Origin of the sequence: Mycobacterium sp. 1274761.0, assembly GCF_001668615.1 — a bacterium.
GTDB lineage: Bacteria > Actinomycetota > Actinomycetes > Mycobacteriales > Mycobacteriaceae > Mycobacterium.
The window spans coordinates 1-97111 of sequence record NZ_LZMC01000021.1; the positions used below are offsets into that span (position 1 = coordinate 1).

General features: G+C 67.1%; 89 protein-coding genes and 4 pseudogenes. 32 read left to right on the forward strand and 61 right to left on the reverse strand.

Translation table 11 applies throughout. The features are described 5' to 3' along the window. From A5651_RS03540 to A5651_RS03550, 3 genes are all read right to left on the reverse strand, one after another. On the reverse strand, nucleotides 1-1855 hold a 1855-nt coding region (locus A5651_RS03540; protein WP_066975640.1), incomplete at its 3' end, for a DUF2207 domain-containing protein. A 38-nt stretch (nucleotides 1856-1893) separates the two neighbouring features. Then, nucleotides 1894-3840, reverse strand: a complete 1947-nt coding sequence (locus A5651_RS03545; RefSeq protein ID WP_082943576.1) for a primosomal protein N' — start codon at nucleotides 3838-3840, stop codon at nucleotides 1894-1896. A 95-nt stretch (nucleotides 3841-3935) separates the two neighbouring features. Further along, nucleotides 3936-4691, reverse strand: a complete 756-nt coding sequence (locus A5651_RS03550; protein WP_066975644.1) for a lysoplasmalogenase — start codon at nucleotides 4689-4691, stop codon at nucleotides 3936-3938. 25 nt (nucleotides 4692-4716) lie between these two features. Between A5651_RS03550 and A5651_RS03555 the strand changes: the two genes are divergently transcribed. Beyond that, complete coding sequence (locus A5651_RS03555) at nucleotides 4717-6198, forward strand: NAD(P)/FAD-dependent oxidoreductase (protein ID WP_066975646.1); 1482 nt, start codon at nucleotides 4717-4719, stop codon at nucleotides 6196-6198. Between the two features lie 154 nt (nucleotides 6199-6352). Here A5651_RS03555 and metK read toward each other — a convergent pair whose 3' ends face one another. The 5 genes from metK to mihF form a co-directional block, all read right to left on the reverse strand. After that, nucleotides 6353-7561 carry a methionine adenosyltransferase gene (gene metK, locus A5651_RS03560; protein ID WP_066975647.1) on the reverse strand — a complete coding sequence of 403 codons (1209 nt, stop codon included), beginning with the start codon at nucleotides 7559-7561 and terminating at the stop codon, nucleotides 6353-6355. A gap of 102 nt (nucleotides 7562-7663) precedes the next feature. Then, on the reverse strand, nucleotides 7664-8902 hold the full coding sequence (gene coaBC, locus A5651_RS03565; protein WP_066975649.1) for a bifunctional phosphopantothenoylcysteine decarboxylase/phosphopantothenate--cysteine ligase CoaBC: 1239 nt from the start codon (nucleotides 8900-8902) through the stop codon (nucleotides 7664-7666). Between the two features lie 12 nt (nucleotides 8903-8914). Further along, nucleotides 8915-9229 (reverse strand): DNA-directed RNA polymerase subunit omega, encoded by a 315-nt coding sequence (gene rpoZ, locus A5651_RS03570; RefSeq protein ID WP_066975651.1) that lies wholly within the window; start codon nucleotides 9227-9229, stop codon nucleotides 8915-8917. A gap of 53 nt (nucleotides 9230-9282) precedes the next feature. Next, nucleotides 9283-9867 (reverse strand): guanylate kinase, encoded by a 585-nt coding sequence (gene gmk, locus A5651_RS03575; protein WP_066975653.1) that lies wholly within the window; start codon nucleotides 9865-9867, stop codon nucleotides 9283-9285. Nucleotides 9868-9876: 9 nt separating this feature from the next. Then, the gene (gene mihF, locus A5651_RS03580) at nucleotides 9877-10194 is read right to left on the reverse strand and encodes an integration host factor, actinobacterial type (protein ID WP_003932123.1); all 318 of its coding nucleotides are present in this window, start codon (nucleotides 10192-10194) and stop codon (nucleotides 9877-9879) included. Nucleotides 10195-10728: 534 nt separating this feature from the next. Between mihF and A5651_RS03585 the strand changes: the two genes are divergently transcribed. Next, on the forward strand, nucleotides 10729-11640 hold the full coding sequence (locus A5651_RS03585; protein ID WP_231988542.1) for a DUF2330 domain-containing protein: 912 nt from the start codon (nucleotides 10729-10731) through the stop codon (nucleotides 11638-11640). A 146-nt stretch (nucleotides 11641-11786) separates the two neighbouring features. Then, the gene (locus tag A5651_RS03590; RefSeq protein ID WP_066975655.1) at nucleotides 11787-12119 is read left to right on the forward strand and encodes a hypothetical protein; all 333 of its coding nucleotides are present in this window, start codon (nucleotides 11787-11789) and stop codon (nucleotides 12117-12119) included. A gap of 16 nt (nucleotides 12120-12135) precedes the next feature. Here the strand turns inward: A5651_RS03590 and pyrF are convergent, their stop codons facing one another. The 7 genes from pyrF to pyrR form a co-directional block, all read right to left on the reverse strand. After that, nucleotides 12136-12951: an orotidine-5'-phosphate decarboxylase gene (gene pyrF, locus A5651_RS03595; protein ID WP_066975657.1), complete on the reverse strand. Its 816-nt coding sequence runs from the start codon at nucleotides 12949-12951 to the stop codon at nucleotides 12136-12138. Between the two features lie 2 nt (nucleotides 12952-12953). Next, complete coding sequence (gene carB, locus A5651_RS03600) at nucleotides 12954-16292, reverse strand: carbamoyl-phosphate synthase large subunit (RefSeq protein ID WP_066975659.1); 3339 nt, start codon at nucleotides 16290-16292, stop codon at nucleotides 12954-12956. A gap of 96 nt (nucleotides 16293-16388) precedes the next feature. Next, on the reverse strand, nucleotides 16389-17507 hold the full coding sequence (carA, locus tag A5651_RS03605) for a glutamine-hydrolyzing carbamoyl-phosphate synthase small subunit (protein WP_197496529.1): 1119 nt from the start codon (nucleotides 17505-17507) through the stop codon (nucleotides 16389-16391). Beyond that, the gene (locus tag A5651_RS03610; RefSeq protein WP_066975662.1) at nucleotides 17504-18010 is read right to left on the reverse strand and encodes a transporter; all 507 of its coding nucleotides are present in this window, start codon (nucleotides 18008-18010) and stop codon (nucleotides 17504-17506) included. Before A5651_RS03610 ends, carA begins: the two co-directional genes overlap by 4 nt. A gap of 31 nt (nucleotides 18011-18041) precedes the next feature. Continuing rightward, the gene (locus A5651_RS03615; RefSeq protein ID WP_066975664.1) at nucleotides 18042-19334 is read right to left on the reverse strand and encodes a dihydroorotase; all 1293 of its coding nucleotides are present in this window, start codon (nucleotides 19332-19334) and stop codon (nucleotides 18042-18044) included. Next, the gene (locus A5651_RS03620; RefSeq protein ID WP_066975666.1) at nucleotides 19331-20278 is read right to left on the reverse strand and encodes an aspartate carbamoyltransferase catalytic subunit; all 948 of its coding nucleotides are present in this window, start codon (nucleotides 20276-20278) and stop codon (nucleotides 19331-19333) included. The genes A5651_RS03615 and A5651_RS03620 overlap by 4 nt, the downstream gene beginning before the upstream one ends. 52 nt (nucleotides 20279-20330) lie before the next feature. Then, nucleotides 20331-20912 carry a bifunctional pyr operon transcriptional regulator/uracil phosphoribosyltransferase PyrR gene (gene pyrR / locus A5651_RS03625; RefSeq protein WP_066975669.1) on the reverse strand — a complete coding sequence of 194 codons (582 nt, stop codon included), beginning with the start codon at nucleotides 20910-20912 and terminating at the stop codon, nucleotides 20331-20333. An 86-nt stretch (nucleotides 20913-20998) separates the two neighbouring features. Here pyrR and A5651_RS03630 point away from each other — a divergent pair, with 86 nt between their 5' ends. Then, nucleotides 20999-22204 (forward strand): serine hydrolase, encoded by a 1206-nt coding sequence (locus tag A5651_RS03630; protein WP_066975671.1) that lies wholly within the window; start codon nucleotides 20999-21001, stop codon nucleotides 22202-22204. Nucleotides 22205-22214: 10 nt separating this feature from the next. Further along, the gene (locus A5651_RS03635; RefSeq protein ID WP_066975792.1) at nucleotides 22215-23447 is read left to right on the forward strand and encodes an FAD-dependent monooxygenase; all 1233 of its coding nucleotides are present in this window, start codon (nucleotides 22215-22217) and stop codon (nucleotides 23445-23447) included. Here A5651_RS03635 and nusB read toward each other — a convergent pair. From nusB to A5651_RS03650, 3 genes are all read right to left on the reverse strand, one after another. Next, entirely contained in the window at nucleotides 23423-23902 is a 480-nt protein-coding gene (nusB, locus tag A5651_RS03640) for a transcription antitermination factor NusB (RefSeq protein ID WP_066975672.1), read from the reverse strand. The genes A5651_RS03635 and nusB overlap by 25 nt on opposite strands. 8 nt (nucleotides 23903-23910) lie before the next feature. Then, nucleotides 23911-24471, reverse strand: a complete 561-nt coding sequence (gene efp, locus A5651_RS03645) for an elongation factor P (protein WP_066975674.1) — start codon at nucleotides 24469-24471, stop codon at nucleotides 23911-23913. Between the two features lie 69 nt (nucleotides 24472-24540). Further along, nucleotides 24541-25626: a Xaa-Pro peptidase family protein gene (locus A5651_RS03650; RefSeq protein ID WP_066975676.1), complete on the reverse strand. Its 1086-nt coding sequence runs from the start codon at nucleotides 25624-25626 to the stop codon at nucleotides 24541-24543. 33 nt (nucleotides 25627-25659) lie between these two features. Between A5651_RS03650 and A5651_RS03655 the strand changes: the two genes are divergently transcribed. Next, nucleotides 25660-26220: a B-4DMT family transporter gene (locus A5651_RS03655; RefSeq protein WP_066975678.1), complete on the forward strand. Its 561-nt coding sequence runs from the start codon at nucleotides 25660-25662 to the stop codon at nucleotides 26218-26220. 25 nt (nucleotides 26221-26245) lie between these two features. After that, the gene (locus A5651_RS03660; protein ID WP_066975680.1) at nucleotides 26246-27103 is read left to right on the forward strand and encodes a hypothetical protein; all 858 of its coding nucleotides are present in this window, start codon (nucleotides 26246-26248) and stop codon (nucleotides 27101-27103) included. Here A5651_RS03660 and aroQ read toward each other — a convergent pair. From aroQ to A5651_RS03710, 10 genes and pseudogenes are all read right to left on the reverse strand, one after another. Beyond that, complete coding sequence (gene aroQ / locus A5651_RS03665; RefSeq protein ID WP_066975682.1) at nucleotides 27100-27540, reverse strand: type II 3-dehydroquinate dehydratase; 441 nt, start codon at nucleotides 27538-27540, stop codon at nucleotides 27100-27102. The two genes, A5651_RS03660 and aroQ, sit on opposite strands and share 4 nt — an antisense overlap. Next, nucleotides 27537-28625, reverse strand: a complete 1089-nt coding sequence (gene aroB, locus A5651_RS03670) for a 3-dehydroquinate synthase (RefSeq protein WP_197496530.1) — start codon at nucleotides 28623-28625, stop codon at nucleotides 27537-27539. Before aroB ends, aroQ begins: the two co-directional genes overlap by 4 nt. A gap of 142 nt (nucleotides 28626-28767) precedes the next feature. Then, a pseudogene (locus A5651_RS03675) lies at nucleotides 28768-29292 on the reverse strand (shikimate kinase); the annotation flags it as partial. Then, nucleotides 29292-30500, reverse strand: coding sequence for a chorismate synthase (gene aroC, locus A5651_RS03680; protein ID WP_066975796.1), 1209 nt, complete (start codon nucleotides 30498-30500; stop codon nucleotides 29292-29294). The gene aroC and the pseudogene A5651_RS03675, both read right to left, overlap by 1 nt. A 122-nt stretch (nucleotides 30501-30622) precedes the next feature. Further along, nucleotides 30623-31054: a prepilin peptidase gene (locus tag A5651_RS03685; RefSeq protein WP_066975686.1), complete on the reverse strand. Its 432-nt coding sequence runs from the start codon at nucleotides 31052-31054 to the stop codon at nucleotides 30623-30625. 9 nt (nucleotides 31055-31063) lie between these two features. After that, nucleotides 31064-31882 (reverse strand): shikimate dehydrogenase, encoded by an 819-nt coding sequence (locus A5651_RS03690; RefSeq protein ID WP_066975687.1) that lies wholly within the window; start codon nucleotides 31880-31882, stop codon nucleotides 31064-31066. Beyond that, complete coding sequence (gene mltG, locus A5651_RS03695; protein WP_066975689.1) at nucleotides 31860-33110, reverse strand: endolytic transglycosylase MltG; 1251 nt, start codon at nucleotides 33108-33110, stop codon at nucleotides 31860-31862. The genes A5651_RS03690 and mltG overlap by 23 nt, the downstream gene beginning before the upstream one ends. Further along, on the reverse strand, nucleotides 33103-33600 hold the full coding sequence (ruvX, locus tag A5651_RS03700; RefSeq protein ID WP_066975691.1) for a Holliday junction resolvase RuvX: 498 nt from the start codon (nucleotides 33598-33600) through the stop codon (nucleotides 33103-33105). Before ruvX ends, mltG begins: the two co-directional genes overlap by 8 nt. Nucleotides 33601-33604: 4 nt before the next feature. Then, nucleotides 33605-36295 (reverse strand): alanine--tRNA ligase, encoded by a 2691-nt coding sequence (alaS, locus tag A5651_RS03705; RefSeq protein ID WP_066975693.1) that lies wholly within the window; start codon nucleotides 36293-36295, stop codon nucleotides 33605-33607. Nucleotides 36296-36401: 106 nt separating this feature from the next. After that, the gene (locus A5651_RS03710; protein WP_066975695.1) at nucleotides 36402-36803 is read right to left on the reverse strand and encodes a secondary thiamine-phosphate synthase enzyme YjbQ; all 402 of its coding nucleotides are present in this window, start codon (nucleotides 36801-36803) and stop codon (nucleotides 36402-36404) included. Nucleotides 36804-36906: 103 nt separating this feature from the next. Between A5651_RS03710 and A5651_RS03715 the strand changes: the two genes are divergently transcribed. Further along, nucleotides 36907-37527 (forward strand): putative quinol monooxygenase, encoded by a 621-nt coding sequence (locus A5651_RS03715; protein WP_066975696.1) that lies wholly within the window; start codon nucleotides 36907-36909, stop codon nucleotides 37525-37527. 90 nt (nucleotides 37528-37617) lie between these two features. Continuing rightward, nucleotides 37618-37926: a GlsB/YeaQ/YmgE family stress response membrane protein gene (locus A5651_RS03720; protein WP_066975698.1), complete on the forward strand. Its 309-nt coding sequence runs from the start codon at nucleotides 37618-37620 to the stop codon at nucleotides 37924-37926. A 66-nt stretch (nucleotides 37927-37992) separates the two neighbouring features. Here the strand turns inward: A5651_RS03720 and A5651_RS03725 are convergent, their stop codons facing one another. The 9 genes from A5651_RS03725 to A5651_RS03765 all read right to left on the reverse strand — a co-directional run bounded on the left by A5651_RS03725 (nucleotide 37993) and on the right by A5651_RS03765 (nucleotide 48242). Continuing rightward, the gene (locus tag A5651_RS03725) at nucleotides 37993-38466 is read right to left on the reverse strand and encodes an SRPBCC family protein (RefSeq protein ID WP_066975700.1); all 474 of its coding nucleotides are present in this window, start codon (nucleotides 38464-38466) and stop codon (nucleotides 37993-37995) included. Nucleotides 38467-38500: 34 nt separating this feature from the next. Continuing rightward, nucleotides 38501-38800 (reverse strand): helix-turn-helix transcriptional regulator, encoded by a 300-nt coding sequence (locus A5651_RS03730; protein ID WP_066975798.1) that lies wholly within the window; start codon nucleotides 38798-38800, stop codon nucleotides 38501-38503. Between the two features lie 106 nt (nucleotides 38801-38906). Further along, nucleotides 38907-40244, reverse strand: a complete 1338-nt coding sequence (locus tag A5651_RS03735; RefSeq protein ID WP_066975702.1) for a replication-associated recombination protein A — start codon at nucleotides 40242-40244, stop codon at nucleotides 38907-38909. A gap of 29 nt (nucleotides 40245-40273) precedes the next feature. Further along, nucleotides 40274-41743, reverse strand: coding sequence for a DUF4118 domain-containing protein (locus A5651_RS03740; protein WP_082943570.1), 1470 nt, complete (start codon nucleotides 41741-41743; stop codon nucleotides 40274-40276). Nucleotides 41744-41907: 164 nt separating this feature from the next. Next, complete coding sequence (locus A5651_RS03745) at nucleotides 41908-42732, reverse strand: DUF3097 domain-containing protein (RefSeq protein ID WP_066975707.1); 825 nt, start codon at nucleotides 42730-42732, stop codon at nucleotides 41908-41910. Between the two features lie 36 nt (nucleotides 42733-42768). Then, the gene (locus A5651_RS03750; protein ID WP_066975709.1) at nucleotides 42769-43797 is read right to left on the reverse strand and encodes a putative zinc-binding metallopeptidase; all 1029 of its coding nucleotides are present in this window, start codon (nucleotides 43795-43797) and stop codon (nucleotides 42769-42771) included. Continuing rightward, on the reverse strand, nucleotides 43790-44689 hold the full coding sequence (locus tag A5651_RS03755) for a transglutaminase family protein (RefSeq protein ID WP_066975800.1): 900 nt from the start codon (nucleotides 44687-44689) through the stop codon (nucleotides 43790-43792). Before A5651_RS03755 ends, A5651_RS03750 begins: the two co-directional genes overlap by 8 nt. Beyond that, nucleotides 44686-47310, reverse strand: a complete 2625-nt coding sequence (locus tag A5651_RS03760; protein ID WP_066975711.1) for a circularly permuted type 2 ATP-grasp protein — start codon at nucleotides 47308-47310, stop codon at nucleotides 44686-44688. Before A5651_RS03760 ends, A5651_RS03755 begins: the two co-directional genes overlap by 4 nt. Beyond that, on the reverse strand, nucleotides 47310-48242 hold the full coding sequence (locus tag A5651_RS03765) for a DUF389 domain-containing protein (protein WP_066975713.1): 933 nt from the start codon (nucleotides 48240-48242) through the stop codon (nucleotides 47310-47312). The genes A5651_RS03760 and A5651_RS03765 overlap by 1 nt, the downstream gene beginning before the upstream one ends. A 42-nt stretch (nucleotides 48243-48284) precedes the next feature. Between A5651_RS03765 and A5651_RS03770 the strand changes: the two genes are divergently transcribed. Next, the gene (locus A5651_RS03770) at nucleotides 48285-48704 is read left to right on the forward strand and encodes a lipoprotein LpqH (protein WP_066975715.1); all 420 of its coding nucleotides are present in this window, start codon (nucleotides 48285-48287) and stop codon (nucleotides 48702-48704) included. A gap of 75 nt (nucleotides 48705-48779) precedes the next feature. Here the strand turns inward: A5651_RS03770 and A5651_RS03775 are convergent, their stop codons facing one another. Further along, a complete protein-coding gene (locus A5651_RS03775) occupies nucleotides 48780-49259 on the reverse strand; it encodes a helix-turn-helix domain-containing protein (RefSeq protein WP_066975718.1) in 480 nt (159 codons plus the stop codon). A gap of 89 nt (nucleotides 49260-49348) precedes the next feature. On the opposite strand from A5651_RS03775, the gene A5651_RS03780 reads away from it, so the two are divergent. Both A5651_RS03780 and A5651_RS03785 read left to right on the forward strand, forming a co-directional pair. Then, nucleotides 49349-50530: an acetyl-CoA C-acyltransferase gene (locus A5651_RS03780; RefSeq protein WP_066975720.1), complete on the forward strand. Its 1182-nt coding sequence runs from the start codon at nucleotides 49349-49351 to the stop codon at nucleotides 50528-50530. 8 nt (nucleotides 50531-50538) lie between these two features. After that, the gene (locus tag A5651_RS03785; protein ID WP_066975722.1) at nucleotides 50539-51627 is read left to right on the forward strand and encodes an NmrA family NAD(P)-binding protein; all 1089 of its coding nucleotides are present in this window, start codon (nucleotides 50539-50541) and stop codon (nucleotides 51625-51627) included. Between the two features lie 8 nt (nucleotides 51628-51635). On the opposite strand, the pseudogene A5651_RS03790 reads toward A5651_RS03785, so the two are convergent. Further along, nucleotides 51636-52060, reverse strand: a pseudogene (locus A5651_RS03790) (nitroreductase family deazaflavin-dependent oxidoreductase). Further along, nucleotides 52057-53832 carry an aspartate--tRNA ligase gene (gene aspS / locus A5651_RS03795; RefSeq protein WP_066975724.1) on the reverse strand — a complete coding sequence of 592 codons (1776 nt, stop codon included), beginning with the start codon at nucleotides 53830-53832 and terminating at the stop codon, nucleotides 52057-52059. The pseudogene A5651_RS03790 and the gene aspS overlap by 4 nt, the downstream one beginning before the upstream one ends. A 76-nt stretch (nucleotides 53833-53908) precedes the next feature. Between aspS and A5651_RS03800 the strand changes: the two genes are divergently transcribed. Both A5651_RS03800 and A5651_RS03805 read left to right on the forward strand, forming a co-directional pair. Beyond that, nucleotides 53909-54796 (forward strand): oxidoreductase, encoded by an 888-nt coding sequence (locus A5651_RS03800; protein WP_082943571.1) that lies wholly within the window; start codon nucleotides 53909-53911, stop codon nucleotides 54794-54796. Nucleotides 54797-54815: 19 nt separating this feature from the next. Further along, nucleotides 54816-55325, forward strand: coding sequence for an SRPBCC family protein (locus A5651_RS03805; RefSeq protein ID WP_066975727.1), 510 nt, complete (start codon nucleotides 54816-54818; stop codon nucleotides 55323-55325). Nucleotides 55326-55415: 90 nt separating this feature from the next. On the opposite strand, the gene A5651_RS03810 is transcribed toward A5651_RS03805, so the two are convergent. Beyond that, nucleotides 55416-56921: a carboxylesterase/lipase family protein gene (locus A5651_RS03810; RefSeq protein ID WP_066975729.1), complete on the reverse strand. Its 1506-nt coding sequence runs from the start codon at nucleotides 56919-56921 to the stop codon at nucleotides 55416-55418. A gap of 33 nt (nucleotides 56922-56954) precedes the next feature. Here A5651_RS03810 and A5651_RS03815 point away from each other — a divergent pair, with 33 nt between their 5' ends. The 4 genes from A5651_RS03815 to A5651_RS03830 are packed head-to-tail and all read left to right on the forward strand — an operon-like array spanning nucleotide 56955 to nucleotide 61019. Further along, nucleotides 56955-57854, forward strand: a complete 900-nt coding sequence (locus tag A5651_RS03815) for a neutral zinc metallopeptidase (protein WP_066975731.1) — start codon at nucleotides 56955-56957, stop codon at nucleotides 57852-57854. After that, nucleotides 57847-59493 (forward strand): DUF885 domain-containing protein, encoded by a 1647-nt coding sequence (locus A5651_RS03820; protein ID WP_066975733.1) that lies wholly within the window; start codon nucleotides 57847-57849, stop codon nucleotides 59491-59493. The genes A5651_RS03815 and A5651_RS03820 overlap by 8 nt, the downstream gene beginning before the upstream one ends. A 22-nt stretch (nucleotides 59494-59515) precedes the next feature. Further along, nucleotides 59516-60202 (forward strand): MBL fold metallo-hydrolase, encoded by a 687-nt coding sequence (locus A5651_RS03825; protein WP_082943572.1) that lies wholly within the window; start codon nucleotides 59516-59518, stop codon nucleotides 60200-60202. Then, on the forward strand, nucleotides 60186-61019 hold the full coding sequence (locus A5651_RS03830; RefSeq protein WP_156662567.1) for a mycofactocin-coupled SDR family oxidoreductase: 834 nt from the start codon (nucleotides 60186-60188) through the stop codon (nucleotides 61017-61019). Before A5651_RS03825 ends, A5651_RS03830 begins: the two co-directional genes overlap by 17 nt. Here A5651_RS03830 and A5651_RS03835 read toward each other — a convergent pair. Together A5651_RS03835 and A5651_RS03840 are read right to left on the reverse strand one after the other, a co-directional pair. Further along, nucleotides 61009-61566, reverse strand: coding sequence for a hypothetical protein (locus A5651_RS03835; RefSeq protein ID WP_156662569.1), 558 nt, complete (start codon nucleotides 61564-61566; stop codon nucleotides 61009-61011). The two genes, A5651_RS03830 and A5651_RS03835, sit on opposite strands and share 11 nt — an antisense overlap. Nucleotides 61567-61618: 52 nt before the next feature. Beyond that, nucleotides 61619-62503 carry an acyl-CoA thioesterase II gene (locus A5651_RS03840; protein WP_066975738.1) on the reverse strand — a complete coding sequence of 295 codons (885 nt, stop codon included), beginning with the start codon at nucleotides 62501-62503 and terminating at the stop codon, nucleotides 61619-61621. Nucleotides 62504-62666: 163 nt separating this feature from the next. Between A5651_RS03840 and A5651_RS03845 the strand changes: the two genes are divergently transcribed. From A5651_RS03845 to A5651_RS03860, 4 genes are all read left to right on the forward strand, one after another. Next, a complete protein-coding gene (locus A5651_RS03845) occupies nucleotides 62667-63290 on the forward strand; it encodes a TetR/AcrR family transcriptional regulator (RefSeq protein WP_066975739.1) in 624 nt (207 codons plus the stop codon). Nucleotides 63291-63389: 99 nt separating this feature from the next. Then, entirely contained in the window at nucleotides 63390-64616 is a 1227-nt protein-coding gene (locus A5651_RS03850) for an amidohydrolase family protein (RefSeq protein ID WP_066975741.1), read from the forward strand. After that, a complete protein-coding gene (locus A5651_RS03855) occupies nucleotides 64617-65747 on the forward strand; it encodes an acyl-CoA dehydrogenase family protein (protein WP_066975743.1) in 1131 nt (376 codons plus the stop codon). It abuts the gene before it with no gap. A 1-nt stretch (nucleotide 65748) separates the two neighbouring features. Next, on the forward strand, nucleotides 65749-67002 hold the full coding sequence (locus A5651_RS03860) for an acyl-CoA dehydrogenase family protein (RefSeq protein ID WP_066975744.1): 1254 nt from the start codon (nucleotides 65749-65751) through the stop codon (nucleotides 67000-67002). 7 nt (nucleotides 67003-67009) lie between these two features. Here A5651_RS03860 and A5651_RS03865 read toward each other — a convergent pair. Both A5651_RS03865 and A5651_RS03870 read right to left on the reverse strand, forming a co-directional pair. After that, a pseudogene (locus A5651_RS03865) lies at nucleotides 67010-68026 on the reverse strand (Rv2578c family radical SAM protein). Between the two features lie 31 nt (nucleotides 68027-68057). Further along, the gene (locus A5651_RS03870) at nucleotides 68058-69083 is read right to left on the reverse strand and encodes an NAD(P)-dependent alcohol dehydrogenase (protein WP_066975746.1); all 1026 of its coding nucleotides are present in this window, start codon (nucleotides 69081-69083) and stop codon (nucleotides 68058-68060) included. Between the two features lie 225 nt (nucleotides 69084-69308). Between A5651_RS03870 and A5651_RS03875 the strand changes: the two genes are divergently transcribed. Beyond that, on the forward strand, nucleotides 69309-70049 hold the full coding sequence (locus A5651_RS03875; protein ID WP_066975748.1) for a hypothetical protein: 741 nt from the start codon (nucleotides 69309-69311) through the stop codon (nucleotides 70047-70049). Nucleotides 70050-70053: 4 nt separating this feature from the next. Continuing rightward, nucleotides 70054-70902: a hypothetical protein gene (locus tag A5651_RS03880; RefSeq protein ID WP_066975750.1), complete on the forward strand. Its 849-nt coding sequence runs from the start codon at nucleotides 70054-70056 to the stop codon at nucleotides 70900-70902. 5 nt (nucleotides 70903-70907) lie between these two features. Here the strand turns inward: A5651_RS03880 and A5651_RS03885 are convergent, their stop codons facing one another. Then, nucleotides 70908-71315 (reverse strand): hypothetical protein, encoded by a 408-nt coding sequence (locus A5651_RS03885; RefSeq protein ID WP_156662571.1) that lies wholly within the window; start codon nucleotides 71313-71315, stop codon nucleotides 70908-70910. A 59-nt stretch (nucleotides 71316-71374) separates the two neighbouring features. On the opposite strand from A5651_RS03885, the gene A5651_RS25635 reads away from it, so the two are divergent. Next, the gene (locus A5651_RS25635; protein WP_197496531.1) at nucleotides 71375-71902 is read left to right on the forward strand and encodes a hypothetical protein; all 528 of its coding nucleotides are present in this window, start codon (nucleotides 71375-71377) and stop codon (nucleotides 71900-71902) included. Nucleotides 71903-71989: 87 nt separating this feature from the next. Here the strand turns inward: A5651_RS25635 and A5651_RS03895 are convergent, their stop codons facing one another. Then, complete coding sequence (locus tag A5651_RS03895; protein ID WP_066975752.1) at nucleotides 71990-73141, reverse strand: LLM class flavin-dependent oxidoreductase; 1152 nt, start codon at nucleotides 73139-73141, stop codon at nucleotides 71990-71992. A gap of 45 nt (nucleotides 73142-73186) precedes the next feature. Here A5651_RS03895 and A5651_RS03900 point away from each other — a divergent pair, with 45 nt between their 5' ends. From A5651_RS03900 to A5651_RS03915, 4 genes are all read left to right on the forward strand, one after another. Then, the gene (locus tag A5651_RS03900; RefSeq protein WP_156662573.1) at nucleotides 73187-73969 is read left to right on the forward strand and encodes an enoyl-CoA hydratase/isomerase family protein; all 783 of its coding nucleotides are present in this window, start codon (nucleotides 73187-73189) and stop codon (nucleotides 73967-73969) included. Between the two features lie 204 nt (nucleotides 73970-74173). Beyond that, nucleotides 74174-74731, forward strand: a complete 558-nt coding sequence (locus A5651_RS03905) for a TetR/AcrR family transcriptional regulator (RefSeq protein WP_255361785.1) — start codon at nucleotides 74174-74176, stop codon at nucleotides 74729-74731. Between the two features lie 9 nt (nucleotides 74732-74740). Beyond that, entirely contained in the window at nucleotides 74741-75382 is a 642-nt protein-coding gene (locus tag A5651_RS03910; protein WP_066975758.1) for a carboxymuconolactone decarboxylase family protein, read from the forward strand. Between the two features lie 6 nt (nucleotides 75383-75388). After that, nucleotides 75389-76177, forward strand: coding sequence for an SDR family NAD(P)-dependent oxidoreductase (locus tag A5651_RS03915; RefSeq protein WP_066975760.1), 789 nt, complete (start codon nucleotides 75389-75391; stop codon nucleotides 76175-76177). Here the strand turns inward: A5651_RS03915 and A5651_RS03920 are convergent. From A5651_RS03920 to A5651_RS03945, 6 genes are read right to left on the reverse strand one after another with little or no spacing between them, the layout of a single operon-like run. Next, nucleotides 76174-77058: an LLM class flavin-dependent oxidoreductase gene (locus A5651_RS03920; RefSeq protein ID WP_066975762.1), complete on the reverse strand. Its 885-nt coding sequence runs from the start codon at nucleotides 77056-77058 to the stop codon at nucleotides 76174-76176. The two genes, A5651_RS03915 and A5651_RS03920, sit on opposite strands and share 4 nt — an antisense overlap. Further along, nucleotides 77055-78242, reverse strand: coding sequence for an LLM class flavin-dependent oxidoreductase (locus A5651_RS03925; RefSeq protein WP_066975764.1), 1188 nt, complete (start codon nucleotides 78240-78242; stop codon nucleotides 77055-77057). Before A5651_RS03925 ends, A5651_RS03920 begins: the two co-directional genes overlap by 4 nt. A 27-nt stretch (nucleotides 78243-78269) precedes the next feature. Further along, nucleotides 78270-79640 carry a 4-hydroxyphenylacetate 3-hydroxylase N-terminal domain-containing protein gene (locus A5651_RS03930; protein ID WP_066975766.1) on the reverse strand — a complete coding sequence of 457 codons (1371 nt, stop codon included), beginning with the start codon at nucleotides 79638-79640 and terminating at the stop codon, nucleotides 78270-78272. A gap of 3 nt (nucleotides 79641-79643) precedes the next feature. Next, the gene (locus tag A5651_RS03935; protein ID WP_082943575.1) at nucleotides 79644-81941 is read right to left on the reverse strand and encodes an acyl-CoA dehydrogenase; all 2298 of its coding nucleotides are present in this window, start codon (nucleotides 81939-81941) and stop codon (nucleotides 79644-79646) included. Between the two features lie 44 nt (nucleotides 81942-81985). After that, nucleotides 81986-83254: a histidine--tRNA ligase gene (hisS, locus tag A5651_RS03940; protein ID WP_066975768.1), complete on the reverse strand. Its 1269-nt coding sequence runs from the start codon at nucleotides 83252-83254 to the stop codon at nucleotides 81986-81988. Beyond that, nucleotides 83251-83937 (reverse strand): MBL fold metallo-hydrolase, encoded by a 687-nt coding sequence (locus A5651_RS03945; RefSeq protein ID WP_066975770.1) that lies wholly within the window; start codon nucleotides 83935-83937, stop codon nucleotides 83251-83253. Before A5651_RS03945 ends, hisS begins: the two co-directional genes overlap by 4 nt. Nucleotides 83938-84043: 106 nt before the next feature. Between A5651_RS03945 and A5651_RS03950 the strand changes: the two genes are divergently transcribed. Together A5651_RS03950 and A5651_RS03955 are read left to right on the forward strand one after the other, a co-directional pair. Beyond that, nucleotides 84044-84922, forward strand: coding sequence for a peptidylprolyl isomerase (locus A5651_RS03950; protein ID WP_066975810.1), 879 nt, complete (start codon nucleotides 84044-84046; stop codon nucleotides 84920-84922). Nucleotides 84923-84938: 16 nt separating this feature from the next. Continuing rightward, nucleotides 84939-85913: a peptidylprolyl isomerase gene (locus A5651_RS03955; RefSeq protein WP_066975773.1), complete on the forward strand. Its 975-nt coding sequence runs from the start codon at nucleotides 84939-84941 to the stop codon at nucleotides 85911-85913. 86 nt (nucleotides 85914-85999) lie between these two features. Here the strand turns inward: A5651_RS03955 and A5651_RS03960 are convergent, their stop codons facing one another. The 6 genes from A5651_RS03960 to yajC all read right to left on the reverse strand — a co-directional run bounded on the left by A5651_RS03960 (nucleotide 86000) and on the right by yajC (nucleotide 94015). Further along, nucleotides 86000-88357 (reverse strand): bifunctional (p)ppGpp synthetase/guanosine-3',5'-bis(diphosphate) 3'-pyrophosphohydrolase, encoded by a 2358-nt coding sequence (locus A5651_RS03960; protein WP_066975775.1) that lies wholly within the window; start codon nucleotides 88355-88357, stop codon nucleotides 86000-86002. A 37-nt stretch (nucleotides 88358-88394) separates the two neighbouring features. Continuing rightward, the gene (locus A5651_RS03965) at nucleotides 88395-88925 is read right to left on the reverse strand and encodes an adenine phosphoribosyltransferase (RefSeq protein ID WP_066975777.1); all 531 of its coding nucleotides are present in this window, start codon (nucleotides 88923-88925) and stop codon (nucleotides 88395-88397) included. Continuing rightward, nucleotides 88922-90562, reverse strand: coding sequence for an ABC transporter substrate-binding protein (locus A5651_RS03970; protein WP_066975779.1), 1641 nt, complete (start codon nucleotides 90560-90562; stop codon nucleotides 88922-88924). The genes A5651_RS03965 and A5651_RS03970 overlap by 4 nt, the downstream gene beginning before the upstream one ends. An 8-nt stretch (nucleotides 90563-90570) precedes the next feature. After that, the gene (secF, locus tag A5651_RS03975; RefSeq protein ID WP_066975781.1) at nucleotides 90571-91884 is read right to left on the reverse strand and encodes a protein translocase subunit SecF; all 1314 of its coding nucleotides are present in this window, start codon (nucleotides 91882-91884) and stop codon (nucleotides 90571-90573) included. 3 nt (nucleotides 91885-91887) lie between these two features. Next, nucleotides 91888-93597 (reverse strand): protein translocase subunit SecD, encoded by a 1710-nt coding sequence (gene secD, locus A5651_RS03980; RefSeq protein ID WP_066975783.1) that lies wholly within the window; start codon nucleotides 93595-93597, stop codon nucleotides 91888-91890. Nucleotides 93598-93670: 73 nt separating this feature from the next. After that, entirely contained in the window at nucleotides 93671-94015 is a 345-nt protein-coding gene (gene yajC / locus A5651_RS03985) for a preprotein translocase subunit YajC (protein ID WP_066975785.1), read from the reverse strand. A 141-nt stretch (nucleotides 94016-94156) separates the two neighbouring features. Here yajC and gabT point away from each other — a divergent pair, with 141 nt between their 5' ends. Beyond that, entirely contained in the window at nucleotides 94157-95497 is a 1341-nt protein-coding gene (gene gabT / locus A5651_RS03990; protein WP_066975787.1) for a 4-aminobutyrate--2-oxoglutarate transaminase, read from the forward strand. Nucleotides 95498-95500: 3 nt separating this feature from the next. Here gabT and A5651_RS03995 read toward each other — a convergent pair whose 3' ends face one another. Next, nucleotides 95501-96808, reverse strand: coding sequence for a sensor histidine kinase KdpD (locus A5651_RS03995; RefSeq protein WP_082943578.1), 1308 nt, complete (start codon nucleotides 96806-96808; stop codon nucleotides 95501-95503). Between the two features lie 78 nt (nucleotides 96809-96886). Next, nucleotides 96887-97111, reverse strand: a pseudogene (locus A5651_RS04000) (hypothetical protein); the annotation flags it as partial.

Sequence of the window (97111 nt, forward strand, 5' to 3'; positions counted from 1 at the left end):
GTTCGACTTCGCCGCGCGCAAGGATCTCTATACCGCCTACGTCCCCTTCGCCGTCGCCACCACCGCCACCGCCGCTGAAACCCCCGCTGCTGCTGCTGCCGCCGGACGACGACGATGCCTGCGATGCGGTGTAGGCGCCGATCGATGACGTCAGGGCCGACTCGAAACTGTCGAAGTTCACGCCGCCACCACCGCCACCGTCACCGCTGAAACCGGAGCTCGACGATGTGGACGACGATGGGTCATACCAACCCGGTTGGGGGGCGGGCGTACCCGTGGCGGTCTGGTACTTCTTGGCCCAGAGCGCGGCGGCCCCCGCCGCGACGGCGAAGGGGACGTAGGCGGTATAGAGATCCTTGCGCGCGGCGAAGTCGAACCGCGACTCGGCCGAATCGGTCACCAGCATGCGATGGAAACCGCCTGCCTGTGACCATAATTCGCGGCCCGCGGCGGTGCGGCGGGTTCCGACGCCGGCGCGCCACGACCGCACGGTGAACAAGAAGAATGCGGCGAACGGCAGGCCGAACGCGGTGATCGGGATGCCGAACCACAGCAGAAAACAGCACGCCGCCACGAGCAACGCGATCACGTTGACGGCTCGCAGCCACAGCTCCCTTCTGCGCTTGACCATCAGGCCACCGTCGAACGCCCACGCCTCGACGGCCTTGGCAATATCGGCCTTGGCCTTGTTGAGCTTCTCTCCAGACTTGACGGTTTTCTTCGCGTCGAACTCGCTGGGCCGGTCCACCTTCAGCACCGACCCGACCTTGCGGCTGACCGGATCGACCTGTTCCCAGTCGGCCTTCTCGGCGAGGCCGGTGATCCGCCAGTGCTGGTCATTGACCTGCGTCAGCTTGATCAACTGGCGCTCGGCGAGATAGAACAGCGTCGCGGTGAGCGCGGCCTTCGGTACGGCCTCGGTGCGGATGTACTCGGTCTGCACCGGTCCGAGACCCGACGGCGGAGCGTATTGCAGCGGAAATCCCGGTGATGACTCGACCGTGGTGCGGTACCAGAGGAAGCCGCCGAGGCCGAACGCCACTGTCAGGCCGAGGATCCCGGCCATGTCGCTCAACGAGGTACCGAAGATCCGGTCCCAGGTGTAGGGCCAGAGCAGTTCATCACGCGTCGGGGTCGGCACGTCGACACCCGCGCGCACCGTCACCGGCGTCCGGGCACCGAGGTAGTTGGCCGACAGCCGCACCGTTTTTCCGGTGACCGCGAAGTCGCTACATGGCGCGCCGACGCCGAACCCGAGCGCACACTGAGCACCGGTCACGTTGTCGGGCAAGGTCACCGAGACATCGACGTGGTGCATCCGGTTGTTCCACGAGCCCCCGACAACGTTCCAGAAGAACACCGACTGCGCTGGGCTCCGCTCCCCTGCCGAGCTGGCGAATCGCCTGTCGCTACCGGTGGTCCCGGGATCGAGCACACCGGGCACGGTGTAGCGGATCTCGAACACGTGGACGCCGACGCTGAGGTAGTCACCGGGATCGCCCATCTTGGCGATCCGGAACCGTTTCCCGTGGCTCCATCCCATGACGTACGGCGCGGGTGCACCGTCGACCGTCACCGACGTGACCTCAGGCACCTGCCGGACATACGGGTGGTTCGGGTTGGCGGTATCCCACCATTGGAACAGGCCGTGGCGTCCGCTGGGGAATTCGGCGGTGATGGTTTCCACGGCGTTCAGGCGTCCGTCGGCGTCGATGCGGAAGTCCGCCTTGAAATTGCTGAACACCACGGGGTCGTCGGGAGGTGACACTTCGTCGCTGCCAGTGAACAGCAGCGGCCATAGAAGCCCAAACACGATGAGCAGCAACGGAATCGACCAGCCGATGATCCGTCGCATGCCACCTCCACGATTCGCTCCGCTGCCGGATTCTCGCACTACCCTATGTGCAGCGGGTCCATTTGCACGCGAACCGGTTGCTGATCGTGGCGCGCAGTGAGCACCCCGGCGGCGCGTCGCAGCGCCGCGGCCAGCGCCAGCCCTTCGCTGCGGGGCGCCCGGACCAGCATCCGGGTGACGGGGCCCGCCGCGGGTGTGCCCGGCGGCCGCCGCGCCCCAGGCGGCAGATCCACGGGGCCCAGAAGCAACGCGGAGTCGGGCAGTTCGGCGATTTCCAGCAGGGCCGCCACGGCGTGCGGTGCGCCGTCGACGGCCGCCATGTGCGCCCCTGGCGGCAGGCCCACGTCGTCGCGGGCGTCGAGTTCGGCCTCGGCGTGCCCGACCGGATCCCAGCGGATCAGGGCCTGCACCGTCGACACCGCCGACTCGGCGACCACCGCGACCACCCCACCGTTCTCGCGGCTGCGGACCAGCGTGGCGGCCGCCATCCAGCGGCGCAGCGTGTCCTCTGCGGCGCGCAGATCCTGCCGGCCCAGCAGCGCCCAGACGTCGAGCAGCAGCGCGGCGCCGTAGCCGCCGTCGGCCACCGGCTCGGCGCCCGGTGTGGCGATGACAAGCGCCGGATCGCCGGATACGGCCGCAACCACGCTGTCGCCCCCGGAGGTGACGACGGTGACGCCGGGGAATGCCCGCCCCAGTTCCTCAGCGGTGCGGCGGGCTCCGACGACAACGGCGCGGACGCTGTCGGAGCCGCATCGGCTGCAGCGCAGCCCGGGTTCCTCGCGACCACACCAGCGGCACACCGCGCCGCTGGCGTCCCGGTCGGGCAGCGATAGTGGGCCGGTGCAGTGCCTGCAACGGGCCACGGTGCGGCAGCGGCCGCAGGCCAGCGCGGGCACGTAGCCCCGGCGGGGTACCTGCACGAGGACCGGGCGGCCGGCGTGGAGCGCCGAGCGCGCCGCCTGCAGCGCCATCGACGGCAGCCGGGCACTGAGCGCGGCCGGGTCGCGTTCCTGGGCGTAGCCGCTGTCTTCGAGGGCGATCACCCGCGGCGCCCTCGACCGCACCACCGGCCGCGGCGCCACCAGGTCGTGCGCCCACCCGCTGCGCACCATCGCCTGCGCCTCGGCGGTGCGCGAAAAACCGCCGATCATTGCGGCGCAACGTAATTGGTGTGCGCGTAGCATGCCGACCTCGCGGGCGTGCGGATAGGGTGCCCGCGGTTCGGCGAGGGTGTCGTCGCCGTCATCCCAGATGAGCACCAGCCCGAGATCGGCGACCGGGGCGAACACAGCGCTGCGCGTGCCGATCACCAACCGCGCCGACCCGCGTAGCACCGACAGCCAGCGCCGGTACCGCTGCGCGGGGCCGAGTCCCGCAGACAGCGCGACCACCCGGTCGTCGTCGACGAGCCTGGCGCAGGCGTCGCGCAGCACGTCGACGTCGCGTTGGTCGGGCACGATGGCGAGCACGCCGCGGCCCGCTGCCACGGTCGCGGCGGCGACCTCGGCCAGCCGGTCGGCCCACCGCTCGCCGGGCAACGCCTGCCAGACGGCCCTGGCGGCGCGCCCGTCGCGGAGCGCGGCGAAAAACTGTTCGCCCGTGCCGTATTCGGCCCATGCGGCCGTGTCGACGGGCTCGATGGTGACCGGCGGGGATTCGGGTGGCGCCTCCTTTTCCACATTGGCGTGCCGCGGCGGGATCGCCAGGCGCAGCACGTCGGCGCGGGTGCCCGCATAGCGCGCCGCGACGGCGTCGACCAACCTACGCACATCGGGGGTCAGCACGCGCTCGGCGGAGACCACCCGATCCAGCCAGCCCAGCTTTCCGACATGGTCTGTCTCCGAACGCCGTTCGAGAATGAACGCATCGACCAGGCGGCCGTGGAAGCGCACGCGGACCCGCACGCCGGGTTGTGCGTCATCCGATTGCTCGGCTGCGACCAGATAGTCGAAATCTCGATCGAGGTGCGGCACCGTGAGCATGGGCAGCACCCGGGCGATGGGTTCGTGCTCTGCCCGATTCTTTATGCTCCTCGCGTCCGCCCGGCCTTTCTTGCTCCTCGCCTGCGCCGGTTTGCTCACACCAACCGTCTAACAGAGGGGTCGGACGTACGGCCGAAAAAGAAGCCGGCGGTGATCAACACCAACGATGTGGCGTACACCCACCAGATCGGCACCGCCAGCGCTTCGGATCCCAACACGAACTTGTTGATGCCGATCATGGCGTCCGACACCGCGAAGCACACCGCGCCCACGGCCGTCCACGGTGTCGGCAGCCGGGCGAGCAGCGCCGCGCAGACCATGGCGCCTAGCACGGCGATGTAGACCGTCACCGGGACCACCATGTTCTCGGCGATGAGCTTTGGCCAGAACCAGACGAGCAGTGCGATGCACGCCGCCACCACAGCGGCGGCCGCCATCGACCTCGGCGTCGACCGCCCGCGCAGCGGTAGCAGCGCGGCCAGGAAGCACAGATGCGCAACGAGGAAGGCGGCAAGTCCGAGCACGAACGACGGCTGCCACCACGGGATCGCCAGCAGGAAGTCACCCGCGGCAGAGCCCGTCAGGGCAGGCACGAGCCAGCGACGCTCCCTGCCGATGGGATGGGTGACCGCAGCGGCCGCGAGCAGGACGGCCGGGGCGGCCTTGACCGCCGGCTGCAACCAGAACTGTCCGGCGAGCTCGGAACCGGCGGGCAACCGGAACGCCGTGACGATCAGGAACACGCCGTAGCATGCGGCGACGGCCACGGCTGTCTGCCAGAGAAGACGTGTTCGTCGCTGGGGGTTCGTTACCGAGGAGAAGCCGGCCTTCCCGGCATCGGTGGACGCCATTCTGGTGAAGGTACACAGTGGAGGGATGGAGACAGTGCCCGACCACGACACCGTCATCGTCGGTGCCGGATTCTCCGGTATCGGCACCGCCGTCCTGCTCGACAAGGCGGGCATGGGCGACTACCTGGTGATCGAGGCCGCCGACGGTCCCGGCGGCACGTGGTACTGGAACACCTATCCCGGTATCGCCGTCGACATTCCCTCGTTCTCGTACCAGTTCTCCTTCGAGCAGAACCCCGACTGGACGCGTACCTACGCGCCGGGCCGTGAGCTCAAGGCGTATGCCGAACACTGCGTTGACAAGTACGGGCTGGCAAGCCGGATCCGGTTCGGCACCAAGGTGCTCAGCGCGGTGTTCGACGAACGGACCGACCTGTGGCACATCGAGACCGAACCAGGTGGCCGCGTCACGGCGCGGTTCCTGGTCAATGCGGGCGGTGTGCTGACCACCCCCAAGCTGCCCGATATAGATGGCGTGGACTCGTTTGCGGGCGTGACCATGCATACCGCTCGGTGGGACCACAGCCAGGATCTGGCAGGCAAGCGCGTCGCGATCATCGGCACCGGAGCGTCTGCGGTTCAAGTGATCCCGGAGATCGCGCCAATTGTCGAGCACCTCACCGTTTTTCAGCGCACCCCGATCTGGTGCTTCCCGAAGGCCGACGTCCCGCTGCCGCCCGCAGCCCGGTGGGCGATGCGACTTCCCGGCGGTAAGGCGCTGCAGCGCATGCTCAGCCAGGCCTATGTCGAGTTGACGTTTCCGCTTGCGGCGCAATACTTCACGATGAACCCGATGGCCCAGCGGGCACCGCGGCTCGGGAAGGCTTATCTCCGCAGGGAGGTCAAGGACCCCGTCGTGCGGGACAAGCTGACGCCGCGATACGCGGTGGGCTGCAAGCGGCCCGGGTTTCACAACACCTACCTGTCGACGTTCAACCGCGACAACGTCACCCTGGTCACCGAGCCGATCGAGAAGATCACCGGCTCGGGTGTCGCCACCGCCGACGGCGACACCCATGAGGTCGACGTGCTCATCCTCGCGACGGGTTTCAAAGTGATGGACCCCGATGACGTGCTGACCTACTCGGTCGCCGGGCGCGACGGCCGCATGCTGAGCCAGTACTGGAGCGACCACCGGCTGCAGGCCTATGAGGGTGTGAGCATTCCGGGATTTCCGAACTTCTTCACGGTGTTCGGGCCGTACGGCTACGTCGGCTCGTCGTATTTCGCGCTGATCGAGACGCAGAGCCACCACATTGTGCGCTGCCTCGAGCACGCGAAGCGTCGCGGGGCCACCCGCGTCGAGGTGACGCAGGAGGCCAACGACCGCTACTTCGACGAGATGATGCGCAAGCGGCATCGTCAGATCTTCTGGCAGGACAGCTGCGCGCTGGCCAATAGCTATTATTTCGACCGCAACGGCGATGTACCGCTGCGGCCGGCCAGCACGGTGGAGGCGTACTGGCGCAGCCGCCGCTTCCCGCTGCGCGACTACGCGTTCACCTGATAGCGCCCCAACCGACAAATGGGCGCAAAGTGCGAGTAGAACGCAGCTTTTCGCCGATCTCGGCGGGACTAGACGGCGCTCGTCGCATCCGACTCTCCCCCGCAAGCGGGAGGTGCCCCCACAACGCGGCTCGTACCTCGCCGCTTGATCGTCGTCAGACGGAGGCCTTCAGGTCGTCGACCTTGTTCAGCTGCTCCCACGGCAGCTCCACATCCGTGCGGCCGAAGTGGCCGTAGGCGGCGGTCTGCGCGTAGATGGGCCGCAACAGGTCCAGGTCACGGACGATCGCGCCGGGACGCAGGTCGAACACCGACGAGATGGCCTTCTCGATGCGGGCCGGGTCGACGGTCTCGGTGCCGAAGGTCTCGACGAACAGCCCGACCGGGGCCGCCTTGCCGATGGCGTAGGCCACCTGCACCTCGATGCGCTCCGCAAGGCCGGCTGCGACCACGTTCTTTGCCACCCAGCGCATCGCGTACGCCGCCGACCGGTCCACTTTGGAGGGATCCTTGCCGGAGAACGCGCCGCCGCCGTGACGGGCCCAGCCGCCGTAGGTGTCGACGATGATCTTGCGGCCGGTCAGACCCGCGTCTCCCATCGGACCGCCGAGCACGAACTTGCCCGTCGGGTTGACCAGCAGCCGGAAGTCGGAGGTGTCCAGCGTGTCGTGGTTCAGGTCGGCCAGCACGGTGTTGACGACCTTCTCCCGGATGTCCGGGGTCAGGGTGCCGTCGAGGTCGATGCCCGCGGCGTGCTGGGTAGACAGTACGACGGTGTCCAGCCGAACCGGGGTGGTGCCGTCGTACTGGACGGTGACCTGGGTCTTGCCGTCGGGACGCAGGTAGTCGAGCACGCCGTTCTTGCGAACCTCGGTCAGCCGACGCGACAGGCGGTGCGCCAGCGCGATCGGCAGCGGCATGAATTCCGGAGTGTCCTTGATGGCGTAGCCGAACATCAGACCCTGATCGCCGGCGCCCTGGGCGTCCAGCGGGTCGCCGGCACCCTCCACGCGGGCCTCGTGGGCGGTGTCGACGCCCTGAGCGATGTCGGGCGACTGGCGGCCGATGCCGATGTTGACGCCGCAGGTTTCCCCGTCGAAGCCCTTATCCGACGAGTCGTAACCGATTTCCAGGATGCGGTCGCGCACGGTCTGGTTGATGTCGGCGAACGCTTCCTTGGCCGAGGTGGTCACCTCGCCGATGACATGCACCTGGCCGGTGGTAACAGCGGTCTCGACCGCGACCCGAGACTTCGGATCGTCGGCCAGCAGCGCGTCGAGTACCGAGTCGCTGATCGCGTCGCAGATCTTGTCGGGGTGTCCTTCCGTCACCGACTCACTGGTGAACAGCCGACCTTCGCTCACGGTTCATTCCTCTCGCTGCACTCTCTGATTAGAAAGTTAGTTGACCAAATTATATGTGCGCCCAGTTGCACCCAAGCGTGTGCCCCCGGCGCGCGCAACCCCTTAGATCCTGTTGTGCAAAAAAGCCGCGATCGCGTCCACGATACGGCTGGCCATTAGAGTCTTCGAACCGTGCTCCAGCGCCGACTCGGTGCCGTCGGATGCCAGCAGCCAGCCGTCGTTGCTGTCCACCTCGAATGCCCGGTTCTCCCCGACGGCGTTGACCACGAGCAAGTCACATCCTTTGCGGGCCAGCTTGGCACGGGCATGGAACAGCACGTCACCGTTCGCGTCGCCGGTCTCGGCGGCGAACCCGACTATCGCGCGCATGTTGGGCAGCTGGCCGTCCGCGCGGGCCCGCACCGCACCGGCCAGCACGTCGTCGGTGCGCGTCAGTTCGATGGAGGTGGGCTCGGACGCGCCCTTCTTGATCTTGTTGGTCTCCACGTGCGCGGGCCGGAAATCGGCGACGGCCGCCGCCATCACCAGGACGTGTGCGTCGGGCGCGTGCTTGGACACGGCGTCCTTGAGCTGGGCGGCCGATCCGATGTGGACGACGTCGACGTCGGCCGGGTCGACCAACCCGGCAGTGTTGCCCGCGATCAGCGTCACGTCGGCGCCGCGCTGCGCGGCCACCCGCGCCACCGCGTAGCCCTGCTTGCCCGAGGAGCGATTGCCGACGAAACGGACGGGGTCGATCGGTTCGCGGGTGCCGCCCGCGGACACCAGCACCTTGACGCCGGCGAGGTCGTAGGGCAGCGCGTCCGCGCGCTCGAGAAGAAGCTGGGCCAGCGTGGTGATCTCTTCGGCCTCAGGCAGCCGTCCAGCGCCGCTGTCGGCCCCGGTGAGCCTGCCTGAAGCCGGTTCGAGGACGACGGCTCCGCGGCGGCGCAGCGTGGCCACGTTGTCGACTGTGGCGGGGTGGAACCACATCTCGGTATGCATCGCAGGCGCGAATAGCACCGGACATCGCGCGGTCAGCAGGGTGGCGGTCAGCAAGTCGTCGGCCCGGCCGGCGACAGCACGGGCGAGCAGGTCCGCGGTGGCCGGGGCGACGACGACGAGGTCGGCCTCTTGCCCGATGCGGACATGCGGCACTTCGTGGACATCGTCCCAGACGCCGGTGTGGACGGGGTTGCCCGACAGCGCCTCAAAGGTCGCGGCGCCGACGAATCGCAGAGCGGATTCGGTCGGGACGACACGCACGGAGTGCCCGGCCTCGGTGAGCTGGCGAACCACCGTGCAGGCCTTGTAGGCCGCGATACCCCCGGATACGCCGACGATGATCCGCTTGCGGTCCATGGGGTCGCCCGGCTACTCGCCCTCGGTGTGCTCGAGCAGGTCTTCGTGGATCTCGCGCAGCGCGATCGACAACGGCTTCTCCTGCAGGCCGGGTTCGACCAGCGGACCGACGTATTCGAGGATGCCGTCGCCGAGCTGGTTGTAGTAGTCGTTGATCTGGCGGGCGCGCTTGGCGGCGTAGATCACCAACGCGTACTTGCTCGACGCGCGGTCAAGCAGCTCATCGATGGGCGGGTTGGTGATGCCCAGCGGTGTGTCGTAGCCGCTGTGGGACGTATCGAGATCCTCGACGGCGGCCAACGGCGCGTCGGCGTGCGGGGTGCTCACGAAAAAATTCTCCTGGCGTTTTGGTGAAAGCTCAAAATGGCTTGCGGGCCGGCTTACCTGCGGGCCACCAGCAAGGATACCAATTCGGCGCAGGCTGACTCCAATTGGCTGTTCACGACAACCCGGTCGAAGTCGTCCTGAGCGGCCAGTTCGGCACGGGCCGTCGCGAGCCTGCGGGTCATCACGTCGGCGGTTTCGGTGCCGCGCCCGGTAAGCCGGCTTTCCAGCACCTCCCAACTGGGCGGCGCGAGAAACACCGTCAGGGCTTCGGGCATGGCCTGTTTGACGGCGCGGGCACCGGCCAGGTCGACCTCGATGAGCACCGGGCGGCCGGCCGCAGTTGCCTCTCGTATCGGCTGGGCGGGCGTCCCCGAGCGGTGCAGCCCGCCATGGATTTCGGCCCACTCGAGAAGTGCGCCGTCGTCGATCAACTGCTGAAAACGTTCCGGCGTGACAAACGAGTAATCGACACCGTCGACCTCACCAGGTCGTGGATCCCTGGTGGTTACGGACACGCTGAAATGCAGGTCGGGAATGCGTTCGCGTAGGCACCGCACGACCGTCGACTTCCCGACGGCAGACGGGCCGGACAGCACCACCACCGGGGCCTTGCTATCCGGCCCTCCGCCTTCGCTCACCGACCTCCCTTACGAGAAGTCGAACTTTTCCAGCAGCGCCTTCCGCTGACGATCGCCGAGGCCACGCAGCCTGCGGGTGGGGGCGATCTCGAGCTCGGTCATGATTTCCTGCGCCTTGACCTTGCCGACCTTGGGCAACGCCTCCAGGAGCGCAGAAACCTTCATCTTGCCCAAGACCTCGTCGGTCTCGGCGTCCTTCAGCACCTGCTTGAGGTTGGTGCCGCCGCGCTTGAGCCGATCCTTGAGTTCGGCTCGTGCTCGACGTGCGGCAGCAGCCTTCTCCAACGCTGCCGCGCGCTGTTCGTCGGTCAACTGGGGAAGGGCCACGGGTTCCTCCGTCTCGTCACCATCACTGTTTTGTCTCGACTGATTCACTACACCAGCCAGCAGCGACGACCGTACCCACGCATCCTGACGAAAGCGAACCCCACCCCCGGGTTCTGGCCCCAAAAGCCCTGCGTGCTCACCGGGGCCGCAACCGGCCGCGGGAACGTGTGGGAACACTGTGATTGGCGGGATTTCCGAAGAAATGCCTGCATAGAGCAGGTTTTTGAGCTTTTTATCCATCCTGAGGGCCGCTGGGACCGCCTCTTTTACCCGCTCGGCATGTCTTTGACCCGGGCGAAAAAGAAAATTCTGCCTGGTCATCGAGTTTCGGGCGTGTCGTAGGGTCTGGGCGTCACAGTGCGCACATAGCTTCGTGGGTGTGTTCGGGGTGTGCCTGCGAGCCTGCGGGGTCGTCGCGCTGCTGTTGGGCGGCCTGGCGGCGGCCCTCTCCGCACCAGCGCGGGCGTGCGGCTGTGGCGCCTACATCCCCAGCCAGCGGGGCGCTGCGGTGGTCGACGAGCGGGCGCTGGTGGCGTGGGAGGCACGCGTGAGGACATTCTCATGGCGTTGCGCGTCAGCGGGAGCTCCGAGAGCGCCGCGTGGGTGATGCCGGTGCCCTCGGCCGCCGAGGTGTCGCTCGGTGACGCGGGGGTGTTCGCCGAACTCGGCAGGCTCACCGCGCCCCGCATCGAGACCCGCGACTCGTGGTGGCCGACGTTCGACTGGCTGACCGCATCGGACCCGTCCGGTGGCGAGACGGCGGGCGCGCGGCCGGGTGCCGGCGTCGACGTGCTGGGGCACCAGCCGATCGGGCCGTTCGATGTCACCCGGCTTGCCGCGCGTGACGCGGCGGCGCTGGCCGGGTGGCTGACCGACAACGGCTTCGACCACCCCAATGGTCTCGAAAGCAACCTCGCGGCCTACGTCGCCGATCGGTGGGAGATCGTCGCGGTCAAACTCATCCCCGCTACCCACGGTGAATCGCTGACCGGCGACCTGCAGCCGCTGCGGCTGTCCTTCGTCTCCGATGAGGTCGTCTATCCCATGCGCCTGTCCCGCTCGGCCACGACTCCCCAGACCGTCGACCTCTACGTGATGGCCGACCACCGCATGGATCCGACGTCGGTTCCGGTGGCGAACAATGCACCGACTCTCGAATTCGCCGGCCGGATCGAGCGGGCCGACGTCTCCCAGGCGCTGGCCGACTTCGTCGGCGAAGGCACGTTTCTGACCCGATGGAACGACGCCATCGCTGTGCCCACCGCCATCGGCGGCGACTACATATTCCACGCCGCCAACGCCGACACGGCGTATCAACAGGTCATCTACCGCGAACGCAACCGCGGCGACCTCACCGGGTTGGCGTTACTGGCCCTGATCGGGCTGACTGTGATGATCGTCGTCGTCGCGCTGGCCCGGGGTAAGCGCAGCCGAAGCACACCGTAATCCCGTTGCTCCCGAGGGGTTTTCGGATCGTTATTCGGTCCACAGCGTGTGCCTAACCGCGACACAGTGCGGGCTCACAAGGCGTCCCTAGCGTCGTCGAGGTGAGGCGAACACGCGCCCACACGTGAACAAGTGGAGTGAGATCTATGACCTTCAAACGGGCCGCTGCGGCATCGACGCTTGTCGCAGGAGTTGCGCTAGCCGGATTGTTCGGCGCCGGGCTCGGCACGGCGTCGGCGGACTCCGGTCACCCGTGCAACGCGCCGGGCGCACCCGCATGCCAGGATCAGCACCGCGACGATCGCGGCCGAAACGACGACCGAGGGCCGGCCCCGGTGGACTGGCAGCACCGCGGCATCGATCAAGCCCGCAACGACCACCAGCCGTTCAACTGGAACGGTCAGCAGGTCACGCCGATGCCGGCAGGAAACGGCGCGGGCTGGGGCTTCTGGTTCCTCGGCACCTGGATTCCGCTGTAGCAGTCAAGCGGTGGTGTCACGCCAGATAGGCCACCGCGTCGCGCATCTGCTCAGCTGCTGCCCGCAGCGCCTCGGCGTCGGGGCCCGCACGCAGGATTTCCCGGGAGACCGCGGGCAGCAGCTGGCCGGGCCGCGCTCCGCCGAAGCCGCGCAGCGCATCGGGCCGGCCGCCCTGCGCGCCGACGCCGGGCACCAACACGGGGCCGTTGAGCGAGCCGACGTCCGGAGGCGACGCCAGCGTCGCGCCGACGACCACACCCACCGAGCCGGGCCCGGGCGAGGCGGCGTTGACGGCAGCGGCGGCACCGACGATCGACTGCGCGACGGTGCTGTCGTCGGTGCGGGCGTTCTGCACCGACGCGCCTTCGGGGTTGGACGTGGCCGCCAGAACGAATACGCCGCGGCCGTTGTCCGCGGCGAGGTCCAGAAGGGGTTGCAGCGCACCGAATCCGAGGTAGGGCGACGCCGTGACGGCGTCGGCCGACAGCGCGGAGTCGCCCACCCACGCCTGCGCGTACGCGGCCATCGTCGAGCCGATGTCTCCGCGCTTGGCGTCGGCGAGCACCAGCACACCCTCGGCGCGCAACGCGGCGATCGTGCCTTCCAGCACGGTGAAACCGGCGGCGCCGCACGCCTCGAAGAACGCGACCTGCGGCTTGACGATCGCAAACCCTGCAAACGCGGCGACGCAGGCGTCGCTGAACCGTTGGAGACCGTCGGCGTCGGCGGTCAGTCCCCATGCGCGCAGCAGTTCGGGATGCGGATCGATCCCCGGGCACAGCGGCCCCCGCGCGGCGAGGGCGTCGGCGAGCCGCGCGCCGAATCCGCCCATCGTCAGTGCTCCAGCGTGCTGTGCAGTTCCTGAAGCGACATGACGCCGATGTCGCCGCGAATGCCTGCCTCGATTCCCTGCACGGCGGCCGAGGCGCCCTGCACCGTCGTGACGCAGGGAATGTTCATCGCCACTGCGGCCGAGCGGATCTCGTAGCCGTCGATGCGCGGGCCGGAGTTGCCGTAAGGGGTGTTGATCACCATGTCGACATCGCCGGCCTTGATGGCGTCGACCGCCGACACCTCCGGCCTTCCCTCGCCTGGCGACTCGAAATGCTTGCGGACCTCATCGCACGGGATGCCATTGCGGCGCAGCATTTCTGCGGTTCCTCCGGTGGCCAGCACGCGGAAGCCGAGGTCGGCGAGCCGCTTGACCGGGAACACCAGCGAGCGTTTGTCGCGGTTGGCCACCGAGACGAACACCGTGCCCCGGGCGGGTAGCGATCCGTAGGCGGCGGTCTGGCTCTTGGCGAAGGCGCTGCCGAAGTCGTGGTCGATGCCCATCACTTCACCGGTCGACTTCATCTCCGGTCCGAGCAGCGAGTCGATGTTGGAGCCGTCGGCCTTGCGGAAGCGGTGGAACGGCAGCACGGCTTCTTTCACCGCCACCGGGGCATTGCGCGGGGTGGTGGCCCCGTCGCCGGACGCCGCGAGCAGTCCTTCGTCGCGCAGCTGCGCGATGCTGGCGCCGAGCATGACGCGCGCGCACGCTTTGGCCAGCGGCACCGCCGTCGCCTTCGACACGAACGGCACCGTTCGGCTGGCGCGGGGATTGGCTTCCAGCACGTAGAGCACGTCGTCTTTCAGCGCGTACTGCACGTTGAGCAGGCCGACAACGCCGATGCCGTGGGCGATCGCCTCGGTGGCCTTGCGCACATTCTCAATGTCGCTGCGGCCCAATGTGACTGGTGGGAGCGCACATGCGGAGTCGCCGGAGTGGATGCCGGCCTCCTCGATGTGCTCCATGATTCCGCCGATGTAGACCTCGGTGCCGTCGCACAGCGCGTCGACGTCGATCTCGATGGCGTCTTCGAGGAAGCGATCGACGAGCACCGGGTGTTCGGGCGACAGTTCGGTGGCGCGGGTGATGTAACCATGCAAGGTTTCGTCGTCGTAGACGATCTCCATGCCGCGCCCGCCCAGCACGTATGACGGACGCACCAGCACCGGGTACCCGATGTCGGCGGCGATGCGGCGGGCCTGGTCGAAGCTGGTCGCGGTGCCGAACCGCGGCGCGGGCAGGCCTGCGGTGCGCAGCACCTCGCCGAAGGCGCCGCGGTCCTCGGCCAGATCGATCGCCTTCGGGCTGGTGCCCACGATCGGCACACCGGCCTGCTCCAGGCGCTCCGCTAGGCCAAGCGGGGTCTGGCCGCCGAGCTGGACGATGACGCCTGCGACGCCGGGACCGCCAGCGCCGGAGGCTGATTCGGCGTAGAACACCTCGAGGACGTCTTCGAAGGTCAGCGGCTCGAAATACAACCGGTCGGCGGTGTCGTAGTCGGTGGACACCGTCTCGGGGTTGCAGTTGACCATCACGGTCTCGAATCCGGCCTCCGACAGCGTGGTTGCGGCGTGCACGCAGCTGTAGTCGAACTCAATGCCTTGGCCGATGCGGTTGGGTCCCGATCCGAGAATGAGCACCTTGGGCTTGTCGGTCTGGGGCGCCACTTCGGTTTCTGCGGCGGGGTCGAGCTCATAGCTGCTGTAGTGGTAGGGCGTCTTGGCCTCGAACTCGGCGGCGCAGGTGTCGACGGTCTTGTACACCGGGTGGATGCCGAGCCGTTGGCGCAGTGCCCGGACACCGACCTCGCCGGCGAGTTCCGGTCGCAACGCGGCGATTTGGCGGTCGGATAGGCCGCTGTGCTTGCTGCGCCGCAGCAGCTGTGCGTCTAGCACCGGGGCGTCGAGCAGCTCGGCCCGCAGCGCGACGAGCCCGTTGATCTGCTCGACGAACCAGAGGTCGACGCCCGAGGCCGCCGCCACCTCTTCGACGCTGGCACCGAGCCGCAGCGCGAGCTCGATGTCGTAGAGCCTGCCGTCGGTAGGAGTCTTGAGCCGCGCCAGCACTTCGGCGACGTCACCGTCTGGATCGGGTCCGGTCCAGAAGCCCGCGCGGCCCGTCTCCAGCGACCGCATCACCTTGCCGAGCGCCTCGATGAAGTTGCGGCCCAACGACATCGCTTCGCCGACGGACTTCATCGTAGTGGTCAGCGTCGGGTCGGCGCCCGGAAACTTCTCGAACGCGAACCGCGGCGCCTTGACGACGACGTAGTCCAGCGTGGGCTCGAAACAGGCCGGGGTTTCCTTGGTGATGTCGTTGAGGATCTCGTCGAGCGTGTACCCGATCGCCAGCTTTGCTGCGATCTTGGCGATCGGAAAGCCCGTCGCCTTCGATGCCAGCGCCGAGGACCGCGACACCCGCGGGTTCATCTCGATGACGATCAGCCGGCCGTCGGACGGGTTGATCGCGAATTGGATGTTGCAGCCGCCGGTGTCGACGCCGACCTCGCGCAGGACGGCGATGCCGAGATCACGCATGCGCTGGTATTCGCGGTCGGTCAGCGTCATGGCGGGGGCCACGGTTACCGAGTCGCCGGTGTGCACGCCCATCGGGTCGAAGTTCTCGATCGAGCACACGACCACCACGTTGTCGTGGCCGTCGCGCATCAGCTCGAGCTCGAACTCCTTCCACCCGTAGATGGATTCCTCGATCAGCACGTTGGCCGACGGGGACGCAGCCAGTCCGTCGCCGGCCATCCGCTCGACGTCCTCGGCCGAGTACGCCATGCCCGAGCCGAGCCCGCCCATGGTGAAGCTGGGCCGCACGACGACGGGAAGGCCGAGTTCGGAGACGGTCTCGCGGACTTCGTCCATGGTGAAACACACTCGCGAGCGGGCCGATTCGCCGCCCACCTTGGCGACGATGTCCTTGAACCGCTGCCGGTCCTCGCCGCGCTGGATCGCCTCGAAGTCGGCGCCGATCAGTTCGACGCCGTAGCGGTCGAGGGCACCGTTCTCGTACAGGGAGACGGCGGTGTTCAGCGCCGTCTGTCCGCCGAGGGTGGCCAGCAGGGCGTCGATCTTGTTGCCGCGCTCGGCCTGTTGTCTGATGACCCGTTCGACGAATGCCGGGGTGATCGGCTCGACGTAGGTGTGGTCGGCGAACTCCGGATCGGTCATGATCGTGGCCGGGTTGGAGTTGATCAGCGTCACCTGCAAACCCTCGGCGCGCAGCACGCGGCACGCCTGCGTGCCCGAGTAGTCGAACTCGGCGGCCTGCCCGATGAGGATCGGCCCCGACCCGATCACCAGGATGTGGTTGAGGTCTGTCCGCTTAGGCACTCACGCACCCCCTCCCAGGTCGCGGGGTCACCGGCGCGAGCACGCAATCTTGTACGCAGAAAGCCCCCAAATCAGTACCAGGATGTGCGGTCGCGGTCATCGCTCACCTGCGATCAGGTCGATGAACTGGTCGAAGAGGTAGTTGGCGTCGTGCGGGCCTGCCGCGGCCTCGGGGTGGTACTGCACCGAGAATGCCCGGCCGTCAACGAGTTTCACACCTTCGACGACGCCGTCGTTGGCGCAGGTGTGGCTGACCTCGGCGGTCCCGAACGGGGTGTCGAACTTCTCCCCCGCCTCGCCCTCCAGCGCGAAGCCGTGGTTCTGTGCGGTGATGGCGACCCGTCCGGTGGCGTGCTCGATGACCGGCACGTTGATGCCGCGATGGCCGAACACCATCTTGTACGTCGAAAGGCCCAGCGCGCGACCGAGGATCTGGTTGCCGAAGCAGATGCCGAACAAGGGGATGCCGGCACCGAGCACACCGCGGGTGACGCCGACGATGTGGTCGGCGGTGGCCGGGTCGCCGGGTCCGTTGGACAAGAACACACCGTCGGGTTTGAGGTCGGCAATCTGCTCGAAGGTCGCCGAGGACGGCAGCACATGGCTGCGGATACCGCGTTGCGCGAAGTTGCGGGGCGTATTCGTTTTGATGCCGAGGTCGACCGCAACCACCGTGAACCGTTGCGGCCCTTCGGATTCCACGACATAGCCGTCGCCGGTGCTGACCTGGCCGGCCAGGTCGGCGCCGAGCATCGACGGCTGGCTGCGCACCCGTTCCAGCAGCTCCTCCGGCTCGGCCAGGGCGGGCCCGCTGAATATCCCGGCCTTCATCGACCCGAAGTTGCGGAGGTGCCGCACCACCGCGCGGGTGTCGATGCCCGCGATGCCGACGATGCCTTGGCGGACGAGTTCGTCCTCGAGGGTCCCGCTGGCCCGCCAGTTCGACGCCCGAGGCGAGGGGTCACGCACCGCATAGCCGGCCACCCAGATCTTGTCGCCGCGGCTCTCGGCATCCTCGGTATTCCAACCGGTGTTGCCGATCTGCGGCGCGGTGGCGATCACAATCTGGCGGTGGTAGCTGGGGTCGGTCAGCGTCTCCTGATAGCCCGACATGCCGGTGGAAAACACCGCCTCGCCGAGCGTCTCTCCGACCGCCCCGAACGCGGTGCCGGTGAAGATGCGCCCGTCGTCGAGGACGAGCAGGGCCTTACTCAAGCGGCTTCCTCCTCCCCGAGCCATTGCGCGTATTGCGCTCGGTCATTCCCGCGAAAACCGGTGTCGATCTCTGTTCCCGACGGTAACCGCCACCGGATCGCCAGGATCCCGTGGTGCGTCAGGGCTTTGCCTGCGATGCCACGCTCGGTGCGGATCCCGATGATCGACTCGTCGGGGATCCAGATCGGGTGGCCGCCGCTGCGCTGCAGCATGATGCCTTCGGGGTAGCGAGTCAGCACGCCCTTCGTGCGGTACCCGAGGTCGCCGACCGCGATGCGGTCTTGCCAGCTGGGCGCCAGCGTACTGCCGACGTAGAGGCCTTTGGTCGGCGCGACGATGGCCGGCCCGACGGTGTCCGGGATCGGCGGCAGGGTCCCGATCAGCTCGGCCTGGCGTTCCGCTCGGTGTCGCCAGCCGCGCACCATCGCCTGAACAGCAAACCCGATCGCCACCGCGATCGCGGCCGCGATGACCAGCGAGCCGATTAACGTGCCGGTGTTCATGCGCGATCCGCCCGCGCTACTCGCTGAAGGTTCATGCTGGCGATTTTCCGTCCCGCGCCGTGACTTTGCCACGAAGCAACGTCAACGTCACGACGCCGGGCAGTGTCATCGCCTCGTAGGGGGTGTTGTCCGACCGGCTGGCCAGCTCGGTGCCGGCGACCGTCCACGTCGCATCCGGATCCACGACGGTCAGGTTCGCGGGCTCGCCGACCTCGAGCGGCCTGCCATGATCGGGCAGCCCCACGATGGCGGCCGGCTTCTCGCTCATCACGCGCGCGACATCGCGCCAGGTGAGCAGCCCGGGCCGCACCATGGTTTCGACCACCACCGACAGCGCCGTCTGCAAGCCCAGCATGCCGGGCCGGGCGTTGGCGAACTCACACATCTTCTCGTGCTCGGCGTGCGGGGCGTGATCGGTGGCCACGCAGTCGATGACGCCGTCGACCAGCGCCTGCCGCAGGGCCTGCGCGTCGCTGGCCTCGCGCAGCGGCGGGTTGACGCGATTGCGCCCGTCGTAGCTGGCCAGCCGGTTGTCATCGAGCAGCAGGTGGTGCGGCGTCACCTCGGCGGTGATCGAAATGCCTTGCGCCTTAGCCCATCTGATGATTTCGACCGTGCCGGCGGTCGAGGCGTGGCAGATGTGCACCCTCGCCCCCGCGTCACGGGCCAGCAACGCATCGCGGGCCACGATCGACTCCTCGGCGGCGCGCGGCCAGCCGGCCAGCCCCAGCCGCGCGGCGTTGGGGCCTTCATGCGCCACGGCGCCGACGGTCAGCCGCGGTTCCTCGGCGTGCTGGGCGATCAGCACACCAAGACCGGTGGCGTATTCGAGGGCGCGGCGCATCACCAACGGGTCGTGCACGCAGATGCCGTCGTCGGAAAACATCCGGACCTGGCCTGCGCCGGCGGCCATCATCCCCATCTCGGTCAACTGCGTGCCGGCGAGGCCCATGGTGACCGCGCCGACCGGGTGCACGTCAACCAGCCCGACCTGCTGGCCGCGGTGCCACACATGGTCGGTGACGACCGGGCTATCGGCCACCGGATTGGTGTTAGCCATCGCGAACACCGCGGTGTAGCCGCCCAAAGCCGCCGCCGCCGAACCGGTTTCGATGTCTTCGGCGTACTCGCGGCCCGGCTCCCGCAGGTGGGTGTGCAGGTCGACGAAGCCAGGCAGCACCACGTGGTCGGTGGCGTCGACGACATCGGCGTCGTCGGGCAGCGGGAGCTTCGTCCCGATGTCGGCGATCTGACCGTCGTCGACCAGCACGTCGACACGGTCCCCTTCGCCGTAGAGCCGCACCCCCCGAATGACGACGCTCATGCGTTGACCTCCGACTCGGCGCCAACCAGCAGGTGGAACAGCACCGCCATCCTGATGTGCACACCGTTGGAAACCTGTTGCAGCACAGCCGATTGCGTCGAGTCGGCAACCGACGACGAGATCTCCATCCCCCGGAGCATCGGCCCGGGGTGCAGCACGACGGCGTTGCCGGGCAGCATCGCCTGCCGCTTTTCCGACAGACCGTAGAGCGTCGAGTACTCCCGCGCCGAGGGGAAGAACCCGCCGGTCATCCGTTCGGCCTGCACCCGCAGCATCAACACCGCGTCGGCGACGGGCAGCTCGGCGTCGAGGTCATGCGAAACGGTCACCGGCCAGCCCGCTACACCGACGGGCAGCAGTGTCGGCGGCGCCACGAGCACCACCTCGGCGCCGAGCGTGTGCAGCAGCAGCACGTTGGAGCGGGCCACCCGGCTGTGCAGCACGTCGCCGACGATCACGATCCGCTTGCCCTCGATGTCGCCGAGGCGCTGGCGGATGGTCAGCGCGTCAAGCAGCGCCTGCGTCGGATGCTCGTGGGTGCCGTCGCCGGCGTTGATCACCGACGGGCCGCCGTCGTCGGTGGCCGTCCACTCGGCGAGCTGCTGAGCCGCACCCGATGCGGAGTGCCGGATGATCAACGCGTCGGCGCCCGCTGCGCGCAGTGTCAACGCGGTGTCGCGCAGCGACTCACCCTTGGCAACCGACGATCCCGATGAGCTGACGTTGATGACGTCGGCGCTCATCCACTTGCCGGCCACCTCGAACGACACCCGGGTGCGGGTCGAGTTTTCGTAGAACATCGTGATGACCGTGCGCCCGCGCAGGGTCGGCAGCTTCTTGACCTCGCGGCCCAACAGCGAGTCGCGGAACCGGTCGGCGTCATCGAGGATCGCGATCGCCTGATCGCGGGTGAGGTCGGCCGCTGACAGCAGATGACGAGTCATCGGTGCCTCCCGTCCCCTGCTCTTCGAGCGTGGCCCCACTTTGCGCAAACGCTCATCGCACAGGACCTCCGTGGGACGCGATCCGCACGCCGTCGTGGCCGTCGTGCTCGGTCAGCCGCACCTTGATGTTGTCGTTGCGCGAGGTCGGCACGTTCTTGCCGACGTAGTCGGCGCGCAGCGGGAACTCGCGGTGGCCGCGGTCGACGAAGACGGCCAGCTGCACCGCGCGCGGCCGCCCGATGTCGCGCAAGGCGTCGAGCGCCGCGCGGACCGTGCGTCCGGAGTACAAGACGTCGTCGACCAGCACCACGATCGTGCCGTCGATGCCGTCGTCGGGAATCGAGGTGTCCTCCAGCGGCCGAGGCGGTTTGGTGTTGAGGTCGTCGCGGTAGAGCGTGATGTCCAGAGCGCCGTGCGGGACGTCGACGCCGGCGAACTCACGAATCTTCTCCGCCAGCCGGGCCGCGAGCGCGACGCCGCGGGTCGGGATGCCGAGAAGGACGACGCGGGGCGCGTCGGGCCCGTCGAGTGCAGTCTTCTCGATGATTTCGTGGGCGATGCGGGAAATGGTCCGACCGACGTCCGCCGCGGTCATCAATTCCCGGTCGGTGTCTAAAGGGTCGGTGGCGCCCAAGCGGCCGTGACCTCCTTCTCCGCCTCTCGGGACGGATCGTTAAAGGACGTCGAACTGTCGGGCAGCTTACCAGTACCCTGGCGCCGATGAATCTCGACGGCAACCGTGCGTCCGTATCCGAAGCGATCGATGCGGGCCTGCTCGCTGGGGCCGTCACGTTGGTGTGGCAGGCCGGCGAGGTCCGGCAGGTCAACGAACTCGGCTACCGCGACGTCGAAGCCCGCCTGCCGATGCGACGCGACACCATGTTCCGGATCGCCTCGATGACCAAACCGATCACGGTGGCCGCGGCGATGTCGCTGGTCGACGAGGGCAGGCTCGGGTTGACCGATCCGGTCACCAAATGGCTCCCGGAGTTTTCGGCGCTTCGCGTGATGAAGGACACCGACGGCCCGCTCGACGACACCGTGCCCGCCGAGCGGCCGATCACGATCGACGACCTGATGACCCACCGCAGCGGGCTGGCGTACGTCTTCTCGGTGGTCGGCCCGCTGGCCCGCGCGTACGGGAAGCTGTCGCACCGGCAGGACCAGGACGGCTGGCTGGCAGACCTCGCCGCGCTGCCGCTGGCCCACCAGCCCGGCGCCCGGCTGACCTACAGCGTGTCCACCGATGTGCTCGGCATCGTGTTGTCGCGCGTCGAGGGCAAGCCGCTCGCAGAGGTGCTGGCCGAGCGCATCTTCGGCCCGCTCGGCATGCGCGACACCGGGTTCAGCGTCGGCCCCAGCGGTCGGCAGCGTGCGGCGACGATGTACCAACTCGGGCCCGACAACACATTGCGCCACGACTCGATGGGCCCGGCGCGCATCACCGATCCCCCGCTGTGCAGCGGCGGGGCAGGTCTGTGGTCGACGGCCGACGACTACCTGCGCTTCGCCCGGATGCTGCTGGCGGGCGGGACGTTGGACGGCACGCGCGTGCTGTCCGAGGAGTCCGTCCGGTTGATGCGCACCGACCAGTTGACCGAGCAGCAGCGGCAGTACCCGTTTCTCGGCATGCCGTACTGGATCGGCCGCGGCTTCGGCCTGAACCTCGCGGTGATCACCGACCCCGCCAAGTCGCGGCAGTTGTTCGGACCCGGCGGCAAGGGCGCGTTCACGTGGCCGGGTGCCTACGGAACGTGGTGGCAGGCCGACCCGTCAGCGGACCTCATCCTCATCTACCTGATCCAGAATCAGCCCGACATGTCGGGTGATTCGGCCGCCGCGGTGTCAGGAAACACCTCGCTGGCCAAACTCCAAGGCGTGCAACCGAAATTCGTTCGCCGGACGTACCAAGCACTCGGCCTCTAGTCTGGTGCCCGTGGCACAACCGACCGTCGTCATCAGCGGCGCTGGTATCGCCGGATCCTCTCTCGCCTTCTGGCTCGCCAGGTCGGGCTACCGCGTGATCGTCATCGAGATCGCCGACGGCATACGTCCAGGCGGCCAGACCGTCGATCTGCGCGGCGCCGGCGGAGACGTCGTCGAACGCATGGGTCTGATGCCCCAAATGCGCGCCCGCGCCGTCAAACAACGTGGCGTGGCGTGGGTGGCGTCCGACGGCAGCCACCGCGCCGAGATGCCGGTGACCGCCTTCAACGGCAACGGGCTGGTCTCGAAGCTGGAAATGCTGCGCGGTGATCTCGCCGAGGTGCTCTACGACGCCAGCAAAGACGCGGTCGAATACCGGTTCGACACACGGATTTCCGCGTTGCATCAGGACGACGACGGCGTCGAAGTCACCTTGGCCGACGGCACACAGCTGCGCGCCGACCTCGTCGTCGGGGCCGACGGCCCGCACTCGGCGGTACGCGGCATGGTGTTCGGGCCCGAGGACGAATTCGTCAAGCCGCTCGGCGGGTACAACGCATGGTTCACCGCGCCCGACCACGTCGGCGTGGACGGCTGGTTTCTGATGTACCAGGCCCCCGGTGGTCTCAACGCATCCATGCGACCCACCCATGACCCCGCAATGGCCAAGGCGGGCCTGGCTTTTGCCTCGGAACCCATCAGCTACGACCGGCACAACGTCGACGAGCAGCGGCAGCTGCTGATCGAGCGGTTCGCCGGCGCGGGATGGCAGTGCGATGCGCTGCTGTCAGCCGCCCAGGACGCCGACGACTTCTACTTCGACGCGTTCCTTCAGGTGCACATGCCGTCGTGGACGTCGGGTCGAGTGGCGCTCGTTGGTGACGCGGGATACTGCGCATCGCCGCTCAGCGGCATGGGCACCAGTCTGGCGTTGGTCGGCGCATACATCCTCGCCGGTGAACTCGGCTCCGCCGATTCCTTTGACGAGCAATCGATTCCGGACGCGTTCGACCGCTACCAGAAGACCATGCGCCCCTACGTCGACAAATGCCAGGACCTGCCCAACAGCCTGGACCGCTACGCCCCGCACACCGCGTCGGACATCGCGATCAACATCGCGGTGATGAAGTGGATGCAGCGCTGGCCGTTTCGGCCCATCGCGGCCAAATTGTGGTTCACCACAGCGGATTCCGTCGACCTGCCCGACTACGCAACGAGTCAGGCGTCGTCGGATCCGGCCTGAAGAGCCGCCGACGCGGCGCGAATCTGGGGCGTCACCAACATGACCTGACCGAGAACACCGTTGACGAACCCCGGCGAGTCGTCAGTGGACAGGTGCTTGGCCAGCTCGACGGCCTCGTCGACGGCGACGGGCTCGGGAACGTCGTCGGCGTGCAGCAGTTCCCAGACCGCCACGCGCAGGATCGCCCGGTCCACAGCCGGCAATCGGTCCAGCGTCCAGCCCTGCAGATGCGCGGAAATCAGGTCGTCGATGTGGGCGGCGTGCTGTGTGACGCCGTTGGCCACCGTCACCGTGTATGGGTTCAGCGGCGAAATGTCGGATTGGCTCTGCGCCAACGCTTCTCGCGCTTCAGCGGCTTCGGCAGGGGTGATGCCGCGGGCCTCCGCCTCGAACAACAAGTCGACGGCCCGCTTACGGGCCTGGTGCCTGCCCCGGTCGGGCTTGGGCTTGGTCAATTCAGGTGTCAATTCACTCGGCCCAGATAACTGCCGTCGCGAGAATCGACCTTGAGCTTGTCGCCCGTGTTGATGAACAGCGGCACCTGAATCTCGGCGCCGGTCTCGACTGTCGCCGGCTTGGTGCCCGCACTGGACCGGTCGCCTTGCAAACCGGGCTCGGTATGGGTGACCACGAGCTCGATGGTGACCGGCAGCTCGATGTAGAGCGCCGTGCCGTTGTGGAACGCAACCTGCACGGGCAGGCCCTCGAGCAGGAAGCGCGCGTTGTCTCCGACCAGCGACTCCGGCAGATGGTGCTGCTCGTAATCCTCGCTGTCCATGAACACGAAGTCCGTGCCGTCCTTGTACAGGTAGGTGGTGTCGCGGCGGTCCACCGTTGCGGTCTCGACCTTGACCCCGGCATTGAACGTCTTGTCGACGACCTTGCCGGAGAGCACGTTCTTCAGCTTGGTACGCACGAACGCGGGGCCCTTGCCCGGCTTGACGTGCTGGAACTCGACTATGGACCACAGCTGGCCATCAATGTTCAGAACGAGCCCGTTCTTGAAGTCGGCAGTCGATGCCACGGCGGTATTACTCCTCGTCTCTCAATGTCTCTCAACGTCTCAACGTCTCTCAATGTCTCTCGATGTCTCTCAGTCGAGAATGGTCAGTTCCTTGGGGAACTGGGTAAGCAATTCGGACGTCGCCTCGCACACGACCAAGGTGTCCTCGATGCGGACACCGCCGCGATCGGGCAGATAGACACCGGGCTCCACGGTCACCGCGGAGCCAGCAAGGAGTGTACCGGCGGCTGAGGCGTTGATTCCCGGCGCTTCGTGGATCTCCAGCCCGACGCCGTGGCCGAGGCCGTGGGTGAAGTTGTCGGCGTAGTCGGCTTCGGCGATCACCCGACGGGACGCGGCGTCGACGTCTTTGAGCGCGACGTCGGGTGCGACGGCCTCCCGACCGGCCTGCTGGGCCGCGGCCACCAGTTGATAGAGGTCGAGCTGCCATTGCGCAGCAGGCCCCAACACGAACGTGCGCGTCATGTCGGAGTGGTAGCCGCACACCAGCGCGCCGAAGTCGATCTTGACGAAGTCACCCGCGGTGAGCACGGCGTCGGTCGGCCGATGGTGCGGGATCGCGGAGTTGGCACCGGTCGCCACGATCGTCTCGAACGACACACCGTCGGCGCCGTGGTCGAGCATCAACGATTCCAGCTCGCGGCCGACCGCCTTCTCCGTCCGGCCCGGACGCAGGCCGCCCCGCTCCACCAGGTCGGCCAGCGCAGCGTCGGCCGCTTCGCAGGCCAGCCGCAGCAGGGCGATTTCACCGGCGTCCTTGACCTCGCGCAGCGACTCGACGATGCCTGCCGCACGCACCAGCTCCGTTTCCGCGGCCTGCTTGGCCAACGCGTCGAATCCCTCGACCGTGACGACGTGGCTTTCGAAGCCGAGTCGACGCACGCCGACCTCAGCGGCCCGACCGGCGAGAAACGGCCCGCACGCCCGCTCGATGACGATTTCGGCGTCGGGGGCCTGCTGAGCAGCCTGGGTGCGGTACCGACCGTCGGTGGCCAGCACCGGGGTGTCGTCTTCGGAGCGAATCAGCAGGGCCGCGTTGGAGCCGGTGAATCCCGACAGATAACGCACGTTGACCAGGCGCGTTACCAGCAGCGCGTCCAGCCCCTCCGAGGAGAGTCGCTGCCGCAGCCGATCTCGACGCTGGGATATAGTCACAGGTCTTGACGCTACTCGCTAAGGTGATGCCCCATGAGTAAGTGGTTGCTGCGCGGACTGGTGTTCGCGGCCCTGATGGTATTCATCCGCCTGGTGCAGGGCGCGGCGATCAACGCGTGGGAAACCAAGGCCGCCTTGATCAGCATCACCCTCGTCGTCATCTACTCCGTCCTCGTATTCATCTGGGGACTCGCCGACGGCCGCTCCGACGCACGCGCCAATCGCGACCCCGACCGTCGCCAGGACCTGTCGATGACCTGGCTGCTCGCCGGCCTGTTCGCGGGCATCGTCAGCGGTGCCGTGGCCTGGCTGATCTCGCTGTTCTACAAGAGCCTCTATGTCGGTGGGCTGATCAACGAGCTCACCACCTTCGCGGCGTTCACCGCGCTGTTGACGTTCGTCTTCGCGATCGCCGGCGTGGCGCTCGGACACTGGCTGGTCGACCGCAAGACGCCGGACGAGCCGCGCAAGCGTCACGGCGACGCCGCCGACGACGATGAAGAGCGCGCCGACACCGACGTGTTCGCCGCGGTTCGGCACCCGGGTGAGTCGTCCGACGAGGCGCCGACCGAGCGCCACCCGGAACGGGGCTGACCTTCCGTCGCGCCGGCTCACGGCGATGAACCCGGACGCGCTCTGCACGTCCGACAGCTGGAGCCCGTTCACCGCCGCATCCGCGTATTCGCAACTCGCCGGTGTTCTCGGCGGATTCCTCATCACCGCAATCGCATTGCTGTTCGACCGCAACGGCCGCGAGGCCGTGCACACCTTGGCGTTGTTCTCCTCGGCCGTGCTGATCCTGATGCTGAACAGCTTCGTGTTCAGCATGATGACCGGCAATCAGGTGCCCGCCGAAGGAGACCGCAGCGGCATCTGCGCGATCGCCTGGACCCAGAACGCGCTGTCCATCGGGATGCTGGCGGCGGGCGCGGTGGGGCTGTTCGGCGGTCTGGGGTGGATGCTGTCGACGCACGCGGTCAACAAGTTGGCCGACCTGGACGCCGACGAGGTGCGGCCGTACAGCTTTCTGTCCAACCTCGGCAGCTGGCTGACGTTCGCGGCGGCGATGGCGGCGACGCTGATCCTGTCGGAGACGGCGATCGACTACCTGCATTTCATGTTCGGTCGCAGGCCCGATTTCGGCTGGGTTGCACTGATCACCGTCAGCGCAGCGGTCATGGTCGTCATCGATTTCGCGCTCATCTACCTGCGCACCAGAACATTGCGCCGATCGCTGGCCGACCCCGAACAGCCGACGCTGCTGGCGACGCGTTCGATCAAGGTGGCGACGGTGGGCATCGTCGCGCTGGCCATCGTTGCGTCGTGGCTGGCGGTGAGCCTCAACCGTTTTCCGAAGTCCTGGCTGACGGCCCCCAATATCGCGGTGGTCGTGGCCGTGTTGTTTCTCAGCTTTGTGGTGCCGGCGGTGGTATCGATCGCCATCTGCGATTCGGCGGCCAGCACCGAGAAGAGCTAGTCGAGGCTCGCGAGGTAGCGCAGTGCAAGCAGATACCCCTGCACGCCGAGTCCGACGATCACGCCGGTGGCGATCGCGCTCAGATAGGAGTGGTGCCGAAAAGCTTCTCGCGCATGCACATTGGAGATGTGCACTTCGATCAGCGGGGCGCGCAGTTCGGCGCACGCGTCACGCAGCGCGATCGACGTGTGGGTGAACGCGCCGGCGTTGAGTACCACGGGTTCGCCGGCGTCGGCGGCACGGTGAATCCAGTCCAACAGCTCGGCCTCGCTGTCGGATTGCCGGACAACCGCTTTCAAACCCAGCTCGTCGGCCTCGCGTTCGACCATCGCGACGAGGTCCTCGTAGGTGGTGTTGCCGTAGACCTGTGTCTCACGGCGACCGAGCCGACCGAGGTTGGGGCCGTTGATGACGTTCACCACCAAGAACCCGGTCATGACTGTGCCACCTCCGCGTACGCCGCCGCCAACAACGACGGGTCAGGGCCTTCCAGCCGGCCCGGTTTCGCCAGCCCGTCGAGGACGACGAAGCGCAGCACTCCCGATCGGGTCTTCTTGTCTCCGGCCATGAACTCGATCAGCTGCGGCAGCGCGTCGGCGTCGTAGCTCACGGGAAGGCCCAGCGAGGTCAGGATCGCACGATGCCTGGCCGCGGTGGCGTCGTCGAGTCGTCCGGCCAACCTGCCCAATTCGGCGGCGAAGACCAATCCCACCGATACGGCGGCGCCGTGGCGCCACTGGTAACGCTCGCGGCGCTCGATGGCGTGGGCCAGCGTGTGGCCGTAGTTCAGGATCTCGCGCAGTTGCGCTTCCTTCTCGTCGGCGGCGACCACCTCGGCCTTGACGGCGATCGCCCGCCGGATCAGCTCGGGCAGCACGGTGCCCGAGGGATTCAGCGCGGCCTCGGCATCGGCCTCGATGAGATCGAGGATCACGGGGTCGGCGATGAAGCCCGCCTTCACGATCTCGGCCATCCCGGCGACGATCTCGTTGCGCGGCAACGTTTCCAGCGTCGCGAGGTCGACGAGCACCGCGGCTGGCTGATGAAACGCCCCGACGAGGTTCTTGCCTGCATCCGTGTTGATGCCCGTCTTCCCGCCGACGGCGGCGTCGACCATACCCAGCAATGTGGTGGGCACGTGCACGATGTCGATCCCGCGGAGCCAGGTGGCGGCTGCGAACCCGGCGACATCGGTCGCCGCTCCCCCGCCGAGGCTGACGATGGCGTCCTTGCGGCCCACGCCGATCCGGCCGAGCACCTCCCAGATGAAGCCGACGACAGGCAGGTCCTTACCGGCCTCGGCGTCGGGGATCTCGATGCGGTGTGCGTCGACGCCCTTGTCCTCTAGGTGATTTCGGATCGCCTCGGCTGTCTGCGCCAGTACCGGCTGGTGCAGAATCGCCACTTTGTGCCTGCCCTCGAGGAGAGCGCCCAACTCGCCCATCAGCCCGGTGCCGATGATCACGGGATACGGCGGGTCGGTCTTCACCTCGACGGTAACGGGCGTGGTCAGTTCAGTCATGGCGGGCCTCCGCCCGACGGGCCAGTTCCGCAGGACTGGCCGGGGTGGTGGGCTCGGATGTGGTTGGCGCCAACGACACCGGTGTGCGGCGCCACGACGGGCGGCGACGCCGACGCGGTTTCGGCTTTGGCGGCGCCTGTCCTGCTTGTGGTTCTGCTTGGGGATTCTCCAGCCGCGAGGCGATGTAGCGTACGACCGCACCGGGATTGCGCCGGTTGGTGTTGACGCGGATCGTGGCGGCCTTGCGGTACAGCGGAACCCGCTGGGACATCAACGCTTTGAACTTCTCGGCCCGGTCGTCACCGGCGAGCAGCGGCCGCACCGTGGTACCGCCCGTGCGGCGGATTCCTTCGGCGGCGCTGATCTCGAGGTAGACCACGGTGTGTCCGGAAAGGGCTTCGCGCACACCGGCGGTCGTGATCGCGCCGCCGCCCAGCGAGAGCACACCGTCGTGGAATTCCAGCGCGTCGCGGATGACTTCCTCCTCGATCCGGCGGAACTCCGCTTCACCGTCGTTGGCGAAGATGTCGGCGATGGTGCGGCCAGTGGTCTTCTCGATAGCCGCGTCGGTGTCCAGCAGGGCGACGCCGAGTGCCTTGGCCAGCCGCCGTCCGATCGTGGACTTGCCCGAACCGGGCAGTCCGATCAGCACGGCCTTGGGCGCCATCAGCCCGACGCCTGCGCGCGCTGCGCCGGTTCGCGGGCGGTGATGCTCGCGCGGTAGTTATCGATGTTGGCCCGGGTCTCGGCGAGTGAGTCGCCGCCGAATTTCTGCAGCGCCGCGCGGGCCAGGACGAGTGCCACCATGGTTTCGACGACGACGCCCGCGGCGGGCACCGCGCACACGTCGGAGCGCTGATGGATGGCGACGGCCTCGTCACCGGTGGCCATGTCGACGGTGGCCAGCGCGCGCGGCACTGTCGAGATCGGCTTCATCGCGGCCCGAACGCGCAGCGGTTGGCCGTTGGTCATGCCGCCTTCCAGCCCCCCGGCGCGGTTCGTCGACCGCAGCACACCGCCGGGACCGGGGTACATCTCGTCGTGCGCGACGCTGCCGCGGCGGCGGGCGGTTTCGAAACCGTCACCGATCTCGACGCCTTTGATCGCCTGGATGCCCATGACGGCGCCGGCAAGCTGGCTGTCGAGGCGGTTGTCGCCGCTGGTGAACGACCCGAGCCCGATCGGCAGGCCGTTGGCGACGACTTCGACGACGCCGCCCAGCGTGTCGCCGTCGGCCTTGGCGGCCTCGATCTCGGCAATCATCCGGGCCTCGGCGTCGTTGTCGAAGGCGCGCACGGGGCTGGCGTCGATGGCCGCCAGGTCGCAGGCCTGCGGCGGCGGACCGTCGTAGGGCGCCGAGGCGCCGATCGAGATGACGTGCGAAAGCACCTCGACGCCGAGCGCCTGCTTGAGAAAGGCGCGCGCGATCGTGCCGGCCGCGACGCGGGCCGCGGTTTCGCGGGCGCTGGCGCGTTCGAGCACCGGGCGGGCGTCGTCGAACCCGTACTTGAGCATGCCCGCGTAGTCGGCGTGGCCTGGTCGCGGCCGGGTGAGCGGCTCGTTGCGGGCGACGTTCTCGAGCTCGGCGGGGTCGACGGGATCGGGCGCCATCACCGTTTCCCACTTCGGCCATTCGGTGTTGCCGATCTCGATGGCGACCGGGCCGCCCAGCGTGACGCCGTGGCGGACACCGGCGAGCATGGTGACCTGGTCCTGCTCGAATTTCATCCGGGCGCCGCGGCCATAGCCCAGCCTGCGGCGGGCCAGCTGGCCTGCGATGTCGTCCGACGTAACCTGGACGCCGGCGACCATGCCCTCGACCACGGCCACCAACGCGCGGCCGTGTGATTCACCAGCTGTGGTCCATCGCAACACGCGTCCCATCTTCCCACGCGCACTCTGCCTGCGGAAATCCGCGCGCGGGGCCGTCATTTGTGAGTCTGACGACGGAAAAACGCGAGAATCGTCGTCAGATTCACAAACGAGGGGTGCAACGCCTAGACAACGACGAGCGTCAGCGCGGCCAGCGTCGCGACACACATCGACGGGCCGTGCGGTACAGCGCGTTCGGCCCGGCGCACCAGCGCGACGCAGGCCACGCCAGCGGTCAGCAGCGGCGCGGTCACCGCTGCCAGCAGCCAGACGTCGTACCCGAATGCACCCGCCAGTCCCCCGACGCCCGCGGCGAGCTTCACATCGCCGGCACCCATCGCCGACGGCGCGAGCAGGTGCACGACGAGGTAGAGACCCGCCAGAGCAACCGCACCCGCCAGTGCAGGCACGCCGCGGCCCGCCGCCGCGGCGACCGCAAGGACCACCACACCGCCCGGCACCGTCAACCAGTTGGGCAGCCGCCGTTGGCGAAGGTCATAGACGCTCAACGCCGCAAGCCACGCCAACACACCGAACCCGGCAAGCGCCGCCCCCATGTAGTGAGGCTAAACGCCGCGAAGTGCTTCTCGCATCGCCTCTTTCGGCGCAGGCAGACCCGTGAACTGCTCGACCTGGGCATACGCCTGATTCAGCAGCATCTCCAGCCCGCTGATGACTCGTCCGCCCGCTGCCTCCACCGCGGCGGCCAGCGGCGTGGGCCACGGGTCATAGATCGCATCCAGCAAGACGGGGATCCCCGACAGGGCGCGCGCATAACGGGAAGCGGCATCCGCCGGAATCGTGTTCACCACCACCGACACATCGCTGATGGCAGCAGCCACGTCGGCTCCTTCGAGGTCGAGCCATTCGGCCTCAGCACCCACGCGGACGGCCAGATCCACCACGGGCGCGGCCTTCTCGCGGTTGCGCGCGGCCACGGTGATCCGCTGGACGCCCAGCTCGGCCAGCCCGACGATCACCGCCGGCGCAGTCCCGCCCGAACCCACCACCAGGGCGTGACCGGACACCTCACCAACAGCGCCGATCACCCCGTCCACGTCGGTGTTGTCAGCCCGCCAGCCCGCCGCTGTGTGCACCAAGGTGTTCGCCGCGCCGACCAACTCCGCACGCGCAGAGCGCTCGCCCGCGAAGCGCAACGCCGCGAACTTGCCTGGCATCGTCACCGACAGACCGACCCACTCGGGGCCGAACCCGTCGACGACGGCCGGTAACTCATCTGCTGTGCACTCAATGCGGTCATAGGTCCAGTCATGAAGACCCAGGGCGCGGTAGGCCGCCAGATGCAATTGCGGTGAGCGCGAATGAGCGATGGGTGAACCCAGCACCGCAGCCTTGCGTACGCTACCGCGCGCTGTCGAGGACACCGTTGCGCTTCGCGAGCTCGATGTTCGCCAGGTGCTGCGGGTAGTCGCGGGTGAACAATGTCGTGCCCTGCAGGTCGACCGTCACGAAGTACAGCCAATCCCCGTTCGCGGGACGCTCGGCGGCGGTCAGCGCCTCGGTCCCCGGCGAACAGATCGGAGTGGCCGGAAGCCCTTCGCGCACATAGGTATTCCACGGAGTGGTCTTCGCGCGATCGGCATCGGTGGTCGCCACCTCCTGCCGGTCCAGCGAGTAGTTCACCGTCGAGTCGAACTCAAGCCTGCGGTGATCCGGCACGACCAGGCGGTTGTAGATGACGCGGGCGACCTTGTCGAAGTCCTGCGGCTTTGATTCCCGCTGCACCAGCGAAGCCACCGTCAGGATCTGATACGGCGACATGTTCAACGACTTGGCGGTGTCCAGAAGACCGCTCTGCGTGTACTGGATGGCGCTGGCGTTGATGAGCGTGGACAGAATGTCGATGGCCGAGGCGGACGGGTCCACATCCCATGACCCGGGCGCGATCAGGCCCTCGAGCCTGCGGTGATCGTCGCCCATCGCTTGCACGGGCTGAGTGGCCCATTCGGGCACTGACAGCGCGGCCAGCGGCGCCGAGCCGGCCGCTTCGCGAAGAAGGTCGGCCGACATGCAGCGACGATCGCCGTCGAGGTCTACACACGTCGCGTTCGATATCAGGCTGAAGATGCCCTCGGTGACATTGTTGGTCTTGACGTCGCGGATGTCGTCGAGCTGGCGGCCCTCGGGGATGACGAGCTTGCCCACCCGGTTGTGTGCATCGGTAAGCCGCGCAACGGCATCCGCGGCGGGTATCTCGGTGCGCATCCTGTAGAAGCCCGGCTGGATGGACTGGATCCCCGAGTCGCCCTCCGCCGCGTTGATGAACGCCCGCGACGTCGCGACCACGTGGTGTTCTTCGAGTGTCTGGCCGATGGCCGTCGTCGAATCGCCGTCATGGATCTGAATGACGATGTCCGCCTTGCCATCCCCCGAATAGTCGCCGCCGCCGTTGAACACGCTGTGCCACATCCGCGAGCCCAGAAACACCGCGGCGATGACCACCATGATGAACGCGCTCAGCGTGACACCGCGCACCAGGCGGCGCCTGCGGCGGCGACGCGACTCGCGGATGCGCGCCGCACGGCTCATGCGATGTCGTGGCGGACCCACCGCAACCGGCTGTTGCCGTTCCCGCTCCCAGCCGTCAGGCATTGCCGACCTCATTGAGCGTCGCCCGCCGCTGGTCCAGCCAGCTCTGCAGTATCCCGACCGCGGCGGCCTGGTCGATCATCGCCTTCTGACCCCGTGCCCGCACGCCGGCTTCCCGCAGGGAGCGTTGAGCGGTGACGGTCGTTAGCCGTTCATCGGCCAGCCGCACCGGTATCGGAGCGATGCGGCGCGACAGCTCCTGGGCCACCGCGATGGCATCCTGCGCGGACGGCCCGGTGCGGTCTGCGAGCGTGCGCGGCAGCCCGACCACCACCTCCACGGCATCCAATTCGGTGACGAGCTGAGTCAGCCGTCGCATATGGCGGTCCGTTCTGTCACGGCGGACGGTCTCTACCGGCGTGGCGAGAATGCAGTCCGGGTCGCTCGACGCGACGCCGATCCGAACACTTCCCACGTCGATCCCCAACCGGCGGCCCCGCCCGGGATCGTCGCCCCCTGGCCGATCCGGCAGACGATGTTCTGGTGTCGGCACGTGGCTAGCTCCGGCCTATCTCCGCACGTAGGGCTGCCAGCGCGGCGTCGATGCGCGCCGCGCCCTTACCGGAGCCCTGCGCCATGTCCGGCTTGCCGCCCCCGCGGCCGTTCACCGGTGACGCCAACTCCTTGATCAACTCGTTGGCCTTCAGACCGAGATCCTGCGCGGCCGGGTTGACGGCGACCACGAACGGCACGGCGTCGTCGTCGCCTTCGGCAATGAGTGCGATCACGGCCGGATCCGAACCGATCTTGCCGCGGATGTCGCCGACGAGGCTGCGCAGGTCGGCGGCCGACGTCCCCCCAGCCATCCGCTGCGCCACGACACGGACCTTACCGATCTGTTCGGCGCCTGCCGCGGCATTTGCTGCGGCCGCGCGCGCGTTGGCCAGCCGCATCTTGTCGAGTTCCTTCTCGGCGGTCTTCAACCGGTCCACCAGCTGCGCCACCCGCGCGGGCACCTCTTCCGAGGGCACCTTCAGCGACGACGCCAGGCCGGCCATCAGCGCACGTTCCTTGGCCAGGTGGCGGAAAGAGTCGAGGCCGACGTAGGCCTCCACGCGCCGCACCCCGGAGCCGACGGAGGATTCGCCGAGGATGGTGACGGGCCCGATCTGGGCGGAGCTGCGCACGTGCGTGCCGCCGCACAACTCTAGCGAGAACGGTCCGCCGATTTCGACGACGCGCACCTGCTCGGGATAGGCCTCGCCGAACAGCGCCATCGCCCCCATCGCCTTGGCCTTTTCCAGTTCAGTGGTGAAGCTGTGCACCTCGTAGTCGGCCTCGACGGCCTCGTTGGTGACCTCTTCGATCTGGCTGCGCTGGTCCTCAGACAACGCGCCCTGCCAGTTGAAGTCGAACCTCAGATAACCGGGACGGTTCAATGAACCGGCCTGAACAGCGTTGGGGCCCAGCACCTGCCGCAACGCGGCATGGACCATGTGGGTTCCGGAGTGGCCCTGCGTGGCGCCGTGGCGCCACCGCGGATCCACCGCCGCGACGACGGTGTCACCTTCGACGAATTCACCCGATTCGACGTTGATGCGGTGCGCCCAAAGGGTTTTCGCGATCTTCTGCACGTCGGTGACGGCGGCCCGTGACGTGCCAGAGGTGCCGGTGCCTTGGACGGTGCCTTCATCGGCGATCTGTCCGCCGGACTCGGCGTAGAACGGCGTGCGATCGAGGATCAGTTCGACGCGCTCAGCCTGCTGGCCGTCGTGCGTGACCACCGGCACCCGTTTGCCGTCGACGAAGATGCCGAGAATCCTTGCTTCGGAAGATAATTCGTCGAAGCCGGTGAACTCGGTGGGACCCGCGTCGACCAGCTCGCGGTAGGCCGACAGATCGGTGTGCGCCTGCTTGCGGGCGGCGGCGTCGGCCTTGGCGCGCTGCCGTTGCTCGGCCATCAGGCCGCGGAAGCCCTCCTCGTCGACGCTCAGGCCGGCCTCGGCGGCCATCTCGAGGGTGAGCTCGAGCGGGAAGCCGTAGGTGTCGTGCAACGTGAAGGCGTCCGATCCGGACAACACGGTGGACCCTGACTGCTTGGTCGCGCGGGCGGCGTCGTCGAACAGCCGCGAACCCGATGCGAGCGTGCGGTTGAAGGCGGTTTCCTCGGCCACCGCGATGCGCTGGATCCGGTCGAAGTCGGTGACCAACTCCGGATAGGACGGGCCCATCGCGACGCGCACCGTGGCCATGATGTCGCCGACGATCGGCTGGGTGATGCCCAGCAGCTTCGCCGACCTGATCATTCGGCGCAGCAGACGGCGCAGCACGTAGCCCCGGCCGTCGTTGCCGGGGCTCACCCCGTCGGCGATGATGATCGCCGCGGTGCGGCTGTGGTCGGCGATGATCCGGTAGCGGACGTCGTCGTGGTGGTCGCCCTGGCCGTAGCCGCGCGGCGCCAGGCCGGCGACCAGATCGATGACCGGGCGCAGCAGATCCGTCTCGTAGACGTTGTCGACACCCTGCAGCAGACAGGCAACGCGTTCGATGCCCATGCCGGTGTCGATGTTCTTGCGCGGCAACGGCCCGAGGATCTCGAAGTTCTCCTTCGAGGTGCCTTCACCGCGCTCGTTCTGCATGAACACCAGGTTCCAGATCTCGATGTAGCGGTCCTCGTTGGCCACCGGGCCACCCTCGACGCCGTAGTGGGGACCGCGGTCGTAGTAGATCTCCGACGACGGGCCGCACGGCCCGGGTATACCCATCGACCAGTAGTTGTCGGCCATGCCGCGGCGCTGGATCCGCTCGGCGGGCAGGCCGGCGACTTCCTGCCACAGTTGGGCGGCCTCGTCATCGTCGAGATACACCGTCGCCCAGAGCCTTTCGGGATCAAGGCCGTAGCCACCCTGATCGACGGGTTTGGTCAGCAGCGTCCAGGCCAGTTCGATGGCGCCCTTTTTGAAGTAGTCGCCGAACGAGAAGTTCCCCGCCATCTGGAAGAACGTGTTGTGCCGCGTCGTGATGCCGACCTCGTCGATATCGGGTGTGCGGATGCACTTCTGGATCGAGGTGGCACGGTCCCACGGCGGGGTGCGCTGGCCGAGGAAGTACGGCACGAACTGCACCATGCCCGCGTTGACGAACAGCAGATTGGGATCATCGAGGATCACCGACGCGCTGGGCACCTCGGCGTGGCCCGCCGTCACGAAGTGATCAAGGAATCGCTTCCTGATCTCGTGTGTCTGCACTTCCCGATGTCCTCTGACTTCCGTGCTGCATTTCGCCGTGGATTTCGTCGTGACCCATGATCAAACCGACCGCACTACAGTACCGATCACTTTTGTCGCGCCGTCATCAGCCGTTTATGAAGCTCAACCGCACGGATCGGCGCGGGTTATCCCTGTTGAGGTCAACGAGTACGACACTCTGCCAAGTTCCCAACAGCGGTTCGCCGTCCTGCACCGGCAAAGTGACTGAGGGCGCGACCAGCGCGGGCAGCACATGGTCGGCGCCGTGCCCAGGCGAGCCGTGGGCGTGTCGGTACCGGTCGTCGCGGGGCAGCAGATTTTCCAGCGTGTCGACGAGGTCGTCGTCGGATCCTGCGCCGGTTTCGATGACCGCGACGCCCGCGGTGGCGTGCGGCACGAATACGTTGCACAGGCCATCGCCGTGGTCAGCGCAGAATTTTCGCACGTCGTCGGTGAGATCAACGATCCGTCGCCGCGAAGAATCGATCTCGAGCACGTCGGAATCCATAACCCAATCCTACGGACGCTTGAAGCCCGTGCCCGGCCGGAGGAAGCTGATCGGTGGTGGGTGGCGCCACCGGGGCGCCGCCCCAGAGAAGAGGGGGTGGGCCGTGTACGCGCGCTCAACCACTATCCAGGCGAAGCCCTCATCAATCGATGACGGGATCGCATTCGTCCGCGACGAGGCCATGCCTGCCCTGCAGGCCATGGACGGCTATATCGGGCTGTCGTTGTTGGTGGACCGCGAATCCGGGCATTGCATCGTCACCAGTGCGTGGGAAACGCAGGACGCGCTACGCGCCAGCACCGAGGCGGCCGCGCCGCTTCGCGAGTCGGCGGGCAGTCATTTCGGCGGCGACCTCACGATGGACGAGTGGGAGATCGGTGCCATGCACCGCGAGCATCGCACCAGCGACGGTGCATGCGTTCGGGCCACATGGATCAAGATGCCGCGCGACCAGATCGACCGGGCCATCGACTTTTATCGAACCTCTGTGCTGCCCTCGCTCGAGGATCTCGACGGGTTCTGCAGTGCGAGCTTCATGCTGAACCGATCGACGGGACGAGGCGTGTCCTCGGCGACGTTCGACAGCCGCGAGGCGATGGAGCGCACCCAGGAGAACGCCCGTGAGCTTCGCAACGCGCGCACGCGCGAGCTCGGCGCCGACATCGTCGACGTCGGCGAGTTCGAGCTGGCATTGGCGCATCTGCGTTTGCCTGAGTTGGTGTAGCAACGCGCGCCGTTTGGTTGACGCCGGCGTTTATTTCTCGGGGGGCCAGGGTATTTCCTCTGCACCGAATACGGCCCCAGAGGAGTAAAGATGACCATCACCGGTGTTATCACGGCAATTCTCATAGGCATTGTGGTCGGCGTGCTCGGCCGCCTCGTTGTTCCCGGCAGGCAGCCAATCGGCATGCTGGCCACGGTCCTGATCGGCATCGTCGGCGCCTTCCTCGGCACCGCGATTGCACGCGCGCTCGGCATCCCGACGGTGACCAACGGCATCGACTGGCTCGAGCTGCTGGTACAGGTCATCGTCGCGGCCCTCGGTGTCGCCCTCGTCTCGGCGATGATGGGACGCAGGCGCACAGGCGTTGTCGGACGCAGGCGTTCCGGTCTGCTGCGGTAACCACATCTCTTTAGCAACGGGCTCGGCGACTTCCCCTGGTCACCGAGCCCGTTCGCGTTGAGGCCGTCACAGGGATGTCAGCAGCGCATCCAGCTTTTCATAGCCTTCGGTCATACCGCCCTCCATGCCCGAGGTCAGCAGCGCGTCGCGCGCCTCGGTGCTGGGGCAGATCGAGCGACCGCGCAGCCGGCTGCGGCCGCCGCCAAGGTCTTCGAACCACATGAACTCGATGTTCACCATGTCTTGGGCGCCCTCGTATTCGAACGTCTGGATTATCAGTTCGTTCTCACGGATGGTGTGAAACGTGCCGTTGAAGCGGAATTCGCCGTCATCGCTGGCGTGGACATAGCGATACCCGCCGTGAGTAGTGAAGTCCCACTCCTCAATTCGCATCTCCAAGCCGTGTGGTCCCAGCCATTGTCGAACCAGATCTGGTTCGGCGTGAGCGCGGAACAGCGCTTGCACGGGAGCATCGAACTCACGGCTGAACTCCATCGCCAACGTGTCGACGGGTGCCGTTAAATCCAGTGCGTTGGTCATCGTTGATTCCCCTTCTCGGTGTTCTTGGTGTCGGTCACGTCGCCAGCAGGGCGTCCAGCCGGCGGTAATTGCGTTCGGCGTCAAGCCGATACCGGTCGATCCATGCCGTCAGCCTCTCCAACGCGGCCGCGTCCAGGTGGACAGGCCGACGCTGCGCATCACGGGTTCGGGTGACCAACCCGGCCTGCTCGAGCACCTGAATGTGTTTGGAGACGGCCTGTTTCGTGATGTCGAAGGGCTCGGCCAATTCGTTGACCGTCGACGGCCCACGCGACAGCCGCGCGACGATCGCGCGCCGGACGGGATCGGCAAGCGCCATGAAGGCGCGATCCATCCGCTCATCGTCATCTCCCTCGCTCGCCACTAGTCAACCTATTCGTTGATCAATGAGTTGGTTGACTACAACGGTAAGAGCCGTCGGCAACGATGTCAAGGGGCGGTCAGCGCCTGCGGCGGATGATCGCGCGCAGCTTGTCCAGCCGACCCGCGATCTCCCGTTCGGCGCCGTGGGTGGTCGGCCGGTAATAGTCCACGCCCACCAGCTCGTCGGGCGGATACTGTTGCGGCACAACGCCGTCGGGATCATCGTGGCTGTACTTGTAGCCGATCGCATTGCCCAGCGCCTCGGCGCCGGAGTAGTGCCCGTCGCGCAGATGCGGCGGGACGAGGCCCGCCTTGCCAGCGCGGACGTCGCTCATCGCCGCGCCGAGGGCGGCGGTCACGGCGTTCGACTTCGGCGCCGTCGCAAGATGCACCGTCGCATGTGCCAACGTCAGCTGGGCTTCCGGCATGCCGATCAACTGCACCGTCTGCGCGGCGGCGACGGCGGTCTGCAGCGCCGTCGGGTCGGCCATCCCGATGTCCTCGCTGGCGAGGATCATCAGCCGCCGGGCGACGAACCGCGGGTCCTCCCCCGCGACCAGCATGCGGGACAGGTAGTGCAGGGCGGCGTCGACGTCCGAGCCGCGGACGGACTTGATGAAGGCGCTGATCACGTCGTAGTGCTGGTCGCCGTCGCGGTCGTAGCGCACCGCGGCTTTGTCCAGCGACTGCTCGATGGTCTCGACGGTGACCTCGTCCCCGGCCTCGGCGGCGACCTCCAGCGCCGTCAGCGCTCGCCTGGCGTCACCCGCCGACAGCTGCACCAGCAGATCCACCGCGTCATTGGCGACCTCGATTTTGCCCGCCAGCCCGCGCGGATCCTCGATGGCGCGCGTGACGACGGTGCGGACGGCGTCGGTGGCCAGCGGCTGCAACTGCAGGATCAGCGACCGGGACAACAGCGGCGCGACGACGGAGAACGACGGGTTCTCCGTGGTGGCCGCCACCAGCAGCACGACCCGGTTTTCGACCGCGGACAGCAGGGCGTCCTGCTGGGTCTTGGAGAACCGGTGCACCTCGTCGATGAACAACACGGTCTGTTCTCCGGCATGAAGGAGAGCAACGCGCGCCTTATCGATGACGGCGCGGACCTCCTTGACGCCGGCCGACAGAGCCGACAGCGCCTCGAACCGGCGGCCCGTGGCCTGGGAAATCAGCGACGCCAACGTGGTCTTGCCGGTGCCCGGCGGTCCGTACAGGATGACCGACGCGGCACCCGAGCCTTCGACCAGGCGGCGCATGGGCGAGTTGGGTGCGAGCAGGTGATCCTGGCCGACGACCTCGTCGAGCGATGCCGGCCGCATCCGCACCGCGAGCGGGGCCGACGCGCCGACGGGTCCCGTCGCACCGCCGGTCGAGGGCGGCCCGCCCGGGACGTCAAAGAGACCGTCGGACACGGTTTCTACTTACCACGTGAACCCGACAATCACGCGCACGGGATGACGGCGCGCAGACTGGTGCCTCCCCCGACTGGACTCGACAGCTCGAAACGGCCGCCCAGGGCCTCCACCCGGTCTTTGAGTCCGATGAGGCCGGAGCCACCTCCGATGGTCGCCCCGCCGACCCCATCGTCGGCGATGAGGAGATGCAGCTCGCCGTCGCCGGCCGTGACACGCACGCTGACTTCACTTGCATGTGCATGTTTGGATGCGTTGGTCAGCGCCTCGGCGACGGCGTAGTAAGCAGCGACTTCAACCTGCTGCGAGAATCGTGAACCGACCTGCACGTCAAGCACAACCGGCAGCGCAGAGCGTCGCGCCAACGCATTGAGCGCCGGACGCAGCCCACCTTCGGACAAGACGGCGGGGTGCAGGCCTCGGGAGATTTCTCGCAGGTTTTCGGCCGTCGCGCTGAGCTCGGCCATGACGTCGGCAATCTGCTGGCGAAGTGCCTGCTGGTCGGCGGGCATCGCGGCCTCGATGCTTCGAAGTTGAAGTCCCAGCGAAACCACACTCTGCTGTGCACCGTCGTGGAGATCCCGCTCGAAGCGGCGTCGCGCCTGGTCGGCGGCGCTGACGATGCGCGCCCGCGAGGCCGTCAACTCGGCCCGGGTGGCGGCGTTGATGATCGCCGTGGCGACGAGATCTGCGAAGTCACCCACCCATAACTCGGTGTCGGGCGGGAGCAATTCGCTACGCGCAGAACCGACGATCAGCGCGCCGTATACGCAGTCGTCGACAATGATCGGCGCTCCGACAGCGGATCGGATCCCGAGTTGGCGGATGCGCGCAGCGGTTGGACCGACCGCGCCGTCGTAATTGTCTACCCGCGCGGCGTGTCCGCTCTGCTTGATCAACGCAGCGACGCTGTCGCCGTGCAGACAGAGGCGTTCCCCCGGACTCATCAGCAGACGATCGCGCGAGCCAGAGGATGCCCCGACGACGTGTGCGACGTGGTCCTCGAATCGAAGCAGCACAGAGTTGTCGACGTCCAAGCTGGTGCAGAGCTCGTATACCGCTGCCTCAGAGACCTTTTCCGGCGAGATCCCACGCGCGACCATCGTCGCCACCTGACGGAGCGCGGCCTGCTGGGTGGCGAGGGCGTCGGCCTCGTAGGCCCGCAAACGTGCTTGTCGCCCAATGACGTTGGTGATCAGCGCGATAGGCAGAAACACGAACAGCGCAAAGAAATCGTTTACAGCGATCCCCTCGCCTGATCCGCGACCTTCAAGATGGAAGTAGCAATAGATCAGCGCACTGAGAATCGTCGTCGCGAGGGACAACCCGAATCCCCAGCCCACGGAGATGACCAGCACGCCGAGGAGGAAGATCGCGCCGTAAGAGTTCTCCGACGACGTGTGTTTGAACCGGTAGACCAGCAACGTCTCGACGGCGATGAAGCCAAGCGCCACGACGACGCCGACCCCGGCTGGCGCGGGCGTCGGACGGAACAACACATTGAGGTGACGCGTTTCAGCGGCTCTCCACGGATGTGAGCACCGTTGCGCCAACGACCGTCAGGCAGGTGACACAGGGAACTCGAGAAGCCACGACTACAAGCACAGTCTGCCCGCGGCCGCAGAACAATCCGGCTAACGGGTATTCCTCATTCCGGCGAGCCTTACGTCGCGTCCTGGGTCACGAAGTCGATCAGTTCCTCGACGCGTCCGATCAGTGCGGGCTCGAGGTCATTCCAATCCCGCACTCGACCGCGGATCCGCTGCCAGGCCCGCGCGACATCGGCCTGCCGGGCGTGCGGCCAGCCGAGCGCCTGGCACACGCCGTGCTTCCAGTCGACACTCTTGGGAACGGTCGGCCACGCCGCAATCCCGACCCGTTGCGGCTTGACGGCCTGCCAGATGTCGATGAACGGGTGACCGACGATCAGCGTGTGCGCCTGCTTCACCTGATGCGCGATGCGTGCCTCCTTGGACCCGGCGACCAGATGGTCGACCAGCACGCCGAGACGACGGTGGGGCCCGGGCCGGAAATCCTCGACGATGCCGACCAGGTCGTCGATCCCGCCCAGATACTCGACGACGACGCCCTCGATGCGCAGATCGTCTCCCCAGACCTGCTCGACGAGTTCGGCGTCGTGGCGTCCTTCGACGTAGATGCGGCTGGACCGCGCGACCCTGGCCTTCGCGCCGGCGACAGCAACCGACCCGGACGCGGTGCGCGTCGGCGAGGAGGGCACGGCCTGCCGCGGCGCGGTGAGGATCACCGGCTTGCCGTCGATCAGATAGCCGGGCCCGACGGGAAACGGTCTGCGCCTGCCGCGAGCGTCCTCGAGTTCCATGCGGCCGTACTCGACGCGGACAACCGCTCCGACGTAGCCGGTCTGCGCGTCCTCGACGACCATGCCGATCTCGATCGCACGCTCCGTCGAGCGGGGCTTTCTGTGCGGGTTGTTGGCGAGCACGTCAGCGCCATAGCGATCGACCACCGGGTGATCGTAGGGGCAATCGGCGCCTGAACGCGGTCAACGCGCGGTGGTCTCCTCGATCACGGTGTGGATGAACCGCATCTTGTCCAACACCGCCGGCGGCAGCACGAACGGATACAGGTCTTCCTTGCCCATCGACCGGTTGATCATGTTCAGCGCCCACGACAAGGGCAGCCACATCTCGATGATCTGATCGAAACCGCTGGGGCCCAGCACCTTCCGCTCAAAGGTCGCCGCGGCGGGAGCGAAGCTGAACGCGGCCGCGGTGTCGAGGGTGTCGCGGATGTGCAGGTAGTGGGCGAAGGTTTCGGCCCAATCCTCGGCGGCGTGCATGGTTGCGTAGGACGAGACGTAGGTCTCCTGCCAGTCCGTCGGGGCGCCCTCGCTGTAGTGCCGGTCGAGCGATGCCTGATAGTCGGCGTCGGGGTCACCGAACAGCTGCGTGAACGTCTGCTTGTATTCGGGCACCGGGTCGACGAGCCGAAAGTAGTAGTAGTGGCCGATCTCGTGGCGGAAGTGGCCGAGCAGCGTGCGATAAGGCTCGTCCATCGAGATTCGCAGCTGCTCGCGGTGAACGTCGTCGCCCTCGGCGAGGTCCAGGGTGATCACGCCGTTGTCATGGCCGGTGAACACCTTCTCCTTCTCGCTGGAGAGCAGGTCGAAGGCCAGCCCGAGGTCGGGGTCCTCATTGCGCCCGATGATGGGCAGCTTCAGCTCGGACAACTCGGCGATCAGCCGTCGCTTGGCCCGCTCGGCTCCGGCGAACGCCGCCAGCGCCTTGGTCTCCGAGTCTCGAGGCCGCGTGCGAGTCAACGCGCATGACGCGCAAAGCTTTCGGACAGGCGCCTTCTCGACGAGCCAATTGCATTCCGCCAGATGAAGATTGGCGCACAGCTCGTATTTGTCGGCGTCGACGAAACCCGGTTGCGAACTCTCCTCCCCCGACGCGATGACAAGCAACGCCATGTCGTCCAGCGAGAACCCCAAAGGACTGTTGCACGACAGGCACAGCGAGTTCTCGAAGGCCAGGTGCTGACCGCACTTCGGGCAAATGAAATCACGCATGCAGCGTCTCCCCTTCAAAGGGCGCAACGTCGACGGCGACATCGATGACGCTGCTCTCGGAGTCGGTGTAGATGATGCCACGCAACGGCGGTACGTCGGCGTAGTCGCGGCCCCACGCTACGACGATGTACCGCTCGTCCACCATCTGATCGTTTGTCGGGTCAAGACCCAGCCACTGGTTCTGCGGTGTCCACACCGACGCCCACGCGTGGGTGGCGTCGGCGCCGACCATGCGGGCCTTGCCCGGCGGCGGATCGGTGGCCAGATACCCCGAAACATAGCTTGCCGCAAGGCCATTTGCGCGCAGACAGGCGATCGCCAACCGCGCGAAATCCTGGCAGACGCCTTCCTTCGCGGTCACCACGTCGTCGACGCGGGTGGAAACCGATGTCGACCCCGACCGGTAGGTGAAATCGGAATAGATTCGCGACGTCAGGTCGGTCAGCGCGTCGATCAGCGGCCGGCCCGGCACGAAGCTCGGCGCGGCGTACTTCCGCACCCGATCGGTGATCTCCGGCGGCTGCAGGTCGAGGGTGAACTCGGTCGCCAGCGCGGCGTCGAGGCCGACCGGACGCGCGATCTCCCATGGCGCAAGCGCGGTTCCGGCGCCGTAGAGCTCCGGTGGTGGCGGGTCGACCTCAACGATGGACTCACTGGTGACCGTCAGTTTGCGGTGGCGTTCGGTGACGTGGAAGTACGAGCTTGTGTTGCCGTAGGCGTCGGTGCTCGTGGAACTGTCGGTGGGATCGGGGTCGACGTGCAATGCGTGGAACAGGCAGCGCTGCCGCTCGGTGCCGCGTGGAGTCAGAAAGCCGCGGCCGTAAGAGCTCGTCACCACGTCGGAGTACCCGTAAATCGTGCTGTGAGACACGCGATATCGGCGGACAGTCATGGCATCTCCCGTCGCACGGCGGGTCCCCACAACGGCTGCATGCCGCCAGGAAGCGACAGATGCGTCGCGGTGATGACTCCGGACAGCTCGCGCAGGTCGGCGTGCAGCCCGTCGAGCAGCTCAACAAGCACGCCGCGTGTGCCGTCGGCGCCGACGTCCTGCAGGTCATCCGGGTCGACCCGACGCAGCCTGGTACCGATCTCGTCAATCATCCGCTCGGGCCGCGCCGAGCCCAGCGCCTTGAGACCGGCGCGTAGCCGCTCGAACTGGTAGGCCAGCGAGCGCGGGTTTTCGGCGTCGAACATCACGAGATCGGCCACCGCGGAGATGTTCACCACGCCGGGATTGCGCCTGCGGTAGATGACCGACGACTCGCAGGCCACCAGCGCCGACTCGGTGACGGTCTGCTCGGCCTCCGGGCTGCGGACCGGCGTCATCGTCGCGCTGAGCAATGCCGTCAGAGCCAGGCCGCGCTCGATGCGCTTGCCGATGTCCATCATCGTCCAGCCGACGTCCTGCACCATCGACTCGGCCGCCAGCCCCGACAGCGCCAGCATCCCAGCCAGCGTCTCGTGGTGGGCCGCAACCAGATAGGCCTCGCCCTCAGTGCGCGATTCGGGCATCGAGCGGCCCCGGTGAAGCACCGCACGTTCGACCGCCGCGAGCACCATCCAGGTGTCGTTGGACATCTGGTCGCGCACCGCGCGTGCCGACAGGCCGAGCCGCTCCACCGACTGAGCCAGCGAACCAGGTCGATGCCGGTCGGCGGTCAGCGACCACAAGGTCGTCGGCGCGGTCGCGATCATCTCGTGCGCATCACCGTCGGCACCCGTGTCGGTGCCCGTGACCCGACCCAGCGCGGCCAGCAGCGCGGGCACGCATTCGCTGCCCGCCATGCCCTGCCGGTACCGGAATTCGTGATACCGCTCGCGGGTGACGGTCAACAGCCTGGCCATGTTTTCGGCGCGCTCTGCGTACCGTCCCATCCAGAACAGATCCGACAGGACGCGTGGCGAGCTGACGGCGCGGGTGGGGCTCGGCTTCATCGCCGGGAGCTCCAGCGGCGACGTCAGGATCCGTTCAGCGGTCATCCGAGCCGGGGTGCGAACCCAGACATCCTTGGCCGCAACCGTTTTCAGCGGCGAACCCGCACCGCCAAGAGAGACGTGGTAGCCGAGGCCGCCGATCATCGGTGCGTAACCGCCGCGCTGGGCCACCGTGAACAATCGCATTCCGATGCTGGCCGAGGACAGCCCGCCCGGATTTAAATCGGTAGGGGCAGTGGAGAACTGCGGTACCTCCTGGCCCACCCACTGCCACGGCGCGGCCTCGATGCGGGCGGCGAGGTCGGCGCGCTGCTTGACCGTCAACGCCGGACCCACCACCGTCCCGCCACCGGTCACCGGTTTGATCAGCAGCGACCCCAGCTTGTTCAGCAGGTGCGAACGCTCGACGTTGATGCCGCCCCAGTACACCGGTGCCGCCTCCAGCAGCGGCGTCTCGCCGAGAAGCGCACGCGCCAAGTCGGGCAGAAAACGCAGCAGCCCAGGGCTTTCCAATACGCCGCTGCCCAGCGTGTTCACCACCGTCACCGCTCCTCTGCGCATCACCTCGACCAGCCCGGCCACACCGAGTCGCGAATCCGAGCGCAGGTCAAGTGGATCGGCATAGTCGGCGTCCAACCGGCGCAGCACCACGTCGACGCGCTTGAGCATGCCGAGCGAGCGCATCCACAGCTTGCCGTCCCGGACCACCAGGTCCGCGCTTTCCACCAACGGGAAGCCCAGCACGCTGGCCAGATAAGCCTGGTCGAACGCGGTTTCGGAGTGGATGCCCGGGCTGAGCACCACCACCACCGGTTCCTCGGCCGACTCGGGCGCGACGTCGATCAGGGCCAGCCGCAGCGCCTGCGCCCACGGCGAGGCCGGACGGGGCGCGATCCGTTCGTAGAGATCGGGCACGGCGTGGGCGATGACGCGGCGGTCGGCGAGCGCATAACCCGCGCCCGACGGCGCCTGAGCCCAGTCCGCATTGACGACAAACTCCCCTGATGCGCTGCGGCTGATGTCGCACGCGTGCATGAACAGTTGATGCTTGCCCGGCACCTCGATGCCACGCGCCGCACGCAGATAACCCGGATGGGCGAATAGCAGTTGCGGGGGCAACACGCCGCCGGTCACCGACCGGCGGGGGCCGTACAGGTCGGCCAGCACCGCGTCGAGCATCCGGGAGCGTTGCACCAGACCGGATTCCAGCGTGCTCCAGTCGTTCGCCGAGATCACCAGCGGCAGCGCGTCCAAACGCCACGACACCGGCCCGGCGTCGTCGCCGTTGGTGGCGGGTTCGGAGTTCGTGCCGGGTGGGATGTATGTGATGCCGTCGTTGTCGACGAGGTTGCGCACGAGGGCGCGCAGCTCGTCGAGGCCGGTGCGGCCCCGCTCGCCGACACATTCGGCGACTTCGAGCCAGGCCGGCCGGACATTGCCTGCCGCGTCGACAAATTCGTCGTATCCACTGACGCTCGTGTCGGTGGGTTCAAACAGCGCCTGCTGGGCCCGCGCGGTGCGGTAGCCGGCCAGCAGGTGGTCGATATCGTGCGGATCAGCCGCGGGTCGTGCCATCAATGCACGACGGTACTGAAGTGTCGCCGGTCGGCCAGTCGCCGCGCCAGCAGAACCAGGACCGCAGCGAGCACGATCCCGGCCAAGTTGATCAGAAGCTGCAGGGCGGATTTCGCGGCGATGTCCCAGTCGCCGACCGTCGCGGCCACGACGGCGAAGCCGGCGGCGGGCACCGTGGTCACCGAGATGAAAACACCGACAAGCGCGGCCGATTTGGCCGACACCAACGACAGCATTCCCGCCGCACCGGCGAAGAGCGCCACAACGAAGGACAGCGGCCCGACCTGGAAGATGAAGTCGACCTGATCGAGTTGGCGCGTGCTGGTGACCTCGATCCACCCGACGGCCTCGCCCGCCAGCACCGCGACCGCGGTGACAAGCATCGCGACGGGAAACCCGACGAGCAGCGCCAGCGCGGCGCGGCGGGCGAGGGAAGTCTTGCGTCGCACCAAGGACACCGCCAGCGCGGCCAGCGGGCCGAACTCCGGCCCGACGACCATCGCACCCACCACGGTGACCGGCGAGTCGGTCACCACGCCGACCGCCGCGATCAGGCAGGCCAGGCACAGAAACGCGAGGTAGGTGACGTTGAGTGTGGACTCCTCGCGGGTCCGGCTGGCCAGCTCGTCCCATACCACCGCGTCGGCCGGATCACCTTCTGCGTCCTCTTCGGCTTGGTAGGCACGCGTCGAGAGCACGGTGTCGACGACATCGAGTGTGATCGCGCCGCGCTCCTTGACGCCCATCGCCTTCAACGTGTCGACCACGTCGTTGGCGGACTCGCGCGCGATTTCGGCGGTGACCTCGTCACCGGGCGGATCCAGTGCGGCGCCGCGGTGGACCACCAGGTGCGCGACGCCCGGGTTCTGGGCGAGGGCGCCGATCACGTCGTCGCGTAGGTCGGCCGGCGCGATGACCCGTAAGTGCAGCATTGTCGGCACAGTAGTGGCATCGCTGCTTTACTGTCTCTAGTCATGAAGCGCCGGTTTCCTGTTGCAGCCGCACTCCTCGTCGCGGTCGCCGTGGCGGGCTGCTCGAGCCCTCCGTCCGCCCTGAGCAATCGCGACGCCAAGGTGACCATCAACGGCAAAGCCACCAACGCGTTGCAGCCGGTCACCTGCAGCCAGAACGGCCGCAGTTGGACCATCGAGACGCTCGACAAGGAGCCCGGGTTCACGGCGACGATTCAGCTCGGGGACACCGTGACCCCGCAGGCGGTCGACATTCGCAACTTGGGCAATTTCACCGGCACCTTCTGGGACGACAATCTCGGCAAGGCGCAGGCGAAGGTCAACCAGGGCAAGTTCACCATCAGCGGTGAAGCCCAGGGGGCGTTCGCCGACAAGCCCAACCAGACCACGACCGCGACGTTCGACATCACGACGACCTGCTGAGCCGGTTTTCGCTCGGCACCCCACTCTCTTCGCCGAGTTCTGCGTGCGGGTCGTTATTTTGCGCGATCAGCGACCCTACGGCAGATCTCGGCGAGCAACGCGGACGGCCAGCTCGTCCGGCGGCACCGGATGGCCCTTGGCGCAGCGGATTTCGACGCCGGCCGTCGCGCCGCAGTCGGCGTGGGCGAGCCGTAGCGGTGACCGGTGCGGCAGGTGCTTCCTGCCCCACTCGAACATCGCCCACACCACGGGCATGAAGTCCACACCTGACGGGCTGAGCACGTACTCCTCGCGACCGCGCTGACCCGGCTCGCGGTACGGGCGCTTGATCAGCAGTCCGGCGTCGACCAACTCGTTCAGCCGGGTCGCGGCAGCCGCCTTGGTGATGCCGACGCGGGTGCAGAAATCGTCGAACCGCGTGGTGCCGTAATAGGCCTCTCGCAGGATCAGCATCGCCGACTTGGTGCCGAGCAATGCCATCGTCTTCTCGATGGGGCATTCGCCGATGGCCGACCACGCGCTTCGGTCGGCCAGCCGGCCCTGCAGAACTGTCATGGAATTCACCTCGCTGCTGAGTTGTTCCTACTATACCTAGGTGGTATAGCTAGGTATAGAGAGCTTTACTCAGCAGCTAGGAGGCAGCAATGTCGAAATATGCAGGGCGCGATGCGGTCATCGTCGGAGCGGTACGCACCCCGATCGGAAAGGGCAAGGCCGGCGGCGCGCTGCACGACGTGCTTCCTGTCGACCTGCTCGCCCACAGCTTGAAGGAACTCGTGGCGCGCACGGGCGTCGACCCGGTACAGGTCGACGACGTCATCGCGGGTGCGGTCACACAGGTCGGCGATCAGGCCGCCAACATCGCGCGCAATGCGTTGCTCGGCGCGGGCTTCCCCGAATCGGTGCCGGGCACGACCGTCGACCGCCAGTGCGGCAGCAGCCAGCAGGCGATCAGCTTCGCCGCCCAGGGCGTGATCGCCGGCGCGTACGACATCGTGATCGCCGCAGGCGTCGAGTCGATGGGCCGGGTGCCGATGGGTTCGAGCGTACTGCCCGACAGCGACCCGGTCGGCGCAATGGCTCAGCGGTACCCCGACGGGCTTGTGCCGCAAGGTATCAGCGCAGAGCTGATCGCCGCGAAGTGGGGATTCTCACGCCAGCAGCTCGACGACTTCTCTGCGGGCAGCCACGAAAAGGCCGCCGCGGCAACGAAAGAGGGCCGCTTCGACAACGAGCTTGCCCCCATCGCGGGCCTGGCCACCGACGAGATCATCCGACCCGGCACGACGGTGGAGACGCTGGCGAACCTGAAGCCGGCGTTCTACAACCCGGCGTACGAAGCCCGTTTCCCGCAGATTCAGTGGGAGATCACCGCGGGCAACTCGTCGCCGCTGTCGGATGGCAGCGCAGCGGTGCTGATCACCACGTCGGAGTCGGCCAAGCGCCACGGCCTGCGTCCGCTGGCGCGTATTCACACCGCCACCGTCGTCGGATCCGATCCGCTGTACATGCTGACCGGCGTCATCCCGGCCACCGAGAAGGTGCTGACGCGTGCGGGCCTGGGCCTGGCCGACATCGACCTCTTCGAAGTCAACGAGGCCTTCGCTCCGGTCGTATTGGCGTGGGCGCAGGACACTGGCGCTGACCTGGCGAAGACGAACCTCAACGGCGGCGCGATCGCGATCGGACATCCGTTGGGCGCCAGCGGGGTCCGCATCATGACCACGATGGTCAATGCGCTCGAACAGCGCGGCGGTCGCTACGGGTTGCAGACGATGTGTGAGGCGGGCGGCATGGCCAACGCCACCATCATCGAGCGGTTGTGAGTCGGCCAATGTCTTCTCACACCACCTCGAACATCTTCGTTGTCGGCGGCACCGGAGCCCAGGGCATGCCGATCATCCGTGCGCTCGTCGCCGACAATAAATACTCTGTTCGTTTCCTCACCCGCGATGCCGGCAGTCGGCGAGCCAGGGAACTGCTTGAACTCGACAACGTCTCCGCCGTGGAGGGGTCGTTCGCCGACGAAGCGACGCTACGTGAGGGGTTCCGCGGCTGCGATGGGGCCTTCGTCAACATCGACGGGTTCAACACCGGCGAGAAGAGCGAGATCTACTGGGCGATACGCAGTTACGAGATCGCCATCGAAGAAGGGGTCAAGTTCTTCGTCTACGGGAACCTCGACTACGGGCTCAAGAAGGCTGGATACGACTCTCGGTTCCGCACCGGCCATTACGACGGCAAGGGCCGCGTCGGCGAGTGGATCCTGTTCCAGAATCAGCTGAATCGGGACCGGATGGGCGCGGCGGTGTTCACCTCTGGCCCCTACCTCGAGATGGTGATTTCAGCGGGTACGCCGATGACGCCCACCCTGGAGGACGGCGTCCTGACGTGGCGTGTCCCACTCGGCGATGGGGCGGTGCCGCACGTGGCGCTCGAGGATTGCGGTCACTACGTGCGGTGGCTCTTCGACCATCCCGAGCGCGCGAACGGCATGGACCTCGAGGTCGCTGTCGACGATATCGCCTACGCCGATCTCGCAGCTGCGTTCGAGAAGGTCACCGGGCATCCGGCGCGCTATGTCGACACCGACCTGGACACCTACTGGCGAACCGGTCCACTCAGCGTCATCGCCGACGCGCCCGCGGGGTACAACGCCGACCGGAAAGACAAGAGCACGATGGACGTCCGCGCCAACTTCACCGGCTTCTGGAATCTCTGGAAATACCGAGTGATCAAACGGGATTACGCGCTGCTCGACGAGATCCACCCCAACCGGATCAAGAGTGCCGAGGACTGGTTAAGGCGCCAGGATCAACGCGCACGGGAATTCGGCAGGGACGGCCTCTGGGAACAGATCCAACCGGAGAATCGGACTCCGATACTCAAGATCGGCGAGGACGGCCGGCAGGGGAAGTTGTAGCCGACCGGCTACGCCCGGCTCAGCTCGAACAGCGGAATGACGCGGCTGGTCTTCGACTGGTACTCGGCGAAAACCGGTGAGGCGGCGACGAGCTGGCTGAACGCCCGGTCGCGCTCCTCCCGCGGCAGTTCGCGACTGGTGACGTCGTAGGCGTCGGTACCGATCTCGATGTATGCCCGCGGCTGCGCCCGCAGATTGTGCACCCAGTCGGGGTTGGTGTCGGCGCCCGCCTTCGATCCGACGATGATCAACTTTCCGTCGATTTGAAATAGGCCAGCGGTGCCAGCCGTCGTCGGCCGGACTTGGCGCCTGTCGAATGCAGCAGCAGTAGGTCGGCGCCGTCGAACGGGCCGCCCACCTTCCCGCCGTTGGCGCGGAACTCCTCGACGATGCTGTTGTTGAACGCGTTCATCGCGTCAGCGTCTTGCGTCATGTCTTGTCAAGCTTCTCGGGTTTGGCATCTATTCCGGATTCCCTACGCTGCTGTGCCGTGATGGGTGCGGGCGCGCCGGTCAGCGGGTCAACGCCGCCGCCGGACTTCGGGAAGGCGATCACTTCGCGGATCGAGTCCGCGCCCGCCAGCAGCGCGGTCGTGCGGTCCCAGCCGAAGGCCAGCCCGCCGTGCGGTGGCGCGCCAAAGGTGAACGCCTCCAACAGGAATCCAAACTTCTCCTCGGCTTCGGCCTTGTCCAAGCCCATCACCGCGAACACCCGTTCCTGAACGTCGCGGCGGTGGATACGGATCGAACCGCCGCCGATCTCGTTGCCATTGCAGACCACGTCGTACGCATCGGCCAACACACTGCCCGGGTCGCTGGCGATGCTGTCCTCGAACTCGGGCTTCGGCGCGGTGAAGGCGTGGTGCACTGCGGTCCATGCACCGGAGCCGACCGCGACGTCGCCGTGTGCCGTCGCGTCGTCGGCGGGTTCGAACAGCGGCGGATCCACTACCCAGGTGAAGGCCCAGGCGTTTTGGTCGATCATGTCGAGCCGCTTGGCGATCTCGGTGCGGACCGCGCCCAGCAACGCCCTGGAGCTCTTCGCCGGACCAGCCGAGAAGAACACACAGTCCCCGGGCGACGCACCGACGTGAGCGGCCAGGCCGTCCCGTTCGGCGTCGGACAGGTTCTTGGCGACCGGACCGCCGAGAGAGCCGTCCTCCCCGACGAGCACATAGGCCAACCCCTTGTGCCCGCGCTGTTTGGCGAAGTCCTGCCACGCGTCCAGCGTGCGACGCGGTTGAGATGCGCCGCCGGGCATGACGACGGCCCCCACGTACGGCGCCTGGAAGACCCGAAACGGCGTTTCCGTGAAGTAGTCGGCGCACTCAACGAGTTCGAGGCCAAACCGCAGATCGGGTTTATCCGAACCGAACCGGCGCATCGCATCGGCGTAAGTGATCCTCGGCAAGGGCAGCGGCACGTCGTAGCCGATCAACCGCCACAAGGCGGCGACTATCTCCTCGGAGACCGCGATCACGTCCTCGGTGTCGACGAAGCTCATCTCAAGGTCGAGCTGGGTGAACTCCGGCTGACGGTCGGCGCGGAAATCCTCGTCGCGGTAACAGCGCGCGATCTGGTAGTAGCGCTCCATGCCCGCCACCATGAGGAGTTGCTTGAACAGCTGCGGGCTCTGCGGCAGGGCGTAGAACGACCCCGGCTGCAGCCGGGCGGGCACCAGAAAGTCGCGGGCGCCTTCCGGGGTTGAGCGGGTCATCGTCGGGGTCTCGATCTCGACGAAGTCGTGCCGTGCGAGCACCTCACGGGCGGCGGCATTGACTTTGGAGCGCAACCGGATCGCGTGGCCGGGCCCGTCCCGGCGCAGGTCGAGGTAGCGGTACTTGAGCCGCGCCTCCTCGCCGGGCTGTTCGTCGAGCTGGAAGGGCAGCGGTGCGCTCTCCCCCAGCACCGTCAGCGAGGTCGCGTTGACCTCGATGTCGCCGGTGGCGATCTCCGGGTTCGCGTTGCCTTCCGGCCTGACCTCGACGACACCCTCGACGGCGACGCAGAACTCGGAGCGCAGCCGGTGGGCGGCCTCGACAACGTCCGCTTCGCGGAACACCACCTGCGACACCCCCGAGGCGTCACGCAGATCGATGAAGATCACGCCGCCATGGTCACGGCGGCGCGCCACCCAGCCGGCCAACGTCACCGTCTGACCGGCGTCGGTGGCTCGTAGCGAACCGGCGGCATGGCTGCGCAGCACTAAAAACTCCCTGGGAATGGCCTGACGAGACGATTGCCAAGTGTAGAGGGGACGAATCCGCCGGTAGCTTGGCCTGGTGCGTACCCCCATCGCCGTAGTCGGGCCCGGCGCGATCGGCTCGACCATGGCGGCCTTGCTGCACGCGGCGGGACATCCCGTGCAGGTGTTCGGGCGTACCCCGCGCAACGAGGTCGAGGTCAGGCCCGACGAAGGCGACCCGATCATCGTGCCCGGGCCGGTACGCACCGACCCCGCCGACGTCGACGGCCCGGCCGACGTGGTGCTGCTGGCGGTCAAGGACACCCAGAACCAGAGTGCGGCGGGATGGTTGTCGCGGCTCTGCGACGACCGCACCGTCGTGTGTGTACTGCAGAACGGCGTCGAGCAAGTCGAGCGGGTCGGCCCGATGTGTCCGATGTCGGAAGTGGTGCCCGCAGTTGTCTGGTTCTCGGCGGAACCGCACCCCGAAGGCTGGGTCCGGTTGCGCACGGGCGTGCGGCTGGTGTTGCCCGAATCGGATGGTGCGCAACGGCTCGCAGCCCCGCTGAGGGATGCGGGCGTGACCGTCGAACTCGACCCCGACTTCGTCACGGAGGCGTGGCGCAAGCTGTTGGTGAATGCGCTCGCGGATCTGATGGTGTTGACCGGCCGCCGCTCGGGCATGTTCCGCCGTGCGGACGTTGCGGCGTTGTCGCGGCGATATCTGGCGGAATGTCTTGCGGTGGCGCGCGCCGAGGGCGCCACCCTCGGCGATGACGTGATCGACGAGATCGTCGGCCTCTTCGCAAAAGCGCCCGAGGACATGACCACCTCGATGCTCACCGACCGGGAAGCGGGCCGGCGGTTGGAGTGGGACATCCGCAACGGCGTCATCTCGCGCAAGGGGGCACGACACGGGCTGGCCACCCCGATCAGCGACGGCCTGGTCGCGTTATTGGCCGCGGCGAGCGACGGACCGGGCTAAACACTGTCGTCTAACCTGTATGGCCATGAAGCCATGCGAACGCGTCGAGTTGGACTTCATCGAAAACGCGCCGTTCCGGTTCGTCAGCAGCGTCGACCTGCCGATAACACCCGAGCAGGTGTGGGAGGTGCTCGACGACGCCGACTCGTGGCCGCACTGGGCGACGGTGATCACCAAAGTGACGTGGACCAGTCCGCAGCCGCACGGCCTCGGCACCACCAGGGTCGTCAACATGCGGGGCGGCATCACCGGCGACGAGGAATACCTCGCCTGGGAACCGCACTTGCACATGGCTTTTCGGTTCAACGAGGCCTCGACGGGAAGCATCGCCGCGTTCGCGGAGGACTACCGCATCGTGGCCACTCCCGGCGGTTGCCATCTGACCTGGGTGATGGCGATGAAGCCCAACGGTGTCGCCGCAAGGCTCGGGATGACGCTCGGGCGGCCGGTGATGTCGTGGCTGTTCCAGAAATTCCTGTACAACCTGTGCGACTACGCCGCGGCTCGCTACCCAGCCGTGGCTTCGTAGCGGCGCTCCTCCTTTCGCCGAGTTCTGCCGCAGGGTCGCAATCTTCAGCCGACTACTGCCATAACGCAGAACTCGACGGCACCGAGGCGCTCAGTAGAGGCCGGCCCAGGCCTGACGGCGCTCGCTGTCCGGATCGGCGACGACGGTGTCGCGCGACGACTGGATGATGCGCGTCAGCCGTCGCTCGCGGTCATACGTGGGCCAGTCATGTCCGCTGGACCATTCGATCTCGCCGGTCTCCCAGCCCTGCGCCGAGAAGTCCAGCCAGGTCCGTTGCATGCGCTTGCCCACTGCGGGTGCCAGGCGCCGTCCCAGCGGATGCATCTTGCGCCCGAGGAACGAGCTGTAGCTGTGGTGGACGTGGACGATCTCGCTGCCGTGGGTGGCACCCAGTCCCAGCAGCCGCAGGCTGAAGCCGAAGTGATCGAACCGGTACATGTGCGTCGGCGCGTGCGCGCTGTAGGCGTCGGCGAAGGCCCACGTCGGTGCGCCGAACATGACATCGGAGCCGAACGCCACCAGCTCGCGCCGCCGCGGATAAGCCGGATACGCCGCCAGCAGTCGCTCCCGCGCGTCGGGCGCGACCCGCGCGATGTATGCGTCGATGGAGGCCGTCGTGGTCGGCAGCATCGGCGGCTTGGTCCAGACGAACATCGACGCCTCATGGCTGTTGGTGCCGATGATCAGCGGCAGCTTGGCCAGCGCGCCGGCCCGCGCGGCGTCCACCGGGTGCTGCGGCAGCAGATCGACGCCGTAGGTCAGCCCGTAGGCCAATGTCGGTGTGGTCGCTGCGCTCTTCATCTGGAGCCGGCCCGCCGCCCGGCGCAGCTCTCGTTGCGGCAGGCCCTTCACCTCGTCGGCGCGCACCCCGAGTCGCTGCAGGAATTCATGCGCCCGCCGCGCCCGCACCTCGCGGTCGGCAATCAAGGGCAGCGCCGGACTCTGCGCAATCGCGCGGCGAAACAGCCCCGAACCGGCCGGGCTGGCCATCAGCGCCAGCACCGACGTGCCGCCCGCGGATTCGCCGAAGATCGTCACCCGGTCGGGGTCACCCCCGAACGCGGCGATGTTGTCCTTGATCCATCGCAGCGCGGCCATCTGGTCTCGCAGTGCGAGATTGTCGTCGAACCCGTCGCCCAGATCGCTCAGCTCGAAGCCGCCGAAAACACCGATCCGGTAGGTCAGGTTGACCACCACGACGTTGCCGTTGGCCGCCAGCCGCGACCCGTTGTACAGCTGGAACTGGCCCGCCCCGAAAACGAACGCACCGCCGGGAATCCACACCATCACCGGCAACGACGCAGTGGTGTCCGGCGACCACACCGTCAGCGTCAAACACGCCTCGTCGCGCACCTTCGGATCGTCGCGGCCACCGCCGACGAACGACTTGCTTTGCGGCGGCAGCGGCCCGTGTTCGACTGCGTCGCGCAGCCCTGACCATGGCTTGAGCGGTGCGGGAGCGAGGAACCGGCGTTCACCGACCGGCTGCTCGGCGTACGGGACACCACGCCAGACGCCGACACCGCATTCAGTGGTGCCACGCAGGTCCCCGCAGCGGGTACTGGCGATGGTGGTATCTCTGGCAACGACTGCCACACCCCCGGATCGTAGTGTGCAAAGCTGGAAGCCATGACCTTCAACGAGGGTATGCAGATCGACACCAGCACGATCTCGACCAGCGGCGGCGGCGGCCGCGGCCCCGGGCGCGGAATCGCCATCGGCGGCGGTTTCGGCGGACTGGTCATCGTGGTGGTCGCACTCCTGCTCGGAGTGAACCCGAACGACGTCATCCCGCAGACCCAAGGGGGCTATGCCGACTCGGGAATCGAAGCCGAGCCAGGGGCCGACCTCAGCCAGTGCAAGACGGGCGCCGACGCGAACAACAACGTCGACTGCCGGGTGGCGGCAACCGTAACCTCGGTCGACGGGGTGTGGCAGCAGCTGATGCCTGGGTACACCCGACCACATGTCCGACTTTTCAAGGATGACGTGAATACCGGATGCGGCCCGGCCACTAGCGACGTCGGCCCGTTCTACTGCCCGGTTGATCAGACCGCATACTTCGACACCGGCTTCTTTCAGGTGCTTCACGATCAATTCGGCTCCAGCGACGGGCCGTTGGCGCAGGAATATGTGGTCGCACACGAATTCGGCCACCACGTACAGGACCTGCAAGGAGTGCTCGGCAAAGCTCAGCAGGGCGCCCAGGGCGCCGGCGGCAACGGGGTGCGGACCGAACTTCAGGCCGACTGTTATGCCGGCGTGTGGGCCCATTACGCGGCGATCACCAAGCAAGAGGGCACCGACGTTCCGTACCTGAAACCGTTGACCGACAAGGACATCGCCGACGCGCTGTCCGCGGCGGAATCGGTCGGTGACGACCGAATTCAGGAAAACGCCACCGGCCGGGTGAATCCGGAGTCGTGGACCCATGGCTCTTCCGAAGAACGACAGCACTGGTTCACGACCGGATACCAGACCGGTGATCCGAACAAGTGCGATACCTTCCACGCTCGCGATCTTGGGTAGGCGCACCACCGACGTCGACGCCGTAGCCGAGCGCTACCTCGCGACCTTCGCAGCGCTGGACCCTTGTGCTGCAACGGATATGGGGATCGTCAGTGACGACCACACCTACGACACCGAGATCACCGACTACTCCCCCGACGGGTATGTCGCGCGGGCCGAAGCCGCCCGCGGGGCGCTGCGCGAGCTCGACGGCGTCGCCGCGGACGATGATGTCGACGACGTGACCCTCGCCGCGATGCGCGAACGGCTGGGTATCCAGCTGGAACTGCACGAGGCCGGGCTCGACATCGGTGAGCTGAACGTGATCGCCTCGCCGCTGCAGGCCATGCGCGACGTGTTCGACCTGATGCCCACCGACACCGACGACGACTGGCGGGTGATCAGCGAGCGGATGTCGCGGATTCCCGACCGCGTCGCGGGTTATGCCGAGTCGCTGCGCGCGGCACTGGCCGCAGGCCGTGCGCCCGCCATTCGGCAGGTGGGTCGGGGAATCGAGCAGGCGGGTCAGATCCAGCATCTCTTCTTTCAGATGGTCGCCGACGCTGCACCCGGTAACGAGGTGTTGCACGCCGAACTGCAGGGGCGGGCATCAGCGGCCGCGGACGCGTACAGCTCGCTCGCCGCGGTCCTGCGCGACGAGGTCGGCCCGTCGGCCCGCGGCGAGGATGCGTTCGGACGCGACGCCTATCGGCTGTACTCGAGGCTGTATCTGGGTGGGGAAGTCGATCTCGACGAGACCTACGAGTGGGGCTTGGACCTACTGCATTCCATTGTCGCCGAACAGGAATCGGTTGCCCACCGGCTCTATCCGGGCTCGACGGTGGCCGAAGCCCTGAGCCGGTTGGACGAGGAACCGCGCTATTGGGTGCACGGCACCGACGCACTGCAGGCCTGGATGCAGGAGCTGTCCGACCGGGTGGTCGACGCACTCGCCGATACGCATTTCGAGATCGCCGAGCCGCTGCGCAAGCTGGAGTGCATGATCGCGCCGACGCACACCGGCGGCATCTATTACACAGGCCCGTCGGAAGATCTCACCAGGCCCGGACGGATGTGGTGGTCGGTGCCCCCGGGCAAAGAGGACTTCCACACGTGGGGTGAAACCACCACCGTGTTCCACGAAGGCGTTCCAGGGCATCATCTGCAGATCGGCCGGGCGGTCGTGCTGGCCGATCAGCTCAACCGCTGGCGCCGGCTGGGTTGCTGGGTGTCCGGGCACGGCGAGGGATGGGCGCTGTACGCCGAGCGGCTGATGGCCGAACTGGGCTGGCTCGACGACGCCGGCAACAGGATGGGAATGCTTGACGCCCAACGGTTCCGAGCGGCCCGGGTGGTCATCGACATCGGCGTGCATTGTGGCCTGACGGCCCCCGACGGCGGTAAATGGGACGCCGACCGGGCGTGGGTGTTTCTGCAGACGCACAGCGCGATGGCGGAAGCGAACCTGCGCTTCGAGTTGGACCGCTATCTCGGTTGGCCCGGCCAGGCGCCGTCGTACTCGATCGGCCAGCGGATCTGGCAACAACTGCGCGACGATGCGGTCGGTCGCGGCGTGCCGTTGAAGGAATTCCACCGCCGCGCTTTGGATCTGGGCGGCCTGCCGCTCGATGTCCTCAGGTCGGCGTTGTCTGGCGAGTGAGCTGGGCCATAAGGTCACTTCGATGGAATCGCTCACCGTCACACCGAACCTTACGATGTTGCGGGTCAACGGCTGGCAGGTCTATGTGTGGCGAGATGGCGACTCGGCCACGCTCATCGACACCGGAGCGCCCGGATCGGGCCCTGCCATCGAGTCCGTCGTGCCGGGGATCGACCGAATCGTGTTGACGCACGGTCATGTCGACCACGTCGGCTCGGCGGCAGAGCTACGCCAGTCCACAGGTGCTCCCGTCATGGCCGGCGCAGGTGACGCCGCCGTCATCCGCGGTGAAGCCGACATGCCACCGATCGTTTTCGAAGACTGGGAAACTCCTATCTACGAACGTGTTACCGCGGGGCTCCCGCGCACCGCACCCGCCGTGCCCGTCGACCGGGAGCTCAACGACGGGGATGTCCTCGACTTCGGTGGCGGTGCGCGCGTCCTTGCGATTCCCGGCCACACGGAGGGCAGCATCGCGGTCTATCTGCCCGCCAACGGCATCCTGTTTACCGGCGACTCGATCGCCAATGTGGGCACCGTGATGCTGGGCACGTTCAACCAGGATCGGGCGCGCAGCGTCGCGTCGTTCCAGCGGTTGGCCGCGCTCGACGTCGAAACCGCGTGCTTCGGGCACGGTGATCCGATCATTTCGGCAGCGGGCGACAAGATCCGTACGGCCGCGGCGGCCTACGATGTCGACCATGGCTGAGGACACGCCGCTGGCAGGCAAAGTCGCCTATGTCACCGGTGCCGCGCGTGGTCAGGGACGGTCGCATTGCGTCCGGTTGGCCCGGGCCGGCGCCGACATCGTCGCCGTCGATGCGTGTGGTCCGGTCGCCGACCACAACGGCTACCCGCCCGCCACACCGGCCGATCTCGCCGAGACGGTGAACCTCGTCGAGGGCGAAGGCCGCAAGATCCGCGCCGAGGAGGTCGATATCCGTGACCTCGCCGGCCAGCAGCGGGTGGTGGCCGACGCCGTCGAGCAATTCGGCCGGCTCGACATCGTCGTCGCCAACGCCGGCGTTCTCAATTGGGGTCGGCTATGGGAGATTTCGGCGCAGCAGTGGCAGGACGTCATCGACGTCAACCTCACCGGGTTGTGGAACACCGTCAAGGCGGTGGTGCCACCGATGATCGAGGCCGGCAACGGCGGTTCGATCATCACGATCAGCTCCGCGGCGGGCATCAAGGCCGTACCCGGCTGCGGGCACTATTGCGCGAGCAAGTTCGGCGTCGTCGGGCTGACAAACTCACTGGCAGTCGAGTTGGGCGAGTATGGGATTCGGGTGAACTCGGTGCACCCCTACGGCACCGACACCCCGATGGGCAACGATGCGTCGATGTGGCAGATGTTCGCCGACCACCAGAACTTCATCCACAGCTATTCGCCCGGCGCACTGCCGACTGATTCGTTGGCCGCGCCGGGCCTTGTCTCCGACATCGTGGTGTGGTTGGCCAGCGACGCGTCATCTCTGGTGACAGCGGCTCAAATCCCCGCGGACAAGGGCTATCTCAAGATCTGATTGCCAGTGCGGTCACGCCGCACCGGTACAGCGTCTCGCTGGCAGGCACCGAGTCGATCGACAAACCGGCAGCCAGCAGCGCCTGCGCCTTGAACGCCTGAGCGGCCGCCGAAGGCCGGTAACGCACGGCGCTGACCTTCTGATCGAGTGCATCCGCATCGCCCCAGAGCGCCACTTCGGCGCGGCGGCGGTCCGATACTGTGACGAACCGCCGCACCCGCGCGTCGGCGGTGTACACCTCGGCGGAGACGGCGAGGGTGCCGGCCCGATCCGGATCGTCGGTGATCGCCTCGAGGTCGCCGCTCAGGTCGAATACGTCGGCGCCCAGAATGCGCAGCGCCCGGTCGTCGGCGCGATCGGAGACCAGAACGCTGACGCGCCAGCCGGCCATGCTGCGGTCGTACAGCCAGCCGCCCGCCGACAGCACCACATCTGCGACATCGGCTGCAACAACGGTCATTTCGTGCCGCAGCACCGTGCTGGCGCGCAGCCGCGCCCGTGCCGGTCGTTGATCGTCGCGCTTGAAGGTGCGGGATGTCTGCGCCACAGACGACAGCGTGACACTTCTGCGCCAACTTGTAAAGGGCGCGTTCGGCATGTTACAGCCGCGACTGTTCCTTGATCGCCGTGTCGGATGTCCGCAGCGGACGGATCAGCGCGTCCTGAGTAAACGAAGCGATCAGCTCACCCTCTTCGGTGTGCACGGTGCCGCGGATGTAGGACATCCCGGCACCGACCTGGGTGCTCTCGTGGGAGTACAGGATCCAGCCGTTCCATCGAACCGGCTCGTGAAACGACACCGCCACCGTCATCGGCGCGGTCGATACCGTGAGGTGCGACTGGCTGGTGCCGATCCCCTCATGGGCACGCATGGTCGTCGAAATGCCAAGATGGCCAGTGAAATACGCAATCAACGCCTTGGCGAGGTCGTCGCGTTCAGGGATTGGGTCGTAGTGCAGCCAGGCATAGATTTCCGGCGGCCCCACCTCGTCGGGACTGTTCACATCGACCACGTCGACCAACCGCACGTCGCGACCCACCATCGGCATCTGGCAGACATTGGCATCCCCCGGCGCGGTCACGTGCGGACGGGGCAGGTGATGACGGATCACGTCGCCGGTGGGCACATCGGCGAGAAGCGTTGCGGTAACACAGCGCTTACCGTTCTGCGTGGCGGTCACCACCGCCGTCGCGGTGGATCGACCTTCGGCGACAACATCGATCTCCAGCTCCACCGGACCCGCCGCGACCAGCACCGCGCGCGCGAACACCGCGTACACCGACCGCACCGACTTTCCCCCGAACCGCTTGGCGGCGGCGACGACCATCTGCGCCAGCACCTGGGTGCCTTCGACAACCTGGCGGTCGTCCTCGCCGGCGGGACCCGTTTGGGCGATGAAGCGGTTCTCGCCATCAGGAGCCACGTCGAACAGGTCGAGCAGTGACTGCACCGTCCATGGCGTCTGCGCTGAGTGTGTCGTCATGGGAGGGAACAGTAACCGAGCATCCGCAAAAGCGGTAATGTCATTACCAGGGCTTGAGCATCGACGCAATGTCACGCTGAGAGCGACGTCGCGGCTATATATGCACGGCGACACTGTCAGGCTGACATTTGTGCCGAGTACCGCGAGCGGGAAGGTGTCAACGATGGCGAAGTCGAGCGCCCGCTCCTCCGCCGACGCCGATATCGAGCCCCGCGAGCGGCGGTTCATGAAGTCCGCGCTGGCGATCCTTGGCGAGACCGGCCGCACCGACTTCACCGTGCTGGAGGTCGTCGAACGCTCCAAGACCTCGTTGCGATCCTTCTATCAGCATTTCTCCACCAAGGACGAGTTGCTGCTCGCATTGATCGACAAGATCATGTCCGAATCCACACGCAAGTGGCGCAGCGACACCGCCGACCTGCCGCCGGTCGCTGCGCTAAAGATGCTGATCGACCGGATCTGCAGGCCGGCCGAAACCACCACCCAGGACAAGGTGAACCGCGGCCTGACCAACTACAACGATCGCCTCGCCGAGACCCTGCCGCGCGAATACGCCCGGGTGCTCTCCCCTCTCCACGAGCTGATCAAGGACATCATCAACCGCGGCATCGCCGAAGGCTCATTCCGCAGCGACGTCGACGTCGACGCCACCGCCGCGCTCATCATGCAGACGGCGCTTGGCGCCATGCGCCTGCATGTCCTCGGCGCGGAGCTCAACGGAGTCCCAGTCGGGGCGCGTCACATCTTCGACTTCTGCGTCACCGCGCTCGGGGCCGACCCGGCCTGACCTGCCGAGAAACTGCTTCTCAGGCCCCGGTGTTTTCGCTGGTCCGAAAGTGGTAATGTCATTACCACCAGCTCAGAACCAGACTCTCAGGAGGCGAAGATGGCCGCCCGACAGCTGCCCTATCCGGTGTTCGACGCCGACAACCACTTCTACGAGCCGAAAGAGGCGTTGACGCAGTTCCTGCCGGACCGCCGCAAGAACGCCATCGATTACATCGAGGTCCGCGGACGCACCAAGATCATGGTGCGCAACCAGGTCAGCGACTACATTCCGAACCCGACGTTCGAAGTCGTCGCGCGGCCGGGCGCCCAGGAGGAGTACTTCAAGCACGGCAGCGGCGGCAAGAGTTTCCGCGAGGTTATGGGCAAGCCGATGAAGGCGATTCCGGCGTTCCGCGAACCCGCCGCACGCCTCGAGGTCATGGACAGCCTCGGCCTCGATTACTCCCTGATGTTCCCGACCCTGGCCAGCCTGGTCGAGGAGCGGATGAAGGACGACCCCGAACTCATCGCCGACGTCATCCACGCCCTCAACGTGTGGATGTACGAGACATGGCAGTTCAACTACGAAGACCGGATCTTCTCCACGCCGGTGATCAACCTGGGCATCATGGACCGCGCACTCGAAGAGCTCGAATGGTGTTTGGAGCGCGGCGCCAAGACGGTGCTGGTGCGGCCCGCGCCGGTGCCCGGGCTGCGCGGCACCCGGTCGTTCGGCCTGCCCGAGTTCGATCCGTTCTGGGACGCCTGCGTGAAGGCCGGCATCCCGGTGTCGATGCACGCCTCGGACTCTGGATATGCCGAATACCTCAACGACTGGGAGCCCGCCGACGAGTACTTGCCGTTCAAGCCGACCGCGTTCCGGATGGTGTCGATGGGCAAGCGTCCCATCGAGGACTCGATGGCAGCGCTGGTGTGCCATGGCGCGCTGACCCGCAACCCGGACCTGCGGGTTCTGTCGATCGAGAACGGGGCGGACTGGGTGCCCTACCTGTTCAAGCAGTTCGACGGCGTGTACAAGAAGATGCCGCAGGAGTTCCCGGAGAACCCGATCGAGGCGTTCAAGCGCGGCGTGTACGTCGCTCCGTTCTGGGAGGACGACTTCGCCAAGATGGCCGAGCTGATCGGTGTCGACCGGGTGATCTTCGGATCTGACTGGCCGCACCCGGAGGGTCTCGCCGAGCCGACCAAGCTGATCGACGACCTGCAGGGCCTCGACGAAGAGGGGCAACGAAAGGTCATGGGCGGCAACATGATCGATCTGTTCAAGGTGCCCAACAAGATCGTCCACAATCCGGACGTTCCGCCTCTGGTGATCCCTGCCTGAATGAGCGAACCCACGAACCCCGAGGTCCTGCTCTTCGCCTCGACGACACAGTCGTTCCTGGAGAAAGAAGCATCGCTGAGCCGGCTGCGTGAACTCCACGCTGCCGGCATCTCCTTCGACACCGGCTGGTGGCGGCGGGCGGCCGACCTCGGCTGGACGAGCCTGCTGGTGCCCGAGAACCTCGGCGGGGGTTCCGTCTCGGGCAACGGCGTGAAAGACCTGGCGCTGGTGGCCGAACTCGCGGGCAAGACCGTCGCGCCCGGGCCGCTGCACCCCGTCAGCACGGTGCTCGCCGGTCTCGTCGAGGCACCGGAAAACCACTTGGAGACAATCGAATCGCTGGTCAGCGGTGAGCTCATCGCGTCGTGGGCGGTGGACGAGCCCGGGCGATCCTGGGCGCCGCTGCAACCCACCCTCACTGCGACGCCCACCGGTTCGGGTATCCGGCTCGACGGCGTCAAGGATCGCGTCGAGGCAGGCGACCGGAGCGAGGTCCTGCTCGTGGTGGCGAACTGCGAGGACTCCGTCGTGCAGTTCCTGGTGCCGACCGACGCGGCGGGCGTGCGCATCGAGGCGCAGCGATCGCTCGACCTTGTGAAGAGCTACGCGCGTGTGCATTTCGACGGTGTTGAGATCGACGCTTCGGCAGCCGTCGGCTCGGCCGAGCAGACCGCGGAACTGATTGCCCGGCAGAGCCAGATCGCGCAGATTCTGCAGTGCGCCGAGGTCGTCGGCATCCTCGACGCGGTCTTGAAGTTCACCATCCAGTGGGGATTCGACCGGCACTCGTTCGGCCGGCCGCTCGGCTCGTATCAGGCGCTCAAGCACAAATACGCCGATTTGAAGATTTGGTTCGAGGCGTGCAAGGCCGCCACCAATGCCGCAGTCGCCGAAGTCGCCGACCGCTCCCCCAACGCGGAGATGGCGGTCAGCGTCGCGAAATCCTATGTGGGCGAATACGCCCCAGGCATGCTGCAGGACTGCATACAGCTGCACGGTGGAATCGGCGTGACGTGGGAGCACGACTTGCACATCTACCTGCGGCGGGTCATGCTCGACCGCTCGATGTTCGGCACTCCGGAGGATCACAACCTGCGCGCCTATGCCCTGACCGAGCGGGAGTCTGCCTGACATGACCGAGACGACGTCGGCCCCGCCGATCACCGAAACCGTCGCCGAGTTCGCCGAGCGGGCCGCCGCGTGGCTCGCCGCGAACATGCCACGCATCGACCCGGCCAATCCCCCCGAGGCCGACCGCGGCGAGGAAGCGCCGTGGCAACGCGCACGTCAGCTGCAGAAGATGCTCTACGAGGGCGGGTTCGCCGGTATCTGCTTCCCGCGCGAGTACGGCGGGCTGGGACTGCCCATCGAGTATCAGCGGGCGTTCGACGAGGTCTCGCGCGAATACGAGTTGCCCGTCATCCTCAACACCCCGACGTTCACGATCTGTGCGGCAACCATTCTCGACACCGGCAGCGAAGAGCAGAAGAAGCAGCACATCTCAGCCGCGTTGCGCGGCGACGAGGTGCTGGTCCAGTTGCTGTCGGAGCCCAGCGGCGGATCCGACCTGGCGGGTGTCATCACCCGCGCCGATCGCAAAGGCGACAAGTGGATCGTCAACGGCGCAAAGACGTGGAGCACAAGCGCTTTCGCCGCGGACTACGGGTTGATGCTGGCGCGGACCAATTGGGACGTGCCCAAGCACGAAGGCCTGACCATGTTCCTGGTCCCGATCAACAGCCCCGGCATCACGCTGCGGCGCATCAAGCAGGTGAACGGCTCCGTCGAGTTCTGCGAGGAGTTCTTCGACAACCTCGAGCTCGGCGACGACGCCGTCGTCGGTGAGGTCAACGAGGGCTGGCACGTCGCGTCGCGGCAGCTGTATCACGAAAGGCGCGCTGTCGGTGGAGGTTCGGAGTTCGCCAGCGGCATCGGCGCCGAGGGCAAGACCGATGTGCCCATCGACTGGGTCGGGCTTCTCAAGTCGACGGGGCTAGCCGACAACGAACGCGCCCGCGAGCGGGCGGGCCGGGCGATCGTGCACAAGGCGGTGCAGGAACGGCTGGTCGACCACGTGTACCACGGTGTCCTCGACGGCTCGCTACCTCCGGCTGCCGGCTCGATCATCCGCATCACCCACGCCGAGACCCATCAGGTGGGATTCGACACCGCCGTCGAGCTGACCGGCAGCCTGGGAGTCGTCGACGGCCACGACAACCTGATCCGGTTCGGCGAGCGCTATCTGTCGCGCCAGACAGCAGCGCTCGGTGGCGGCACAACCGAAATCGCCCGCAACATCATCGGCGAACGGGTCCTCGGCTTTCCGCGCGAGGCGGCCGCCGATCGCGGCGTGCCGTTCAAAGACGTCAAGCGGAACAAGGCCTGATCGCCATCTAGAACAAGGTGGGCTGAGCCACCTCGGTTGGCGGGACCGCCGACGCCTCCGCCGTGCGGAACGGTCTGCGATCGGGCGCCAACCCGTACTGGTTCACCAACGGAGTAACTCTGTCGCGCAGCATATTTCGATAGTCGGCGGGCAGATATGCGCCGCGCCGGTACAACTGACGGTATTCGGCGACCAGCTCCGGATGCGAGCGCGCCAGCCATGACATGAACCAGCCGCGGGTCGATCCGCGGAGGTGCAGACCGAACACCGTCACCCCGTTGGCGCCCGCGGCCGCGATCTGACCGAGCAAGGTGTCCAGGTGCTCGACGGAGTCGGTCAGCCTCGGCAGCACCGGGGCGACCATCACATGGCAGTCCAGGCCCGCGTCGCGGATTGCGGTGACCAACCCCAGCCGCGCCTGCGGCGTGGGCGTTCCCGGCTCAACATCCCTGTGCAACACCGGATCCCCGATGGCAAGTGACACCGCAACGCTGACGTTCACCCGCGTCGCCACGTCGGCGATGAGCGGAAGGTCACGTCGCAGCAGCGTGCCCTTGGTGAGGATCGAGAACGGTGTCCCCGTGTCGGCCAGCGCCGCAATGATTCCCGGCATGAGAGCGTAGCGACCCTCGGCGCGCTGATACGGATCGGTGTTGGTGCCCAGCGCCACGGTCTCGCGGCGCCACGACTTGCGGTGCAGTTCGCGCCGCAGCACCTCGGCGACGTTGGTCTTGACGACGATCTGTGAGTCGAAGTCGGTGCCGCAGCCCATGTCGAGGTATTCGTGGGTGGGTCGCGCGAAACAGTACCGGCAGGCATGGGAACACCCGCGGTAGCCGTTGACCGTCTAGCGGAACGGCACCATCGACATCTCGGGCACCTTGTTCAAGGCCGACTTGCAGAGGATTTCGTGAAACGTGATGCCCTCGAATTCCGGCGTGCGCACGCTGCGGACGAAACCCATGCGCTGTAGACCCGGCAGGGCGCCGTCATCGACGCCGATACCCTGGCCGTCCCACCGCATCCCTCAATTCGAACTCACGTTCGAACCGTTGTCAAGCGTTCGGAAGCACGATCGACTTGAGGCTGGCCGGGTCGGCGTCGCTGTTGAGCGCATCATCGACGTGGTCGAGATCGAAGCGTCCGGTCACCAGCGAGTCGACGTCCACGGCGCCCGAGGTCACCAGATGGGTTGCCGCCGGCCAGGTGTCGGTGTAGCGGAACACACCCGTCACGACCAACTCCATGTTCTGGATGTAGGACACCGGCAGGCGGTAGTTGTCGGCACCCATACCGACGAGCACGACGCGGCCTGCGGGCCCAGTGGCCTTGATGCCGTCGACGACCGCGGACGGCGCACCGCTGGCGTCGATGAAAGCGTCGACCTCTGGGGTCAGGGCCGCGACGTCGACGGACGAGGGATCCAGCGTCTCGGTGGCACCGAACCGCCGCACTCGATCCCGTCGCGCCGGCGCCGGATCGGAGACGACGATCCGCGCCGCGCCGAACGCCCGCGCGGTCTGTGCGCACATCACCCCGATCGGACCTGCGCCGGCGATCAGCACGCTCGTTCCGGGGGCCACGGCGGCCTTGCGCATCGCGGCAATCGCCACCGACAACGGCTCCAGCAGTGCGGCAGCCTCGTCCGACATCGAATCAGGCACCGGATGCGCCATCTCGGCGTCGATGGTCACGAACCGGCACAGCGCGCCGTCGACCGGCGGGGTGGCGAAGAACCGCATGTGCGGGCACAGGTTGTAGCGGCCGGACAGGCAGTGGTGGCATCGGCGACACGGCCGTTGCGGCTCGACTGCCACGCGCTGGCCGACCCGTCCCGGGTCGACGTCCGCGCCGGCCGCGGCGATACGCCCGGACAGTTCATGGCCGAGGATCATCGGCGCGCGAACCACATAGTCGCCGATGCGGCCGTGACGGTAATAGTGAACGTCGGATCCGCAGACACCGACCGCGGCGACCTCGACGAGCACTTCGTGCGGAGCGGGCGAGGGCACCGGGCGTTCCTCGACGGTCAGGCTGCCGACACCGGTCAACACGCTGGCGCGCATGGTCTCTGAAGACATGTCTCGATGATGCCGCGACCTCGGTGGCTGGGCCGTCTACGACGCAAAAGCAGATGCCACATATGGCGCCATTAATTTTCGCGGTAGTTTACTTTCATCGTATTTCTAACAGATAACTAGCACTATCTAGGTTTACTTGTTACATTGCTGAATCTGCATGCTCTTGCGTTTGTTCGAGAACAATATGTCGGATCCGGCGCCGAATCCACCTCTGAGGGAGAGCCCATGACCGTCGTCGCACTGCCACGCCCGCCCGTTTCACCCCACCTCGAAGGCGCGCTTGTGAGCTGGGGTGATCCCGAAACGGAATGCACTGTGGCGATCGCGAGGCCCGCAGACGACGACTCGCTGTGGCAGGCATATCTGGACGGGGCGGAGCGCTCCTACCGCGGGCACGGCATCGGTGCCGCATTCGACGGCGACGCGGTTCGCCGGTCCGGTGACACCACGCTGTTCTGGACGATGCTCGACGTGAGGGGAAAAGTCATCGGCGGCATCCGGGCCATCGGTCCGCTGACCTCGCCCGAGGACACCCACGCCGTCGTCGAGTGGGAGGGCCAACCCGCTCAGCCCATGGTGCGCAAGATGATCGCCGATCGTCTGCCCTTCGGCGTCGTCGAGATGAAGTCGGCGTGGGTGACCGACGATCCGGGCCGCAGCCGGCGGCTCACCGCGCTTCTGGCCCGCAGCGGGTGTCACATGCTTGCGGTCCTCGGTATTCAGTTCTGCGTGGCCACCTGCGCCCACCATGTGCTCGCGCGGTGGCGGTCGTCTGGGGGCGTGGTGGCACCGATACCCGCCACGCCCTACCCCGACGAGCGGCACCGCACCAAGATGATGTGGTGGGATAGGCACACTGTCGCCAGCGTCGCCGCGCCAAATCAGACCGCCAAGATCGTCACCGAAATGGCCGACATTCGTCGCCGCCGGCACGACACCAGCCGCCATGCGACAGTGGGAAGTTGAGGGCATGTTCATCGAAACGCAGTGGGACTGCGAGGTCGACGTCGTCTGTATCGGCGCCGAGGCGGGTGTGCTCGCCGCCGCGCTCGTCGCCGACAATGCGGATCTCGATGTCTACCTGGGCATTACGGAGGCCCTCGCCGACGGCGCCGACCTGGCCGCGTCCGTCGGCTACCCGGGCGGAGACGGGCAGACCACGAAGCACCTGGCTGGCTTCGCCTACGCGTTCGACGGGGCCGACCGCGCCTCGGGCCGCTGCCCGGTGCGCGCCGCCGAAGATGCCCCACGGCCGCAGCGCCGCGGTGCCATCGAGCCGTTCTTCGGCGCTGCGCTCGAGCAGTGGGCGCATCAGTGTGCGGCGGCGCCGCACAGCCTGGTCTACAACCGGGTGACGCACCGGCAGATGGTCCGGATGCGATGCACCAACAGCAGCGAGAAGGTCGAAGCGGCCGTCGTCGGGGCGGTCACCTTGAGCCCCGATTTGCCGGCCTTGTCGTTGGACGCGTGGTTGAGATTTCAAGCAGCCGAGGCGGAATTACCGGCGGACACCGGTGTGCGCCTGGCGCGGTTGGTCTTCGAGGACAACGGCGTGGCGGGCGCACTGATCGAAACGCAGGACGGCGTCCTCGCGGTACGCGCGCGGGAAAACCTCATCATCGCTGTCGGCGATCCGCAGATCGTACGTCCCTATCCGCTCATCAGCGCGACCGAGACGGTGACGGCGCGGGTCTCGCTGGTCAGCAAGGCGGCCAGCCGATTCGGCGAAATCGAGATCGTCACCGCACCCGGAGACGACGAGCGGCTGCTGTTCGTCGACGCGCCGGAGCCGGAGCTTCAGCTGGCGAGCGGCCTGTAGAAGATCTACCAGTTGCCGAGCTGGCAGCGCGCGGTATAGGGGCCGTCGCCCTGGCTCACGACCTGGCCGTCGACCTGGATCTCGCAATGCGCGCCCGGCACGGCCTGCCCGCCGTGCGCGGCGGCGCTGGCATCGAGAGTGGCCCACTGCGGATCCTCGAGCGTGACGGTGAACTCCCACGGAGTGGGGACTTCTTCCTTCTTGAGGAAGGCGTAGGGGTCGGCGTTGTACGCGGCCTTGCTCGGCGGCTGCGCCGTCAGGTAGTTGACCTGAAAACTGACGCCGGTTCCCGATGTCAGGATGTACTTGACCTGATGGCCGGTCGCCTCCGCACTGGCAGGTGCGCTGCCCACCCCGACTGACGCTGCTGCGAGCATGAGCGCGGCCCCGACCCTGATTGTCGCTGTTCGCATGTTCGTCACATCGCACGACGCTACCGCAGTGTTACAACCGTGCAGGTTACGCTGCCGGAGTGAGCACACCCGGCGAGCCGCAGATCATCGCCGATACGGGCGGACTCCTCGTCACCGACGACGGCCGCCGGGTGCTGGTCATCGACCGGTGTACAGGTGCGCTGACGATCGTCGCGTTCGTGTTGGGCATCGTCACGCTCGTGGTGGGCGGATTCGGACTAGTCGTGCTCATCGCGGGGACACCGTCACGGACACTGGGCGCGATATTCGCCGCTGTCGGCCTCGCTTTCGCAGTGCTGACCTCCTTCGTCGTCCGCAAGATCCGATCCCGTCGCACGCAGCCGTTGAGCCAGTGCCGTCCGGTGGCCGTCATCGATCGCAAGCTCGGGCTGTTCAGCTACCGCGGCGGAGCGCTGGTACAGCTGGATCAGGTGCGGTTCGCGCGCAAGCTTCAAATCGGCTCGAGCTCACCGCAACTGGTCGCCATCACGCCCGGCGGCACGCTGGTCATCAAGCGTGGCAACCCGCTTGACGGCGGCATCGGCGATGTCGACCGGGTGCTGACGGCCGTCGTGCAGGCAGGCTGATCACGGCAGCCACTCTTACGCGACCGTGCGCGAAATGTCGGTAAATCGCGGCGCGTCGCAGGCAGACACGCACCCTCGCGGGGAAGGTCAGCGCAGGTTTGTCGGGTTGAGGTCCTCGGGCATCTGTTGGCCCGCATCCTCGTAGGCCTTCTTGATCGCGGCCATCGCGGGCGCGCCGTAGTCCTTCTTCTTCGACACCACCATGTCGTAGCTCGCCCGCAACGGGTCGAGATGCCCGCGAAACTCGGGGATCACGTAGCGCGCCATCAACTCATAGCTGCGCAGTGTCGCCTCGCGGTCGGCCCAATCACCGGCCAGCACAAGGAATCCGCCGAACCCGCCGGTGATCTTCTGCAAGCGGTGCAGGGCTTCGATCATGTCGTCGGGGCCGCCAACGAGCGCCGCGTCCTCCTCGATCTCCTGCTCGAGCGTGTAATCGTTCTTCAGTCCCGCAACCCGTTTGAAGTATCCGATGCGTTCGGCTTCGCGCCCTTCACGCACCTCGGCGATCGCCTGCTCACGTGTGTAGGCGAGATGCGCACGGATGACCAGACGCCATTCCTCTCGTCGGAAATCCTTGCCGTTGTCGGCGGCGGCCTTCTCCCCCAGCGCCCAGTGCGCGGCCAGGTCCTTCTTCCCGCCGATCAGACCGGCGCCCAATGACAACACGCCCGCGCCGTGGGTGCCCGCCGCCACCATGCCAGATGGAGACGTGCTCGACGCCACGGCGATCGGTATCGACCCGTTGACCGGGAGCATCTGCAGCCGGGCCTCATTCAGGGTGAACCAGTCGCTCTGATGGGTGACGACCTCACCGGCGAGCAGACGCGTGATGACCCCGAGCGATTCGTTCATCCGGGGACGCTGCGTGACGGGATCGATGCCCATCATCGTCGCGTCGGAGATCAGTGCCCCCGGGCCCACGCCGAGCATGGCGCGTCCACGGGTCAGGTAGTCGAGCTGGACGAAGCGGTCGGCCACCATCATCGGGTGGTGGTACGGCAGGCTCACCACACCCGAGCCCAACCGAATGTGGTGCGTGCGTTGGCCGGCGACAGCCAGAAACATCGCGGGATCGGCGATGTTCTCCCACGCCGCGGAGTGATGCTCGCCCACCCAGGCTTCGTCGAATCCCCAACGGTCACACCACTGGATGAGTTCGAGGTCGCGTTCGTAGGTGGTCAGCGGGCTTTCCCGGACGGGGTGGTAGGGCGCGATGAACGTTCCGAACTTCAGCATGCCAGCGGCCTCCTAATATCTACGTCGACGTTCAAGGTGGAGTGTGTGGAAGGGATCGGAATGCTTGACGCAGGCGCATACCGCACGATCGACGTTGCGATCACCGATGGCATCGCCCTTCTCACGCTGAACCGCCCCGAGAAGGCCAACGCCGTCGATGACGTCATGCATTCGGAGTTGTCATCGATATTCGCTGCAGCGCAGGATGATTCGCGCATCCGGGCGGTGGTGATCACTGGCGCGGGTCGTGCCTTCTCCGCCGGCGGCGACGAGTCGCCCGACCGGGAGTATGCGACGTCAACCGGCCGCACCCCGATCGAAGAGGCGCGCCACATCGTCGAGGACATCATTGCGCTGTCCAAGCCGCTGATCGCCGCGGTCAACGGCCACGCCATCGGGTTGGGTGCGCTGCTGGCCACCCTCGCCGACATCTCGTTCGTCTCTGCCGACGCCAAGCTCGGCGACTTGCACGTACACGCGGCACTGCCCGCCGGCAATGGTGCGGCGGTGATCTGGCCGCTGATTGTCGGCATCAACCGCGCCAAACATCTTTTGATGGCGGGTGAACTGCTCACCGCGACCGAGGCGGAACGCCTCGGCCTGGTTACTCGAGTGCTGCCGGTCGACGAGGTGCTCCCCGAGGCGGTGGCAATGGCCGAGCGGCTTGCCGCGCTCTCGCCGCAAGCCGTGCAGGGCACCAAGATGGCGATCAACCGTCTCCTCGCGATGGCCTCGGGCGCCGTGCTGCCGTTGTCGCTCTCGCTCGAGGCGGCCGCGATGGAAAGCGACGACTTCCGCGACGCGATGGAGCGCCTCAGCAGACGATGACGCTGTCTGGTGCCTTGGACGCTACGGCGGGCCCTCACGGTTGTCAACGTCTACGTTCACGTTCACACTGTATTTTGACTTCGACAACGTCCGCGACCTGAGGAGGCTGACATCCGCGCCGCACCTCGCAAGAGCGACAATGCGCGACGCAGGCAGGAACGCCGCAGCGCGGACCGTCGCGCATCCAACGAACGCTGGCTGACCATCCTCAAGGGCGCAACGGTCGTGTTCCGTCGCGAGGGCTACGCCAGGGCCCGGCTCGAGGATGTTGCCGCGGAGGTGGGCATCAACCGCGCCTCGCTCTACTACTACGTCGGCACCAAAGAGGAGCTGCTCGTCGCACTCGTCGAACAGCCCGCCTACGAGATGACCAAACACTGCGAGGAGGCGCTGCGGTCGCAGCGGCCCGCGGACGACAAGCTACGCGCGGCGTTGCGATCGTTCATCGCAGACCTCCAGAACTATCCGGAACTCTTTCTGCTCTTCAGCGAAAGCCAGCACATCGCGACCATCCCCGAGGCGGCACCGATCGTGGCCAACGCGGACGCCTACGGCAAGACGCTGCTCGCCATCATCGAAGAGGGCATCAAGACTTCGGTGTTCCGGTCCGATCTCGATTCACGGTTGGTGATGCTCGGCATTCTCGGCATGCACAACTGGATTCACCGCTGGTATGTCCCCGGCGGCCGCAACACGCTCAACCAGATCGGCGATGTCTTCGCCGAGATCGTGCTGTCAGGGCTGCGGCCCGTGAGTGATTGAATACGGACCATGCCACGACTCAACCAGGTGCCCCGCCCCGACGTCACCGACGAATTCACGCTTCGCATGTACGACTTCATGTTCGGCGACCGCGATCCGGTGGCCGAACCGGGCACCGTCGGCGGCACCATCGGTGACTGGTGGACGGTCTTCGCGCAGTCGCCCGCCGCGCTGCGGCACGCCGTGCGAGGGTTCCGGCTGTACCGCGAAGAGGTCTCCATCCGCGCCGACCACCGCGAGCTCGGACAGATCCGCGCCGGCTGGGTGGTGGGTAGCCAGTTCGTCTTCTCCCAGCACTGCAAGGCGTGTCGTGCCGCCGGCCTGTCCGAGGAGAAGATTGCGGCCATCCCGTCCTGGCAGACCGCTGACTGCTTCGACCACACCGAGCGGCTGCTACTCGCATACACCGATTGCCTTGCCGGACAACAGGGTCGCGTCCCCGAGCGGTTGTTCGAACAGTTGCGTCAGGTGTTCAGCGACACCGAGATTCTGGAATTCACCTACACCACGACGATGTATGTGATGCACGCGATCATGTCGCGGGCGCTGCGACTGGAGTTCGACGACCGCGACGACCCGATCGTCGAGGTGGAGGATCCCGAGGGCGGCGGAGTGCTCGACATCGGGGCCGCCACGTCCGGCGGTGAGTGAGCGGTCGTGACGCTGTCACACGCCGCGACGGGTCCCGTCGGCGACCGGTTGCGGCTCGACGGGAAGGTCGCCGTCGTCACCGGTGCCACCTCGGAGCTCGGCCTGGCGATCGCCCGCACGCTCGGTGAGTCCGGTGCGCGGATCGCGTTGGCGGGCAGACGCATACACGATGTTCAGGCACGCTGTGATGCCCTGCGGCACGACGGCATCGAGGCCACGGCGTTTCGCGTGGACGTCGCCGATGTCGACGCGTGCGGGTCGGTGGTGAGCCGGATCGTCGACGATCTCGGCGGCGTGGACGTACTCGTGAACAACGCCGGCGTGGGCACCGTCGCCCCGGCGACGCGGGAGGATCCGGCGCAGTACCGCCGCACGCTGGAAGTGAACCTGATGGGCGCCTACTGGATGACACAGGCGTGCGGTCGGGTGATGACGCCGGGGTCGGCCGTCGTGATGATCGCCAGCATCCTCGGCATGACGACGACCTCTCTTCCCCAGGCCGGCTACGTGTCCAGCAAGGCGGGCCTGCTCGGGCTCACCCGCGATCTGGCGCGACAGTGGACCGGCCGCAAGGGAATTCGGGTCAACGCGGTGGCGCCGGGGTTCTTGTCTTCAGGCCTGACCGAGCACACGCCCGAGGGTTTCAACGACGACTTCGTCGCCACCAAGGTGCCCGCCGGTCGGCTCGGCGAGCCCGACGAGGTGGCCGCCGCGGTGTTGTTCCTCGCCAGCCCGGCGTCCTCCTTCATCAGCGGGGCGACGCTCGCGGTCGACGGCGGCGCGCTGATCACCTAGCTGGACAGCATCGCGGTGAGGTGTTCCAGTACAGCGGAGTCGATCGCCGCAGGCTCGTAGAGCACCCCGGGCGGGAAGTACAGCACGATCTCGTCGATACCGACGTCGTGCCACCTGCCCACCCAGGTATCGAACGCGTCCACCGAGGACCAGATCGGATCGGGCGTGGTCGCAGGATTTCCGGCCAGGATCTGGCGACGAATGGTGGCCGGGTCACGGCCGATATCCTCGCAGAACCCGTCGAGCGCTGCCGCCCGCGCCTTCGTCACCGCGATCAGCTCATCCGACGACAGCCCCCACCCGCCGAACGAGCTCCAGATATCCCCGTACTGCGCAACGAGTTTCAAGCTCGAGCGGCTGTGCGCGGCGATGCACAGTGGCGGTCGCGGACGTTGCACCGGCCGCGGCCGGATGCGCACGTCGTGCGCCTGGTACCAGTCGCCGGCATGCTCGACGCACTCACCCCTCGTCAGTGCATCGAGCAGCCCAACGGCCTCGGCGAAGCGCTGGCTGCGTTCGCGGACCGACCACACCGGTTCACCGACCATCTCGTGATCGGTCGGTGCGTAGCCGGCCCCGATGCCCAGCTGCAGCCGTCCACCGGACATGGCCTCGATGCTCGCGGCCTGACGCGCCAGCATCGCCGGATGCCGCAAAATCACGTTGGATACCAACGGGCCGAGCAGGATTCGGCTGGTGCAGGTGGCCAATCCCGCCAGCGTGGTGAACGCTTCCAACCAACTAGCTTGCGGCGCGGCGGGGTTAACGCCGTGGTCGTCGATCCACAGGCTGCGGAAGCCGAGGTTTTCGGCCTGCTGCGCGCGCTCGACCAGCGTTGGCCACGCTACGTTGGGAAAGAGCAGAACGCCGAAGTCGGTCACTGTGCGGCGCGTAAGGCTTCCACTTCGGCGAGTCTGCGGGCGTCGCGCTCCTCCAGAAATTTCTGCGTAGCGCCGGCGACGGCGCTGTAGATGTTGCCCATCAACTGCTGGCGGTGAAAGATCGTCCAGTCGCGGCTGCGTTCCAACGGTTCCAGCGTGTCCTGGAAGACCGGCATGACGTACCGGCTGATCAGCTCGTAGGAGCGCAAAGTCGCTTCCCTGTTGGCCCATTCGTGCGCCATCAGCAGGTAGGTGCCGAACCCGCCCGACTTCTCCAGCAGGCGGCGCAGCTGCTCGATCGCCATGTCGGGCGTGCCGATCACCCCTACGCCGGTCTCGTTGACCGCCCCGATGATGTCGTCGCCGGGGTCGAAGTCACCAAGGATCGGGATCGCACCCACGTTCTGGAAGTAATCGACCCATTGCGCCAGGCCCTTCTCGACATCGCGACGGGCCTGCTCTTCGGTCTCGGCGATGTGCATGGGCCCGCACAGCCGCCATTTGTCACGGTTCACGGTGGTGCCGTGCTGGGCGGCGGAATCCTGTGCGGTGCGCCAGTTTCGGGCCAGCGCGTCGAACGCCTTCCTCTGGGTGGCCGCGATGGACAACAGCCCTACGCCGAACTTGCCCGCGGCCACCGGTCCCGACGGCGACGCGGTCACCGCGACACTGACCTCGATGCCGGGCCGGCTGTAGGGCCGCATCTGCAGCCGCGCGTCGCGCAGCGTGAACCAGTCGGTCTCGCGGTTGACCGGCTCCTCGTCACGCCATAGCGCCATGACCGCGTCGAGCGACTCGGTCATCATGTCGCGCTGGCGCGTCGTCTCGATGCCCATCATGTACGCATCGCCGGGCAGCGCCCCCGGGCCGACGCCGACGATCAGGCGCCCTCGGGTGAGGTGGTCGAGCAGCACCATCCGGTCGGCGAACATGAACGGATGGTGGTACGGCAGCGAAGCCACCCCGGTTCCGAGCCGGATCCGCTTGGTCTTGGCGGCCGCTGTGGCGATCATCAGCTCCGGTGAGGCGATGATCTCGGTGCCTCCTGAGTGGTGCTCGCCGAACCACGTCTCCTCGTAGCCGAGGCCTTCGACCGCCTCAACCAGCGCGATATCGCGTTCCAGGGCGAGCGTCGGGTTGTCGCCGATCATGTGATACGGAGCTATGAAGACACCAAAGCGCATGCGTCGAATCTACGTCTACGTTCACGTTCACACAAGGCCGGCTGCTCGGCGGCCCAGCTGCTTGGCGCGCTCCATGTCGTAGTGCTTGCGGGTGACCAGGCGCTGCGCGAACAATCCACCGCCGGACTGCACATTGGTGACCAGGTGCCAGCCGCCGTAGGAATCCGCGGTGCTGTCGCGGATGGCGTGAAACAGCTTGGCGCGCGTCTCGCCCGGGACGTCGGGCGACCCGGCGAGGTACTTGCGCAGCTGCGGGCCGATGTCGGGATTGTCAAGATCGGCCATCGACGGGGTCGTGATGATCCCGCCGCCGGCGATGTCGTGCAGGTGGCGAACCATCAGGTTGAAGTTCGCCGCGCCGAGATACTTCGTGGCGTTGGTGTAGAGATCGTCGGGGTAGTAGTAGCCCTCCGGCGTGACGTGCGCATTGCTGATCGCCGCCTCCATGCCCGCGCGCAAGTTGGTGGCGTGGATCATCATCTCGTCGATCTTCTCGCGGATGTGCGAGATGCGGGCGGTGCCGTTGGCCTCGGCGATGAGCTGCGCCAGGCCGACCATTTCGTCGGCCTGCTCCACCATGACGGCCGTTCCGCCGAGCCGCTCCCACAACCCGAGCGAGTGCGCGAAGACGCCCGCCTGCGCGGCGACACCGTCAAGGAAGACGTTTTCAGTCGGCACGAACACGTCGTCGAAGATCACGAACCCGTCGGGCATGCTGCGGCTCGTGCTGACCGGGTGGTCACGCTCGTCGCCACCCCGCGCCGCCACGGTGCGGCTGATGATGTGCACGCCGGGAGCGTTGACGGGGACCGCGCAGGCGATCGCGTAGTCCTCCTCCCCCGGCTTCATCGATTTGGTTGGCATCACCATGAGGTGATGGGCGAACGGGGCCGCGCTGATGTGCAGCTTGGCGCCGCGGATCACCACGCCGCTGCCGCGACGCTCGACCACGCGCACGTATTGGTCTAAATCCCCTTGCGCCGCAGGCGGTTTGCTGCGGTCGCCCTTCGAGTCGGTGATGCACTCCGCGATACGGATGTCGTCGCGGCGGGCCTGTTCGACGTAGTCGTTGATGCGTTGGACGAACTCGGGATGGTCGGCGAGGCGGGCGGCGGCGACGACGAGGGTCATCAACGACTGGTAGGTGACGTTGAGCAGCAGGTCCATCTCGGTGAGGATGGGCACCCGCTCACGCAGCTCGGCGACGCTGCGCGGCGCCTCCACCAGCGGGTTGGTGGCGTCCGGATCGGGGCGGTAGTACTGGTCGTAGCCTGCGGCGACGGCGTTGAGCGCAGGCGCCAGCAGCGGGTCGGTATCGAGGTCGTCGATCAGCTTGCCGTCCTGATAGATCCGTCGGCCGTCGTGCAATGACTGCTTGTACTGTTCGCCCGTCAGCATCGGTTATCTGTTCCTTCCAACGAACGGTTTGGTGCGGTCGGGGTCGACGTCGCGGGGCAGCCCGAGAACCCGTTCGGCGATGATGTTGCGCTGGATCTCCGACGTCCCGCCCGCGATGCAGAACTTCTTCATTTCGAGGAAAGACCGTGTGCCCGCGGGCATTTCGGCGTCCTCGGGCCAGCCCAGCGTGAGGTCGGGTGCGAGGTCGACGCGGATACGGCCGGCGCGCTCATGCAAATCGGCGCTGACCAATTTGCGGATTGAATCGATGGCACCGGGGTTGCGGCCCGCTGCGGTGCTGGCGCGCAGTGTCGCAGACTGCAGGCACCGTTCGTCGATCAGCATGCGCTGCAACCGATCCCGGATGTCGAAGTCGCGCCACGCATCGCTGTCGACAGCTTCACCGATGAGTTGGTCGGCGACGCCGGGACCGACGACCGGTGGCCCGGTCAGGCTGTTGCGTTCCTGCATCAGCGTGCTGATGGCGACCTTCCATCCTTCGCCGCGAGGGCCCAGGCGAGCCGAGTCGGGGACCACGACGTCGGTGAGGAAGACCTCGTTGAACTCCGCGTCGCCGGTCATCTGGCGCAGGGGACGGACTTCGACGCCCGGCGTGCGCATGTCCAACAGGAAGTACGTCAGGCCGTCGTGCTTGGGCAGGTCGGGATCGGTGCGCGCCAGAAGCAGCCCGTAGTCGGCGGCGTCGGCGAACGAACTCCAGATCTTCTGCCCGTTGACCAGCCAGCGGTCGCCGTCGATCGGCACCGCCGAGGTGGACAACGACGCCAGGTCTGATCCGGCGCCGGGCTCGCTGAACAACTGGCACCAGCGGTGCTCGCCCAGCGTGAGCGGCGGCAGAAAATAGCCGCGCTGTCGGTCATCGCCCCACTGCAGGATCGTCGGGCCTGCCAGCCAGACGCCGACGAAGTCCTCCTCGGGACGGTCAACGCCGCGGCGTTTCAGCTCCTCGATCACGGCACCGCCCTCATCTCGGCCCATTCCGAGGCCGCCGTATTCGACGGGCCACGTCGGGGTCGCCCAGCCCGCTTCTCCCAGGCGCCGGTACCAGTCCTGCCGGGTCGGGGTGTACTTCTTGCCCGCGGGCGCAGGGCCGACGTCGGAGGTCACGTCGTCGGTGAGGTTGGCCGCCAGCCACTCGCGCACCTCGGCGACCGCGGGCGTCAACTGATCCTGTGGCTCGGATTCCATTGGTGCGACGAGGCTTTCGGCGACCCACGCGCCGAGCCGGTCGCGATGTGCCGACGGGGTGCCGAACAGGTGCTGATTGGCCTTGGCGCGTCGCAGGTAGAGGTGCGCGTCGTGTTCCCACGTGTAGCCGATGCCGCCGTGCAGCTGGATCATCTCGGCGGCGTTGTGCAGGGCAGCTTCACCGGACGCCGCGGCTGCCACCGTCGCGGCGAAGGGGCCGTCATCCCTGCCGTGTGCGACCTGTCGGATCGCGTACCAGGCACTGCTGGAAGCCAATTCGGCCCGCACCGCTGCATCGGCGAGCCGATGCTTGAGCGCCTGGAACGCGCCGATCTGCCTGCCGAACTGTCGGCGGTCCAGCATGTACCGCCGGGTCCGTTCGACCGTGTGCTCGGCGAGCACCGCCTGCTCCACGGCCAGCAGGGCGTGTATGCGCGGACGCACTCGATCCAGGATGTGGTCCCTTTCATCCGGCGAGCCCAGGACGCGGGCCGGGGCGTCTGTCAACCGGATGTTGGCCAGCGGCCGCGTGGTGTCAAGCGTCTGCAACCGTTGCCGTTCGACGCCCTCGGCTTCGGTGACGACGAAAAGCCCCACACCGGAGTCGGTCTCGGCAACGACAAGCAGCAGGTCGGCATCGGCACCGTCGATGACATGGCAGAGCTCACCGCTCAGCCGCCACCCGTCGGTGCAGCTGCCGCTGGCATGTGACAGAGCCAGGGTCGCGGTGAGTTCGCCGGCGGCCAACCGCGGCAGAAACTCCTCGCACGCGTCGCCGTCGCCGGTCGCCAGAAGCGTCTCGGCGGCCACGGCGGCCGTGGCGAAATAGGGCGCTGCCACCAACTCGCGGGCCAGTTCCTCGCACACGATCGCCAGTTCCGGCAGACCTGCGCCGCCACCGCCGTAATGCTCGGGCACCGCGATGCCGAGCAGGCCGAGCTCGGCGAGCTGAGTCCACCCGGCTTGGCGGGCGGTTGCGGCATCGACGCTGCGCAGGTCGGCGAGTGCAAGGTGTTTGGTTACCAGCGCGCGGACCATGTCGCGCAGATCGTCATGTTCCGATGTCACATCGTCGAGTACCGGCGCAGCCACTATGTACACATTAGGGCCGGTTCAGCGGCTGTCAACACTCGTGTTCACAAATGGCCGAGGCGGGCCAGCACGTCGCCCAGCACCTCGTCGCGCGCTACGTCGATTTGCTCACCGGTCGCCAGGTCCTTCACGCCGACCGTGCCGGCTTCGATGTCGCGGTCACCCGCCACCAGCGCAATCGATGCACCCGAACGGTCGGCGGCCTTCATGGCGCTCTTCATCCCGCTCTTGCCGTAGGCCAGGTCGACCCGCACACCCGCCGCCCGTAGCTGCGCCGCCAGCACCGACAACTGCGTCTTGGCCTGGTCACCGAGGGGCACGCCGAACACGTCGACCCGGTTCGCCGTCTGAGCCGTCTTGCCTTCGGCCTTCAACGCCAGCAGCGTACGGTCCACCCCGAGGCCGAACCCGATGCCCGACAGATCTTTGCCACCGAGCTGAGCCATCAGCCCGTCGTAGCGCCCGCCGCCCCCGATGCCCGACTGGGCGCCGAGCCCGTCGTGGACGAACTCGAACGTGGTCTTCGTGTAGTAGTCCAGCCCGCGTACCATCCGCGGGTTGATCACATACGCCACGCCCATCGCGTCGAGGTGGGCCAGCACGCTGTCGAAGTGCTGCTTGGCCGAATCGGACAGGTGGTCCAACATGACCGGCGCGTCGGCAGTCATCTCCTTGATGTGGGGCCGCTTGTCGTCGAGCACCCGCAGGGGGTTGAGTTCGGCGCGACGGCGGGTCTCGTCGTCGAGGTCGAGCTTGAACAGGAAGTCCTGCAACAGTTCCCGGTACTGCGGCCGACAGCTGTCGTCGCCAAGGGACGTGACCTCCAACCGGAAGCCGTCGAGCCCGAGTGATCGGAAGCCGGCGTCGGCGACCGCGATCACCTCGGCGTCGAGCATCGGATCGTCGACGCCGATCGCTTCGATCCCGACCTGCTGCAGCTGTCGGTAGCGGCCGGCCTGCGGACGCTCATAGCGGAAGAACGGCCCCGCATAGCAGAGTTTGACCGGCAGCGCGCCCCGGTCGAGGCCGTGTTCGATCACCGCGCGGATCACCCCCGCGGTGCCCTCGGGGCGCAGCGTCACCGACCGGTCGCCGCGGTCGGCGAAGGTGTACATCTCTTTGCTGACGACGTCGGTGGACTCCCCGACGCCGCGGGCGAACAGCGCCGTGTCCTCGAAGATCGGCAGTTCGACGTCGGCGTAGCCGGCGCGGCGCGCGGCCGTCAGCAGACCGTCGCGCACGGCGACGAACTGCGCAGAGTCCGGCGGCAGATAGTCGGGCACGCCCTTGGGAGCTTGGAACGGGGTCGTCACAGGGTCAGGCCTTCGAGGAAAGGGTTGGCGCGGCGTTCAAAGCCGATGGTCGACTTGTCGCCGTGCCCCGGTAGTACCACGGTGTCGTCGTCGAGCACCATCAGTTTTGTCATGATCGAGCCGAGGAGGTCGCGGCCACTGCCGCCGGGCAGGTCGGTACGGCCGACGGACTGACGGAACAGGGTGTCGCCGGTGAAGACGACCTGGCTGTCGTCGCCGTCGACGCGGAACACCACAGAACCGCGCGTGTGTCCCGGTGTGTGATCGATGGTGACTGTGATGCTGTCGTAGTCGCCCACGTCGAGCTTGTCGCCGTCGCGGTCGAGTTCGACCACCTGCCGAGGTTCGCGGAACAGCGCACCGACCGCAGATCGGGCGAGACCCCCGATCAAACCCCGCCCGAACCCCTTGATGGGATCGGACAGCATGAACCGGTCGTCGGGGTGGATGTAGGCGGGGCAGCCGTAGGTGTCGGCGACCTTCTGCGCCGACCAGATGTGGTCGATGTGGCCGTGGGTCAACAGCACCGCGGCCGGGGTGAGCCGGTGTTCGTCGAGGATCCGGCGCAGCGGCGCCATGGCCCGCTGTCCCGGGTCGACGACGATCGCGTCCGTTCCGGGACGTCGGGCCAGCACATAGCAGTTGCAGGCCAACATGCCGGCCGGAAATCCGGTGATCAACACGTGGCCAGTTTCCCATCCCGAACCGCTGGCGGGTCTCTTGGCCTGCGCTCAGCTACTGCTGGCACACTCGTTGCGGATCGACGAGCTCACAAGGAGGACCACGGCGGTGCCGACCAACGAACAGCGGCGGGCGACAGCGAAGCGCAAACTCGAGCGACAACTGGAGCGACGGGCCGCGGCGGAACGCCGGCGCCGCCTGTACACGATCATCGGCTCAGTCCTTGCCGTCGTCGTCGTTGTCGCAGGCGTGACCGCCTACCTGCTGACGCGCAAAGACTCCGACACCACCGCCGCGGCGGACAACGCCACCCCGACCAGTGCCTCCTCGACCGCGCAGCCGCCGGCGGCTGAGGGCCAGCTGCCCGCCTTCAAACCACCCGCCGATCTCGGCGCCGACTGCCAGTACCCGGCGGCTCAGCCGGCCAGCAAGCCGAACAAGCCGCCGCGGACCGGCAAGGTGCCCACCGACCCCGCCCAGGTCAGCGTCAGCATGACAACCAACCAGGGCAACATCGGCATCCAGCTCGACAACGCGAAGTCGCCGTGCACGGTCAACAGCTTCGCCAGCCTGGCCCAGCAGGGCTACTTCAATGACACCGCCTGCCATCGGCTGACCACCTCGCCGGGCCTGTCGGTGCTGCAGTGCGGCGACCCCACCGGTACGGGCAGCGGCGGTCCCGGTTACCAGTTCGCCAACGAGTACCCGACCAACCAGTTCCAGCCCGACGATCCGAAGCTGCAGGAACCGGTGACGTATCCGCGGGGCACGCTGGCGATGGCCAACGCCGGCCCCGGCACCAACGGCAGCCAGTTCTTCCTGGTCTACAAGGATTCGCAGCTGCCGCCGAACTACACGGTGTTCGGCAAGATCGACGACACCGGTCTGGCGACGCTCGACAAAATCGCCGCGGCCGGCGTCGAAGGTGGCGCGCCGGACGGTAAACCGGCGCAGCCGGTCCAGGTGAAGTCCATCGGGTTGGACTGAGCCCGATGACGAACCTATGACCAGGCCTTACGGCGCGTATCCGCCCCCGCCTTATGACCCCTACGGGTATCCGCCGCCACGCCCCACGAACGGCATGGCGATCGCGTCGCTCATCTGCGCGTTCGTGTTCGCCCCGCTGGGCATCGTGTTCGGCCACATCTCGCTGTCGCAGATCAAGCGCACCGGCGAGGAGGGCCACGGGCTGGCGGTGGCTGGCCTGGTGATCAGCTACCTGGTGACGATCGGGTCGATCATCGTGCTGATCGCCGCCGTGCTGTTCACGGCCGCGGTGGCCCGCGAGCTCAACGACGAGTCCCGCTTCGATGCGGGCATTACCGCGGCGCCCGCACCCGATGACGGGCTGCCTGAGTTCGAACCGCCGCCGAATCTCGGGGCCGACTGCGCGTATCCGACGACCGCCGAGCGGGCGAGCAAGCCGAACACGCCTCCGCGCAGCGGCAGGGTGCCGACGGACCCGGTGAAGGTCAGCGCCAGCGTCTCGACCAACCGGGGCAACATCGGTTTGCAGCTGGACAACGGCAAGGCGCCGTGCACGGTCAACAGCTTCGCCAGCCTGTCCCAGCAGGGCTACTTCGATGACACCACGTGTCATCGGCTGACCACGTCGCCGCAGCTGGGTGTGTTGCAGTGCGGCGACCCGTCGGGTACGGGTACTGGCGGGCCCGGCTACCGCTTCAACAACGAGTACCCGACCAACCAGTACCGGCTTTCGGACCCTGCCTTGAAGACACCGGTGACGTACCCGCGCGGCACGCTGGCGATGGCCAATGCCGGCTCGGGTACCAATGGCAGCCAGTTTTTCCTCGTCTACGCCGACTCGATGCTGCCGCCGACCTACACCGCGTTCGGCACGATCGACGCCACCGGGCTGGCCACGCTGGACAAGGTCGCCGCCGCGGGTGTCGACCGTGGCGGCGACGACGGCAAGCCGGCGATGGACGTGACGATCAAGTCGATCCGGCTGGACTGATCCCGTCCACGCACCGATTGTCAAATGACGACGAAATCCGCCGAACCGTCGTCAGATTCACAACTGAGCCAAAGGTGCGGTGGCGTTCAGGCGGCGCTCGTGACGCGGTAGACGTCGTAGACGCCTTCGACATTGCGCACCACGTTGAGCACGTGGCCGAGGTGCTTGGGATCGCCCATCTCGAACGTGAACCGGCTGATCGCCACCCGGTCGTTGGATGTGGTGACCGACGCCGAAAGAATGTTGACCTTCTCGTCGGCCAGCACGCGCGTCACGTCGGACAGCAGCCGGTGCCGGTCGAGCGCCTCGACCTGAATCGCGACCAGGAACACCGACGACGGCGACGGCGCCCACTTCACGTCGATGATGCGCTCGGACTGCTGCTGCAGCGACGACGCGTTCGTGCAGTCGGTGCGGTGCACGCTGACACCGCCGCCGCGGGTGACGAAACCCATGATGTTGTCCCCGGGCACCGGCGTGCAGCACTTGGCCAGCTTGGTCAACACACCCGGAGCGCCGGGCACCGCGACGCCGACGTCGTCGTTGCTGCGGTGACGCACCGGCATGGTCGCGGGGGTGGACCGCTCCGCCAGCTCGTCGGCTGCCTCGTCGTCGCCGCCGAGCTGTGCCACCAGGCGTTGCACGACGTGGCGCGCCGAGATATGGCCCTCACCGACGGCGGTGTAGAGGGCTGACACGTCGGCGTACCGCAGCTCGCGCGCCAGGGCAGCCACCGCTTCGGCATTCATCAAGCGCTGCAAGGGAAGTCCACCGCGGCGCACCTCGCGCGCGATGGCGTCCTTACCAGACTCCAGGGCTTCCTCGCGACGCTCCTTGGCGAACCACTGCCGGATCTTGGCCTTCGCGCGGGGGGATACCACGAACTGCTGCCAGTCCCGTGACGGCCCGGCATTGGGAGCCTTGGATGTGAAAACCTCGACAACTTCGCCGTTTTCGAGCTTGCGCTCCAGTGCGACGAGCCTGCCGTTGACACGCGCCCCGATGCAGCGGTGGCCGACCTCGGTGTGGACTGCGTAGGCGAAGTCCACCGGTGTCGACCCCGTCGGCAGCGTGATCACGTCGCCCTTCGGCGTGAACACGAAGATCTCCTGCACGGCAAGGTCGTAGCGCAGCGACTCGAGGAACTCGCCCGGGTCCGCGGCTTCCCGCTGCCAGTCGAGAAGTTGACGCATCCAGGCCATCTCGTCGATTTCGGCGGCGGTGTGGCCCGACGGTACTCCGTTGCGGCCCTTGGCTTCTTTGTAGCGCCAATGCGCCGCAATGCCGTATTCGGCGGTGCCGTGCATGTCGTTGGTGCGGATTTGCACCTCCAGCGGTTTGCCCTCCGGGCCGACCACCGTGGTGTGCAGCGACTGGTACACCCCGTAGCGCGGTTGGGCGATGTAGTCCTTGAACCGGCCGGCCATCGGCTGCCACAGCGAATGCACGACGCCCACGGCGGCATAGCAGTCGCGGATCTGGTCACACAGGATGCGGATACCGACGAGGTCGTGGATGTCGTCGAAGTCGCGGCCCTTGACGATCATCTTCTGATAGATCGACCAGTAGTGCTTCGGCCGGCCCTCGACCGTGGCGGTGATCTTCGACTTCGCCAGTGTGGCACTGATTTCCGACCGCACCTTGGCCAGATACGTGTCGCGCGAGGGCGCCCTGTCGGCCACCAGGCGCACGATCTCTTCGTATTTCTTCGGATGCAGGATGGCGAACGCCAGATCCTCTAGCTCCCACTTGACCGTCGCCATGCCGAGCCGATGGGCAAGTGGCGCGATGACTTCCAGGGTTTCGCGGGCTTTGCGGGCCTGCTTCTCCGGCGGCAGGAACCGCATAGTGCGCATGTTGTGCAGCCGGTCGGCGACCTTGATCACCAGCACGCGCGGATCACGGGCCATCGCGATGATCATCTTGCGGATGGTTTCGCCCTCGGCGGCGGTGCCCAGCACGACACGGTCCAGCTTGGTGACGCCGTCGACCAGATGCCCGACCTCGTCGCCGAAGTCGTTGGTCAGCGCCTCAAGCGTGTAGCCGGTGTCCTCGACGGTGTCGTGGAGCAGCGCGGCCACCAGCGTCGTGGTGTCCATGCCGAGCTCGGCCAAGATGTTGGCCACCGCGAGCGGATGGGTGATGTAGGGGTCACCCGAGCGGCGCAGTTGGTCGGCGTGGCGCTGCTCGGCAACCTCATAGGCCCGTTGCAGCAGCGAAAGATCGGCCTTTGCAAAGAACTGGCGGTGGACGGCGACGAGCGGCTCGAGCACCGGGTTCACGGCGCTGCGCTGCGACGTCATGCGCCGCGCGAGGCGGGCGCGGACGCGCCGCGAGGTCGAGGTCTTCGCGGTGTCGGTGGTGGCGGGCGGCGCGGCCTCGGGCACCTCCTGGGACACCGGTGGTGGCTCTACGGCCGCCGCTGTGCCTTGTTCTTCGGCCATCGTCACCTCCTCGCCCGCCAGACTTCGAGGATATCCTTCAGATGGAGTGCAAGCTGGCGACCGGCAGCGGTTCGAGCAGGTCGCGACCCCCGAGAGCGGGGATCTCCAGTACCACCGCAGCCGCGGTGACGTGTGCGCCCGCCCTGGCGAGCAACCGCGACGTGGCCGCAAGCGTTCCGCCGGTGGCCAGCACGTCGTCGATGACCACGACGTTGCGCCCGGTCAGGTCGATGCCGTCGGCAGGGATCTCCAGCGTCGCCGTCCCGTACTCCAGGTCGTAGGTCTCGCTGTACACCGGCGGCGGCAACTTGCCCGCCTTGCGCACGGCCAGGACGCCGATGCCCAGCTTGTTGGCGACCGCACCGCCGACCAGAAAGCCGCGCGCGTCGACGCCGGCCACCAGATCGGCGTCTGCGGCGATCTCGGCGAGCGCGCCGGTCACCACCGCGAGCCCGCGCGGATCGGCCAGCACCGGCGTCAGGTCCTTGAACTGGACTCCGGGTTCGGGGAAATCGGCGACCTCGCGGGTGAGCGACTCGATGACCGCCCGGACTTCGGCGTGGTTCACTCGTCCAACACCCAACGGTCCATGTTCCACCCCGCACCCCAGCGCGTCGGATTGCTGCTGACGGCATACATGTTCTTCGATGTGATCAGGGTTCGCTGCTGCCGATACAGCGGCAGCGTCGGCAGGTCGGCCCACAGCATGGGCCCGGCCTCGCCGAGCAGGTTGCCGATCTCCTTCGGGTCGGCGGTCACCGCGAGCCCGTCGATGATGCCGTCGATGCGCGGGTTCGAATAGCCCGACAGGTTGTTCCCGTTGCCGGTGTGCAGGGCGTAGGCGTCCATCGCCGACGAGCCCGTCGAACCGCTTCCGGTGGCGCCGCCGGTGCTGGACAGCAGCACGTCGATCTCGTTGTTGCGCAACGTCAGCGGGCCGGTGGTGTCGGAGGCGACGTCCTGCACGGTGATGCCGGCGGGCGCGCACGCCTTGGCGATCGCGCCGACCGTCGCGGCCAGCCGCGCGTTGGGCGTCTGGTACCCGATGCGCACCTGCAACGGTTGATTGCCCAGCGCCTCGCGGGCCGCGCCGGGGTTGGAGGCGACGAACTGTTCAGCCCCGACCGCTTCCCCGCTGCCGACCGCCTCCTCGGTCACCGGGTTGAGACGGGTGTTGGCGATCGGCGCCTCCGCGTTGCGGGCGATCACGTCGCGCGGCGTGCACAGCGCCAGCGCGCGACGGGCGGGCGGTGCGGCCAGCGGCCCCTGGGCGGCGAAGATCAGCTGCTCGATGCCCGCCGACGGGCTGTCGTCCCGGGTGTAGCCCTCGGGCATGTTGAGCACACCCGAGGAACCGGTGGCGACGTCGACCACGTCGACCGTGCCGTTGTTGAGCCGGTCCTGGACGTCGGCGCCGCGCGGCCTGACGATGACCTTGTGGGTGACCGGTTTTGCGCCCCACCACTTGTCGTTGGCGACGAGCACTACAGCACCGTCGTCGCCGACCGATTCGATCTTGTAGGGACCCGATGACGGGAAGTGCTTCAGGTCGAGTTTGGGTGTGAGGTTCCAGGTGCTGTTCCACGCCTGGGCGATGCGGTCGATGGCCGGACCGTCGTTGTTGATGATCGCGCCGGTGACGTCGACGCCGAGTTCGTCGGACAGGACGTGGGCCGGCATCAGCGAGGTGGCGGAGAACAGCTGGCCGTAGTCGACCACGCCACGATCGGGCGCGAACGACACCCGCGCCCGTTTCTGGCCCGACGCGCAGTCGACGGTGGCGATCTCGCGGTAACCGGCCTGACTGGCCGCTTCGAAAGCCGGGAACCGGCCCGACTGCGCCGCCCAGGCCAGCACCAGGTCGTCGCAGGTAACCGGCTTACCGTCCGAGTAGACGGCGTTGTCGCTGATCACGTAGTCGAGGATCAAGGGAGCGCGGCCGACGACGGCGATGGTGCCGAAGTCGTGGTCGCCGACGATCTGGCCATCGGGACCGTGGTAGTTGAAGCCGGTCAGCACGCGCGCGAACGCCTGCGGGCCGCCTGACGCCGCCCCGGCGATGGTGTTGGTGTTGTACGTCGTCAACGTGCCATCGACGGTGTAGGTGATCTCACCGGCCGGGTTGCCGGAACAGGACGACACGCCCATCGCACAGGCCAGCGCGGCTGTCACCGCGGCAGCTGTCATCCGCAAGCGAGCCGACATGGGTGGGGCTACCGCCGCCGGGTATTCCGCTTACCCGAGGGCCGTCCGGTTCTGCTGCTGTTGGGCCGGATGGGCCGCGCCCCTGGGGCGGGTTTCTCGGCGGCCGAGTGCTTGGCCGTCGTCGTCGACGGCGCTGCCGTGGTGGCCGCGACGGTTTCCTTGTGGTCCTTGCCGTCCTTGCCGTCCTTGCCGTCCTTGCCGTCGTCGACGTCCGCGTCGGCCTCGGCCGCTTCGGCGGCCGCTCGCGACTTTTCGGGCTTGCGGCGGTTGAGCACCCGCCGGGTATGGGTGCGCACGAGCTCGGTGCGTTCCCGCAGACTCACGAGCAGAGGTGTGGCGAAGAAGATCGACGAGTAGGTGCCGACGATGACGCCGACGAGCTGGACGAGGGCGAGGTCCTTCAGCGTGCCGACGCCCAGCAACCACACCGCCACCACCATCAGCGAGATGATCGGCAGCACCGAGATGAGGCTGGTGTTGATCGACCGCATGAAGGTTTGGTTGATCGCGAGGTTGGCCTGTTCGGCGAACGTGCGACGGGTGGTGTGCTGGAAGCCGTGGGTGTTCTCCTCGACCTTGTCGAACACGATGACGGTGTCATACAGCGAGAAGCCGAGAATCGTCAGCAGGCCGATCACCGTCGCAGGCGTGACCTCGAATCCGACCAGCGAATACACGCCGGCGGTGACCACCAGGTCGAAAACCAGCGTCGCCATGGCGGCCAGCGCCATGTAGCGCTCGTAACGCACGGTGATGTAGATAGCGGCGAGCACCAGGAAGACGATCAGAGCGATGAACGCCTTCTTCGTGATCTGGCCGCCCCAGGTCTCCGACACCGCCGAGTCGCTGATCGCCTGCTTGCTGGGCTTACCGTCGAGACCCTTGGGCTGGAAGGCGTCGAACAACGCGTCGCGCAGCTTGGTCGTCTCGTCGTTGTTGAGCGCTTCGGACCGGATCTGCACGGTCGCCGACGGACCGTTGCCGACCACTACGACCGATTCGGCGTCCTTGCCCAGCGCCTGGCTGAACACCGCCTCGACGCGTTCGGTGGTGACACCCGCGGCGGGCATGGACACCTTGGTGCCGCCCTCGAAGTCGATGCCGAAGGTGAAACCACGCAGGATCATGCTCGCCAGGCAAACCGCGACGATGGCACCGCTGACGGCGTACCAGAGCTTGCGCCTGCCGATGACCTCGAAGGCGCCGGTACCGGTGTAGAGCCTGACGAAGAAGCCGTGCCTGGGGACGTCGGCCGCGGAACTCTCCAGGGCCGGCGCCTCCACGGCGCGGGATTCGGTCACATCTGAGGTGCGCTTGGCCATCGGCTATCCCCGTCCCGTCGCTGCGGACACTCGGCGCTCACGCGCGACCTGCTGCACGGCGCCGAGACCGTTGAACGCGGGCTTGGCCAGCGTTGGCGATTTCGACGCCAGGAACACCAACGGCCAGGTCACTAGGAAGACCACCACGACGTCGAGGATCGTGGTCAGGCCCAACGTGAACGCGAATCCCTTGACCTGGCCGACCGCCAGGATGTAGAGCACGACCGCGGCGAGGAAGGTCACGGCATTGCCGGAGATGATCGTCTTGCGTGCACGTTTCCAGCCCCGGGGCACCGCCGACCGGAACGTCTTGCCTTCACGTATCTCGTCTTTGATGCGTTCGAAGAACACCACGAACGAGTCGGCAGTGGTGCCGATACCGATGATCAGACCCGCGATGCCGGCCAGGTCCAGGGTGTAGTTGATGTATCTGCCGAGCAGGACGAGGATCGCGAAAACCATTGCGCCGGAGGCGATCAGCGATAGCGCCGTCAACAGTCCCAGCACCCGGTAGTACAACAGCGAATAGATCAGCACCAGCGCCAGACCGATGGCGCCCGCGATCAGGCCGGCCCGAAGCGAGGTCAAACCCAGTGTGGCCGAGACGGTTTCGGCTTCTGAAGACTCGAACGACAGCGGCAACGAGCCGTACTTCAGCACGTTGGCCAGTTCCTTGGCCTTCTGTGCGTTGAAGTGTCCAGTGATCTGGGTGTTGCCGCCAGGGATCGCCTCCTGGATCTCGGGGGCGCTGACGACCTGCGAGTCAAGGGTGAAGGCGGTCTGCGTGCCGACGTGGGAGGCGGTGAAGTCGGCCCACACGTTGGCCGCGTCTGGCTTGAACTCCAGCTGTACGACGTACTCGCTGCGCTGGGTGTCCATGCCGGAACTGGCGTTCTTGATCTGCTCGCCGCTGATGATCGACTTGTCCAGCAGATAGACCTGAGAGTGGTCGGTCGAGCACGTCACCAGCGGCAGGTTCGGATCATCGTTGCCTGCCAGGACGTCGTCCTCATTGCATCTCGTGGCTTGGAACTGCAACGCCAGAATCTGGATCTGCTGTTCGGTGCTCTGCCGCAGCGCCTTCTCGTCGGCGATGCGTTGCGCGAGGTCCTTATTGTTCTCCTGCGGCTGGGGCGCGGGGCCCGGAGAAGGGGTTGGGCCCGGCGGCGGGGCCTCGGGATACGGGCGCGGCTGTGGGGCCGGCGGCGCGGGCTGCGGGGCCGGCGGTGCAGGCTGCTCGGCCGGCAGCGGTTGTTCCGGCGGTGCGCCGGGCCCTCCGGCAGGCGGGCCGGCCGGCGTCGGGCCGGCCTCCTCGGGCTGTTGCGGCTGTTGCGCCTCGATCACATGGATCACCGGGCGGATGTACAGCCGCGCGGTCTGACCGAGGTTGCGGGCCTCGTTGCCCTCGTTACCGGGCACGGTGATCACCAGGTTGTCGCCGTCGATCACCACCTCAGAGCCGGACACACCGAGGCCGTTGACGCGCGAAGAGATGATCTCCTTCGCCTGGTTCAGCGCGTCCTGAGTGGGCCGCGAGCCATCCGGCGTGCGGGCGGTCAGGGTGACCCTGGTGCCGCCCTGCAGGTCGATACCCAGTTTCGGTTTGGCCTGCTTGTCTCCGGTCAGGAACACCAGCAGGTACACCCCGACCAGCAGCGCCAGGAAGACTGCCAGGTAGCGGGCAGGGTGCACCGGCGTCGAAGGCGATGCCACGTTTCTTCGGTCTCCTCGAGGTCAGGTCGTCAGCACCGCAAAGGGTACGTGTTGAGTTGCCGACCGTCAGTTGTCAGGTGAGTCGGTTCTGTTCGCTGCTATCGGTGATCTCGGTCGCCGTCGATTCCGGCTCGCCGGCGTCATCCTCGTCGTACTCGTCGTCGGGCTCGATGCGGTCCCGGATGGCCAGCTTCATCCACGTCGTCACCACGCCTTCGGCGATCTTGAGATCGACGTAGTCGTCGGTGATCGCGGTGATCTCGCCCTTCAGGCCGGACGTGGTGTGCACCTGGTCGCCGACCTGCAAGGAGTTGTGCAGGTCGATGGTGGCCTGCATCGCTTTCTTCTGCCGCCGCGAGGCGAAGAACATAAAGGCGCCCAGAACGATGAGCAGGGGTAGCAGGGTGACCAATTCCATGGCAGCAACTGTCTTTCATGTCGTTCGTGCGATGTGGGCCCGGACCAATCGGAAAACTCGGGGCCGTTCTAGGTGACCAGTGTGCCATTGCGGCAGTTGAAGGCCGAGCGGCCCCGCATTCCAGGACTACGCTCAGACGGCGTGAGCACCGTGGAGCAGAGCCGCTATCTGGCCACCAGCATTCCCGGTCCACGGTCGAAGGCGCTGATCGACCGCAAGCTCGCGGCGGTCTCCCGTGGTATCGGAAACACTATGGGAGTGTATGCCGCGCGGGCGGGCGGCGGCATCGTCGAAGACGTCGACGGCAACCGCTTCATCGACCTCGGCTCAGGCATCGCGGTCACCACGATCGGCAACGCTTCGCCGCGCGTCATCGACGCGGTGCGCGCCCAGGTCGCCGACTTCACCCACACCTGCTTCATGATCACGCCGTACGAGGAGTACATCGCGGTCGCCGAGGCGCTCAACCGGCTGACTCCCGGCGGCTTCGAGAAGCGCTCTGCGCTGTTCAATTCGGGCTCTGAAGCGGTGGAGAATGCTATCAAGATCGCCAGGACGTACACCCGCAAGCAGGCGGTGGTGTCCTTCGACCACGCTTATCACGGCCGCACCAACCTGACCATGGCGTTGACCGCGAAGTCGATGCCGTACAAGCACGGCTTCGGCCCGTTCGCACCGGAGATCTACCGCGCGCCGCTGTCCTACCCGTTTCGCGACGCGGAGTTCGGCAAGGAGATGGCCACCGACGGTGAAGTCGCCGCCCGCCGCGCGGTCGGCGTCATCGAGAAGCAGGTCGGCGCCGACAACCTGGCCGCGGTCATCATCGAGCCGATCCAGGGCGAGGGCGGTTTCATCGTGCCCGCCGACGGATTCCTGCCCGCCTTGCTCCAGTGGTGCCGGGACAACGGCGTGGTGTTCATCGCCGATGAGGTACAGACGGGGTTCGCGCGCACCGGCGCGATGTTCGCCTGCGAGCACGAGGACATCGAGCCCGACCTGATCGTGACCGCCAAAGGAATCGCCGACGGTCTTCCGCTGTCGGCCGTGACGGGGCGCGCCGACATCATGGACGCCCCGCACGTCAGCGGGCTCGGCGGCACCTACGGCGGAAACCCCGTCGCGTGCGCGGCCGCGCTGGCCACCATCGACACCATCCAGGCCGAGGACATGGTGGCGCGGGCTGGCGAGATCGAAAAGATCATGAAGGACCGGCTGCACCGGATGCAGGCCGAGGACGACCGCATCGGCGACGTCCGGGGCCGCGGCGCCATGATCGCGATGGAGATCGTCAAGCCCGGCAGCATTGAGCCCGACGGTGAGCTCACGATGGAGGTGGCGGTCGGCTGTCACAGCGCGGGCGTGATCGTGCTGACGTGCGGGACGTTCGGCAACGTGCTGCGGTTCCTGCCGCCGTTGACGATCAGCGACGAGCTGCTCCTCGAGGGCCTCGACGTCCTGGCGCTCGTCCTCGCCGACCTATAGGCGTCAGCTCGGCGGCGGCAGCCGCAGCAGTAGACGAGCGCCGCCCAAGGGACTGGTCTCCAGTCTGGCTGTGCCGCCGTGGATGTCGGCCTGCTGAGCCACGAGCGCCAGGCCGAGGCCGGAGCCCGACCGTGCGGCGGTCGATCCGCGCGAGAACCGGTCGAACACGGCCGACCGCTCATCGTCGGGAACCCCGACGCCGTTGTCGTCGATGGTGATCTCGACACCGTCGGCGGAACTGATTGCGGCCAAGCGGATTTCGGTGGCTCCCCCGTGCTTGACCGCGTTGGCGATCGCGTTGTCGATGACCAGCCGCAGCCCCGCGGGCATTCCGACGATCAGCACCGTCGTCGACGACGCTAGCGACACGTTCAGGTTGGGATAGTTGCGCATGGCGTCGTGGGCGGCCCGGTCCAGCAGTTCGGTGATGTCGACCGGCACGAAATCGGCGACGGTGGTCAGCTCGCCCTGCGCCAGCCGCTCCAGCGCCGACAGCGTGGCCTCGATGCGGCTCTGGGTACGGATGACGTCGGCGATGACTTCCTTGCGCTGCTCGTCGGGGAGGTCGAGGGTGGACAGCACTTCCAGGTTGGTCCGCATAGCGGTCAGCGGCGTGCGCAGTTCGTGTGAGGCGACCGCTGCGAAGTCCCGCGCCGATTCCAGGGCGGCCCTGGTGCGCTGCTGTTCGTCGCCGATGCGGGCGAGCATTCCCTCGACCGCCTCGGCGATCTCGACGGCCTCCTGCACACCACGCACCTTCACTTCGTCCGGCTTGGACTGCGCGTTGATGACTCGGGCCTGCTGGGCGAGCACGCGGAACGGGTTGATCATGACCAGCCACAACACCGACGCGACCACGACGGTCCCGATGATTACCCCGCTGCAGATCAGCAGCACCCGCCGGTGGAGTTCGTCGATCCGCCGCTGCGTTTCGGCCAGCGGCGCACCGACCGCGATCGAGGCCTGGCCCGCGGTGAACGTCCGGACGCGGTATTCGACGCCGCCGATCGTCGTACTTTCGTAACCGCTCTCGAACTTCGGCAGCACTATGTCCTTCGGAACCGACACCGTGATGCCGCCGACGCGGGCGGTGCGCACCAGCTCGCTGTTCGGTCCGGGCTGGTCGAGGCCCGGATTGTCCGAGTTCCGCAGCAGCGAGCTGAAGTCGCCGAGGCTGCTGACAGAGTCCAGGCGGCGATCGAGCTGGCTGTACTGGTCGTTGGTCACGCCGAACCAGACCCATGCGCCCAGCGTGATGACCAGCCCGACCACCGAAAGCGCCGCGACGATCACGATGATGCGCAGCGACATCACGCGCGCCAGCAGCTGGTAGAGCCGTTGGACGAAGCGCACTACGACATCTTGCCTGACGAGTGCGCTGATGCCTCCTTAGCGGTGGGCGAGCCGGTCCCGCCGGCCGAACATGGCGTCCCACGGACGGTGCCGCCGCTCGTGCACCTCGTTGGTCGGTTGGATTTCCGTCACGTCATCAGAGGCCACCGGCTCCGCCGCGGGCTCGGATGGGGCGATCGTCGAGCGCTGCGCATAACGGATGTCGCGGGCGCTGCGAATCGACAGTCGGCCCAGCGCGAGCGCGCCCAGGAAGATGATCAA

Coding starts and splice junctions, on each gene's coding strand:
- A5651_RS03545 (WP_082943576.1), bottom strand. CDS start 3,840: ATGCTCACGGTGCCGCACCTCGATCGAGATTTCGACTATCTGGTCGCA.
- A5651_RS03550 (WP_066975644.1), bottom strand. CDS start 4,691: ATGGCGTCCACCGATGCCGGGAAGGCCGGCTTCTCCTCGGTAACGAAC.
- A5651_RS03555 (WP_066975646.1), top strand. CDS start 4,717: ATGGAGACAGTGCCCGACCACGACACCGTCATCGTCGGTGCCGGATTC.
- coaBC (WP_066975649.1), bottom strand. CDS start 8,902: ATGGACCGCAAGCGGATCATCGTCGGCGTATCCGGGGGTATCGCGGCC.
- A5651_RS03590 (WP_066975655.1), top strand. CDS start 11,787: ATGACCTTCAAACGGGCCGCTGCGGCATCGACGCTTGTCGCAGGAGTT.
- pyrF (WP_066975657.1), bottom strand. CDS start 12,951: ATGGGCGGATTCGGCGCGCGGCTCGCCGACGCCCTCGCCGCGCGGGGG.
- A5651_RS03610 (WP_066975662.1), bottom strand. CDS start 18,010: ATGAACACCGGCACGTTAATCGGCTCGCTGGTCATCGCGGCCGCGATC.
- A5651_RS03615 (WP_066975664.1), bottom strand. CDS start 19,334: ATGAGCGTCGTCATTCGGGGGGTGCGGCTCTACGGCGAAGGGGACCGT.
- A5651_RS03620 (WP_066975666.1), bottom strand. CDS start 20,278: ATGACTCGTCATCTGCTGTCAGCGGCCGACCTCACCCGCGATCAGGCG.
- A5651_RS03630 (WP_066975671.1), top strand. CDS start 20,999: ATGAATCTCGACGGCAACCGTGCGTCCGTATCCGAAGCGATCGATGCG.
- A5651_RS03655 (WP_066975678.1), top strand. CDS start 25,660: ATGAGTAAGTGGTTGCTGCGCGGACTGGTGTTCGCGGCCCTGATGGTA.
- A5651_RS03660 (WP_066975680.1), top strand. CDS start 26,246: ATGAACCCGGACGCGCTCTGCACGTCCGACAGCTGGAGCCCGTTCACC.
- aroQ (WP_066975682.1), bottom strand. CDS start 27,540: ATGACCGGGTTCTTGGTGGTGAACGTCATCAACGGCCCCAACCTCGGT.
- aroB (WP_197496530.1), bottom strand. CDS start 28,625: ATGACTGAACTGACCACGCCCGTTACCGTCGAGGTGAAGACCGACCCG.
- A5651_RS03685 (WP_066975686.1), bottom strand. CDS start 31,054: ATGGGGGCGGCGCTTGCCGGGTTCGGTGTGTTGGCGTGGCTTGCGGCG.
- mltG (WP_066975689.1), bottom strand. CDS start 33,110: ATGCCTGACGGCTGGGAGCGGGAACGGCAACAGCCGGTTGCGGTGGGT.
- A5651_RS03710 (WP_066975695.1), bottom strand. CDS start 36,803: ATGGATTCCGACGTGCTCGAGATCGATTCTTCGCGGCGACGGATCGTT.
- A5651_RS03720 (WP_066975698.1), top strand. CDS start 37,618: ATGACCATCACCGGTGTTATCACGGCAATTCTCATAGGCATTGTGGTC.
- A5651_RS03725 (WP_066975700.1), bottom strand. CDS start 38,466: ATGACCAACGCACTGGATTTAACGGCACCCGTCGACACGTTGGCGATG.
- A5651_RS03730 (WP_066975798.1), bottom strand. CDS start 38,800: ATGGATCGCGCCTTCATGGCGCTTGCCGATCCCGTCCGGCGCGCGATC.
- A5651_RS03750 (WP_066975709.1), bottom strand. CDS start 43,797: ATGCGTGATTTCATTTGCCCGAAGTGCGGTCAGCACCTGGCCTTCGAG.
- A5651_RS03755 (WP_066975800.1), bottom strand. CDS start 44,689: ATGACTGTCCGCCGATATCGCGTGTCTCACAGCACGATTTACGGGTAC.
- A5651_RS03760 (WP_066975711.1), bottom strand. CDS start 47,310: ATGGCACGACCCGCGGCTGATCCGCACGATATCGACCACCTGCTGGCC.
- A5651_RS03765 (WP_066975713.1), bottom strand. CDS start 48,242: ATGCTGCACTTACGGGTCATCGCGCCGGCCGACCTACGCGACGACGTG.
- A5651_RS03770 (WP_066975715.1), top strand. CDS start 48,285: ATGAAGCGCCGGTTTCCTGTTGCAGCCGCACTCCTCGTCGCGGTCGCC.
- A5651_RS03775 (WP_066975718.1), bottom strand. CDS start 49,259: ATGACAGTTCTGCAGGGCCGGCTGGCCGACCGAAGCGCGTGGTCGGCC.
- A5651_RS03780 (WP_066975720.1), top strand. CDS start 49,349: ATGTCGAAATATGCAGGGCGCGATGCGGTCATCGTCGGAGCGGTACGC.
- A5651_RS03785 (WP_066975722.1), top strand. CDS start 50,539: ATGTCTTCTCACACCACCTCGAACATCTTCGTTGTCGGCGGCACCGGA.
- A5651_RS03805 (WP_066975727.1), top strand. CDS start 54,816: ATGGCCATGAAGCCATGCGAACGCGTCGAGTTGGACTTCATCGAAAAC.
- A5651_RS03815 (WP_066975731.1), top strand. CDS start 56,955: ATGACCTTCAACGAGGGTATGCAGATCGACACCAGCACGATCTCGACC.
- A5651_RS03825 (WP_082943572.1), top strand. CDS start 59,516: ATGGAATCGCTCACCGTCACACCGAACCTTACGATGTTGCGGGTCAAC.
- A5651_RS03830 (WP_156662567.1), top strand. CDS start 60,186: ATGTCGACCATGGCTGAGGACACGCCGCTGGCAGGCAAAGTCGCCTAT.
- A5651_RS03840 (WP_066975738.1), bottom strand. CDS start 62,503: ATGACGACACACTCAGCGCAGACGCCATGGACGGTGCAGTCACTGCTC.
- A5651_RS03845 (WP_066975739.1), top strand. CDS start 62,667: ATGGCGAAGTCGAGCGCCCGCTCCTCCGCCGACGCCGATATCGAGCCC.
- A5651_RS03850 (WP_066975741.1), top strand. CDS start 63,390: ATGGCCGCCCGACAGCTGCCCTATCCGGTGTTCGACGCCGACAACCAC.
- A5651_RS03855 (WP_066975743.1), top strand. CDS start 64,617: ATGAGCGAACCCACGAACCCCGAGGTCCTGCTCTTCGCCTCGACGACA.
- A5651_RS03860 (WP_066975744.1), top strand. CDS start 65,749: ATGACCGAGACGACGTCGGCCCCGCCGATCACCGAAACCGTCGCCGAG.
- A5651_RS03870 (WP_066975746.1), bottom strand. CDS start 69,083: ATGTCTTCAGAGACCATGCGCGCCAGCGTGTTGACCGGTGTCGGCAGC.
- A5651_RS03875 (WP_066975748.1), top strand. CDS start 69,309: ATGACCGTCGTCGCACTGCCACGCCCGCCCGTTTCACCCCACCTCGAA.
- A5651_RS03880 (WP_066975750.1), top strand. CDS start 70,054: ATGTTCATCGAAACGCAGTGGGACTGCGAGGTCGACGTCGTCTGTATC.
- A5651_RS03885 (WP_156662571.1), bottom strand. CDS start 71,315: ATGCGAACAGCGACAATCAGGGTCGGGGCCGCGCTCATGCTCGCAGCA.
- A5651_RS03895 (WP_066975752.1), bottom strand. CDS start 73,141: ATGCTGAAGTTCGGAACGTTCATCGCGCCCTACCACCCCGTCCGGGAA.
- A5651_RS03910 (WP_066975758.1), top strand. CDS start 74,741: ATGCCACGACTCAACCAGGTGCCCCGCCCCGACGTCACCGACGAATTC.
- A5651_RS03925 (WP_066975764.1), bottom strand. CDS start 78,242: ATGCGCTTTGGTGTCTTCATAGCTCCGTATCACATGATCGGCGACAAC.
- A5651_RS03930 (WP_066975766.1), bottom strand. CDS start 79,640: ATGCTGACGGGCGAACAGTACAAGCAGTCATTGCACGACGGCCGACGG.
- A5651_RS03955 (WP_066975773.1), top strand. CDS start 84,939: ATGACCAGGCCTTACGGCGCGTATCCGCCCCCGCCTTATGACCCCTAC.
- A5651_RS03960 (WP_066975775.1), bottom strand. CDS start 88,357: ATGGCCGAAGAACAAGGCACAGCGGCGGCCGTAGAGCCACCACCGGTG.
- A5651_RS03970 (WP_066975779.1), bottom strand. CDS start 90,562: ATGTCGGCTCGCTTGCGGATGACAGCTGCCGCGGTGACAGCCGCGCTG.
- secF (WP_066975781.1), bottom strand. CDS start 91,884: ATGGCCAAGCGCACCTCAGATGTGACCGAATCCCGCGCCGTGGAGGCG.
- yajC (WP_066975785.1), bottom strand. CDS start 94,015: ATGGAATTGGTCACCCTGCTACCCCTGCTCATCGTTCTGGGCGCCTTT.
- A5651_RS03995 (WP_082943578.1), bottom strand. CDS start 96,808: ATGTCGCTGCGCATCATCGTGATCGTCGCGGCGCTTTCGGTGGTCGGG.